This is a genomic window from Paenibacillus sp. JCM 9796, from assembly GCF_055379675.1.
Genome location: NZ_AP043723.1, coordinates 3,795,172 through 3,907,511 on the forward strand (window position 1 = coordinate 3,795,172; position 112,340 = coordinate 3,907,511).

General features: G+C 53.8%; 115 protein-coding genes, 1 pseudogene, 1 riboswitch and 1 other annotated feature (2 of these 118 only partly in view). Of the genes and pseudogenes, 77 read left to right on the forward strand and 39 right to left on the reverse strand.

What is annotated here, in order from left to right; all coding sequences use genetic code 11:
- Window positions 1–518, forward strand: the 3' portion of a protein-coding gene (locus tag ACZ439_RS18370; RefSeq protein ID WP_054799839.1) for a DUF2225 domain-containing protein. The gene continues 181 nt to the left of window position 1, outside the view; the window shows 518 of its 699 coding nt (coding positions 182–699); its start codon lies off the left edge, out of view; the stop codon is at window positions 516–518.
- Window positions 519–651: 133 nt separating this feature from the next.
- Here ACZ439_RS18370 and ACZ439_RS18375 read toward each other — a convergent pair whose 3' ends face one another.
- Both ACZ439_RS18375 and ACZ439_RS18380 read right to left on the reverse strand, forming a co-directional pair.
- Entirely contained in the window at window positions 652–906 is a 255-nt protein-coding gene (locus ACZ439_RS18375; protein WP_054796341.1) for a hypothetical protein, read from the reverse strand.
- Window positions 907–915: 9 nt separating this feature from the next.
- Window positions 916–1,107: a YycC family protein gene (locus ACZ439_RS18380; protein ID WP_054796342.1), complete on the reverse strand. Its 192-nt coding sequence runs from the start codon at window positions 1,105–1,107 to the stop codon at window positions 916–918.
- 210 nt (window positions 1,108–1,317) lie between these two features.
- On the opposite strand from ACZ439_RS18380, the gene ACZ439_RS18385 reads away from it, so the two are divergent.
- Window positions 1,318–3,108, forward strand: coding sequence for a M3 family oligoendopeptidase (locus tag ACZ439_RS18385; protein WP_464620021.1), 1,791 nt, complete (start codon window positions 1,318–1,320; stop codon window positions 3,106–3,108).
- Window positions 3,109–3,214: 106 nt separating this feature from the next.
- Here the strand turns inward: ACZ439_RS18385 and ACZ439_RS18390 are convergent, their stop codons facing one another.
- Window positions 3,215–4,474, reverse strand: coding sequence for a methyl-accepting chemotaxis protein (locus tag ACZ439_RS18390; RefSeq protein WP_054799840.1), 1,260 nt, complete (start codon window positions 4,472–4,474; stop codon window positions 3,215–3,217).
- A 236-nt stretch (window positions 4,475–4,710) separates the two neighbouring features.
- Between ACZ439_RS18390 and ACZ439_RS18395 the strand changes: the two genes are divergently transcribed.
- Complete coding sequence (locus ACZ439_RS18395) at window positions 4,711–5,100, forward strand: O-methyltransferase (protein ID WP_372813985.1); 390 nt, start codon at window positions 4,711–4,713, stop codon at window positions 5,098–5,100.
- Between the two features lie 209 nt (window positions 5,101–5,309).
- Here ACZ439_RS18395 and ACZ439_RS18400 read toward each other — a convergent pair whose 3' ends face one another.
- A complete protein-coding gene (locus ACZ439_RS18400; RefSeq protein ID WP_054796343.1) occupies window positions 5,310–5,537 on the reverse strand; it encodes an alpha/beta-type small acid-soluble spore protein in 228 nt (75 codons plus the stop codon).
- 102 nt (window positions 5,538–5,639) lie between these two features.
- Between ACZ439_RS18400 and ACZ439_RS18405 the strand changes: the two genes are divergently transcribed.
- The gene (locus tag ACZ439_RS18405) at window positions 5,640–6,137 is read left to right on the forward strand and encodes a hypothetical protein (RefSeq protein WP_054796344.1); all 498 of its coding nucleotides are present in this window, start codon (window positions 5,640–5,642) and stop codon (window positions 6,135–6,137) included.
- Window positions 6,138–6,141: 4 nt separating this feature from the next.
- Here the strand turns inward: ACZ439_RS18405 and ACZ439_RS18410 are convergent, their stop codons facing one another.
- Complete coding sequence (locus tag ACZ439_RS18410; RefSeq protein WP_464620022.1) at window positions 6,142–7,344, reverse strand: CapA family protein; 1,203 nt, start codon at window positions 7,342–7,344, stop codon at window positions 6,142–6,144.
- A 166-nt stretch (window positions 7,345–7,510) separates the two neighbouring features.
- On the opposite strand from ACZ439_RS18410, the gene ACZ439_RS18415 reads away from it, so the two are divergent.
- Entirely contained in the window at window positions 7,511–8,011 is a 501-nt protein-coding gene (locus ACZ439_RS18415; protein WP_127604971.1) for an LURP-one-related/scramblase family protein, read from the forward strand.
- Between the two features lie 88 nt (window positions 8,012–8,099).
- On the opposite strand, the gene ACZ439_RS18420 is transcribed toward ACZ439_RS18415, so the two are convergent.
- Together ACZ439_RS18420 and ACZ439_RS18425 are read right to left on the reverse strand one after the other, a co-directional pair.
- Window positions 8,100–9,047: a TIGR03943 family putative permease subunit gene (locus tag ACZ439_RS18420; RefSeq protein WP_430104002.1), complete on the reverse strand. Its 948-nt coding sequence runs from the start codon at window positions 9,045–9,047 to the stop codon at window positions 8,100–8,102.
- An 11-nt stretch (window positions 9,048–9,058) separates the two neighbouring features.
- Window positions 9,059–10,171, reverse strand: coding sequence for a permease (locus ACZ439_RS18425; protein ID WP_141335395.1), 1,113 nt, complete (start codon window positions 10,169–10,171; stop codon window positions 9,059–9,061).
- A 125-nt stretch (window positions 10,172–10,296) separates the two neighbouring features.
- Window positions 10,297–10,570: a binding site (T-box leader), on the forward strand.
- Between the two features lie 72 nt (window positions 10,571–10,642).
- Between ACZ439_RS18425 and trpS the strand changes: the two genes are divergently transcribed.
- Window positions 10,643–11,632, forward strand: coding sequence for a tryptophan--tRNA ligase (gene trpS, locus ACZ439_RS18430; protein WP_127604966.1), 990 nt, complete (start codon window positions 10,643–10,645; stop codon window positions 11,630–11,632).
- A 72-nt stretch (window positions 11,633–11,704) separates the two neighbouring features.
- On the opposite strand, the gene ACZ439_RS18435 is transcribed toward trpS, so the two are convergent.
- Window positions 11,705–11,902: a DUF5325 family protein gene (locus tag ACZ439_RS18435; protein ID WP_054796349.1), complete on the reverse strand. Its 198-nt coding sequence runs from the start codon at window positions 11,900–11,902 to the stop codon at window positions 11,705–11,707.
- Between the two features lie 150 nt (window positions 11,903–12,052).
- On the opposite strand from ACZ439_RS18435, the gene ACZ439_RS18440 reads away from it, so the two are divergent.
- The gene (locus ACZ439_RS18440) at window positions 12,053–12,277 is read left to right on the forward strand and encodes an alpha/beta-type small acid-soluble spore protein (protein ID WP_054796368.1); all 225 of its coding nucleotides are present in this window, start codon (window positions 12,053–12,055) and stop codon (window positions 12,275–12,277) included.
- A gap of 157 nt (window positions 12,278–12,434) precedes the next feature.
- On the opposite strand, the gene ACZ439_RS18445 is transcribed toward ACZ439_RS18440, so the two are convergent.
- Window positions 12,435–13,418, reverse strand: coding sequence for a metal-dependent hydrolase (locus ACZ439_RS18445; protein ID WP_127604964.1), 984 nt, complete (start codon window positions 13,416–13,418; stop codon window positions 12,435–12,437).
- A gap of 97 nt (window positions 13,419–13,515) precedes the next feature.
- On the opposite strand from ACZ439_RS18445, the gene ACZ439_RS18450 reads away from it, so the two are divergent.
- Window positions 13,516–13,842 carry a hypothetical protein gene (locus ACZ439_RS18450; protein WP_464620023.1) on the forward strand — a complete coding sequence of 109 codons (327 nt, stop codon included), beginning with the start codon at window positions 13,516–13,518 and terminating at the stop codon, window positions 13,840–13,842.
- A gap of 182 nt (window positions 13,843–14,024) precedes the next feature.
- Here the strand turns inward: ACZ439_RS18450 and gerQ are convergent, their stop codons facing one another.
- The 7 genes from gerQ to urtA all read right to left on the reverse strand — a co-directional run bounded on the left by gerQ (window position 14,025) and on the right by urtA (window position 20,688).
- Entirely contained in the window at window positions 14,025–14,456 is a 432-nt protein-coding gene (gerQ, locus tag ACZ439_RS18455; RefSeq protein ID WP_054799844.1) for a spore coat protein GerQ, read from the reverse strand.
- Window positions 14,457–14,791: 335 nt separating this feature from the next.
- A complete protein-coding gene (locus tag ACZ439_RS18460; RefSeq protein WP_054796351.1) occupies window positions 14,792–15,625 on the reverse strand; it encodes an aldo/keto reductase in 834 nt (277 codons plus the stop codon).
- Between the two features lie 127 nt (window positions 15,626–15,752).
- A complete protein-coding gene (urtE, locus tag ACZ439_RS18465) occupies window positions 15,753–16,481 on the reverse strand; it encodes an urea ABC transporter ATP-binding subunit UrtE (RefSeq protein ID WP_141335405.1) in 729 nt (242 codons plus the stop codon).
- The gene (gene urtD / locus ACZ439_RS18470; protein ID WP_054796352.1) at window positions 16,468–17,265 is read right to left on the reverse strand and encodes an urea ABC transporter ATP-binding protein UrtD; all 798 of its coding nucleotides are present in this window, start codon (window positions 17,263–17,265) and stop codon (window positions 16,468–16,470) included. The genes urtE and urtD overlap by 14 nt, the downstream gene beginning before the upstream one ends.
- 19 nt (window positions 17,266–17,284) lie before the next feature.
- The gene (gene urtC, locus ACZ439_RS18475; RefSeq protein WP_127604954.1) at window positions 17,285–18,397 is read right to left on the reverse strand and encodes an urea ABC transporter permease subunit UrtC; all 1,113 of its coding nucleotides are present in this window, start codon (window positions 18,395–18,397) and stop codon (window positions 17,285–17,287) included.
- 23 nt (window positions 18,398–18,420) lie between these two features.
- Window positions 18,421–19,326, reverse strand: coding sequence for an urea ABC transporter permease subunit UrtB (urtB, locus tag ACZ439_RS18480; protein ID WP_127604952.1), 906 nt, complete (start codon window positions 19,324–19,326; stop codon window positions 18,421–18,423).
- A gap of 117 nt (window positions 19,327–19,443) precedes the next feature.
- On the reverse strand, window positions 19,444–20,688 hold the full coding sequence (urtA, locus tag ACZ439_RS18485) for an urea ABC transporter substrate-binding protein (protein ID WP_141335448.1): 1,245 nt from the start codon (window positions 20,686–20,688) through the stop codon (window positions 19,444–19,446).
- Between the two features lie 340 nt (window positions 20,689–21,028).
- Here urtA and ACZ439_RS18490 point away from each other — a divergent pair, with 340 nt between their 5' ends.
- From ACZ439_RS18490 to ACZ439_RS18530, 9 genes are all read left to right on the forward strand, one after another.
- Window positions 21,029–21,334, forward strand: coding sequence for an urease subunit gamma (locus ACZ439_RS18490; protein WP_127604950.1), 306 nt, complete (start codon window positions 21,029–21,031; stop codon window positions 21,332–21,334).
- A 39-nt stretch (window positions 21,335–21,373) separates the two neighbouring features.
- Window positions 21,374–21,739, forward strand: coding sequence for an urease subunit beta (locus ACZ439_RS18495; RefSeq protein ID WP_141335411.1), 366 nt, complete (start codon window positions 21,374–21,376; stop codon window positions 21,737–21,739).
- Window positions 21,740–23,470: an urease subunit alpha gene (gene ureC, locus ACZ439_RS18500; RefSeq protein ID WP_464620024.1), complete on the forward strand. Its 1,731-nt coding sequence runs from the start codon at window positions 21,740–21,742 to the stop codon at window positions 23,468–23,470. It abuts the gene before it with no gap.
- A gap of 15 nt (window positions 23,471–23,485) precedes the next feature.
- Window positions 23,486–24,187 (forward strand): urease accessory protein UreF, encoded by a 702-nt coding sequence (locus ACZ439_RS18505; RefSeq protein WP_127604945.1) that lies wholly within the window; start codon window positions 23,486–23,488, stop codon window positions 24,185–24,187.
- Between the two features lie 56 nt (window positions 24,188–24,243).
- Window positions 24,244–24,903, forward strand: coding sequence for an urease accessory protein UreG (ureG, locus tag ACZ439_RS18510; protein WP_054796353.1), 660 nt, complete (start codon window positions 24,244–24,246; stop codon window positions 24,901–24,903).
- Window positions 24,896–25,732, forward strand: a complete 837-nt coding sequence (locus ACZ439_RS18515) for an urease accessory protein UreD (protein ID WP_054796354.1) — start codon at window positions 24,896–24,898, stop codon at window positions 25,730–25,732. The genes ureG and ACZ439_RS18515 overlap by 8 nt, the downstream gene beginning before the upstream one ends.
- Window positions 25,733–25,970: 238 nt before the next feature.
- Window positions 25,971–26,918 carry a heme o synthase gene (gene cyoE / locus ACZ439_RS18520; RefSeq protein WP_054799845.1) on the forward strand — a complete coding sequence of 316 codons (948 nt, stop codon included), beginning with the start codon at window positions 25,971–25,973 and terminating at the stop codon, window positions 26,916–26,918.
- A 71-nt stretch (window positions 26,919–26,989) separates the two neighbouring features.
- Window positions 26,990–27,601: an SCO family protein gene (locus ACZ439_RS18525; protein ID WP_054796355.1), complete on the forward strand. Its 612-nt coding sequence runs from the start codon at window positions 26,990–26,992 to the stop codon at window positions 27,599–27,601.
- Between the two features lie 24 nt (window positions 27,602–27,625).
- The gene (locus tag ACZ439_RS18530; protein WP_127604939.1) at window positions 27,626–28,555 is read left to right on the forward strand and encodes an AEC family transporter; all 930 of its coding nucleotides are present in this window, start codon (window positions 27,626–27,628) and stop codon (window positions 28,553–28,555) included.
- A gap of 6 nt (window positions 28,556–28,561) precedes the next feature.
- On the opposite strand, the gene ACZ439_RS18535 is transcribed toward ACZ439_RS18530, so the two are convergent.
- The 3 genes from ACZ439_RS18535 to ACZ439_RS18545 all read right to left on the reverse strand — a co-directional run bounded on the left by ACZ439_RS18535 (window position 28,562) and on the right by ACZ439_RS18545 (window position 32,364).
- Window positions 28,562–28,921, reverse strand: a complete 360-nt coding sequence (locus tag ACZ439_RS18535; protein ID WP_127604937.1) for a toprim domain-containing protein — start codon at window positions 28,919–28,921, stop codon at window positions 28,562–28,564.
- A gap of 279 nt (window positions 28,922–29,200) precedes the next feature.
- On the reverse strand, window positions 29,201–30,796 hold the full coding sequence (locus tag ACZ439_RS18540; protein ID WP_141335415.1) for an S-layer homology domain-containing protein: 1,596 nt from the start codon (window positions 30,794–30,796) through the stop codon (window positions 29,201–29,203).
- Between the two features lie 383 nt (window positions 30,797–31,179).
- Window positions 31,180–32,364 (reverse strand): MFS transporter, encoded by a 1,185-nt coding sequence (locus ACZ439_RS18545; protein WP_141335417.1) that lies wholly within the window; start codon window positions 32,362–32,364, stop codon window positions 31,180–31,182.
- Between the two features lie 208 nt (window positions 32,365–32,572).
- On the opposite strand from ACZ439_RS18545, the gene ACZ439_RS18550 reads away from it, so the two are divergent.
- From ACZ439_RS18550 to ACZ439_RS18610, 13 genes are all read left to right on the forward strand, one after another.
- On the forward strand, window positions 32,573–32,725 hold the full coding sequence (locus ACZ439_RS18550; RefSeq protein ID WP_155614613.1) for a hypothetical protein: 153 nt from the start codon (window positions 32,573–32,575) through the stop codon (window positions 32,723–32,725).
- A gap of 71 nt (window positions 32,726–32,796) precedes the next feature.
- Window positions 32,797–33,231, forward strand: coding sequence for a hypothetical protein (locus tag ACZ439_RS18555; RefSeq protein ID WP_230876080.1), 435 nt, complete (start codon window positions 32,797–32,799; stop codon window positions 33,229–33,231).
- 53 nt (window positions 33,232–33,284) lie between these two features.
- On the forward strand, window positions 33,285–34,454 hold the full coding sequence (locus ACZ439_RS18560; RefSeq protein WP_464620025.1) for a transglutaminase domain-containing protein: 1,170 nt from the start codon (window positions 33,285–33,287) through the stop codon (window positions 34,452–34,454).
- Window positions 34,455–34,608: 154 nt separating this feature from the next.
- Window positions 34,609–35,325, forward strand: coding sequence for an HAD-IA family hydrolase (locus ACZ439_RS18565; protein WP_127604929.1), 717 nt, complete (start codon window positions 34,609–34,611; stop codon window positions 35,323–35,325).
- 21 nt (window positions 35,326–35,346) lie between these two features.
- Window positions 35,347–37,431 carry a peptidoglycan D,D-transpeptidase FtsI family protein gene (locus ACZ439_RS18570; RefSeq protein WP_127604927.1) on the forward strand — a complete coding sequence of 695 codons (2,085 nt, stop codon included), beginning with the start codon at window positions 35,347–35,349 and terminating at the stop codon, window positions 37,429–37,431.
- A 471-nt stretch (window positions 37,432–37,902) separates the two neighbouring features.
- Window positions 37,903–38,790 (forward strand): metal ABC transporter solute-binding protein, Zn/Mn family, encoded by an 888-nt coding sequence (locus tag ACZ439_RS18575; protein ID WP_230876093.1) that lies wholly within the window; start codon window positions 37,903–37,905, stop codon window positions 38,788–38,790.
- A gap of 56 nt (window positions 38,791–38,846) precedes the next feature.
- Entirely contained in the window at window positions 38,847–39,620 is a 774-nt protein-coding gene (locus tag ACZ439_RS18580; RefSeq protein ID WP_464620026.1) for a metal ABC transporter ATP-binding protein, read from the forward strand.
- 5 nt (window positions 39,621–39,625) lie between these two features.
- Window positions 39,626–40,594 carry a metal ABC transporter permease gene (locus ACZ439_RS18585; RefSeq protein ID WP_155614611.1) on the forward strand — a complete coding sequence of 323 codons (969 nt, stop codon included), beginning with the start codon at window positions 39,626–39,628 and terminating at the stop codon, window positions 40,592–40,594.
- Entirely contained in the window at window positions 40,591–41,475 is an 885-nt protein-coding gene (locus ACZ439_RS18590) for a metal ABC transporter permease (protein WP_054796359.1), read from the forward strand. The genes ACZ439_RS18585 and ACZ439_RS18590 overlap by 4 nt, the downstream gene beginning before the upstream one ends.
- Window positions 41,476–41,706: 231 nt before the next feature.
- The gene (asnB, locus tag ACZ439_RS18595; RefSeq protein WP_464620027.1) at window positions 41,707–43,581 is read left to right on the forward strand and encodes an asparagine synthase (glutamine-hydrolyzing); all 1,875 of its coding nucleotides are present in this window, start codon (window positions 41,707–41,709) and stop codon (window positions 43,579–43,581) included.
- A gap of 33 nt (window positions 43,582–43,614) precedes the next feature.
- Complete coding sequence (locus ACZ439_RS18600; protein ID WP_054796360.1) at window positions 43,615–44,373, forward strand: Cof-type HAD-IIB family hydrolase; 759 nt, start codon at window positions 43,615–43,617, stop codon at window positions 44,371–44,373.
- 51 nt (window positions 44,374–44,424) lie between these two features.
- Window positions 44,425–44,913 (forward strand): DUF456 domain-containing protein, encoded by a 489-nt coding sequence (locus ACZ439_RS18605; RefSeq protein ID WP_054796361.1) that lies wholly within the window; start codon window positions 44,425–44,427, stop codon window positions 44,911–44,913.
- A 137-nt stretch (window positions 44,914–45,050) separates the two neighbouring features.
- Window positions 45,051–46,766, forward strand: coding sequence for a putative polysaccharide biosynthesis protein (locus ACZ439_RS18610; RefSeq protein WP_127604915.1), 1,716 nt, complete (start codon window positions 45,051–45,053; stop codon window positions 46,764–46,766).
- A gap of 130 nt (window positions 46,767–46,896) precedes the next feature.
- On the opposite strand, the gene ACZ439_RS18615 is transcribed toward ACZ439_RS18610, so the two are convergent.
- Window positions 46,897–48,183 carry a DUF2515 family protein gene (locus ACZ439_RS18615; protein WP_127604913.1) on the reverse strand — a complete coding sequence of 429 codons (1,287 nt, stop codon included), beginning with the start codon at window positions 48,181–48,183 and terminating at the stop codon, window positions 46,897–46,899.
- A gap of 135 nt (window positions 48,184–48,318) precedes the next feature.
- Here ACZ439_RS18615 and ACZ439_RS18620 point away from each other — a divergent pair, with 135 nt between their 5' ends.
- Complete coding sequence (locus ACZ439_RS18620; protein WP_054798608.1) at window positions 48,319–49,917, forward strand: copper amine oxidase N-terminal domain-containing protein; 1,599 nt, start codon at window positions 48,319–48,321, stop codon at window positions 49,915–49,917.
- 112 nt (window positions 49,918–50,029) lie between these two features.
- On the opposite strand, the gene ACZ439_RS18625 is transcribed toward ACZ439_RS18620, so the two are convergent.
- Together ACZ439_RS18625 and ACZ439_RS18630 are read right to left on the reverse strand one after the other, a co-directional pair.
- Window positions 50,030–50,248, reverse strand: coding sequence for a type II toxin-antitoxin system antitoxin (locus ACZ439_RS18625; RefSeq protein ID WP_127604909.1), 219 nt, complete (start codon window positions 50,246–50,248; stop codon window positions 50,030–50,032).
- 15 nt (window positions 50,249–50,263) lie between these two features.
- On the reverse strand, window positions 50,264–51,109 hold the full coding sequence (locus ACZ439_RS18630; protein ID WP_127604907.1) for an SPFH domain-containing protein: 846 nt from the start codon (window positions 51,107–51,109) through the stop codon (window positions 50,264–50,266).
- Window positions 51,110–51,312: 203 nt separating this feature from the next.
- On the opposite strand from ACZ439_RS18630, the gene ACZ439_RS18635 reads away from it, so the two are divergent.
- The 5 genes from ACZ439_RS18635 (at window position 51,313) to ACZ439_RS18655 (ending at window position 56,387) form a co-directional block, all read left to right on the forward strand.
- A complete protein-coding gene (locus tag ACZ439_RS18635; RefSeq protein ID WP_054798606.1) occupies window positions 51,313–51,657 on the forward strand; it encodes a thioredoxin family protein in 345 nt (114 codons plus the stop codon).
- Window positions 51,658–51,849: 192 nt separating this feature from the next.
- Window positions 51,850–52,776, forward strand: coding sequence for a COX15/CtaA family protein (locus ACZ439_RS18640; RefSeq protein WP_230876078.1), 927 nt, complete (start codon window positions 51,850–51,852; stop codon window positions 52,774–52,776).
- A 51-nt stretch (window positions 52,777–52,827) separates the two neighbouring features.
- Entirely contained in the window at window positions 52,828–54,588 is a 1,761-nt protein-coding gene (locus ACZ439_RS18645; protein WP_127604903.1) for a UbiD family decarboxylase, read from the forward strand.
- A gap of 156 nt (window positions 54,589–54,744) precedes the next feature.
- Complete coding sequence (locus ACZ439_RS18650; RefSeq protein ID WP_054797779.1) at window positions 54,745–55,509, forward strand: Cthe_2314 family HEPN domain-containing protein; 765 nt, start codon at window positions 54,745–54,747, stop codon at window positions 55,507–55,509.
- Window positions 55,510–55,568: 59 nt separating this feature from the next.
- Window positions 55,569–56,387, forward strand: a complete 819-nt coding sequence (locus tag ACZ439_RS18655; protein WP_054799176.1) for an SDR family oxidoreductase — start codon at window positions 55,569–55,571, stop codon at window positions 56,385–56,387.
- 57 nt (window positions 56,388–56,444) lie between these two features.
- Here the strand turns inward: ACZ439_RS18655 and ACZ439_RS18660 are convergent, their stop codons facing one another.
- Window positions 56,445–56,693, reverse strand: coding sequence for a NifU family protein (locus ACZ439_RS18660; RefSeq protein WP_054797800.1), 249 nt, complete (start codon window positions 56,691–56,693; stop codon window positions 56,445–56,447).
- 78 nt (window positions 56,694–56,771) lie between these two features.
- Here ACZ439_RS18660 and ACZ439_RS18665 point away from each other — a divergent pair, with 78 nt between their 5' ends.
- Entirely contained in the window at window positions 56,772–57,026 is a 255-nt protein-coding gene (locus ACZ439_RS18665; protein ID WP_054797780.1) for a YuzB family protein, read from the forward strand.
- A 2-nt stretch (window positions 57,027–57,028) separates the two neighbouring features.
- Here the strand turns inward: ACZ439_RS18665 and ACZ439_RS18670 are convergent, their stop codons facing one another.
- Together ACZ439_RS18670 and mqnE are read right to left on the reverse strand one after the other, a co-directional pair.
- Window positions 57,029–58,093 carry an NAD(P)/FAD-dependent oxidoreductase gene (locus ACZ439_RS18670; RefSeq protein ID WP_464620028.1) on the reverse strand — a complete coding sequence of 355 codons (1,065 nt, stop codon included), beginning with the start codon at window positions 58,091–58,093 and terminating at the stop codon, window positions 57,029–57,031.
- Window positions 58,094–58,123: 30 nt separating this feature from the next.
- Complete coding sequence (mqnE, locus tag ACZ439_RS18675) at window positions 58,124–59,197, reverse strand: aminofutalosine synthase MqnE (protein ID WP_373423885.1); 1,074 nt, start codon at window positions 59,195–59,197, stop codon at window positions 58,124–58,126.
- Window positions 59,198–59,577: 380 nt separating this feature from the next.
- On the opposite strand from mqnE, the gene ACZ439_RS18680 reads away from it, so the two are divergent.
- From ACZ439_RS18680 to ACZ439_RS18690, 3 genes are all read left to right on the forward strand, one after another.
- The gene (locus ACZ439_RS18680) at window positions 59,578–59,823 is read left to right on the forward strand and encodes an aspartyl-phosphate phosphatase Spo0E family protein (RefSeq protein ID WP_230876077.1); all 246 of its coding nucleotides are present in this window, start codon (window positions 59,578–59,580) and stop codon (window positions 59,821–59,823) included.
- 33 nt (window positions 59,824–59,856) lie between these two features.
- Window positions 59,857–60,219: an iron-sulfur cluster insertion protein ErpA gene (gene erpA, locus ACZ439_RS18685; RefSeq protein ID WP_054797782.1), complete on the forward strand. Its 363-nt coding sequence runs from the start codon at window positions 59,857–59,859 to the stop codon at window positions 60,217–60,219.
- Between the two features lie 481 nt (window positions 60,220–60,700).
- Window positions 60,701–61,090 carry a hypothetical protein gene (locus tag ACZ439_RS18690; protein WP_054797783.1) on the forward strand — a complete coding sequence of 130 codons (390 nt, stop codon included), beginning with the start codon at window positions 60,701–60,703 and terminating at the stop codon, window positions 61,088–61,090.
- A gap of 69 nt (window positions 61,091–61,159) precedes the next feature.
- Here the strand turns inward: ACZ439_RS18690 and ACZ439_RS18695 are convergent, their stop codons facing one another.
- Together ACZ439_RS18695 and ACZ439_RS18700 are read right to left on the reverse strand one after the other, a co-directional pair.
- Window positions 61,160–61,489 (reverse strand): SPW repeat domain-containing protein, encoded by a 330-nt coding sequence (locus ACZ439_RS18695; protein ID WP_127604893.1) that lies wholly within the window; start codon window positions 61,487–61,489, stop codon window positions 61,160–61,162.
- Between the two features lie 115 nt (window positions 61,490–61,604).
- Window positions 61,605–61,901: a magnetosome magnetite crystal formation protein family gene (locus tag ACZ439_RS18700; RefSeq protein ID WP_054797785.1), complete on the reverse strand. Its 297-nt coding sequence runs from the start codon at window positions 61,899–61,901 to the stop codon at window positions 61,605–61,607.
- A 295-nt stretch (window positions 61,902–62,196) separates the two neighbouring features.
- Here ACZ439_RS18700 and sda point away from each other — a divergent pair, with 295 nt between their 5' ends.
- Entirely contained in the window at window positions 62,197–62,352 is a 156-nt protein-coding gene (sda, locus tag ACZ439_RS18705; protein ID WP_054797786.1) for a sporulation histidine kinase inhibitor Sda, read from the forward strand.
- 128 nt (window positions 62,353–62,480) lie between these two features.
- Here sda and ACZ439_RS18710 read toward each other — a convergent pair whose 3' ends face one another.
- Entirely contained in the window at window positions 62,481–63,470 is a 990-nt protein-coding gene (locus tag ACZ439_RS18710) for an NAD(P)/FAD-dependent oxidoreductase (protein WP_430104026.1), read from the reverse strand.
- 434 nt (window positions 63,471–63,904) lie between these two features.
- Here ACZ439_RS18710 and ACZ439_RS18715 point away from each other — a divergent pair, with 434 nt between their 5' ends.
- The gene (locus ACZ439_RS18715; RefSeq protein WP_054797787.1) at window positions 63,905–65,095 is read left to right on the forward strand and encodes an NAD(P)/FAD-dependent oxidoreductase; all 1,191 of its coding nucleotides are present in this window, start codon (window positions 63,905–63,907) and stop codon (window positions 65,093–65,095) included.
- A 3-nt stretch (window positions 65,096–65,098) separates the two neighbouring features.
- Window positions 65,099–65,371, forward strand: a complete 273-nt coding sequence (locus ACZ439_RS18720; protein WP_054797788.1) for a hypothetical protein — start codon at window positions 65,099–65,101, stop codon at window positions 65,369–65,371.
- A gap of 145 nt (window positions 65,372–65,516) precedes the next feature.
- Here ACZ439_RS18720 and hemQ read toward each other — a convergent pair whose 3' ends face one another.
- Window positions 65,517–66,263: a hydrogen peroxide-dependent heme synthase gene (gene hemQ, locus ACZ439_RS18725; RefSeq protein WP_054797789.1), complete on the reverse strand. Its 747-nt coding sequence runs from the start codon at window positions 66,261–66,263 to the stop codon at window positions 65,517–65,519.
- Window positions 66,264–66,476: 213 nt separating this feature from the next.
- Between hemQ and ACZ439_RS18730 the strand changes: the two genes are divergently transcribed.
- The 3 genes from ACZ439_RS18730 to zapE all read left to right on the forward strand — a co-directional run bounded on the left by ACZ439_RS18730 (window position 66,477) and on the right by zapE (window position 69,415).
- Window positions 66,477–66,761, forward strand: coding sequence for a YuiB family protein (locus tag ACZ439_RS18730; protein ID WP_054797790.1), 285 nt, complete (start codon window positions 66,477–66,479; stop codon window positions 66,759–66,761).
- A 119-nt stretch (window positions 66,762–66,880) separates the two neighbouring features.
- A complete protein-coding gene (locus ACZ439_RS18735) occupies window positions 66,881–68,392 on the forward strand; it encodes a DnaD domain protein (RefSeq protein ID WP_464620029.1) in 1,512 nt (503 codons plus the stop codon).
- A 69-nt stretch (window positions 68,393–68,461) separates the two neighbouring features.
- Window positions 68,462–69,415 (forward strand): AFG1/ZapE family ATPase, encoded by a 954-nt coding sequence (zapE, locus tag ACZ439_RS18740; protein WP_054797791.1) that lies wholly within the window; start codon window positions 68,462–68,464, stop codon window positions 69,413–69,415.
- Window positions 69,416–69,537: 122 nt separating this feature from the next.
- Here zapE and ACZ439_RS18745 read toward each other — a convergent pair whose 3' ends face one another.
- On the reverse strand, window positions 69,538–69,687 hold the full coding sequence (locus ACZ439_RS18745) for a YqzM family protein (RefSeq protein ID WP_127604883.1): 150 nt from the start codon (window positions 69,685–69,687) through the stop codon (window positions 69,538–69,540).
- Between the two features lie 229 nt (window positions 69,688–69,916).
- Here ACZ439_RS18745 and trxA point away from each other — a divergent pair, with 229 nt between their 5' ends.
- Both trxA and uvrC read left to right on the forward strand, forming a co-directional pair.
- Window positions 69,917–70,234: a thioredoxin gene (gene trxA, locus ACZ439_RS18750; protein WP_054797792.1), complete on the forward strand. Its 318-nt coding sequence runs from the start codon at window positions 69,917–69,919 to the stop codon at window positions 70,232–70,234.
- A 92-nt stretch (window positions 70,235–70,326) separates the two neighbouring features.
- Window positions 70,327–72,339 carry an excinuclease ABC subunit UvrC gene (gene uvrC, locus ACZ439_RS18755; RefSeq protein WP_464620030.1) on the forward strand — a complete coding sequence of 671 codons (2,013 nt, stop codon included), beginning with the start codon at window positions 70,327–70,329 and terminating at the stop codon, window positions 72,337–72,339.
- On the opposite strand, the gene ACZ439_RS18760 is transcribed toward uvrC, so the two are convergent.
- Window positions 72,296–73,927, reverse strand: coding sequence for a CPBP family intramembrane glutamic endopeptidase (locus ACZ439_RS18760; protein WP_464620031.1), 1,632 nt, complete (start codon window positions 73,925–73,927; stop codon window positions 72,296–72,298). The two genes, uvrC and ACZ439_RS18760, sit on opposite strands and share 44 nt — an antisense overlap.
- 237 nt (window positions 73,928–74,164) lie before the next feature.
- A riboswitch (cyclic di-AMP (ydaO/yuaA leader) is annotated at window positions 74,165–74,315 on the forward strand.
- A 70-nt stretch (window positions 74,316–74,385) separates the two neighbouring features.
- Between ACZ439_RS18760 and ACZ439_RS18765 the strand changes: the two genes are divergently transcribed.
- The 3 genes from ACZ439_RS18765 to ACZ439_RS18775 are packed head-to-tail and all read left to right on the forward strand — an operon-like array spanning window position 74,386 to window position 77,691.
- A complete protein-coding gene (locus ACZ439_RS18765; RefSeq protein ID WP_464620032.1) occupies window positions 74,386–75,738 on the forward strand; it encodes a TrkH family potassium uptake protein in 1,353 nt (450 codons plus the stop codon).
- A 13-nt stretch (window positions 75,739–75,751) separates the two neighbouring features.
- Window positions 75,752–76,417 (forward strand): potassium channel family protein, encoded by a 666-nt coding sequence (locus tag ACZ439_RS18770; RefSeq protein WP_054797794.1) that lies wholly within the window; start codon window positions 75,752–75,754, stop codon window positions 76,415–76,417.
- Between the two features lie 53 nt (window positions 76,418–76,470).
- Entirely contained in the window at window positions 76,471–77,691 is a 1,221-nt protein-coding gene (locus ACZ439_RS18775; protein WP_054797795.1) for a cation:proton antiporter, read from the forward strand.
- 10 nt (window positions 77,692–77,701) lie between these two features.
- Here the strand turns inward: ACZ439_RS18775 and ACZ439_RS18780 are convergent, their stop codons facing one another.
- On the reverse strand, window positions 77,702–78,589 hold the full coding sequence (locus ACZ439_RS18780) for a LysR family transcriptional regulator (RefSeq protein WP_127604872.1): 888 nt from the start codon (window positions 78,587–78,589) through the stop codon (window positions 77,702–77,704).
- A 255-nt stretch (window positions 78,590–78,844) separates the two neighbouring features.
- On the opposite strand from ACZ439_RS18780, the gene ACZ439_RS18785 reads away from it, so the two are divergent.
- The 3 genes from ACZ439_RS18785 to sdhB are packed head-to-tail and all read left to right on the forward strand — an operon-like array spanning window position 78,845 to window position 82,048.
- Entirely contained in the window at window positions 78,845–79,501 is a 657-nt protein-coding gene (locus tag ACZ439_RS18785; RefSeq protein WP_054797796.1) for a succinate dehydrogenase cytochrome b558 subunit, read from the forward strand.
- A 16-nt stretch (window positions 79,502–79,517) separates the two neighbouring features.
- Window positions 79,518–81,278: a succinate dehydrogenase flavoprotein subunit gene (gene sdhA, locus ACZ439_RS18790; protein ID WP_127604870.1), complete on the forward strand. Its 1,761-nt coding sequence runs from the start codon at window positions 79,518–79,520 to the stop codon at window positions 81,276–81,278.
- A 2-nt stretch (window positions 81,279–81,280) separates the two neighbouring features.
- On the forward strand, window positions 81,281–82,048 hold the full coding sequence (gene sdhB / locus ACZ439_RS18795; RefSeq protein WP_127604868.1) for a succinate dehydrogenase iron-sulfur subunit: 768 nt from the start codon (window positions 81,281–81,283) through the stop codon (window positions 82,046–82,048).
- An 84-nt stretch (window positions 82,049–82,132) separates the two neighbouring features.
- Here the strand turns inward: sdhB and ACZ439_RS18800 are convergent, their stop codons facing one another.
- Window positions 82,133–82,651, reverse strand: a complete 519-nt coding sequence (locus tag ACZ439_RS18800; protein WP_054797797.1) for a DUF3231 family protein — start codon at window positions 82,649–82,651, stop codon at window positions 82,133–82,135.
- Window positions 82,652–82,835: 184 nt separating this feature from the next.
- Between ACZ439_RS18800 and ACZ439_RS18805 the strand changes: the two genes are divergently transcribed.
- Together ACZ439_RS18805 and ACZ439_RS18810 are read left to right on the forward strand one after the other, a co-directional pair.
- Complete coding sequence (locus ACZ439_RS18805) at window positions 82,836–82,976, forward strand: hypothetical protein (RefSeq protein WP_155614605.1); 141 nt, start codon at window positions 82,836–82,838, stop codon at window positions 82,974–82,976.
- 161 nt (window positions 82,977–83,137) lie between these two features.
- Window positions 83,138–84,211, forward strand: a complete 1,074-nt coding sequence (locus ACZ439_RS18810; RefSeq protein WP_127604864.1) for a LacI family DNA-binding transcriptional regulator — start codon at window positions 83,138–83,140, stop codon at window positions 84,209–84,211.
- Between the two features lie 67 nt (window positions 84,212–84,278).
- Here ACZ439_RS18810 and ACZ439_RS18815 read toward each other — a convergent pair whose 3' ends face one another.
- A complete protein-coding gene (locus tag ACZ439_RS18815) occupies window positions 84,279–85,241 on the reverse strand; it encodes a cation diffusion facilitator family transporter (RefSeq protein WP_054797798.1) in 963 nt (320 codons plus the stop codon).
- A gap of 418 nt (window positions 85,242–85,659) precedes the next feature.
- On the opposite strand from ACZ439_RS18815, the gene ACZ439_RS18820 reads away from it, so the two are divergent.
- From ACZ439_RS18820 to ACZ439_RS18830, 3 genes are all read left to right on the forward strand, one after another.
- Window positions 85,660–85,812 carry a hypothetical protein gene (locus ACZ439_RS18820; protein ID WP_464621142.1) on the forward strand — a complete coding sequence of 51 codons (153 nt, stop codon included), beginning with the start codon at window positions 85,660–85,662 and terminating at the stop codon, window positions 85,810–85,812.
- A gap of 1,067 nt (window positions 85,813–86,879) precedes the next feature.
- The gene (locus ACZ439_RS18825; RefSeq protein WP_054797799.1) at window positions 86,880–87,740 is read left to right on the forward strand and encodes a restriction endonuclease; all 861 of its coding nucleotides are present in this window, start codon (window positions 86,880–86,882) and stop codon (window positions 87,738–87,740) included.
- 59 nt (window positions 87,741–87,799) lie between these two features.
- Complete coding sequence (locus tag ACZ439_RS18830; RefSeq protein WP_127604854.1) at window positions 87,800–88,384, forward strand: hypothetical protein; 585 nt, start codon at window positions 87,800–87,802, stop codon at window positions 88,382–88,384.
- A gap of 385 nt (window positions 88,385–88,769) precedes the next feature.
- Here ACZ439_RS18830 and ACZ439_RS18835 read toward each other — a convergent pair whose 3' ends face one another.
- Both ACZ439_RS18835 and ACZ439_RS18840 read right to left on the reverse strand, forming a co-directional pair.
- Window positions 88,770–89,603, reverse strand: coding sequence for a transposase (locus ACZ439_RS18835; RefSeq protein ID WP_464620033.1), 834 nt, complete (start codon window positions 89,601–89,603; stop codon window positions 88,770–88,772).
- Window positions 89,604–89,644: 41 nt separating this feature from the next.
- Window positions 89,645–89,971 (reverse strand): transposase, encoded by a 327-nt coding sequence (locus ACZ439_RS18840; RefSeq protein WP_141335602.1) that lies wholly within the window; start codon window positions 89,969–89,971, stop codon window positions 89,645–89,647.
- Window positions 89,972–90,006: 35 nt separating this feature from the next.
- Between ACZ439_RS18840 and ACZ439_RS18845 the strand changes: the two genes are divergently transcribed.
- On the forward strand, window positions 90,007–90,177 hold the full coding sequence (locus ACZ439_RS18845) for a hypothetical protein (protein WP_464621143.1): 171 nt from the start codon (window positions 90,007–90,009) through the stop codon (window positions 90,175–90,177).
- 166 nt (window positions 90,178–90,343) lie between these two features.
- Here ACZ439_RS18845 and ACZ439_RS18850 read toward each other — a convergent pair.
- Window positions 90,344–91,699: pseudogene (locus tag ACZ439_RS18850) on the reverse strand (tripartite tricarboxylate transporter permease); the annotation flags it as partial.
- A gap of 270 nt (window positions 91,700–91,969) precedes the next feature.
- Between ACZ439_RS18850 and ACZ439_RS18855 the strand changes: the two are divergent.
- The 17 genes from ACZ439_RS18855 (at window position 91,970) to ACZ439_RS18935 (ending at window position 111,166) form a co-directional block, all read left to right on the forward strand.
- Window positions 91,970–92,818: a polysaccharide deacetylase family protein gene (locus tag ACZ439_RS18855; RefSeq protein ID WP_127604834.1), complete on the forward strand. Its 849-nt coding sequence runs from the start codon at window positions 91,970–91,972 to the stop codon at window positions 92,816–92,818.
- 75 nt (window positions 92,819–92,893) lie between these two features.
- Window positions 92,894–93,778: a nitrilase-related carbon-nitrogen hydrolase gene (locus tag ACZ439_RS18860; RefSeq protein ID WP_054796416.1), complete on the forward strand. Its 885-nt coding sequence runs from the start codon at window positions 92,894–92,896 to the stop codon at window positions 93,776–93,778.
- Window positions 93,779–94,006: 228 nt separating this feature from the next.
- A complete protein-coding gene (locus tag ACZ439_RS18865) occupies window positions 94,007–95,422 on the forward strand; it encodes a sensor histidine kinase (protein ID WP_464620034.1) in 1,416 nt (471 codons plus the stop codon).
- A gap of 25 nt (window positions 95,423–95,447) precedes the next feature.
- On the forward strand, window positions 95,448–96,857 hold the full coding sequence (locus ACZ439_RS18870) for a response regulator transcription factor (protein ID WP_464620035.1): 1,410 nt from the start codon (window positions 95,448–95,450) through the stop codon (window positions 96,855–96,857).
- A gap of 21 nt (window positions 96,858–96,878) precedes the next feature.
- Entirely contained in the window at window positions 96,879–98,174 is a 1,296-nt protein-coding gene (locus tag ACZ439_RS18875) for an MFS transporter (RefSeq protein ID WP_127604828.1), read from the forward strand.
- 283 nt (window positions 98,175–98,457) lie between these two features.
- Window positions 98,458–99,765, forward strand: a complete 1,308-nt coding sequence (eat, locus tag ACZ439_RS18880) for an ethanolamine permease (protein WP_464621144.1) — start codon at window positions 98,458–98,460, stop codon at window positions 99,763–99,765.
- Window positions 99,766–99,966: 201 nt separating this feature from the next.
- A complete protein-coding gene (locus ACZ439_RS18885) occupies window positions 99,967–100,602 on the forward strand; it encodes a GntR family transcriptional regulator (RefSeq protein WP_127604824.1) in 636 nt (211 codons plus the stop codon).
- Window positions 100,603–100,613: 11 nt separating this feature from the next.
- Window positions 100,614–101,372: a creatininase family protein gene (locus tag ACZ439_RS18890; protein WP_464620036.1), complete on the forward strand. Its 759-nt coding sequence runs from the start codon at window positions 100,614–100,616 to the stop codon at window positions 101,370–101,372.
- Between the two features lie 44 nt (window positions 101,373–101,416).
- Window positions 101,417–102,250, forward strand: a complete 834-nt coding sequence (locus tag ACZ439_RS18895) for an alpha/beta hydrolase family protein (protein ID WP_155614600.1) — start codon at window positions 101,417–101,419, stop codon at window positions 102,248–102,250.
- Between the two features lie 25 nt (window positions 102,251–102,275).
- Window positions 102,276–103,382 carry a C45 family autoproteolytic acyltransferase/hydolase gene (locus ACZ439_RS18900; protein ID WP_054799187.1) on the forward strand — a complete coding sequence of 369 codons (1,107 nt, stop codon included), beginning with the start codon at window positions 102,276–102,278 and terminating at the stop codon, window positions 103,380–103,382.
- A gap of 41 nt (window positions 103,383–103,423) precedes the next feature.
- Window positions 103,424–104,254 (forward strand): carbon-nitrogen hydrolase family protein, encoded by an 831-nt coding sequence (locus ACZ439_RS18905; protein WP_054796405.1) that lies wholly within the window; start codon window positions 103,424–103,426, stop codon window positions 104,252–104,254.
- 45 nt (window positions 104,255–104,299) lie between these two features.
- Window positions 104,300–105,538, forward strand: coding sequence for a diaminopropionate ammonia-lyase (gene dpaL, locus ACZ439_RS18910; RefSeq protein WP_218029623.1), 1,239 nt, complete (start codon window positions 104,300–104,302; stop codon window positions 105,536–105,538).
- A 201-nt stretch (window positions 105,539–105,739) separates the two neighbouring features.
- Window positions 105,740–107,332 (forward strand): glutathione ABC transporter substrate-binding protein, encoded by a 1,593-nt coding sequence (locus tag ACZ439_RS18915; protein WP_141335609.1) that lies wholly within the window; start codon window positions 105,740–105,742, stop codon window positions 107,330–107,332.
- A gap of 28 nt (window positions 107,333–107,360) precedes the next feature.
- A complete protein-coding gene (gene nikB / locus ACZ439_RS18920; RefSeq protein WP_155614596.1) occupies window positions 107,361–108,284 on the forward strand; it encodes a nickel ABC transporter permease in 924 nt (307 codons plus the stop codon).
- Between the two features lie 12 nt (window positions 108,285–108,296).
- Window positions 108,297–109,199: an ABC transporter permease subunit gene (locus ACZ439_RS18925; protein ID WP_127604816.1), complete on the forward strand. Its 903-nt coding sequence runs from the start codon at window positions 108,297–108,299 to the stop codon at window positions 109,197–109,199.
- A 13-nt stretch (window positions 109,200–109,212) separates the two neighbouring features.
- On the forward strand, window positions 109,213–110,244 hold the full coding sequence (locus ACZ439_RS18930) for an ABC transporter ATP-binding protein (RefSeq protein ID WP_054799188.1): 1,032 nt from the start codon (window positions 109,213–109,215) through the stop codon (window positions 110,242–110,244).
- Window positions 110,195–111,166 (forward strand): ABC transporter ATP-binding protein, encoded by a 972-nt coding sequence (locus tag ACZ439_RS18935; protein WP_127604812.1) that lies wholly within the window; start codon window positions 110,195–110,197, stop codon window positions 111,164–111,166. Before ACZ439_RS18930 ends, ACZ439_RS18935 begins: the two co-directional genes overlap by 50 nt.
- A gap of 74 nt (window positions 111,167–111,240) precedes the next feature.
- Here ACZ439_RS18935 and isdG read toward each other — a convergent pair whose 3' ends face one another.
- Together isdG and ACZ439_RS18945 are read right to left on the reverse strand one after the other, a co-directional pair.
- Entirely contained in the window at window positions 111,241–111,561 is a 321-nt protein-coding gene (gene isdG, locus ACZ439_RS18940) for a heme oxygenase (protein WP_054796403.1), read from the reverse strand.
- A gap of 15 nt (window positions 111,562–111,576) precedes the next feature.
- A protein-coding gene (locus ACZ439_RS18945; protein ID WP_127605042.1) for an ABC transporter ATP-binding protein crosses the window boundary here: on the reverse strand, window positions 111,577–112,340 show its 3' portion. 10 nt of this gene lie beyond the right edge of the window; the window shows 764 of its 774 coding nt (coding positions 11–774); its start codon lies off the right edge, out of view; it ends in the stop codon at window positions 111,577–111,579.

The window sequence follows — 112,340 nt, forward strand, 5'->3', positions numbered from 1 at the left end:
CCGGCACCGAAAATTCGAAGGAGCACCTCACGCTTCAGCAGAAGAACGCTTTTAAGGAGAAGATCGGCGCCAAGTGGTCGTACAAAGACTGCGGCGGCGAACGTCAATGGGATGATGCATTATATGCTTTTAAGCTGGCGCTCGTATGCGCGCAGGCGGTGAATGAAAAAGGGCGGGTCACCGCCTCATTGCTCCACCATATTGCCTGGTTGTATCGGCATCAGGGAAACGAGGAGCAGGAGAAACGGTTCCTTCAATACGCGCTTGAGGAGTATATCCGGACGTTTGAGACGGAAGCTTCCGAGATGAACAACGCCAGGCTCATGTATTTAATCGGAGAGCTGCATCGGCGCTTGAAAAATTTCAATCAAGCGGTCAAGTGGTTCGCACGCGTCGTGAACGACAAACAGATTATGGATGCCGGCATGATTCGGGCTTGCCGGGAGCAGTGGCAGGCCGTACGGGAGGAAATGCAGGAGCAAAAGCTTCAGCTGGAAGAAGATGTCCAAGAATTATAGACTCCGTATGTAAGCTGCACTAACAAACAAACGCTTAAAGGGAATTCGCTGCCGGGCCGGGGAGGCGGGAAACGAATTTGCTTTAAGCGTTTTGTTATGCCATTTGCAGGAATTAGCGCCCGCTTGTCTGCTGTTATGTCGATTTCGGGCGGTCGCCGCGGCGAAGCGGCCGGCTCGCCAGCAAATAGTCCGAATCGGCATCGACGAGTGTCAGCCGATTGCGGCAGCAGGGGAATACGAGCAGCTTCTTGACGCGGTCTTGAAGCTCCTGCATGTCCCTCGCTTTAAGCGGCAGCAGGACGTTCTCCGCTTGGCAGAACGGGCAGTTTTGCACGTAGATGTCCTGACCGAACCGGTCGTAAGGCCATGTATTTTCGAAAGGTATCATCGTTTTCGGTTACTCCGATTTCGGCTTTTCTTGAGCTTCGGCGGCGGTGCCGGTTTTGCTATCCGCTTCCGCAGATTTGGCCAGCTCGGCCAGCTTTTGCAGCAAAATATGCTGCGGCATATGCATCAGGTGCTCCAGCGGCACGTTCAACTGTTTGGCCAGCTTTTGTGCCGTTTCCGGAGAAATTTGCAGCGGTCTCATCTTCCGAAATCAACTCCCATTCGTACATCTATAGTCTCCATTTAAACATATCCAGGACCTGCATTCAACAAGAAACCATCCCGGAAGGGCGGGGGCCTGCGCCTCTTGACGCACCCGTCCGAACAATAGAGCTCCATTTGGGCTGGACGTCAAATTATGGTTTAATGGAAAAAGAAGTATATCCCTTATTGGAAGGTGCGGTGTTCACTCATGCAAAGTCCTTTGCCTCAAACCTGGGATTTGGAGCGTTTTTTTGCCGGAGGCAGTCAATCGGAGGCGTTTGCCCGCTTTCTGCGTCAGCTGGAGACGAATATCGCGGCGCTGCGTACCGCGCTGAAGGAGCTGCGCGTGCCGAACACGGCCGAGGAAGCGACGGCGCTGCTGCCGACGCTTGCGCTGCTGCAGAAAGCGGCGCTCGCATTGCGCGAAGCGGACTCGTTCACGGCCTGCTTGGCCGCCGCTAACCAGAACGATAAGACGGCCGTCATGCTGGCAGGTAAAGTGAAGGCGATTGGGGCGGAGTACGCCTCCGCGCAAACGCATTTCGACGACCTGCTGACGCGTATAGGGGAGGAGGCCTGGCAGGCATTGCTGGCGCATCCGGAAACGGCGGAAATCCGTTATCCGCTCGTAGAGCGCAAGCTGCTTGCGGCCGACAAGCTGCCGCCGGAGCAGGAGGCGCTTGTCAACGATTTGGCCGTTGACGGGTATCACGGCTGGGGCGAGTCGTATAACACGACCGTCAGCAAGTTCCGCGTTCCGTATGAGGAGAACGGCGAAGTGCTTCAGCTGTCGGCCGGTCAGGCGGCCAACCGGATGCACAGCCCCGACCGGAAGGTGCGGCAGAAGCTGTTCCGTTCATGGGAGGAGCAGTGGGCCGAGCATGCGGATTATTGCGCCGACGCGCTGAATCATTTGGGCGGGTTCCGGCTGAAGCTGTACGAGCGCCGAGGCTGGGAGGACATTCACAAGGAGCCGCTTGCGATCAACCGGATGACGAAGGAAACGCTCGATGCGATGTGGGGCGTCATCGAGGGCGGTAAAGATATCTTCGTCCGTTATCTGGAGCGGAAAGCGAAGCTGCTCGGCATTCCGAAGCTGAGCTGGTACGATGTCGACGCGCCAGTCGGCGAAGGCAGCCTGGAGTTCAGCTATGATGAAGGCGCCCAGCTGATCGTCGAGCAGTTCCGCCGCTTCAGCCCGCGGATGGCTGATTTTGCGGAGAGGGCGTTCGAGAACCGCTGGATCGAAGCGGAGGATCGTCCCGGCAAGCGGCCGGGCGGGTTTTGTACGTCGTTCCCGATCGCCGAAGAAACCCGGATCTTCATGACTTACGCCGGCACGGCCTCCAATGTGGCGACGCTGGCGCATGAGCTGGGCCACGGGTACCACCAGCACGTCATGAACGATTTGCCGGCGCTTGCACAGGAGTACGCGATGAACGTGGCCGAGACGGCCTCGACGTTCGCGGAGATGGTCGTCGCCGACGCGGCGGTGAAGGCCGCGTCAAGCGAGGCTGAGCGGATTACGCTGCTGGAGGATAAAATACAGCGATCCGTCGCGTTCTATATGAACATCCATGCGCGATTTATATTCGAGACGAATTTCTACGAGGAGCGGCGCCGGGGGCTGGTCGGGATCGAGCGCTTGAACGAGCTGATGACGGCGGCGCAGAAGCAGGCGTTTTGTGAGGCACTCGAGGAATATCATCCTCATTTTTGGGCGTCGAAGCTGCATTTTTACATCACCGAGGTACCGTTCTACAATTTCCCGTATACGTTCGGTTATATGTTCAGCACCGGCTTGTACGCCGAGGCGCTCCGCCGGGGAGCTGCGTTCGAGGACCAGTATGTGGCGCTCCTGCGCGATACCGGCCGGATGACCGTGGAAGAGCTGGCGCGTAAACATTTGGGCGTCGACCTGACGAAGCCGGACTTCTGGCAGCAGGCGCTGGATCTGTCGGTCGCCGACGTGCATGAATTTCTGCGCTTGACGGAATAAGACCGTTCGACCGTTCGACCGTTCGGTGTACAAGGAAAGAGGCTGACCCTGCGGCAGATGATAATCTGCGGGGGTCAGCCTCTTTCACATGGCCGTTTCTTATGTACTAGAGCTTGAAGATGCTCATCGTGAGCTGCAGCTGCGTCACCAGCCGTGTCATTTCTTCCGACTGGGCCACGATGGCTTGCACGGCGCCGATCTGATCCTTCATGGAGGCGGACACTTGCTCCGTCCCGGCGGCTGATTGCTCCGTGATTGCCGATATGTTCTCCATCGTCGCCGAGATTTGTTGGGCGCCGGCCAGCATCTGCTCGCTTTCGCGCGCGAACTTTGAAATTTGCTCGCTGATGAAGGATACGCTGCTTACGATTTCTCCGAATACCGTTTCCGTCTCGGAAATCAGCTGGGTTTGCTCTTGCACGATCTTTTCGTTTTGCGCCATGGACGAGAGCGCTTCCTGGATGCCTTGCTCAATGCTGCGCACCAAGCCGAACACCTCTTGGGTCGAGGTCGTCGACTCTTCGGCAAGCTTCCGGACTTCTTGGGCGACGACGGCGAAGCCTCTGCCATGCTCGCCTGCCCGTGCCGCTTCGATAGAGGCGTTCAAGGACAGCAGGTTCGTCTGCTCGGCGATTTCCGAAATGGACGCGGTGATGGTGGAAATTCCTTTCGTCAGCTCGGCCAGCGAGTTGATCGTGTTCGAGACGTTGGCGGTCGCTTCGACGTTCTTGCGGACGCCGTCGCTTTGCGTTTCGACGGATTGCAGACCTTTATTGACCAGCTCCAGCATTTGGCCGGAGCGCGCATTCATTTCCCGCGTCGATTCCGTGTAGCTGGTTACTTTATGCTCGATGTCCTTCGTGGCGGCAGAAACCTCACTGATTTCCTCGGAAATTTGATTGGCCCCGGCTGCAAGCTCGTTGGCTGCGATCGCGGCTTCTTCGAGCACCGCTTTCATTTTCTCATTCTTGTAAAAGATGTCCCGGCTGGAATCCGACACGTGTTTCGACGCTTTACCGGTATCCTTCAAAATTTCGCGCAGCTTCTCCGTCATCCGGTTGAACGAATTCGCCAGCTCGCCCAGCGCATCGTTCGATTGAATGTGAATTTTCGACGTGAAGTCGCCCTTGGAGATGCTAATCGCGGCGCGGGAAATATCGCTGATCGGTTCTGTAAGCGTTCTTTCCAGGAATCGGATAAAAGGAAAACTTAACCCGGCCAGCAGAAATAGTAAAATAAGCCCCCAGAGCATACTTGACGAGGATTGAAAAATGAAAAACAGCATAGCGATGGAGTAAACGGCAACGATGGCGTAGCACCCAAGCTGGAGCTTGTTCTTAAACGATAAGCCTGAAAATCTGTTCATACCCGAACGACCCCTTCAATCTGTTCTGGGATCAACGACTCATACAAGGCGATTAATCCTACGGGCAATTATACCACTGCTTGTAAGTTTTGGTCTATAGGGTTGGAAGAAAGGGGTTTCGATAGGCCTACATGCATAGCGAAAAAAGTGAATTTTTGTTGATATTTTGATTTTATTGTCCTATAATAGGGCTACATCAGGATATACATAATATTCCATTAATTCAAAAAGAAGGGATGATGCTTTTGATTTTGGAGAAGGTTTCGTTAGCGCGGCAGTTGGACCTGGTGTTTCGGGAATTAAAGGAAGAGCTTGCGCATTTGACGTCGGGCACCGTATTCGTGCAAATTCGCAACAACATGGTAGGAAAGTTCGGGGTCAGGCACTTTCCCTTGGAAAGTAGAGGAAGCGAACTCAAGAAAGCGGACCGGGGACTGACCGAAAGCCACCAGCACTCCTTTCGTCAGACGGCCCTTGAGTCGTTAAAGCTGAAAAAATGGTCGCACGGCGAAATCCAGTTCGAGTTCGCGATGCGGCAAAACTTGTTATGCACAAGCGTCACGTTCGAATCGAATTATAATATGGCGAATCTTGTCAATCCCGACAAAAACGGCAATACCGATTGATCAGCACTTATACCTCATTTATAGTAGGATGGGCCTTTGGCGTTGATGCCGGAGGCTTATTTCACTTTTACGGATTCCATCCTGCGCTTAGACGGGAGCGGTGGAAATCGTTTATAATGAACAATACCGGCCTCGGACAATCGGGGCGGCCGCACATGGAAAAGCGGTTCCGCGAGGGAACCGCCCCGTTAAGTATTCGAGGTACTGCATTATCGAGTGAACTTGCCGGCCAACTGCTGCTCGGCGATTTGAACCAGACGACGTGTGATGTGGCCACCAATAGCCCCGGTGTCGCGAGTAGCCATGAAACCATAGTACCCGTCTTGAGGAATTTGGATGCCCAGCTCTTGAGCAACTTCATACTTCAGTTGGTCCAAAGCTTGGGAAGCTTGAGGTACGACCAAAGCGTTGCTGCTGCGGGATTGTCCTGCGCCCATCGATATCACCTCCGTTCTTGAAGGTAGTATGTACCAAAGCAATAATTATACTCTTTGAAAAAAATTGGTAAATGTGTCCACCGGGTGAAAAGGAGAACCGCCATGGCATTTTCATTAACTTACCGCAACTGGTCGTTTGACGCCGGCCTGCAGATCGTTCACGCCGACGTCCGGCTCGACATCGACGGTGAAACCGTGATCGATGAGCCTTTATGTCTGGACGTCGGACTGCCGGCCCTGCTCTTGAGCGCTTTGGAGAACGTGGAACCGGACCGCTGGGCCGGGGTGGACGCGTGGACGAAGGTTCCGTTCTTTATTTGCGGCTGCGGCGATCCGGAATGCCGGGCGTTCTCGTTCGTCGTCATCCACCGAAGCGAGCGGGAGCTGGAATTGACGGAAGTGGAGGAGCGGCAAGGCGGAGCCCCGCGCCGGGTAGCGTCTTATACGGTGGATAAGGCGGAGTACGTTCGGCAGGTACGGGATATCGCCGAAACGTTCCTGAGCTTCGTGGAGCCGCTCGACTACCGCCCTTTGTACAAAGACACCGTCCCCACGGTTCGCCGATTGTTGGATGAGTTGTCTTTGAAATATTCGACATAGTCGTTTATAACCCGTCCGCGACGGTAAGGTCCGGCATCCAGCGGCGCATATGGGCGGCCACTTCTTTAAAGACGCGGGGCGCGTCCTTTAATTCCTCTTCCGTCACGGAGGCCAGCGGAACGACACGATAACCGCGCCACCGCTTGAAGCGGATGTAAGTGGGCAGGAATGTGACGTTCTCGACGACGATGCGGCTGCCTATCGAACCGGCCTCTGGCCCCGGCCCCGGTACCTTTCGGAGGTCCGCGCTCAAGATGCCGCCGATTCGCGTATGCGGGTCGGATTGCTTCTGAGCGGCGATAAAATTGCCGAGCGAGTAGACGACCAGGCTTCGTCCGCCGTTACGGCCGTTGTCGATCCACTCGAGCGGCTGCAGCACATGCGGATGATGGCCGAGGATCAAGTCCGCGCCGGACACGGCGGCCAGTTTGGCCAGGCGCTTCTGCTCGTCGTTCGGCAGCCGCTGATATTCGACGCCGAAGTGCAGGCTGACGACGACGGCATCGGCCAGCCGCTTCGCTTCGCGAATTTCGGCGGTCAGGACGCCCGGCTCCAGCCGGTGCACGAGATGGGATTTGCCTGGCGGTGAAGGAATGCCGTTGGTGCCGTAGGTATATGATAGAAACGCCAGCTTCAAGCCGTTCCGTTTCACGAGCCGCATACGCCGCCGATCGTTGACGCTCTCGCTCGCTCCCGCGTACTCGACCTGCAAGTCCCGCCAGTGCCCGATCGCTTGCAGCACAGCCTTCTCGCCGCGATCGAGCGTATGGTTGTTGGCCATCGTAACGACATCGACGCCGGCATCCCGGAGAGCGTCGGCTGTCTCGAACGGGCTGTTGAACGTCGGGTAATCGGACAAGCCGATGCCGATCCCGCCGGTGATGCTCTCTTGATTGGCGACAGTCACGTGCGCCGCCGCGAGCGCAGGACGGACTTTCTCGAACATCGGCCGAAAGTCGAAGCCGGTCTTTGTGCGGGCGTCGTCATAAATGGAGCGGTGAATCAAGACATCGCCGATGGCGGCGATCGACGCTTTCTGCTCCGGCTGCGGGCAGGGAGGGCCGGAGCGCAGCCGGGGTACTTCGTACGCCGCTCCTGGAACGGCTTGCCGGACGGCAGTCGGGTGAACGTCGGGGCTGGCGGCGGAACCGCTTAACGATGCAAGCAAGATGACCGCCGCTATAGCGCCGGACAGACAACGTGTCACGCAGGATTCGCCTCCCTTGTCATAACTTCACCGGTACCCTTACTATTCACTGGAATGAATGCGATTATGAAGCGTGGAAAATGTTTGAACACCGAAACCTTTTAACCGCGCCGTTCGTTAAAAATGACAAAGCCTCCGATCGACGGAAAGCGAGGAGATGTTAGTGATGGAAGCGCGCAAGGTATATGTTCGCGACAACTTTTTGTCCAGAGGGGAAACGGACATCACGGATGAACGGGAGCGGAAAATCGGCACGCTCGACCTGCACGGCATGTTTCAATCCGGCGTAACGGTCCAGAGTTTCTCAGATGGGTTAACGTCGTATAGCGGAAAATTCCGGGCTTTCTCCAATACGTGGCTCGTGTTTAACGGAGGGGACCAAGAAATCGGCACGTTAAAAGCGAAGTTCACTTTTTTTACCAAACGGTATGTATATGATAGCGATACGCACGGGACGTTCTATATCGAATCCCCCGCCTTCTCGCGGGAATATACGGTGAAGACGGAGAGGGAGCAGCTGGCCGCCGAATTCCGCCGCGTGGACGGGATGTTCGGGGCCGGGGCGTTCGAGCTGACCAACGACTCGACGCTGCCGATGGAAGAACTGATTGTCGTCGTCATGGGCGTTCATGCGATTCAAAAAAGGCAAAGCGCCGCCTCCACATAAGACAGCGAAGGAAAAAGGCTCCGGCAACGCTTAACGCGCTGCCGGAGCCTTTTGGCTTGCTGCAGAAGTTCAGGCGGGTGACCCTCCATTAAGCGCCGAAATTCATGTTCGGGTAAACGTAGGGTGTCTTCGCCGGTTCGGCTTTGGCTACCTTCTCGACCTTCAGCACCATGATCTCGACGTCGTTGAATTTCGTCTTCTCCAGGGTGCCGGTGACCGTGACCCAGGTGTCTGCGGCGAATGTTTTGGCGCGGTCGTACTCGGCAAGCACGCCGAACGGTGCGGCATCCGCGGAGCAGCATTGAATGGAAAAGCGCCCGATGACAAACTGGTTGTCTTTCATATCCTCTTGCCGGTAGACGAAACCGGTCAGCTGCATTTTTTTGCTGATGAAGGCATCCAGGTAAAGGTCCACCGAGGTGAGCGTCTCGATAAACCATTCTTCCTGGACGGTAATCTGATCGGAAGCGTACAGCTTCTTCGCGAAATCGGCGTACTGCTTCGTGAACTTATCCGATGGAAACAACGCATCGAGAGAACCGGAGGCTCCTTTGGCCGGCGGTTGCGCCGGCGGCGGATTGTCCGCGCCTGGCGCGGCTGCGTTGGAGGACGAGAGACCTGCCTCCGGAGGCTCGCTTTCTTTCTTCACGGCGCTGGCGCTGCTGAGGTTCATGCCTTTCTTCGCGGCCAAGCTGCTGCCCAGCGACGTATCCGGAAGCAAGAACCCGAGCAGCAGCGGCAGGAGGAAGAGGCCGTATACAACCGTGTTCTTGAGAATGGAGCGCGACGGCGTATGATCGTGCCCGCAGTCGCAATCCGGCTCATGCGTACTGCGGAACGTGCGTACCGCCTGATAGCCTTGGTACACAGCCACGGCGTAGAGCGCCAGGGAGGACCATTTGACGTAATCCACCATGCGGGGCGCGATGTAGAGCAAAATTCGATCGCTGTGCACGAGATATGCGATATAACCGGCAAAGCCGAATAAGATGAGCGCTTTAATGGTATGGTGAAAGCTGAGCAGACGTGGACTCATAATAGGACACCTCACTGGAAAAAGATACGTTCGAACAGCAGCGAGCCGATTAACGTCACGATTACGAGCAGCCCGGTCAGCAGAAGCACGAACTTGGCGCGGAAGGCGGACAGAAGCATGAGCGTGCTTTTCATATCGAGCATCGGTCCGAAGACAAGAAAGGTCAACAGCGACCCTGCCGAGAACGTCGTGGCGAACGACGAGGCGACGAAGGCGTCGGACGTCGAGCAGAGCGACAGCACATAGGCAAAGCCCATCATGAACAGATGCGAGCTAACCGTTCCTTCCCCGATCGAAACCAGGCTTTCCCGGGACATGAACGTTTGAATCAGGGCTGTCAGCATGGCGCCGAAAATCAAATATTTGCCCATGTCGAAAAATTCGTCCGATGCGTGCCCAAGCACGCCGGACAAGCGGCCTCGCCATCCGGGACCGTGAGCATGCGTATGGCTGTGATCATGCGTATGGCCGTGATCATGCCCATGCGCTGTATGATGATGATGCGTATGCCCATATTCGTGCCCGTGTTCATGCGCGTGATTGTGCGTGTGCACAGGCGCGGCACCGTATTTCAAGCCGGCCCGCAGCGGATTGGTGCGGACGAAACGGTACACGAGCAGCCCGATCGTGGCGGCGACGAGAAAAGCGAGCGCCATGCGCGAGTAGGCGATTTCGGGACGCGTACGGAACGCCATGAAGGTGGAGGCGTATACGACCGGATTAATAATCGGACCGGCGAGGATGAAGACGACGGCCGTATATACGGGCATGCCCTTGAGAATCAGGCGGCGTATGACCGGGATCATCCCGCATTCGCACAGCGGAAAGACGATGCCGAGCGCGCAGGCGAACAGAACGCCGAGCACCGGATTTTTGGGCACCCATTTGCGGATCGTTTGCTCGGAAACGAACATTTGCAGCAGGGCGGAAACCAGGACGCCGAGGAGGACGAACGGCAGCGCCTCGAGCACGATGCTGATGAACAGCGTCTTAAAGTTTTGAAGCTCCTCCGAGCCGATCCACGACAAGTCGGGCGGCTGTTTTTGCCTGAAAATAAGGATGAACATGATGATGCATAAAACGGCGAGAACGTTAGTGGCCAGTCGTTGAATAGTCGTTTGCAAAGCACGGTCTCTCCTTCTTTTTCGTAATTATTATTATAGCGTATGCACTGCGGAATGAATATAGGACAAGTTTTTGGTCAAAAAGTGATCTTGACATGCCGCATGCCGTTCGGTACAATGACGTCTAATAAGCGATGACGGGAATAAGTAGGCGGCAGGCACGCTTTGCAGAGAGCCGGTGGCAGGTGCGAACCGGCAGGCGGCGGTCGTTCGAATGGATCCTCGAGCTGAACGGTGGAACAGGCGTCAAACCCGGGCCCGGGCTTAGGAGTCGGGCGCTGCATTATACCGTTACGGTCACTCCCCGTTACAGGAGATCAAGGCTCTTGTCGATCGCCGATTCGCGGCTGATGCGGCAACGGGCGAATTAGGGTGGCACCACGGTCTCTCGTCCCTTGCGGCGGGAGGCCTTTTTGTTTTGCAGTCGGACCGGAAGAAGAGAAGTTTCCATGATCAAGGAGGAAGAAGAACATGTCCAAATTACGAGTGCTGTCGGGGATGCAGCCCAGTGGGCAGTTGACGCTGGGCAACTATATCGGAGCCTTGAAAAATTATGTGAAGCTGCAGATCACCCATGATTGCTACTTTATGGTGGTCGATCTGCATGCAATTACGGTTCCGCAGGAACCGGCGGCGTTGAAAGAGCAGTCGGAGTCGGTCGCGGCGCTGTATTTGGCGGCTGGCATCGATCCGAAAGCGGCAACGGTCTTCCTGCAATCGACGGTGTCCGCTCATGCGGAGCTTGGATGGTTGATGACGACGCTCACCTATATGGGCGAGCTGGAGCGGATGACGCAATTTAAAGACAAGTCGGCCGGCAAAGAATCCGTCGGTGCGGGCTTGTTCACGTATCCTTCGTTGATGGCGGCCGACATTCTGTTGTACAATGCCGATCTCGTGCCGGTGGGCGACGATCAGAAGCAGCATCTGGAGCTGACGCGCGACCTGGCGCAGCGGTTCAACGGCAAGTTTGGCGAGACGTTCAAAATTCCGCAGGGCTACATCCCGGAAGTCGGGGCGCGTGTCATGTCGCTTGACGATGCCTCCAAGAAGATGAGCAAGAGCAATCCGAATGCCGGCAGCTACATCGCGCTGCTCGATGCGCCGGACGTTGTACGCAAGAAAATTAGCCGGGCGGTAACGGACTCGGGGCGCGAAGTGAAATTCGATCCGGCGAACAAGCCGGAGGTGAGCAACCTGATCAGCATTTACACACAGGTGGCTGATAAAACGATTGCCGAAGTCGAGGCGCTTTACGAAGGACAAGGCTACGGGCCGTTTAAAAAAGACCTGGCCGAGGCTGTCGTGACGGTGCTGGAGCCGCTGCAGCAGCGCTATCGCGAGATCCGGGAATCCGGCGAGCTGCACCGCATCCTGGCCGAAGGGAAGGAGCGGGCCGCCGAGCAGGCGGAACGGATGCTGAAGGAAGTCAAAACGAAGATGGGCTTTGTCGTTCTTTGAAACGACAAAAGAGCTTGTCCGACGGTGTGATCGTTCACCCGGAGGACAAGCTCTTTTTTATGTATCGATCCGTCAGCGTTCTTCTTGCTGCCGGCCTTCGCGCCGTCTCCGCTGTCTGGCCTTCACGATAAAGCCGGATCCTATAAAGAATAGGGCGATTATGCCGGTCAATACGGCCATCCATGGTCGGCCTGCAGCGATAAAGTAGCTGACCGTTGTCAGCAGCGCGGTCCCGACAAGGGCATAAATCAGCGCAAGAGTTTTGTTCATAAGGGTTCAAATCCGCCTTTGCTCCATAAAATTTGAAACTCGAAAGGTTTTTTCATAAAGGTGCGTATAGTTTCTTACAGCGGGCACATAATAAGTTTGCAAGCTTGCAAATACATCAAAGACATCATTCAATTGAAAGGAGTGCTGAACATGGGTGCAGGTCAATCCCGCAGCAGCAACGCTCTGGTCGTACCACAAGCTTCACAGGCATTGGATCAATTAAAGTATGAGGTAGCTCAAGAATTGGGCATCCAAATCCCGCAAGACGGCTACTACGGTTACATGGCATCTCGCGACACCGGTGCGATCGGCGGTCACATCACTCGTCGCTTGGTCCAAATCGCCGAGCAAGCAATCGCGGGTCAAACTCGCTAATTGCAGACGGCATTCTTAGCATCAGCGTAGTATCGACATAAGCTCAGGGAGCCAATCTCCTTGGGCTTTTTCATCATATATGGCGAACAAGTCCGCTGAAAGAAGCGGAGCATGAGCCTGAAGGGTGGCGCATGTCCGCTGGCGGGTTAAGGCCCGGTTAATTCATATCGACGCGCAGCTTCTTCTCCAGCCGGGTATCGTTCACCCAGCCGACATAAGAATCGAGCGTTTCAAACGATTTGTCCATCCGCAGCACCGCTACGAAAGGATACTGCTTGCGATGCCGGTAGCGCACATCGGCCCAGCGTACCTCGTAGCCCCAGCCGTGCTCCTTGACGTCGGCGCAGGCAAACGAGGTAAAGTAAAGGAAGGAGGCGATATTCGGATGCGCTTTGGAAGCTTCTACCGCCGGATGGCAATCGCATTTGACGTGATCGACCCACTTGATCCGGCCGTTGCGATATTCGCCCAGGCTGAACGTCGTGTCGTTCTTTTGTTTCACGACCTGCCAATGATACAGATGGACGGTAGGGATTAACGTGTACTTGTCGCCGGGCGCGTACTCGGGATCCTGACGGTACAAGGTGGACTCCAGCCGGTGATGATGCCACGAGCGCCACGCGTAATAAACGGCTATCAATCCGTATAACAACGGGAAAGCGACCGCCGGGTCCACCAACCTCATCGACCAGAGGAAGATGGCGACCACATGCGCCAAAAAGATAAACGGATCGAAAATATGAATGATATTCCATGACACCCATCGCTCCGAGAAGGGACGAAGCGCTTGCGTTCCGTACGTATTGAACAAGTCGGTAAATACGTGGAATGCAACGGCGATGAACACCCACATCGTGACATGCAGCATAGGCAATCCGTCGAAGAAAAGCCAGAGCGCGCCGGAGATGGCTGCCGTCCAAAGGAAAAGCGCAGGCAGCGAATGGGAGATCCCGCGATGATTTTTAATGTAAACGGCATTGTTCTTCAAACGAAGCAGCGTATCCGCATCGGGCGCTTGCGAGCCCGCGACGGTTCCGATCAAGACCGCCGTCGCAACGACGGGATCTGCGGCTACGACAGGATCAATATAAGCGAGCCCTGCCAGTCCTAGCCCGATGACGAGATGGGTACCGGTGTCCATGGACTTACCTCCTGAAAAGCGTATTTCTTCCATAATGTGATTTGCAGTCCATTACTAGTAGTGTATCATTTTCTTGAACAAAATAAAGGTGGCGAGGGTGAAAAAAGTGTGTATCGTTTTTGTCGAGTATCGGATTGAAAAAGAGTACCGTACTTCTTATTTAACGTGGGCGGCCGTTTTGAAACAACAGTTCGAACAAATGGACGTTTATGAGGGGGCTGAACAGCCCGGTTTGTTCGTTGAAATTTGGAACGGGTTGAGCGATGAAGCTTACGCGGCTATGAAAGCGGCCCGGACCGGAACGATAACGCCGGGCCTGCCCGATGAGACGGAAGAAGGTCGCTTGTGGCGCCGCATAGACCCTTGGATCGCCGGCGGCCGCGGGAAAGTCCATATATGGAAGTTCACGAGGATCACCCATTAGGACGAAACCTTTCGTTTGCTCGAAGCTTATGATCCAGCTATATTCAAGCGATTCGAAAACGGTATAGGTATTTGATCGATTTGGCAGTCGTGCCGGCGAAAATAAAGAAACAGCGGAATCCCCCCAAATAGGGGATCCGCTGTTTCCGGCTTAACCATGTATGTTTTTTTAAAGAGTCAGCTTTATCGGCCGGTCGGGCCTCCTCCGAACGGATACGTGTAATTAAGTTCTTCGTCGAAGGTGATGTAGTCGAGGTTAACCATGAGGAGCAGGTACCGCATGCCTGTGGTCGGGTCGCTGATGATGATGTGGTCGCGGCCGGCGGCTTCCAGGCGACCCCTGAACACTTTTGCGTTCCATTCGGAGTTATTCTCGAACGTCATATAGATGGTGGCTACCTTGCCAAGGTTTAATCGCAGAATGTTCTCGATGAACGATTGCTCGAGCGGGAGCAAGCCGTGCGCTGCCTGGGACTGCGGGGACATGCCCGGCAAGGTCGAACCGCTTGGGATGGTCGCGCCCATGGGTGCGATCGGTTGAGTCGGGCCCGGGCCCGGCGAATACATCGGGTAGCCGTAAGCATTGGTGTTCGGGCGGTAAGCTTGATTGTACATAATTTTCGAAAAACCTCCTTTGGGGTTAACGCCTGATAGGTGCATTGAACGCCTGGGCACATGCTGCCTGCAGGGGGGAAGAAACCGTGCTTCTGCTAGCGTCCGGTGTTCGGTTGGTTGCGCCGGGCCGAACTGGCGCCGGGTGGAACTGACATACCAAAGAGAATGACTTGCCGGATCATAACGCTCGCCGCTGGTCGCTCGCTGCATCTAGGCTTTCGCACATAATTTATACTATGTGATAGGCGGATGTTTGTTGACGGGTGGGGGTTGTATTTTTTTGTAAACGGCAAAAACCGTAAAGCCTGTGGCTTTACGGTTCTCAGAGCAGTCGGTTAGAAATCGAAATTGTCTGGATCCGGTCCGAATCGGCGGTCTTGATTCAATCCGTCCAAACGGGTCATATCTTCGTCGGTAAGCGCGAAGTCGAAAAGATCGGCATTCTCCTGAATCCGGTGTTTCGTAACGGATTTCGGGATGGTGACAATGCCGTGCTGGAGATCCCAGTGAAGGATGATTTGCGCCGGCGATTTTCCATACTTGCCGGCAAGCTCGGTCAGCAGCGGCAGGTCGAGGTTGCCCTGCATCAACGGGCTCCAGGCCTCCAGTTGAATACGCTGCTTTTGGCAAAAACGGCGAAGCTCCAACTGCTGCAGCAGCGGGTGGAATTCAACCTGATTGACGGCCGGCACAACTCCGCTGTCGTCGATGAGGTCCTGCAGGTGATGGACTTGGAAGTTGCTGACGCCGATCGCGCGTACATAGCCTTCGTCGCGCAGCTTGATCAGCGCTTTCCAGGTTTCTTTGTATTTGCCTTTGACCGGCCAATGTATCAAATATAAATCGATGGTTTCAAGCTGTAATTTGCGCCGGCTTTCCTCGAAGGCGCGCAGCGTCGATTCGAAGCCTTGATCCGCGTTCCATACTTTGGTCGTGACGAACAATTGTTCCCTCGGGATGCCTGAGGCTTTCAGGGCTTGGCCGACTCCGGCTTCGTTGCCGTAAGAGGCTGCCGTGTCAATAGAGCGGTATCCCGCTGCAAGCGCGTCGGTGACGGCTTGAACGACCTCATCCCCATCCTTCGTTTTCCATACGCCCAGGCCGAGCCAAGGCATGGTTACCCCGTTGTTAAGCGTGGTGGCGTCATGGATTTGCTTCAAGGTTGTCATCGTGAATCGCTCCCTCTATATGGATATTTTTGGGTTATGTAATCCATTTTTATGATAACACAAGAGACGGGGAACGCCAAAGCGAGCCTGTTTTTGCTTACAGGCTCGGGGCGGATGGCTCCCTTCGTTATACAACCAGGTGTTTGCGCACCATCTCTTCGCTTAATTGCGAAGGATCGCCTTCGGCCACAATGACGCCTTTATCGAGAACGTAATAATAATCGGCGATGCTTGTCGCGAACGTTAGACTCTGTTCCACCAGCAGCACGGACGTATTCCCGATTTTCTTGATCGCTTCGATGGCGCGCTCGATATCCTGAACGATAGAGGGCTGGATGCCTTCCATCGGTTCGTCGAGCAGCAGCAGCCTCGGCTCGGCAGCAAGGGCGCGGGCGATCGCAAGCTGCTGCTGTTGGCCGCCGCTCAAATCACCGCCCTTCCGGTGAAGCATTTCCCGGAGAATGGGAAAATTCTCGAAGACAGAATCGGGAATGCCGGCTTTGCGCAGCTTGGAAGGCGCGGCTTCCAGGCCAAGCAGCAAATTTTCTTCAATCGTCAGCTGGGGGAAAATGTCCCGGCCCTGCGGGACGTAGCCGATGCCGGCCTTGGCGCGCAGATCGGGTGAAAATCGCGTTATGTCTTGGCCTGCATAGGAGATGCTGCCGCTTCGCGGCTTGATCAGGCCTATGATCGTTTTCATCGTCGTTGTTTTGCCGACGCCGTTACGGCCCATCAAACATACGACTTGGCCGGGTTTTACCTGCAGCGTGACTTGCCGCAGAATCATGCTCTCCCCGTATCCGGCTTCCAGCGCTTGCAGGCGCAGCCCGGCATTTACGCCGCTATCCTTCGTCATGTCGTTCCGTCCTCCTCCCTAAGTAAACCTCGGCGACTTTATCGTCGTTCTGAATCTCCTCCATCGTGCCTTCCCGCAAAGTGGCGCCCTCATGCATAACCGTTACGATTTGGGCGAACTGACGCACGAATTCCATGTCGTGCTCGACGACAACGACTGTCTGGCTTCGGCTGATCCGCTGCAGCAGCTCGCCGGTTTTCCCGGTCTCGCTGTCTGTCATGCCGGCGGCCGGTTCATCGAGCAGCAGCAGCTCCGGCTCCTGACTCAGCAGCATGCCGATTTCAAGCCACTGCTTCTCCCCATGCGAGAGCGAGCCGGCCGCCGCCGTCTCCTTATGCGCGAGTCCGACCATCTCTAAATAATGCCGGATGCGGGCCCGCTGCTGGGGGGGCGACGAAGTGAACAGAGCGCCGAAGATACCGCGCTTTTGTTTGACAGCGAGCAGCATGTTTTCGTAAACGGATAGGGTGGAGAAGATGGAGGGAGCTTGGAATTTGCGTCCGATGCCCAGCTGTGCGATTTGATGCTCCTGGTGGCGGGCCAGGTCGATCTTGTCCTTGAACTTAACGCTGCCCTTCGACGGCTTCACCTTGCCGCAGAGCACGTCGAGAAGGGTCGTCTTGCCGGCGCCGTTCGGACCGATCAAAAAGCGCAGTTCCCCCGGAGCGAGCAGCAGATTCAGTCCGCGAATCGCTTTAAAGCCGCTGAAGCTGACTTCCAGGTTTTCGATGCGAATGAGGGGGGAGGCTGCTTCTGTACGCGGTGACGTTAGAGGTTGGATCATGGGTGAGGCCTCCTTCTTATCAGGTGTTGTTGGGCTCAGTGCCTGCCGTTGCGGCGAGCGATGCGCTGCTTCGCGGGGAAGCGGGTGACGATGTGGTCTTCTTCCGGCGCTTCAACAGATCGTGGATCGACCCGACAATGCCCTTCGGCAAAAACATCGTCACAACAATGAACATCGCGCCGATCAGAATCGGCCACCAGTCCGGATACGCTTCGCTGAACGTTGTTTTGGCGCTGTTCGTCAGGATGGTTCCGATTATGGCACCGAAGATGGTGGCCCGGCCGCCGACGGCGACCCACAGCACCATTTCAATAGAAGGGACGATGCCCATCTGTGCAGGAGAGATGATGCCTTCATGCAGCACGAACATGACGCCGGCCAGCCCGGCGAGCGCGGCGGACACGCAATAGATGAACACTTTATAAGCGACGGGGTTGTAGCCGAGGAACCGTACCCGGTTCTCTGAGTCGCGAATGGCGATTAAGATGTTGCCGAGCTTGCCGGACGTCAGCCACAGGCAAAAGCAAATGACGAGCCCGACGAGCACGACCGTCACGTAATAAAATAGGGTTTTGGTCGCAGGATCGCCCACGGGCATTCCGAGAAACGTGCTGAAGCTCGTCAAGCCGTTCGACCCTCCGGTATACCCCTGCTGGCCGACGAATAAGGTGACGGTGATGATGACGAGCGCTTGCGACAGGATGGAGAAAAAGGAGCCCCGGATGCGATTGCGGAACGTGAGATAACCGAGGAAGAGGGCGACCAGCGTAGGCACGGCTATGGCCAGCAGCAGGGCCGCTCCGGCGGAATGAAAGGGCGCCCAAAACCAGGGCAGCTTCTCCACGCCGCTCCATGACATGAAGTCCGGCAGCCCGCCATCGGAGGCGACGAGCTTCAGGTGCATCGCCATGCAGTAGGCGCCCAGCCCGAAGTAAACGCCATGGCCGAGACTCAGGATTCCGGTATAGCCCCAGATCAGATCGAGCCCCATGGCCAGGATGGCGAATGCCAGAAATTTGCCCAACAGACCGAGCCTGAATTCGGACAACGCCATAGGGGCCAAGCATAAAAGAGCGATTAAAATCACGGTGGCAATCGCTTTGGTTTGGGTACTGCCTAACGTCAGTTTCATGCGTCATACACTCCTTCTGCGGTTTAATCCAGCGCACGCGACTTCATCGTGACGAGCCCGGCCGGCTTCCATTGCAGGAACGCGATAATCAGGGTAAACACGATGACTTTGCCGAGCGTGGCGCTCGTCGAGTATTCGAAGGCGGTGTTCAGGACACCGATGCCGAGCGCGCCGACGACCGTGCCGACGATTTTGCCGATGCCTCCGAGCACGACGACCATGAACGCGTCTACAATATAATAGGTGCCGATCGAAGGGCCGATCGGACCGAGCAGCGTCAAGGCGCAGCCGGCGATGCCGGCGAGTCCCGAACCGAGCCCAAAGCCGAGCGCATCCACGCGTTTGGTGGAAATGCCGACGCACGCGGCCATCGAACGGTTCTGCATGACGGCCTGCATGTTGCGTCCGTTACGGGTGTGGTACAAGAACCAATAAAGGCCGATGATGCACAGGGCGGCTAAGGCGATAATGAACAGCCGCTTGTAAGGCAGGATGAGCTCGGCCGTGACGGTCCAGCCGCCTTCGAGCCAGCTTGGCGCTTTGACGGCGACGTTAGGCGCTCCGAAGATCGAGCGTGCAAGCTGCTGCAGTACAAGACTGACGCCCCAAGTGGCGAGCAGGCTGTCGAGCGGGCGGCCGTAGAGGAAACGGATCAGCGTTTTTTCCAGTATCCAACCGATCAGGCCCGCCGCGAGGAACGAGACGGCGAGCGAGACGGCAAAATAATAGCCGAATGCCGAGGCGGGCACATATTTTTGAAACGCCAGCTGGATCATGTAGGCCATATAGGCGCCGATCATCAGGAACTCGCCGTGCGCCATGTTGATCACATTCATCAGACCGAACGTAATGGCCAGCCCGAGTGCGATGAGCAGCAAAATCGAGCTGAGGGAAATGCCGTTAAACAACTGAAGCAGCAAAATGCTCATGGCAGGTTCGCCTCCTTGTTTGGGAGTCAAGCTGTAAAGGTGAGGTTGAAGGAAAGGGACCGCCCGAAGGCAGTCCCGCGTCCAGAAATACGTTCAGTTCTACGATGTGCAGCGTGATTATTTCTTGGTCACTTCCGCGCCCCAAGGATACGTGGTGAGGAACGGATCCGGCTTCACCGGCTGGCCCGAGTTCCAAACTTCTTTAAATTGGCCGTCGGCTTGCACCTGGCCGATCCGTACCGTTTTGAATACATGCTGATTGTCGCCGTCAATTTTCACTTTGCCGCCCGGTGCGTTGAATTCGAGGCCCTTGGCAGCTTCTTTCACCTTGTCAACCTCGAAGGAACCGGCTTTCTTAACGGCCTCCGCCCACAGGTATACGCCGAAGTATCCGGCTTCGATCGGGTCGTCGGTTACGCGGTCCTGGCCATATTTCGCTTTGTAGGCTTCAACGAATTTTCGGTTCTCCGGCGTATCGGTCGTTTGGTAATAGTTCCATGCTGCGTAATGTCCTTCGAGCACGGAGGCGCCGATACCGCGGATTTCTTCTTCCGCCACGCTGACGGACAAGGTCGTCAGGTCGCTTGCGCTGATGCCGGCATCCTTCAATTGTTTGAAGAAGGCGACGTTGCTGTCTCCGTTCAACGTGTTGAAGACGATGTCCGGCTTTTCCTTCTTGATTTTGCTGATGATCGTGTTGTAGTCGGTATGGCCGAGCGGCGTGTATTCCTCGGCGATCAGGGTGCCGCCTTCGGCTTTCAGCTGCTCTTTAATAATCTTGTTTGCCGTGCGCGGGAAGACATAGTCGGAGCCGAGGAGGAAAAATGTTTTGCCTTTATTCTGCAAGAGCCATGTGACGGCCGGTACAATTTGTTGGTTCGTCGTAGCGCCGGTGTAGAAGATGTTCGGAGATGCTTCCAGACCTTCGTACTGGACCGGGTAGAAGAACAGGCCTTTGTTCTGTTCGACGACGGGGAGAACCGCTTTCCGGCTTGACGACGTCCACCCGCCGAAGATCACTGCTGCTTTGTCTTTTTGAAGCAGCTTTTTCGTCTTCTCTGCAAAAGTCGGCCAGTCAGACGCGCCGTCTTCAACGATCGGCTTGATTTGTTTGCCGAGCACACCGCCGGCTTTATTGATTTCCTCGATGGCGAGCAAAGTCGCATCTCGAACGGATACTTCGCTGATGGACATGGTGCCGGTCAACGAGTGCAGCACGCCGACGGGCACGGTGCCGGCGTCCCCGTCTTTCGGGGCTTCGGTCATGGTCGCTGTTGGGGTTTCGGAGCCCGAGGTGGCGGCCGGCGTTGTCTGGCTTGCGCATCCGGCAAGCAGCGCCGTCCATGCAAGCGCTCCTGCCATAAGTACGGTTAAGCTTTGTCTTTGTTTTTGTCTTTGTTTTTGGTTTCTCAATTCATCCACTCCCCTACTATTTGGAAATTGGTGATCACACGATTATCATAGTGACATCCGGAAATTATGTCAATATATATTACATACAAAAAATAATCGACTAAATTCACTTTGTATCTGACCTGATACTGACGTTATCATTAGGATTTTCGGTTAAAATTAGAGATAACCTCCTTTTTCAGCTCTTTTTATGTTATATTAAATGACATAAATTGTTTACAAACGTAATAAGCGCGAATATAATAAAACCTAATCTCATCCTCATTATTCGTGTTTTGGAGGTGCACCGATGTTTTTGACGGAAAGGGAGAAAGAAAAACTGCTCATCACGGTCGCTGCGGATTTGGCACGGCGGCGTCTGGAACGGGGCGTTAAGCTGAATTATCCCGAGAGCGTAGCTTTGATTACGTCCGAGCTGATGGAGGGGGCCCGGAGCGGTATGTCGGTGGCGGCCTTGATGCAGTTCGGAACAACGGTATTAAAGGCGGAACAAGTGATGGAGGGCGTGCCCGACATGATTCATGAAGTGCAGGTGGAGGCGACGTTCCCGGACGGAACGAAGCTGGTGACCGTGCACCAGCCGATCAAATTTTAAAGGCGTAATACGTTCATCGAAACGGAGGGGGAGATTCCAATGATACCTGGCGAATTTCGGGTTCGTGAGGGCAGCCTGGCGATCAATGCCGGGAAAGCGGAAGCTGTGATCACCGTCGTCAATATCGGCGACCGACCGATTCAGGTCGGCTCGCATTATCATTTTTTCGAAATAAACCGGGGGCTTCGCTTCGATCGGGAGAAAGCTTACGGCATGCGGTTGAACATTCCGGCCGGTACCGCCGTCCGTTTTGAACCGGGCGAAGAGAAGGAGATCGTGCTCGTCGAGCTAGGGGGCGAACGACTTTCGTTCGGTTTAAACGGATTGTCCGCCGGCAGCGTGCGCCGCGGAAAGCTGCCGGAACCGGTGCGCATCCGGTTGGCCGAATGGGAGGATGGCATCTAGATGGCGTCGATAGACCGTAAAGCGTATGCGCTCATGTTCGGACCGACTGTGGGGGATGCGATCCGACTCGCGGATACCGACCTGTGGGCGGAGATAGAGAAGGACTTCACTGTATACGGCGAAGAGTGTAAATTCGGCGGCGGCAAAGTGATTCGCGACGGGATGGGGCAATCAAGCCGGCACACCCGGGATCAGGGCGTACTCGATACGCTCATTACGAACGCGGTCGTGATCGATTACACCGGCATTTATAAAGCGGATATCGGCATAAAGGACGGCCTCATCGTCGGGATCGGCAAGGCGGGCAATCCCGACGTCATGGACGGCGTCAATCCGAATATGATTGTCGGCGCATCGACCGAGGTGATTGCGGGCGAAGGGAAAATCATTACCGCCGGCGGGATCGATACGCACATTCATTATATATGTCCGCAGCAGATCGAAACGGCGCTGGCTTCAGGGGTGACGACGATGATCGGCGGCGGCACCGGTCCCGCGGCGGGCACGAACGCGACCACTTGTACGCCGGGCGCTTGGCACATTCATCGGATGCTGGAAGCGGCGGAGGCGTTCCCGATGAATCTCGGCTTTACCGGCAAAGGGAACGCCTCGTTCCCCGAACCGCTGGCCGAACAGGTTGAAGCGGGAGCGATCGGATTGAAGCTTCATGAGGACTGGGGGACGACGCCTGCGGCGATTGACGCTTGCTTAGGCGTTGCCGACCGTTACGATGTACAGGTCGCCATTCATACGGATACGCTGAATGAGTCGGGCTTCGTGGAAGACACGATACGGGCGATCGGCGGCCGGACGATTCATACGTACCATACGGAAGGAGCGGGCGGCGGGCATGCGCCCGACATCATCCGGATCGCGTCGGAGCTGAACGTGCTGCCGTCCTCGACGAATCCGACCCGGCCCTATACCGTGAACACGGTAGAGGAGCACTTGGATATGCTGATGGTTTGCCATCATCTGGATAGCCGCATACCGGAAGACGTGGCCTTCGCCGACTCGCGCATCCGGCCGGAAACGATCGCCGCAGAGGACATTCTGCACGACCTGGGCGTGTTTAGCATGCTCAGCTCGGATTCGCAAGCGATGGGGCGCGTAGGCGAAGTGATCATCCGTACGTGGCAAACGGCGGATAAGATGAAAAAGCAGCGCGGTTACTTGCCTGCGCCGGAAGAGGATGCGGCGGTCACGCAAGCCCACGATAATTTCCGGATCAAGCGGTATGTGGCCAAATATACGATCAACCCGGCCATCACCCACGGCATTTCGCATCTCGTCGGCTCGGTGGAGGTCGGCAAAGTGGCCGATCTCGTCGTTTGGTCGCCGGCCTTCTTCGGGGTGAAGCCCGACCTGGTCGTGAAAAGCGGCTTGATCGCCTACGCCCAGATGGGCGACCCGAACGCCTCCATTCCGACGCCGCAGCCGGTGTTCGGACGGCCGATGTTCGGCGCGTTCGGCATGGCGCTGAAGCACAGCATCACGTTCGTATCGCAAGCCGCTTTCGATGCCGGCGTACACAAGAAGCTCGGGCTTAACAAGCGGGTGGAGCCGGTCAAGGGCTGCCGGACTGTTAAGAAGAAGGATATGATTCATAATGATCAGACGCCTTCGATTGAGGTGGACCCGGAAACGTACGAAGTGAAGGTGGACGGGGCGTCGATCACGTGCGAACCGGCGAGCGTGCTGCCGATGGCGCAGCGTTACTTCTTATTTTAAGGAGGCTGTACAAGGATGAATTCGGGCGGAGGATATTCCTGGCTGGCCTACTCGCAGCTGCTCGATTCAGCGCTGCCGATCGGAGGCTTCTCCCATTCCTTCGGACTCGAAACGCTCGTTCAGGAAGGCCGGGTGATGACTCCGGGCCACCTGCGTGAATTTATTGAAGCGATGCTGTACTGTAGCTGGTCCGCTGTCGACGCGCTTGCCGTCAAGGCGGTTTACGAATGGTCGCCGGCGTCAAGGTGGGACGATTTGTGGAGCTTGGACCGGATGCAGCATATGCAGCGGCCGGCGCTGGAGACGAGGGAAGGCACGGTCAAAATGGGCCGCAGGCTGTTTCAGCTGGCGCGGTCGATGTACCCGGACCTTGAGTGGGAGCCGCTTGCCACCGCAATACGGGACGCCCGATGTCCCGGCACGCATCCGCTGATCCACGGCTGGATCGCGCGGCAGCTTGGCGTACCGCTGACTATGGCGGCGGAGGGGTACTTGTACCAATGCGCCCTCACGGCAGTGAACAGCGGCCTCCGGCTCATGTCGCTCGGCCAAACCGAAGGGCAAAAGCTGCTCGCCTCGCTGATGCCGGCGATCGCCGGGTCATGGAGGCAAGCGTCGATATTAGACCCGTTGGAGGATGGTTACAGCAGCGTGCCACTAATCGAGATTGCCATGATGCGTCATGAAGGTTTATATTCACGATTGTTTATGTCATAAAACATTATCGTAAATAGAATTTAATCCTATCAATAATGAAGGAGGAATGGTGCGAAATGTGTCAAGGAGGAGCTCATCACCACCAACAATGGGAGGCGCCGAATATTGAAGGAGACCGTCCGATGCGAATCGGCATCGGAGGCCCTGTAGGTTCCGGTAAAACGGCGCTTGTCGAAAGACTCGCCCGCAAGCTGAACGACAAATACAGCATTGCGGTCATTACCAACGATATTTATACGAAAGAGGATGCGCGTATTCTGATTCATTCGGGAGCACTGCCTCCGGAGCGTATTATCGGCGTAGAGACGGGCGGCTGCCCGCATACGGCGATCCGCGAAGACGCCTCGATGAACTTCGAAGCGATTGAGGAGCTTGAGCGCCGTTTCCAGGAGCTTGACATCATCTTTATCGAAAGCGGAGGCGATAATCTGGCGGCGGCGTTCAGTCCGGAATTGGTGGATCGCTTCATCTATATTATCGACGTGGCGCAGGGCGAGAAGATTCCGCGCAAGGGCGGTCCCGGCATTATGCGCTCCGACATGCTGATTATCAACAAAATCGACTTGGCTCCGCACGTCGGCGCGTCCCTGCAGGTCATGGAGGAGGATACGATCCGCATGCGCGGCGACAAGCCGTTCGTTTTCTCGAACTTGTTCAACGGTCAGGGACTCGACGATATCGTGGCATGGATCGAACACGAATACAGCCATGTCTAAAGTCAGCGGCACGATTTCCGCGGATATTGTCTGTGCGAACGGAAGCACGCAGCTTCGGCGGCACGCGCAGACGTATCCGTTGAAAATCGCCAAAACGTTCCCGTTCCCGGGCAACCAGCTCGGCATTTATGTTATGGACGCTTCACCGGGCATCATGGCCGGGGATTGCTACGAGCTGGAATGGCGAATCGGGGAAACCGCCGATGTGCTGATCACGAACCAGTCGTATACGAAGGTGCATCCGCCCCGTGACGGTGAGAACGCCGTAAGCGAACAGCGGCAGCGTCTGCACCTCGGCAAGGACGCTTACGTCGAATATATGCCGGAACCGCTCATGTTGTATCGGGACGCGACGCTGATCAGTGACACCGCGGTTGAGATGGAGCGGGGCTCGACCCTGATGCTTAGCGAGCTCACTTGCCCCGGCCGGACGCATCGCGGCGAACGTTTCCATTATGAGAAGCTTCGCAGCCGGTTCACCGTCGCCTATGACGGGGAAATGATTTACCAAGCGAAGCAGCAAATCGTCCCGAAGGAGGGGAGGGTCGGCGTTATTCCGCGATGGCACAGCTTTACGCATCTCGGCATGTTTTATTTGTTCTCGGAGCGGGCGGATGCGGCCGTTGTGGAGGAGCTGCGGCAGCATTTATCGGAATTCGCCGCCAAATTCCCCGAGCTGTATGTCGGCGTCAGTTTGACGTACCGCTACGGCTTGGCCGTCTTCGTCTTAGGTCGGCGCGTGTTCGAGCTGCAGCAGCTGCTGCATGCGGCCTGGCTGTTTGTGCGGCAGCGGCTGTTCGACCGTCAGGCATTTGTCATTCCGAAATGACTTTCTTCTATAAAAATAGATCAGGTCTAGAATGAATCGGGTAATCAGCCATAAGTGAATTTGGCAAGCGCCGCAGCCCGCGGTCGCTTGTTTTTTTTGCGCATTCGACAATATTTTGAACACCGTGCCCGGTTTGTTGTCAAACGACCCTTGGGTTGCTATTATAAAGGGGACATGTAAAAGCGTGGACAAATCGCAACAACGCTTGTTCGATTTTTCACACAAGGAGGTTCACAAATTGAAAGAGCAGGCAAGCCTGGAGCTTCATGTCGAAACGGCCGCAGCGGCAGAATCGACGGCAAGTGCACCGGTAAGTTGGAAAGACTTCTATCAACTGATCAAACCCGGTCTTATTTTCTCCAACTCACTTACAGCCTTGGGTGGATTTTGGGTAGCGTCCGGCTGGCAAATTGATTGGTTGAAGCTGATTTATATGCTGCTAGGAACCGCGCTCGTGATGGCATCGGGCACGGTATTGAATAACTACTTGGACCGCGATCTGGACGCGAAGATGGAGCGTACGAAGAAGCGCGCCTTGGCGAGCGGACGCATTTCCCCGCAGGTGGTGCTCGGGTATGGCATCGTGCTCGGCGTGGCCGGTTTGGCGGTGTTATGGTTTTTGGTCGGCAGTCCGTTATCGACGCTGCTTGGGCTGATCGGATTGTTCCTGTACGTGTGGGTGTATACCGCCTGGTTTAAACGGACTTCCGTATGGAGCACGTTCGTCGGCAGCTTCTCCGGCGCGGTGCCTCCGATCATCGGCTACTGCGCGGTGCAGCAGCAGTTTGACATGGGGGCGCTTATCCTATTCGGTATCTTGTTCCTGTGGCAGCCGCCGCACTTCTGGGCGCTCGGCATCCGCCGCATGGAGGAGTACCGTGCGGCAGGCTTTCCGCTGCTGCCGGTCGTTCAAGGCATTTACCCGACCAAGATGGCCATGATCCGTTACATTGTGCTGCTTGTGCCGGTTTCGCTGCTGCTGTACGTGTTCGACTATGTCGGTGAATTGTACTTTTACGCTGCGGTGCTGATGGGGCTGTACTGGGCATTCCTCAGCTTGAAAGGCTTTAAAGCCAAAGACGATATGCAATGGGCCAAAAAGATGTTTATCTTCTCCGTTAACTACTTGATGTTTTTATTCATCATCATGATGATCAGCACGACGTCGACGACGTTGCTGCCGTAATCATATACTTTCGAACGATCCCACGCCTCGCTTACGGGCTGGGATTGTTTTATGAAGAGAGGGGCTTACAGATGCCGAAAAATTCATTTAAGATTGTCGTGATTGTGCTGCTGCTCGGCTTGATCGGAACGTTCAGTTACATGCTGTTGAAAGGTCCGGAGGAGCAGACGATGGACGTCTTGCGCAAAGCGCCCGACTTCAAACTGCAAAATCTGGACGGCAAAGAGGTCACCTTAGCCGATACGGCGGGGAAAGCGAAGCTTGTATATTTCTTCTTCTCCACGTGTCCAGACGTATGCCCGCCGTCGACGTATACGCTGTCGAAAATTCAGGACATTCTTAAGGAGAAAGGCGTATTCGGCACGAAAACGGCATTACTGTCGATCACTTTCGATCCGACGAAAGATACGCCGGAACGGCTGAAAGAATTCGCCGACCGTTATCATCCGGATTATAACGGCTGGTATTTCCTGCGCGGTGAAGAGAAAGCGACTGTGGAACTGGCCGAGAAGTTCGGCGTTATGGTAGCCAAAGATCCGAAAGCAGATACCTGGACCCACAGCAACTTGTTCCTGCTCGTAGACGGCAAAGGCGATCTGCGAACGTACTATACGGCCGCTGACGAGAACTTGGACGTGGAGAAAGTGGCAGCTGATTTGATTAAAATCAGCAAAGAAAAATAGCTTGCTTCGGAGGCTCGCGCCAGCATGAACGTTTTTACGCATATTTTATTGAATAACGTTATTCCTTTAACGATTATGATTGTGCTGGGGATTTGGTTGTATCGAGCTTTCCGACTGGATATTAAGACATTGTCCAAGCTGAACTTTTATTTATTTTCTCCGGCTATCGTCTTCAAAATGTTATATGAATCGCAACTTTCGTTAGCGCTAATCGGGCAAACGCTGCTGTTTTTCTCTCTATTCTTCGCCGCCATGTACATGCTGATCGAAATCGTCATCCGCGTGCGGAGATATGAAGGCGGCATGGTACCGGCGATGCGGAACAGCGTCATCTTTTACAACAGCGCCAACTATGCGATTCCGCTCAACCAGCTCGTGTTTGTCGGCGATGCGTTCACGCTGTCGGTTCAAATCATTATCATGATGATGCAGAGTCTTATTCCGAACACGTACGGCATTTATTCGGTGAGCAGTGCGACCAATAAGAACGATAGCAAGGCGACGATGCGCACGATCCTGACGATGCCCGTCATCTATGTGATTCCGGTTGCCTTCCTGCTGCGCGGACTGGAGGTGCCGATTCCGGACCCGGTATATACGCCGATCAACTATATCTCGAACGCGTTCATCGCAACCGCCCTGCTCACGCTAGGCGTACAGCTGGGCAGCATGAAATGGAAGCTGAATTTCTCGGACGTCATGCTGTCCAATGTGCTTCGGCTGTGCATCGGTCCGGCGGTCGGATTTGCCATCGTCAAGCTGCTCGGCATCGACGGCGTCATGGCGCAAGCGCTTGTGCTTTCCTGTGCGGTGCCAACTTCGTTAAGCAGTGTGCTGCTTGCGGTAGAGTACGATAATGAACCGGAATTTTCGTCTCAGGTTGTTTTTTCTTCGACGATCTTCAGTATTTTTACCGTCACGCTTGTCATTTATTTAATGAAATTCATCGCATAAACGGACTTAAAACTTCTCAAAGGTCGGGAGCACGGGCGGATATAAGATATATTCCTCGAGCCCGGCCTTTTCTAACTGTTGAATTAAATATTCGTCCGGCGTACCTTCGACGCCTGCGTAGCCGCGGCGGGTATAAATTTGTTCGGCGTCCGGGAACGTATCCCGCAGGATACCTCTTATTTTCTTGCCGGAAGAGTCATTATCGGTGAATATATAGACGTCCCGGGTGCCGACCGATTTCTTTAGCTCTTCCAGGCGGTCGGTATTTAAAGAACCGAAGGTACACACGATCAGAATATCGTCCGTTAGCAGCCGTTTCAGACGGCTCTTGTCGTTTTTTCCTTCGACAATAATGGCAATCGGCATACTCGTTCCTCGCATTCCGTCTTATTTTATGTACGCTTTAGTTGTAGTATATCCCCTATTACTGTCCGATCCAACCTGTTCCTGTACATATTTCCCAGGAAATTGTCGAAGGCCCAGCGGGCGATGAGGCGGCAGGGAAGCGCATGACGACACGGGCCGTTTGGCTTTTATGAAGTTTGTCGATGCACAAATACGTGTTGTTAAACGATGAATAAATAACAGCCCCGGCCGCTTCCGTTATGGAAGCGCCGGGGCTGTTCGTACGTACAAGATCGATTCTTATTCGTTAATGAAGTTCGCCTTCACAAGCAGGCGCTTCAGCATGGCGGCCGACTGCGCACGGGTCGCATCCTGGCGAGCGCCGAGCGTATCGCTCGTCATGCCGTCGATGATCCCGGCGTAAATGGCGACGGCCAGTTCATGCTGCGCCCAGACGATGGTGCCGGAGTCCTTGAACTTCGCGAGCAGCGCCGCTTGTTCGGTCGGCGTTACATCCGGCTTCGCTTTCGCATAGGCCAGAGCGCGGACGACCATGGCGGCCAGTTCTTCGCGGTTAATCGTGGCATTCGGACGGAATGTGCCGTCTTCGTAGCCGTCGATCAGCTTCGCGGCTGCTGCGGTTCCGACGACGCCGGCGAACCAATCGCTTGCGGCCACGTCCTGGAACGATCCGGCGCTGCCGGACGGCTCAAGACCGAGCGCACGGACGACCAAAGCCGCAAATTCGGCGCGGGTGATACTGCGCTCCGGTTGGAAAGACGTATCGGTTACGCCGTCCACGACGAGCTTGTTTGCAAGCAGTTCCACGTAAGGCTGCGCCCAGTGCCCGCTGATGTCGGCGAAGCTCTTGTCGAGCTGAATGACGGCGTACAAGCTGCTGCCGTTACGCTTCAGCGTCGCCTGCTTATCTGTGAATAGCGTAGGAACGAAGCTCAGCTTCCCGGTGGCCGGGTTGTACAGAACTCCGGTCGCCCTGGAGAGATTCTTGCTTCCGCTTAACGGGAGCACACGGCTGAGGTAATGACTGCCGAAATCCGGAGCTGCGGTTTTGCCGTCTTTGCCGACGCCGACGATGTTGAAGTCGACCGGCTGGGCAAGCACCGAGCCGCCCAACTGCTTCGCTGCGGCGTCCACCGCGCTGCTGGTTGCCGTATCGGCCTTGGCAATCGTAATTTTCACCGTCAGCTCGCTGACGGTGACTGCAACCTTCGCGGCCAGGTCGCTTAGCTTCAAGACGTGCAGCGGAATGTTATACGTGCCGTTCGCATTCGTCACCTTCAACAGCTTGTCAGTATCGGAAGCGAAGCTCTCTAACGCTTTGGCCGGAATGGAGACGCTGTCTCCGCTCAAGTTCAGCGTAACGGTGTCGTACTTTTCGAACGAGCTCTTCAAGGTATCGGCATTGACGCTTCCGTCGGCGCCGACTTGAATCGATTCAGAGCCGGTGGAAGGAGAACCGCCTCCGCCTGCGCAGCAGCCACCGCCGCCTCCGGAGTTGCCCGGATCTGTCGTCAAGTATACGGATTGATAGACGGAATCCGCCACGTTAAAGCCGGTTCCTTTCGGTCCGTATACTTGGACGTAATCGAAGGTGCTTACGTTATTGAGGGTAAATCCATAGTTGTACACGCCGTCGTACACGGTGTATGTAGCGGTCGTAACGCCCAAGTAGTTTCCGCTCGGATCATAGAAATAAACGGACGGCGTTACGGAGGAGCTGTACACATCGGAATATACGGTTCCGGTGACCGTGCCGTTCTTATAAGTCAAATCCTTAAAACCAGTACCCGCGTAGGCCAAAACCGGCAATACAAACGATAACATCATCATAAGAACGGTAAAGTGTGCCGTCTTCTGTAGAACAGAAGGCTTCATTCGCAATTCACTCCTTTCTGCTTGATCTGGTAATCGAACGGGGTCTGTGCGATATTCATGATGAGATGGGTCGGACAAAACTAGTCACCTCCTTCGTTTAAGAAATTCCACCAGAAGAGTTCGGCACGAACATCCAATTTATGTCCGTACTGCCAAATCATGTTTCAGCTTCATCGGGTAGTCCTATGGAGATTACCCAAGCTTGTCTGGTCCGAAACACGGTGGTTTCTCCTTAACGGAGGCCATTTACATAAGGTTGCGGGATTTACCATAATTTGTACTTTTGGCCTATCCGTTTGCGACCATCTTCTCATGTGACAAAAAAAGCCGCCCGGAACCGGGCGAAAGACCGGTTCATGGACGGCGAGGCTTGCGGCCGCGGATTAAGATGTGCGGGACGGTGTCAGAATCGCCCGGAACGGAACCATCGATAAGGCGACCATCAGGAACGCGAATGCGATAAAATAAGGAGACATGATGTCGCGTACATGTCCCGAGACGATCGGGCCGATAAAGGCCCCTACCGAATACGATATCGATAAAAACGAGAACGTGCGTCCGTACCGGCTGGCACTTGTGACCCCGGCAAGAAAAGAAGCGATTGCGGGGAAAATAACGCCTTTCGCCATCCCGATCAGGAACAGCGAAACCGACATCGGAAGCGGCCAATGCACCGACATGCCGAAGAAAGTGAACGCGAGCGCCAAGCTCCCGAACGATACGCGCCAGACCGGCGATACCCGGTTTAAGAATAACAAGCTGAGCGTCACTAGCGATCCTAAGCTGACCAAGGAGAAAAATATGCCGGAGGTCATAATCGAGCTGTGCGTCTCTTTCATCAGCGGCAGCTCGAAGAACAGAATGCCCTGGGAGCAGGAGAGAGCCAGCGGGATGCAGAAAAACAGCCATGGAATCGTACCCGATCCGGCGGCGGTCTCAAGCTCTGAAGCGTCATTCGAAGACGCCGTATGGTGCGCGTCCGACGCTTTTGAGGGCTCCGCGAACGCGGCCATCCTGGGAGCCGGGCTTTCTTTGACGAAGATAGAGGCCAGTACGCCCGTGGTGATTAAGCCCCATCCCAAATAAACGAACGACTGTTCGAAGCCGAAGCGGGCCACCAAATAAGCGCCGGCCGCCGGGCTCATGACGGACGCCAGCGTATGCACCATTCCGTTGCCGGACATCAATTTGCCTTGGTGGACGCGGTCCTTGGCGATTTTCGCCAGCATGGATAAACAAGCCGGAGACAGAAAGGCAAGGACGAACCCGCTGAACGAGCGGATAATCAGAAGCTGCCACGGGTCGGTGACCCGGGATTGAATCAAGAGAAGCACTCCTGCTACAATCAGGCTGAAGAGAATAAATTTTTTGCTGCCGAAGCGATCGACGCCGTATCCGGCGATCAAGTTGCCCGGTAGATGCGTAATGGAATAGACGCCGAGAATGAGGCCGATGAACGAAGGGGCGGCGCCCAAGGACACGGCGAACGGCGACAAAATCGGATACTGCGCGTGCAGATCGAAAATCGCGACGAACATAAACAAATAAAGCCATATAGCGGTTTTCATCCTATCACCCCGAGGTTCTCTAATCCCGCAACGGTTACAGCGGGTACTGCCGATGTTCGTTGCCGGCTTATTCATACAAGCTCTTTATACGTTTACGCCGGGCTCGGCCAAGTTAGTACAACAGTTGGAAAACTCCTCAATAATTGAACGGGTTAACGATTAGCCCGATTAACGGTTTGCAACCCTAACAGAAAGGGGCGACGGCCAAATGGAAGGTTTCATGTGGGTGCTGCTGATCGCCGTGCTGGTCGTTTCGGCGCTTCGGTTGAAAAGAACGCGCAAGGGCACCGGGCACAAGGATCGTTCTGACGAGATCCGGCGAAAGCTCGCCGAGCTGCGAAAAAAAAGAGATGAAGAGTAGAGACCAGCTGTTGTATGATGGGGAAAGCGGCTAGTTTAGCCGCACATGGGATTGAAGGAGGGGGAGAGCGGATGGACTTTATCATGAATTTTTTACAGGACCGGTGGTACGTCATCGTGGGTGCGCTCGTCGTCCTGTTCATCGTCGTCAACCTGGTGAAGACGGTGATGAAATGGATTCTCGTGCTGGCTGTGTTAGCGGGGCTGTTCTACTACGGGGCGAATTATAAAGATCAACTGCTTGAATTCGGCACGACGGTGGGGGCGCAAGCGGCAGCGGAAGTGAAGGCCCAGTTGGCCCGAACGTTCAGCGAAGAAATCAAAGAGGCCAAGTACGCGGCGAATCCCGACGGATCGTTCACGGTTACGACGAAAAGCATCAAGCTCGAAGGCAAAGCCGGCGAGGGCGATGTGAAGGTGACGTTTATGAACCAGACCTTCACGGTCAAAATGGATGATGTTATCAAAGGCTTGATTGACCAAGCGAAAAAGAACGCGGGTTTGTAATGGAGGGAGCCGCGCTTGACATCAACCGGGCCGGGTAGGAAGGAGGAGGAGGTATGGGCGATACGGACTTGCTAAGGACGGCGATGTCGCTCAACGCCGTCACGCTGCTTATTGCTGCAGTATTTTTCTTTTCCGTCATACAAGGATTGTTTCGCGGCGCTTCCTCTTCGGCCAAGCATTTGGCGCTGATGGTGACGGAGGGCGCCGTTACACTTGTCAGCTTGTTCCTCGCGTGGATGCTGACGAACGGGATGTCGCCGAAAGTACAGGCTTGGCTCGTCGGCTTGAATATTACCATTCCGTCCGAGGAGCTCGGTTTTTGGGAGCAGTTCTATTATACCGTCGTGACGGGGCTGCGGGATTTCTCGCTGCTGCGGAACAGTGTGCTCTTCGTGGTCGGCTACGGTCTGATCAAACAGCTCGTCTACCGGCTGATCGATCCCGTTGTGGACGGTTGGCTGTCCGCTCGCGGCGACCGTTTGCCGCGATCCGGGGAAAGCGGAGGCGCGCCGACGGTATTCAGCAGCCTGCTGGGCGGCGGTATCGGCGGGGTGACGGGGCTCGGCCGGGGCCTTGTCCTGGTTGCCGCTCTGTTCATTTTCACGACGCTGTTTCCGCAAACGCCTGTGGCGGGTTACATTCAAGCGTCCTCGTTATACCAGAAAGGCGCCAAGGAAGTCATTCAGCCGGTAACCGGCGATTTTCTGGCCAATCAGCTGCCTGTTTTTACCCGTGCGGTAGAGCAGGAGTTCAGCAACATTTTACAGCGCAAATACGAGGTGCTCGACGCCCGGATCGCGCCGGATATCGCGCAGGCGGCCCGGCAGGTGACAGCCAAGGCGAAAACCGACGAGGAGAAGGCGAAGCTGCTCTACCGCTGGGTCGGCACGCGGGTCTCGTACGACTGGGACAAAGTCAAGCTTTACGAGGAACAGCGCATCTGGAAGGAGCAGACGCCCGAGGATACATTCAGTACGAGAAAAGGCGTCTGCATCGACTTCTCCAGGCTGTATGCCGTCATGGCCCGTTCCGTCGGGCTCGATGTGAAGGTTGTGACCGGACTTGGCTACGACGGCCGGGGCGGTTACGGACCGCATGCCTGGAACGAGGTATACTTGTCCGAGAAGAAAGCTTGGGTGCCACTCGATTCCACATGGGTCGCCAGCGGCGGCAATTGGTTCAATCCGCCGAACTTCAACGATACGCATATTAAGGAGGCGTAACGTCTCCGTTTCCTGGCCGAAGGATCGCGAACAGCGGTCTTCCGGCTTTTTTATGGTTTTTTTGGCCGGCGATCCATGGCAAGAAGCTTTTCTTCTCCGGTTCGGTTTGTGGTAAACTGGTAACAACGATCGATTGAAAAAAGGTGGTAAAGACGTGCTGAACAAACCGTTAACGGCCTATAAAGCCGTATTTTTTGATGTAGGCGATACGCTGCTGACAATACCGGCGGCGAGCGCGATCCTGCACCGGCACTTGGCTTCCCGTTCGCTGCATCGCGGGGAAGAGCAAGTCGGTGAACTTTTTACCGAGGCGTTTCGTCTATTGTATTATGGAAAGCCTTCGGACGCGTTCGAAGCTTGTTCGCCCGAATCCGACCGTTTGTTCTGGATGAAGGTGTACCACTATATTTTGCAGAAGCTCGGCGTGGAGGAAGAGAAATGGACGGAGGAGCAAATCCATGCCTGCTGTCATGAACTGTATGACCTGTTTACGTCGCCGGAACATTATGCGCTGTTCGAGGACGTCATCGAGACGATGGCGGAGCTGCAGCGAAGAGGGCTGCGCCTCGGCATCATTTCGAATTTTGCCCCGACGCTGAAGTCAATTTTGGCGGATAAAGGGATTTTGGATTTCTTCGAGCCGGTCATCGTCTCGACGGAAGTCGGGCTGGAGAAGCCGGACCCGGCGATTTTCCGGCTCGCGTTGGAGCGTGCGGGGCTTGAAGCCGCAGATGTGCTGTATGTCGGCGACCATGACCGGAACGATATTTGGGCGCCGGCGCAAGCGGGCATCGATGCGGTGAAGATCAAGCGTTACGACTACCATACGGGCGAAGGCATTCATTCGCTGCGACAATTGCTTGTGTCTTAACGAAAGGAGCAGCTTTACCTCATGAAAAAACCGATCGGCATGGAAGACCCGACGAAGCAGGAGGCCAGCAAGCGCCGGAATTTTACGCTTCGGATCAATGTGTTCTTTTTCTTTACGTTTTTCTTGTTCTCTGTCCTGATCGTGCGGCTGGCGATGCTCCAATTCGTCGAAGGCAAGGAACTGCTGGCAGAGAAGAACGATATCAACAATGCGAACACGCCGATTCCGCCGATCCGCGGCAATATTTTCGACCGGCAAAGCGCGCCGCTCGCCTCGACGACGTCGTCGCAATCGCTCTATTTCCGCGTCGAGCAGAAGCAGCCGAAGGAGGAAGTCGTCGCGCTGGCTAAGCGGCTGGCCGACATCTTTGCCACGCACGGCCGCCCGACCGCTGCCCCCTTATCGGCCGCCGACATCATCAAGGAGATGGACGTCGGTTACGACCTGGAGATGAAGGAGACGGAGACGAAGCCGAGCTACTTCTCGGTGCCGCGGCGGATCAAGGCGGATTTGACGCAGGCCGAGATGGCCTTCATCCTGGAGCACCGCGACGAGCTGAAATGGCTGGAAATCACCGAGGAGAGCATCCGCAGCTATGACCCGGTCAAGCCGGTGGCGGTGCAGCTGGTTGGCTATATGCGTCCGTTCTCCCAGGCGCGGGAGCCGAAGTACGGGATCGAATTCTATAAAGACAAAACCAATACCAAGGGTTACATGGATACCGAATATGTCGGCTATGACGGGATTGAGCTGATGTATCAGGAAGAGCTGCGCGGCAAGAACGGCGTCAAGTCGTACCCGGTCAACGCCGCCCACAAAATCATCGGTCAAGTCGAAATTACGAAGCCGCAGAAGGGCAACAATCTGTATTTGACGATCGATAAAAATGTGCAGAGCATCACGGAAACGGCCATCATGGATCACCTTGCTTATTTAAAAAGCCCGGCGGTTCGCAACGATCCGTATATCGGCAGAGGCAAGAACGCGGTGGCCGGGTATGCCGTCGCCATCGAGGTGGAAACCGGGAAGGTCGTTACGATGGCCAGCATGCCGGACTATAACCCGGGCGTATGGGCGGGCGGAATTCCGAAATCGGAGTACGACCGGATCCAGTCGTTCATCAATAACGGCACGATTACGACCGCTTACCCGGATTATCCGGCCGAGGAGATCAAGTATCATCCAACCTCCATCGTGTATATGGGTTCCGTCGTGAAGCCGCTCTCGGTGTTGATCGGATTGAAGGAAGGCTTGTTCGGGGTCAACACGATCTATCAAGACACAGGGACGTTCTATTACGGGAAAGACAACAACGCGAAGCTGTCCAACTCCGACACCCGGGCTTGGGGACCGATTAATGCGACGAAAGCGATCCAGTACTCGTCCAATACGTTCATGTCGGCGATGATCGGCAACGAGCTGTACGGCCGGAAACGGGAGAAGGCGGTCGATATTTGGGATTCGTATTTGGCGAAGTTCGGACTCGGCGTATTGACCGGAAGCGGTCTGCCGAAGGAATCGCCGGGGATCAGCGAATACAAAACGAATACGAAAGAGTCGATCCAGCAGCGCATGGTGTTCGCTTCCTGGGGCCAGAACGAGAAGTACACGACGCTCCAGCTTGCGCAGTATGCGACGACATTGGCGACAAGGGGCGAAAGACTGAAGCCGCTGCTCGTCGATCGGATCGAGACTTACGACGGAGAACCGTTACAGCAGTTTAACGAGAAAGTGGTGCTCGACAAGACGGATTTCTCGAAGGAATATTGGGATGCTGTATTTAAAGGAATGAAAGAAGTGAAAGTGAACGGCTTCGACGACTTCCCGTACACCCTCGCCCGCAAAACGGGAACGTCGACGCAGAAGGTCGCCGGCAACAAAGACGTCGACAACGCGGTGTTTATCGCGTTCGCGCCATTGGAGAAGCCGAAGCTCGCCGTTGCGGTCGTCGTGCCGGAAGGCGGGTACGGCGCTTACGGCGCCGCTCCGATCGCGCGCAAAATTTTCGATGCGTACGATTACTATTACGGGCTCGACGGCGTTCCGAAGAAGTCGGCAGGCACGAACGGCGCCGCAGGCGCAGTGACGCCGACTCCGGCGCCATAGTTACATTTACCCATAGCGGAACTATGAAGCGTTATTCCCTCTTTTTAGCCGCCCAGTCGCGGTTGGAGTGGAAATAGCGAACCGTAGTTCCGCTATTTTTGTTGAGCCAGCGCCGACAGGACCGACAGGACCGACAGACGAAATAGTAAATTAAAGTTCCGCTATTTACATAATTACAGGGGTTGGTCTGCGGGTATGCGGCAGGCTGGGTGATTTCATTAAAATAAATGTTGCACTAAGGAAACATTATTGTATATAATAAAAATATAGTCTGGTGGGAAAGAAAAGTTGTCGAGACCAACAAATGAGGTCTAAGACAACTTTAGGCACCATATAGATCAAGACATAATACCATGAAAAGAGTAGGAGTGAGTTACTTTGAAAACGGACCATACAATGCTTAACAGCAAGGGGCTGCCGTCTTCATTGAAGCGGTTCATCATGACGATCATCTTTCTGGGGATCGCGGCCATGGCCGCAGCATGCGGAAACACGGCAAGTCCGACAAATTCGGCGGGCAACGAAGTCATCAAAGTGACGGCGACGATTGGCATGATCAGCGATATCGTGAAGCAGGTCGGCGGCGAGCACGTAGAGGTGACCGGATTGATGAAACCCGGCGTCGATCCTCACTTGTACAAAGCGTCCCAAGGCGACATTCGCAAGCTGGAGGACGCCCAGATCATTTTCTACAACGGGTTGCATCTGGAAGGCAAAATGACGGAAATCTTCGAGAACATGGAGAAGCAAAAAACGACGGTAGCTGTGACCAAAAACATCCCGGAATCAAGTTTGCACCTGGTGGACGACGGCTCCGGCTCGCATGACCCGCACGTTTGGTTCGACGTCAAGCTGTGGATCAGCGCAACCGAGACGGTGCAAACCGAGCTGGCGAAGTTCGACCCGGCGCATGCGGATGACTATAAGAAAAATGCGGACGCTTATATCGCCCAGTTAAAGGAGCTCGATGAGTACGCAGCGAAGCAAATCGCTTCCATCCCGGAAGGACAGCGGGTGCTCGTGACGGCGCATGACGCCTTCGGCTATTTCGGCAAAGCATACGGAATTAAAGTGATGGGCTTGCAGGGCATCAGCACCGCGTCCGAATACGGCTCCAAGGATGTCAGCGACCTGCGCGATTTCCTCGTGACGAATAAGATCAAAGCGGTGTTCGTCGAATCGAGCGTGCCGAAGAAATCGATCGAGGCGGTCATTCAGGGCGCAGCGAAGCAAGGGCATGACGTGAAGATCGGCGGGGAGCTGTTCTCCGACGCGATGGGTGAGGAAGGAACGCCGGAAGGCACGTACCTCGGCATGGTGCGGCACAATGTGGATACCATCGTTAAGGCGTTGAAATAATCGTTTGGCTGCTTGGTTAAAGATGAAACAGGGATCGGGAGAAGGAGTGAGATTCCATGGTTAAACAAGAGATTGTATCCCCCTTATCGGTGCAAGGGCTGACCGTTGCCTATCAGAAGAAGCCGGTGCTGCGAGACGTCACGTTCACGGTGCCCGAAGGCAAGCTCATCGGCATTATCGGGCCGAACGGCGCGGGCAAATCGACCTTGATCAAGGCTGCGCTAGGCTTGATTCCGCGTGTGACAGGCGAGGTGACGATTTTCGGCAGGCCGTATGAGCAGCAGCGCAAGGCTATCGGGTATGTGCCTCAACGGGAGTCGGTAGACTGGGACTTCCCGACGAGCGCGCTCGACGTTGTCATGATGGGCCGTTACGGCCATCTGGGCTGGTTCAAGCGGCCGGGCGCCAGAGAACGGGAGATGGCGATGGATTGTCTGGAGAAGGTCGGCATGGCCGATTTCGCCGGCCGTCAAATCAGTCAGCTGTCGGGCGGACAGCAGCAGCGCATCTTCCTTGCCCGGGCGCTTGCACAGGATGCGCGGCTGTATTTCATGGATGAACCGTTCGTCGGGGTCGATGCGGCGACGGAGAAAGCGATCATTACACTGTTGAACGAGTTGAAAAAGCAGGGCAAAACAGTGCTGGTCGTTCACCACGACCTGGCAACGGTGAAGGAATATTTCGACTGGATTATGCTGCTTAACGTCGAGCTCATGGGCATCGGGCCGACGGATGATTGGTTTACGAAAGACAACTTACAAAAGACGTACGGCGGACGACTCGCGCTGCTTCACAGCGATGAAGACGCCGTGATCGTCAGCTCGAGGTGATCGCGATGTTCGCGTATTTATTCGATATGCTGCGCGATCCGAACGCGCAGTGGATTCTGCTCGGCAGCATGCTGCTCGGCTTGAGCAGCGGAGTGCTCGGCAGCTTCGCCTACTTGCGCAAGCAAAGCCTGATGGGCGACGCGCTGGCGCACGCCGCACTGCCGGGCGTCTGCATCGCCTTCATGCTGACCGGCTCGAAGTCCATCTTCTTCTTCCTGATCGGCGCCGCGGCGGCAGGGCTCATCGCGACGTTCGGGATCGGTTACGTGACGAGGCATTCCCGGATTAAACAGGATTCGGCGCTGGGCATCGTGCTGTCGGTATTTTTTGGCGTCGGGATCGTGCTCTTAACGAAAATTCAACACGGCGGGAGCGGCAATCAGAGCGGGCTCGACAAGTTTTTGTTCGGGCAGGCGGCTTCGATGGTGCTCTCCGATGTTATTACGATGGCGGTAGTCGCCTTAATCCTCGTCATCCTATGCGGGCTGCTCTTCAAAGAATTCAAGCTGCTCAGCTTCGACCCGGGGTTTGCCAAAGGGATCGGTTTGCCGGTCGCGGCGCTCGACCAGTTTATGATGTTCCTGATCGTCGTCGCCGTCGTTGTCGGCATTCAAGCGGTCGGCGTCGTGCTCATGTCGGCGCTGTTGATCACTCCGGCCGTCTCGGCCCGCTACTGGACCGAGAAGCTCGGCGTGATGGTCGTCCTGTCCGGCATCTTCGGCGCAATCAGCGGCTTTGTCGGCACGCTCGTCAGCGGCCTCGGCAGCAACCTGCCGACCGGTCCGCTCAGCGTGCTCGCGGCCACGGCGCTCTTCATCGTTTCCGTGCTGTTCGCGCCTAAGAGAGGGCTCGCGGCCAAGGTGCTGGAACGGCTGGCGGTGAAGCGCACCGTTCTGCGCGACATGCAGCGCCAAGTGCAAGTTCAGAGTGTACGGCAGCCGGCGCACGGCACACGGGAGGAGGGGGGACTATGAACGACTTCTGGATTATACTGACAGCCTCGCTCGTCGCTTGTTCGTGCAGTCTGCTCGGCTGTTTTCTCGTCCTGCGGCGGATGGCGATGATCGGCGACGCGATCAGCCACTCCGTGCTGCCGGGGATCGTTATCGCCTTCTTAATCAGCGGCTCGCGCGACTCCTTCTTCATGATGCTGGGCGCTTCGGTGATCGGTTTGCTGACCGTTTTCCTGATTCAATGGTTCAACCAGAGCGGCGTCCAGTCCGATGCGTCCATCGGCGTCGTATTCACAGCGTTGTTCGCTTTGGGGGTTCTGCTCGTCAGCGTGTTCACCCGCCAAGTTGACCTGGACCTTGACTGCGTCTTGTACGGGGAGATCATTCAAGTGCCGTGGGAAACCATTCAAGCGTTCGGTATCGATATCGGACCGAAGGCGGTCTGGGCGCTCGGCCTCGTGCTGACGGTCAGCTTGCTCGTAATCGGATTGTTCTATAAGCAATTTAAAATTTGCGCGTTCGACCCGGCCATGGCGGCAGCGGTAGGCATTCCCGTCGCGCTGTTCCACTACTTGCTGATGGGGCTGGTCTCCGTTACGACGGTTGCCTCGTTCGAGAGCGTCGGGGCGATCCTCGTCGTCGGCATGCTGGTCGTCCCGGCGGCGACGGCGTACCTGTTGACCGAGAAACTCAGCCTCATGATCGTGTACAGCATGATCGTCGGCGTGCTCAGCGCGGTGCTCGGCTACGGGATGGCAACGCTGCTCGACGCTTCGATCGCGGGCTGCATGATTACGGTTGCCGGCGTCTTGTTCGTCGCGGCGTTCCTGCTGTCCCCGTCGCACGGTATCGTCTGGCGCAAGCTGAAACAGCGCACCCAGTCGAAACGGCTTGCCGCGTAAGCGAAGCGCAGACGGTAAAGAAAAAGCATCCTGAACCGGACCCTGGAAGGAAGGCGTACACCCGCCGCCCAAGGTTCGGATCGGATGTTTTTTTTGTGGGCGCATCGGAGGGCCCGAAGCTGCCGCCAGGGGACAACCGATTTCCAGATAACCGCGAAACTATGCTATACTGTTATATCGGACATTTTTTTCGCGGATTGTGATACGCGGTAAGAGGAGGACTTTAGACGAATGTGCGGAATTACCGGCGTTATGTATTTTGAAGACCGTGAGCCGTCTCCCGAATTATTGAAGAGCATGACGGATTGCATCGTGCATCGGGGACCGGACGATATTGGATTTTGGAGCGATAACCGGATCGGATTGGGCTTTCGCCGCTTGTCGATCATCGATTTGAAGGAAGGGCATCAACCGCTCGCCAACGAAGACGATACCGTCTGGATCGCATTTAACGGCGAGATTTATAATTATAAGTATTTGCGGGATTCGCTGCAGAGCAAGGGGCATCAGTTCAAGACGCATACGGATACGGAAGTCATCGTCCATCTTTATGAGGAATACGGCGAAGCCTGCGTGGAGAAGCTGCGCGGGATGTTCGGTTTTGTCATTTGGGACCGGCGTAAAAGGCTGCTGTTCGGGGCGCGCGACCATTTCGGCATCAAACCGTTTTATTACTATCACGACGGCTCGCGGTTTTTGTTCGGCTCGGAAATCAAGAGCTTGCTGGCTGCCGGCGTGGAGCGTTCGATTCATCGCGAGAGCCTGCTGAACTACTTGACGTTCCAATATGTGCCGGAGCCGGATACGATGTTTGACGGCATCCGCAAGCTGCCGCCGGGCCACACCGTAACGGTGACCTACGACGGGCAAATGTCGATCCGCCAATACTGGGATCCGATGCTCGCGCCGGAGGAACGCTCGTTCGAGGACTGTGTGGAGCAAATCCGCTCGACGCTTCAGGATTCGGTCATCCATCATATGCAGAGCGACGTGGAGCGGGGCTGTTTCTTGTCCAGCGGCATCGATTCGACGGCCATCGCGACGCTGATGCGTTCGATCGAGCCGATCCGCACGTTCTCCGTCGGTTTTGAGGGTGCCAACAACGAAACGGTGATCGCCCGTCAGACGGCGAATGCGATCGATACGGAGCATTACGATAAAATCATTACGGAAGCCGATTATTTCGCGACACTGCCCAAAGCGGTGTGGCATCAGGACGAGCCGGTTGCCGATCCTTCGGCGATTGCGCTGTATCACGTGGCTCAGCTTGCGCGCGAGCATGTGACCGTCGTGCTGTCGGGTGAAGGCGCTGACGAGCTGTTCGGCGGTTACCGGATCTATAACGAGCCGAACTCGCTGGCCCCGATCGAACGGCTGCCGCATGGCGTGAAACGGATGCTGCACGCGTTGGCGCGGGTGCTGCCGGAGGGCTTCAAGGGCCGCAACTACTTGCTGCGCGGGACAACGCCGCTCGAGCAGCGTTTCCTCGGCAACGCGAAAATTTTCACCGAGGAGATGAAGGCCGACATCGTTCGCGCCGATCGCGAGCTGCTGCGCTCTTACCGCAATCCGCTTGAGGTAGCGAAAGTATTTTATGACAGAAGCAAGCATCTTGATCCGGTGTCGCGGATGCAGTACATCGACATGAACCTGTGGCTGCCGGGCGATATTCTGATGAAGGCGGACAAAATGACGATGGCCCACTCGCTCGAGCTGCGCGTACCGTTCCTGGACGTGGAGCTGTATGAGGTGGCGCGCCGTATACCCGCCAAGTACCGGATTGCGCAGGGGACGACGAAATACGTGTTCCGTAAGGCGATGGAGGGGATCATCCCCGACTTTATTTTGAACCGGCCGAAGCTCGGGTTTCCGGTGCCGATGCGCGATTGGATGAAGGGTCCGCGGGGGCAGCAAATCGTGGAGCAGATCGAGGGCAGCGGCATTGAAGAGTACATTCGTCTGGACACCGTGCGTTCCATGCTGAACGCGCACCGCAGCGGACAAGGGGACTACGCCCGCCGCATTTGGACGATCTACATGTTCGCGCTTTGGCATATGACCTATATGAACGAACAGAAGCAGCCTTCGCTCGCTTATGCGCTGTAAGGAAGGACGATCTGGGATAAAGGAGAGGTACGAATGAGTCGATACCGGATGATTGCACTCGACATGGACGGCACCATGCTGACGGAGGAGAAGACGATTTCCGCCGAAACCCGCGCGGCCATACTCGCGGCCGAAGATGCGGGGATCAAGGTGGTGTTCGCGACCGGACGCGGGATCCAGAATGCGCTGCCTTACGCGGTGGAGCTCGGCTTGACCTCTCCGCTCGTCACCGTCAACGGAGGCGAGGTCTGGAAGGCGCCGGGCGAGCTGCTCGAGCGGCACCCGATGCAGGCGGATGAAGTGCGCCGCATGCACCAGCTGGCGATTCAGTACGATCCCTGGTACTGGGCGTACAGCGTCGGCGATGTGTTTAATAAGGAGACGTGGGACGGGGTCGGCGATATCGATGCGCGGACGTGGCTGAAGTTCGGCTATTATACGGAGAATCTCGAGGTGCTGGGTACGATCCGGCAGCAGCTGGAATCGTGGGACCTGTTCGAGATCACCAATTCGCACCCGTGCAATATCGAGATGAACCCGAAGGGCGTCAATAAAGCGAGCGGCCTGCGCCGGTTGTGCGAGCTTTACGGCTTCGACATGTCGCAGGTGATTGCGATGGGCGACAGCTTGAACGACGTGTCGATGATCCGCGAAGCGGGTCTTGGCGTCGCTATGGGCAATGCGCAGGACGAAGTGAAGAAGCTCGCCGACACCGTCACGCTTACGAACGAGGAGCACGGAGTCGCACGCATCATCCGCGAATATGCATTGGGCGGTAACGCCGGCATTTAAGCGGGCGTCGCCGGGCTTTACAAGAAAGCGTAGCGAAAGGAGTGAGGCTGCATGGTGCTGGCAGCTTGGTCGATTATCGTCCTCTTGTTCGTCATCGGCATGGCCGGCGCGGTGTACCCGATACTGCCGGGGGCGCTGGCCATCTACGGTGCGTTCTTCGTATACGGGTTTATGCTCGGCTTCGAACCGTTCGGCTTCTGGTTCTGGCTGATCCAGACGTCCATCGTGGCCGTGCTCATGATTGCCGATTATCTCGTGAACGCGCTTGGCGTCAAGAAGTTCGGCGGCACCCGCGCCTCTGTGATCGGCAGCACGATCGGCCTGATTGCAGGACCGTTCGTCATTCCGGGAGTCGGGCTCATTGTAGGACCGTTTCTCGGGGCCGTCCTCGGCGAGCTGATCGTCGGCACCCCTTGGAAGCAGGCGCTGCGTGCCGGAGTCGGGGCGTTGGTCGGCTTTTTCTCCAGCCTGGTAGTCAAATTCGGCTTTCAGCTGCTGATGATCGCGCTGTTCGTCGTTTGGGTTGTGCGCTATGCGTAAGTACGGCCAGAAACGGGGCCATAGCGCGCCGTTGTTCACCGTCGTTCCGTTATTGAAATAAGGCACTTTGGAAGAAGACCGCCGGAGCTTGGTTCGGGCGGTTTTTCTTCGGTTGATAAGGGAGAAGGGAAACGCCTGTGTCTAAAGTCGGAAAAGATTCGCTAGTCAAAGGTACGCTTATATTAACGTTAGCCGCATTGGTGGCGCGGGCGCTCGGCGTCGTGCAGCGCATTCCGCTCGTTTACCTGCTCGGCGATATCGGCATGGCGGCATACGGAATCGCCTTCAATTTGTACTCCGTGCTGCTCGTTGTGGCAACGGCCGGTATTCCGAGCGCGCTGAGCAAAATGATCTCCGAGCGCACCTCGCTCGGACGCCACGAGGAGGCCAACCGGATTTACAAGGCGGCCTTGCTGTTCGCCCTGGCGGCGGGCGTCGTGATGACGGTGCTGATGTATGCCGCCGCGCCTTACTTCGCGGAAAGCATCGTCAACCCGCAGGCGGCGCTGCCGATTCGCGCGATTGCGCCGGCGCTGCTGCTGTTCCCGCTGATTGCCATCATGCGCGGTTATTTTCAAGGCCGCCGGATGATGATGCCGAACGGCATTTCGCAAATTATCGAACAAATATTCCGCGTCGCCACCTCGGTGGCGCTGGCGTATTTGCTGCTCGGCCACAGCCTGGACGCCGCTGTCGCCGGCGCTTCGTTCGGCGGCGTGATGGGCAGTATCGCGGCGGCGGCCGTGATGCTGTATTACGCGCTCCGGCTGAAGCGCAGCGACCGCAGCGAGCGAATGGCCGTTGTGCCGGCCGCTCAGGCGGCAGCGGAATCGGGCGCGAACGCGGCGGCGGCCGCCTCGGCGTCAGCGCCGCTTGCGTTCCGCGCGATCTACGGCCAGCTGTTCAAGCTGTCGGTACCGATCGTCATCTTCTCGATGACGGTGACGCTCATCTATACGATCGATTCTTCGATCGTGACGCTGCTGTTGAAGGACCGGTTCGGGGAGGAGCCGGCCCGTGAAATACTCGGGATCTTAACCGGACGGGCCCAGTCGCTTGCCGGCATCCCGATCATTCTGGCCGTCGCGCTCAGCCAATCGATCGTCCCGATCATCTCGGCGGCTTACTCGCAGAAGGACATGAAGCAGGTGTCCGAGCAGACGGCCAAGGTGCTTCAGCTTTCGCTGCTCTCCGGCCTGCCGATGGTGCTGCTGATCGCGCTTGCCGCCCGCCCGCTGAACGGCTTCATATTCGGCAATGTGACGGGATCGGAGATCGTGGAGACGTATGCCGGTCCGGTCATTGCCATGCTGACGGTAACCGCCATCTTCCAAATTGTCATGCAGACGTCCGGCGCGGTACTGATGGGCATGGGGCGGATGAGGACGCTTGTGCTCGCGGTGATCGTCGGCATCGCCGCCAAACTCGCCGTCAGCTTTGCGCTTGCGCCGCTTTTCGGCATCTACGGCATTATCGCGGCGACGGCGCTTTGCTTTATCATCATGACGGCGATCATTGTCCGCGTGCTTCGCCAGAACGTGAGCTTCCGCATCTTCGGCGGAAAGCGCTGGATCGGGCTGATCGGCTCAACGGCGCTAATCGCAGTCATCGGCATCCTGCTCGATCAAGCGTGCCGCCTCTACGTGACACCGTTCGCCTCGGTTCGGCTCAACGATATGGTGCAGTCGATCGTCATCTGCGCGATCGTCGGCGCAGCCTATCCGCTGCTGCTGTTTGCGACGCGCGTCCTGAGGCTGCAAGATTTGCAGCAGGCGCCAGGTCCGCTGCGCAAGCTGGCGGGTCCGCTGCTGTCGCGGTTAGACCGGTCGAAGAAGCGGCAAGGCGGCTCGTAAAGCCTGAGTAAAACCTGAGTAAAACCGCTAAGCTAGAACGGCATATACCCCAATCCACGCCTGCTCGAAAGAGGGTGAAGGATTGGGGTATTGGTGTTGGGCGAACGGTGCCCAGCCTGCGCGCCGCTTCTCAAACAAGCAAGTCCCCCGCGAGCACGGTCATCTCGATCTTCTTCAACCCGAAGCCGTTTGCCTGCGTCATCTCGAACGAGAACGGCGCCGGGATGCTGCTTAAATAACCGAGCACGGCGATATCCGTGAACCAGTCTCCGGGCTCCGTGGGGGCGATCGGCCGGTCCGGCCACGCCTCCGCGAGACCCGGACTGTACAGGGGCGCGGCTCCTGGCTTTAGCCGCAGGCCGTCCAGCTTCTCCTGCAGCTGTCCGCGCTTCACCGGCGGACCGTGCCGCACCGACGCGAACAGCTGCGGCCAATAATCCGCGCGCGACCCTGTGTGCCGCCGCTCGCAGGCAAAGCGCACGGCCCCCTCGTGCACGGCCGGAATGCCGAACAAGATCGCGTACAGCGATTTGCCCACCTCGATACGCTCCCGCAAGCTGCTGAAGCTTTCCAGGATCAGGCCGGCCAACCGGCAATCGGCTGCATACCGGTACGGGAACACAACCTGGTTCAGCTGCAGCAGCGACTGTGCCTGGAAGAAGAACGTATCGACCACTTGCTGCAGGAACGAAGCGTTGCGCACGACCCGCTCCTCAATATGCTGCTGCTCGTTGATAATGAGTCCGACCGTCAAGAGAGCGGACTCCCGCCGTTCCCAGAAATGCTCCCACAACGGGCGCATGAAGCGCGATACCCCGAAGGCGGGGAGCAGGTGAAACAGCGGCCTGCGATGCCTTAGGCTGGCCTCATATAGCAGCAGCTGCGGATAAGCGTCGCGAAAAATAAGCGCGTTCGCCCGTTCCAGGAATCGGAACACCCACTCCCGCTGATCTTCGCTTAACAGGTAGGGGAGAAACTCGCCGCGAAGATCGGTCATGCTCCAGCCTCCGTTGCGCGACACCATATGCGCGAGGAATGCCCAGTGCAGCTCCGGGTGCTCGCGGTACATCCTCAGGTAGGCGGTCGTCCGCGTCAAGTTGTTCCGGTTATGCGCATCGCGCTCCGCGGCCAGGCGCGCCGTCAGCTGCCGCTCCCACGGGCTGACGGCGGCTTCGTCCCAGGCCTCGGCCGAGGCGGCCCCGTCCTTGCCCGCAAGCGACAGCTTCCAGGCATAGCGCCGCTTCAAAGCGTCGAGCGAAGGCCGGTTCAGCTCGATCCGGTGGGCGGCCGCGAGCAGCGGCTCCTCGTGCTGCACGCTGTGCGCCTTGCCTTTGAACCAATGCCAAAGCTCATGAGGCAGATCGGCCAGCTTATGCAGCAGATCGGTTCCGCTCCAGCGGTATTTATCACGATTCATCCCGTTCCTCCTTTCCTGCCGATGGGAAGCTGTTACAATTTGTATATTTTCGCAGGCGAGTGCAACGTTTCCAAATAAAAAGCGTATAAAATGTAGCACGGCCCCGAACTTATTTACATATTTCAGGAGGTAAGAATGAAGAAGAAACATTGGAGCGCCAAACTAAGTCTCATGCTGATCGCCCTTGTGATCGTACTGGCCGGTTGTCAACCGGTAGGCTCGGTCGACGTCAGCAAAGTCATGTCCAACCTGTTTACCGTTAAATCTTCGGAAGGCGCATCAAGTGTAACCTTGGAGCTGACAGCGGATCCCGCCGCATCCATAACGCCGGAAGAGAAGCGCGCGATCGAGCTGTTGAACGGCTTCAAGGTAGAAGTTACCGAGATGAAGCAGCAAAGCCCGACCGAGCTTTCCGCGAAAGGCTCGCTCGCTTACGCGAACGTGAAAATTCCGTTTCACCTGGTCTTATCCGACATGATCTATACGATTCAAATCGAAGGCGCGAAGAAGCCGATCGTCATTGGCAACAGCGCCGCAATAGGCGCAGGTTCCGCTCTTCCGACGACGCCGGAACTGCAGAAGCAGATCGAGCAGCTCGGTCAGAAGGCCGTAGAGGCGATGCCGAAGTTCAGCTCGTTCTTCACGAGCAACTTCCCGAACCCGAAGACGATCTCCGCGGAGGCAGCGAACGTAACCGTGAACGGAGAAGCGCTGCAGCTGCAGAAGCTTCACGTTGAGTTGAAGGGCAGCGAGCTGGTCGGGCTGATCAAGGGTTTCCTGACCAATGTTCTGAAAGATGAGGAAGGCCTTAAGCAATTTATCGCCGCGCTGTATGATGTATATGCGCCGTTCTTGAAGGAAATGGTCAAAGCCGGCAGTGCGAACGCCGAAGGCGACACAGGCGCGCTCGATTCGATCATGCCTTTCCTGGAGAATAAAACATTAGCTGTCGAATTCATCTATACGTTCCTGAAAAGCAATTTGGAACAAGTCGTAGCGAGCTTTGATCAATCGCTGAACAGCTTGCCTAAGAACGAAGACGGCAAGTCGGTACAGGACTTGCTGAACGACAACCAATCGTTGACGATGGATCTGTATGTAGACGCGGAGAACGTAACCCGCAAGTCGACAAGCGTATTGCTGCTCACGCTGCCGGATTCGGCCAAGCATGGACTCAAGTCGATTAAAGTGACCTCCAGCGGCGAAGTATGGAACGTCAACAAACCGGTGACGATCGATCCTATCGATACAACCGGCGGAGTCGTGGAGTGGATGAACAAATCCGGACGCCTGACATCGAGCAAGCTCGTCGCCTCGCTCGATCCGAAGTCGGACCTCTACAAGCTGTTGAAGGACGAACTGAACATCACGAAGAAAGAAGTAAATCTGACCGTCTCTTCCGAAGTCAGCATCATTCCAGGCCTGACGCCGTTCAACGATCAAGGGACCGTGATGGTTCCGGCGCGCTTCGTCGCCGAGCAGCTCGACGCCGACGTCGAATGGGATGCGGCCAAGCAGCAAGTCACGATCACTGACCCGCTTAGCGGCAACGTAACCGTTCTGACGATCAACAGCACGCAGGCAAGCGTGAACGGACAGTTGCAAACGCTGGAGAAAGCCGCAGTTATCGTCGAAGGCTCAACGTACATTCCGGTGCGTTTCGTCGCGGAGAGCATGAACGCTAAGGTTGGCTGGACGCAAGAAACGCAAACGGTCGGCATCGTCCGCGAATAACGAGCTTTACCCGTTACATTTTCCCAATATGGGGACCAACATGCATAAGCCCCCGAACGTTGTCCGCCAAGGATCGTTCGGGGGCTTTGCCGCATGCGCGGGGGCAAGCGCTTTATTCGGTTGTCGGGTTGTCGTCTGCGCTGGAGGCCGGCTCTTTCGGAGCTGAGGCGGGCGGGCGCGGCGATAGGTGTCTTCCGGCTCGGGAAGCCGCGTCCCGCAGCAAATATTCGATGTGGCTGTTTACGCTGCGGAATTCGTCCGCGGCCCATCGCTCAAGCACCTCGTATAACTTCGGATCCAGCCGCAGAGGGAAATTTTTCTTCGCGGCCATAACGGACTGCGCCTTCTAGTACAAGCTTCCCGTATTGATGACGGGATTGGCGGAACGATCGGATACGATGGCGACGAGCAGGTTGTTGATCATCGCGGCTTTGCGTTCCTCGTCGAGCTCGATGACGCCCTCTCGCTGAAGCTGGGAGATAGCGAGCTGCACCATGCCGACCGCGCCTTCCACAATCTTCGAGCGGGCGGCGATAATAGCGGCCGCTTGCTGGCGCTGCAGCATCGCGCTGGCGATTTCGGTAGAGTACGCCAGATGCGTCAGACGCGCCTCCATCACTTCCACGCCGGCAACGGACAGCCGTTCCTGCAGCTCGCGGGCCAGTTCCGCAGCGACTTCGTCGGAATTGCCCCGCAGCGAGTAGCCGCCGTCTTCGAACGTGTCGTACGGATATTTGTTAGCCACGTGACGGAGCGCCGTCTCGCTTTGAATTTCCACGAACTGCTCATAATTGTCGACGTCGAATGACGCTTTCGCCGAATCGACGACGCGGAAGACGACGACGGCGGCGATTTCGATCGGGTTGCCTTCGATATCGTTGACTTTCAGCTTGGCGCTGTTGAAGTTGCGAACCCGCAAGGACACTTTCTTCCGAACGGAGAACGGGATGGTCATCCAGATGCCGCTTCGGCGAATCGTACCGGAGTAGCTGCCGAAGAAGGTGACGACCATCGCTTGATTCGGCTGGACGATCGTCAAGGACGAAAGCAGCGCGATGGAGAACAGAGCAAGCACAATGGCGAGAGCCGGCCATTCTTTATCGATGAGCAGCAGCGTGCCGATCACATCGACGGCAACGAGCCCAAGCAAACCGACGAATCCGTTAATCACCCAAGGTTTTTTTTCCTGCATGAACAAACACTCCTTTTCGTCATTCATTTAAATATTGTTTTGATACTGTTATGATATCACTTTTAGGAATTAATGTAAATCCATAAATAATGGATACTCTTTTCTCTTCCAGAAAGGCACCCCGGCTCATTGACAGACGCCTTGTCGAATGCTATAAGTGGGGTAAGTTCCATTTCTGATATTAAGAATAGGCGGTGTTTCCTATGGAGAAAGTGACGACTGAACAGCGATTTCAAGAAATCATCGGCGGTTCCAAACCGACCGTTGCCGTTTTTAAAGCCACATGGTGCAAGGACTGCCATTTCATCGAACCATTCATGCCGGAAGTTGAAGAAGCTTACGCCGACCGGCTGCAATTTATCCACGTGGACCGCGATGAGATGCCTGACTTGTGCAGCGAGCTGAATATTTTAGGCATTCCGAGCTTTATCGCTTTCAGGAACGGCCAGGAGCTGATCCGCTTTGTGAGCAAGCTGCGCAAAACGCGGGAAGAAATCGAACAGTTTCTGGATCGCGCGGTTGAAGTTGCGAATACGCTCGCTCCCTGACCGACGGATGGAGAATGCCCGGGACGGATCGCTTCCGCCTGGGCTTTTCTTCTTTCATCGCTTTGTAACAATTCCGCGTGGAATTGCCCCCTGATTATCGTTATAATGTTAATGAAACGTTCGTCGGTGTCCGATTATGTCGAGAAATAACGAACAAGAAGCGGGTGAAAGCGGATGAAGATGGAGCGAAGAATGAAGGCTTTATCATTGGCCAGTATGCTCGGCATGTTCTTGATTCTGGTCATGGGCGCGTTAGTGACCAAGACGGAATCCGGGCGAGGCTGCGGAGACGATTGGCCGTTATGCAACGGCAAATTCGTTCCGGCCTATACAATCGAATCTTTTATTGAATACAGTCACCGGTTTGTTGTCGGCGTCGTCGGGATCATTTTGCTCGCGACAACGATTCTTGTGTTTTTATACAGCAAGCGCAAGGACGCCAAGTGGTATGTCGGCGGCGCGATGTTCTTCACGCTGCTGCAGGCGGTTCTTGGAGCGCTTGCCGTCTTGTGGCCGCAATCGTCGGCCGTGCTCGCGCTGCATTTCGGATTTTCGCTGATGTCTTTCGCGTTTACGCTGCTCTTGTATTTGGTCTTTACCAAATATGGCGAAGCGATGCACCGCGGAGACGGTACGCGTCTAAGCCGGGGCGTCCGGATGTCGGTCTGGTTCGTGCTGATTTACAGCTATGTGGTCGTTTATTTGGGCGCATTCGTCCGCCATACGGAGTCGGTCGGCGGTTGTATCGGCTGGCCGCTCTGCAACGGTCAGGTGATCCCGGAATTTACCGGATCGACGGGCATCGTATTTGCTCACCGGGTGGCGGCGGCGGTGCTCGGTCTCGTCATCTTGGCGCTGTTCCTGTTCGTCCGTTCTCAAGCACAGCCGGACAGCAGCGTTTACCAAGCGGCCAAGCTGTCGCTGATCTTCGTCACGCTGCAAATTGCAAGCGGCGCGTTCGTCACGCTGTCGATCGGGTACGAAATTTACTTGCTGGCCAGCTTGCTGCATGCCGTGCTGATCTCCTGTTTATTCGGAATCCTCTGTTACTTCGGCATTACTTCCCTCCATACGGAGGAGCACAACGTTCAGGCTTACGCAGCTCCAAGGCTGCCGTAAGCCTTCTTCTTCATCTACATACTTAGAAAGTGAAGGGAGCAAGGCACACGCATGCGATTTTCCAACCTGCGCGCTTTTTTGGAGGCGCTTCGCCAAGAGAATCAACTGAAGGTGATTTCGGCACCGGTCGACCCGAATCTGGAGCTCGCGGAAATTCACCGCCGCGTCATTGAAGAGGAAGGGCCCGCCCTGCTGTTCACGCATGTAAAAGGAGCCTCCTTTCCCGTCGTTACAAACTTGTTCGGGACGAGCCGCCGCGTTGATCTTGCGTTCGGTCCGCGTCCGGAGCAGTTGATGAAGCAAATTGTCGGCGCGATGGATACGCTGCTGCCGCCGACGCCGAAGGCGCTGTGGGAGCAGCGTCAGCTTATTCTCGATTTGCTCAAAATCGGCACCAAAGGCGTCGGCCGGGAGGCTGCGCCGATCCTGCAGCATTGCCGCACCGAAGCGCCTCTTGCCGGCTTGCCGGTTCTGACGTCATGGCAGGAGGACGGCGGTCCGTTCGTGACGCTGCCGCTTGTATACACGGAGCATCCGGTTACGAAGCACCATAACCTCGGCATGTACCGGATGCAGGTGTACGATCCGCAGACGACGGGCATGCACTGGCAAATCCATAAAGGCGGAGGCTTCCATTACCATGAAGCCGAGCTGCGTAACGAACCGCTGCCGGTTACGGTGTTCCTGGGCGGCCCGCCGGCCTTGATCGCCTCGGCGATCGCGCCCGTGCCCGAGCATCTGCCGGAGCTGCTGCTCACTTCGCTGATGCTCGGCCAGAAGCTGCCGCTTGTGGACAATCCGCGGGGCGGACACCGGCTGATCGCTGAGGCCGAGTTCGCCATCGTCGGCAAGGTGGCGCCGCATGTGCGCAGGCCGGAAGGTCCGTTCGGCGATCACTTCGGCTATTACTCGCTTGTGCACGATTTCCCGGTCTTCGATGTGAGCCATGTATGGCACCGCAAGGACGCCATCTACCCGGCTACGATCGTCGGCAAGCCGCGGCAGGAAGACTATTACCTCGGTGAATATTTGCAGCGCCTGCTGGCGCCGGCGTTCCCGATGGCGATGCCCGGCGTGAAGGAACTGTGGGCGTACGCGGAAACCGGCGTGCATCCGCTGGCTGCCGCCATCGTGCGCGAAAGCTACAGCCGCGAGGCGCTGGCTACGGCGTTCCGCATCTTCGGGGAAGGCCAGCTGACGCTGACCAAGTTCCTGATCGTGACCAATCAGCACGTCGATCTAAGCAACTTCCCGCAGCTGCTGGAAACGGTGCTGGAACGATTCGATCCGGCCACGGATCTGTTCATCTTCAATCACACGGCGCACGATACGCTTGATTATACCGGCGACCGGCTCAATCACGGCAGCAAAGCGGTGCTGCTCGGCGTCGGCGAGCCGAAGCGCAAGCTGCCCGCCGTCTACGAAAGCGGGCAGCTGCCGGGCATTCACAGCGCGGTTCCATACTGCCGCGGCTGTTTAGTCGTCGCCGGCGCTTCGTTCGCGGACGACCCCGAGCTGGCCGCCCGCCTCGTTCGCGACGCCGGCGAGCAGCTGCGCGATTGGCCGCTCGTCGTGCTCGTCGACGACACGGCGATCGCCTCCGGGCAAACGCCGTTCCTGTGGACGGTGTTTACCCGGTTCAATCCGGCGGCGGATATGTATGCCGACGCCGAGCTGAGACGGCACCATATCGGGTACCGGGTGCCGATCGTCATCGACGCCCGGATGAAGCCGGGCTATCCGGACGAGCTGTTCCCGCGCGAGGATATCGTTGAATTGGTTGACTCGCGGTGGAACGAATATTTTGCTTAAGCCAAATCAACGACGAGGCCGGGAGAGATCCCGGCCTCGTCGTTTTTCAATTCGGCTCGCTGCTTTAATCCGTTCCATCAAGCCCGTTTGATGGTTTTCAGCCTAATCATGGGGTATAATAATAGTTATATCTTACGCGATGATGGAGATAAAACCATGTTGAGAGCTTTATTCGGCGAACCGCCGCGCAAGGACGAAGGGCTTCTGCTGGAAGCCAATCAAGCCATACGCAACTATTTGCAAGTCCTCTCGCGCATCCCCGGTGACCGGCAGACACCGCATGAGCGGCGCTTCGTCATCTGGAGCGAAAACTTCCTGCGTGCGCTGGACGAGCTGGAGCAGAGCGAGTATGCCGCGATTCTGTACGGAAGCCGGGTCAATTCGGATTACGTCGATCAGATGCAGCCCGGGGAGACGCACGAGTACCATCGTCATCTGTACTATTACCGCAACGCGCTGATCCGCCTGTTTGCCATTCTCGATAAACTCGGACATTTTCTGAACGAACGATTTGTACTGCAGACCGAGCGCGTCAAATCCCGTTTTTCCTATTTTACCGTACTCCGCAATATGCATCAGAACGGGCTGCACACGGATTTGGAGCAGCAGTTGTATGAGCTAAAGATAAAGTATAAAGAACCGGTCGACCGTCTGCGCAACAAGCGCAACATGGAGATTCATACGATTAACGCCGATCTGCTCGACGATTTGATGAAAGCGGAGGAGAGCAGACGCGGAGAACGGCTGCGTCCCGAGACGGAAGAGATCAAAGCCAATCTTGACGATCTGCGCGAAGGCTGCGAAATGGCCATGAAAGCCGTAACGACCGCATTCCGTTACATTGCCAGGCATCCGGCCGCGACTGCAGCGCCAAAGTCTGCGCCTACTTCCAGAGCGGGCGGACGGCGCGCCGGGCGTTGAAATCGCATCCCGCCATCCACTATACTTGAGGAAGAACTGGAAGCGGGGAGGAACGGAGCATGCAGCCTATGCGGAAAACCGCACTCATTACCGGAAGCGCCAAGGGACTTGGCAAGATGACCGCGCTTCTGCTTGCTGAGCAAGGCGTCGACCTGCTCGTCAACTACGTCAACAGTGCGCAGGAAGCCGAGGAGCTGTGCGCGCGAATTCGCAGCCTGGGCGTAGAAGGTTACGCCGTTCAAGGGGACGTAGCAAAGCCTGCGGACCGGGAACGTCTTGTCTCGGAAGCCGTCAACCGCTTCGGCAAAATTGACATTCTGATCAACAACGCCGGTCCGTTCATTCGCGAGCGCCGCTTGTTTCGGGATTACGACGCATCGGAGATCGAAGGATTGATGCAGGGGAATTTGCTCGGCGTCATGCATCTGGACCATCTGGTTCTGCCGATGATGCGGCAGCGTCAATGGGGGCGCATCATCCACTTCGGCTTCGGTCACGCCTCGGAGGCGCGAGGCTGGCCGCACCGAGCCGTATACGCCGCCGCGAAGGTAGGCCTCGTCTCGTTCACGAAGACGATCGCCGTCGAAGAAGCGGCCAGCGGCATTACGGTCAATATGATATGCCCGGGGGATATTCGCGGCGCGAACAAGGAGCGGACGATCGACGAAGTGGAGCATCTGCATGACGACGAATCGCCTAGGGGACGTCCGGGAACCGGAGAAGACATCGCCCGCGTAATCGCCTTCTTGTGCGAGGAACGGTCGGACTTCTTAACCGGCAACATTATCGACGTCTCGGGGGGGCTTGATCCGATACGAGCGATCGTCGGCAGCGGCGCGAAGACGAAAGCGAGCGCAGAGGCGGGTACGAACGCCTGAAAGGCAAGAAAGGGCCGACCCCCGGAGGGTCGACCCTTTCTTGCTTGGCAAGTGCAATTAGAACACCTGTACAACCTCTTGCACGCCTTCCACTTCTTCAAGCAGCGCGCGCTCGATGCCGGCTTTCAACGTAATCGTCGAGCTCGGGCAGCTTCCGCATGCACCCATCAATCTTAGCTTAACGATGCCATCTTCCACGTCTACGAGTTCCACGTCACCGCCGTCGCGCTGCAGGAATGGACGAAGTTTATCTAAAACTTCAAGCACTTCGTCATACATAGTGCTTTGCTGCGTACTCTCACTCATTTGCATCATCTCCCTTCTATCCTTTATTATATTACAATCGTTTGAAAATTAAAATGGCTATAAGGTGGGGAAGCGTCCATGAGACCGATCATAGAATTTTGCACAAACAATATGCATCACGGCACAGATAAGCTGATGAAGGCGCTGGAAAGCAACCCCGAGTACGACGTGATCGAGTATGGCTGTCTGGGGAATTGCGGCGAGTGTTACTTGTTCCCGTTCGCCCTGGTGAACGGCGAGATCGTCGCAGCCGAGACGGCCGAAGGATTAGACGAAGCGATTCAAGCGAAAATAAAAGAGATCGAAGCGATGTTCGATCTCTTGGGGGAATAAAACTATCCGAAATGGCGCTTGGACATCCAGAGCACGCCGCTTTTAATCGCTCGCGGCATCATGCCGAGCATGACGGTGCGTTTGCCCATCATACCGAAGCCGGCCTTCTTGCCGAGCGACCCGAGAACTCCCTTGAGCTTGATTTTACCGAGCCGGGGAGTTTCGTTTTTCCATACCGCTTGTAATACTTCGGCAACTTGCTCGCCTTGGGCTTCGGCGGCCTGACCGCTCGGGGAGAAGGGGAGCGACGCACAATCGCCGACGATGTAAATCTCTTGATAGTCGGGCAGTTGATGGTATTCGTTAATGATTAGCCGTCCTTGCGCATCTTTAGGCAGATTTAACTGTTGCACGATCGGGCTCGGTTGAATGCCTGCCGTCCATATGGTGATGTCCGTTTGGATGATCTCATCGCCGTTATACAAGAGGCCGCCCTCCAGACGGGAGAGCGAGACGTGCGAGCGCAGCTCGATGTCATGCTCCAGCATCCACTCGCTTACGTAGCGCTGCACCTTCTGCGGGAACGGAGACAGGACGCTTGCGCCGCGGTCCAGAATGCGGATATTCAGATCGGGCCTGCTTTCCCGGAGCTCGGCCGCCATCTCCACGCCGCTGAGGCCGCCTCCGACGATTGTAACTTGACCGTAGGGGGCAGTATCGTTGGCGCCTTGATACGTTTTTCGGGTGGCGGACAACGTCTGGATGCTGTTCGAGAACTCTTTCGCGCCGGTAATGTTGTGGTACTTATCGACGCAGCCGAGCGCGATGACAAGCCAGTCGTACGAGAGCGGATCGTCGTTCTCGAAGTGCACGAGCTTCGACTCCGGATCGACGGACGTCACTTCCCCGTACTTCAAAATCAGCCGCGGATCGACCGGAAACTGGACGCGTATGTCTTTATCGGACACGGTTCCCGCCGCAAGCGCGTAGTATTCGGTTTTCAACCCTTGATACGGCATGCGGTCGATCAGGATCATGACCGTATCAGACGGCAAATCCCCCTCGAGCAATGTTTTGGCGACGGTCAAACCGCCGTATCCTCCGCCTAAAATGACAAGTTTTTTCATAACAACGGCAAACCCTTTCTCACATGCATTTTATTCGTAAACCTTGATCTCGTTGTAGAACGTGTCGCGTTCAACCGCAATTCGTCCCGCTCCTTGGATCAAGTAAACCAGCTCGTCCCGGGTCAATCCTTCAGGGGAAGTGGCTCCCGCCGAATGGCTGATCCGTTCTTGAATGATCGTGCCGTGCGCATCGGACGCCCCGAAGGCGAAGGCGATTTGCGTCAGCTGTGTGCCGAGATTGATAAAATAAGCTTTCACATGCTGAATGTTGTCCAGCATCAAACGGCTGATGGCGATCGTTCGCAAGTTATCGTAAGCGGAGACGCGGCGTTTCAAACCCGCATCGACGTTGGCCGGCTGCACGGAGTTCGGGATGAATACCATGAACCCGCCCGTTTCGTCCTGAAGCTCGCGTAAATACATCAAGTGGCGGATGCGTTCCTCGAACGTTTCGATGGAACCGAACAGCATCGTCGCGTGCGTTTTCAACCCGAGCTTATGCGCAGTCCGGTGCACTTCGAGCCACTGATCGGTAGAGGCCTTGTCGACGAGGTGCATCTTCTTGCGGTAGCGTTCGGACAGAATTTCCGCTCCGCCGCCCGGCATCGTGCCCAGCCCGGCGTCGATCAGCGTTTGCAGCACCTCTTTATAGCTTAGTCCGCTTAGACGGGAGAAAAACTCGATTTCCGCCGCCGTATGCGCTTTGATCGTGACGTCCGGGTAACGCTGCTTGAGACCCCGGATGCAGTCTACATAGTATTGGAAAGGTACGTTCGGGTTATGCCCGCCCGTAATGTGAAACTCGCGCATGCCGGGATGGTAATGCTTGTCGATATAGGCGAACATTTCTTCAGGCGTTAACGTATAGGCGCCCGGCTGGCCTTCGTCTCTCCGAAAATGACAGAATGCACAGTGCTCTTCGCATACGTTCGTAAAATAGAGACTCATGTTATCGACAAAATACACTTTCTTGCCGTTCTTGCGCAGGTTCACTTTGCCCGCCAATTGTCCGATCGTTAACAAATCGTCGGATTCGTAGAGGAACACGCCGTCCTCTAACGTCAGGCGCTCGCCGTGCTCTACTTTCTCAGCAATTTCGGCCATGCGCAATTCGGGGTTGCTGATTGCGGATTTCAATCGAATCCACCTCCGTAAACTGGATAGGCGCCCTTGGCCGTAGGCTCAAGGGCGCATGCTGATCACACATCATATATAAGATATCCTTATAACACAAATAAGGTTGAACAATACACCCTATTATAAACCTCCTGTTCGGGCTGGGCAATACATGGTTTCGACAAAAATGTTTCAGTAAACCAAGGTTGATTATTCCCATGGGAGTAAATGTCACGATTACCATAAAATTTTATTTCAGTAAAGTGGAAAAACCTAAAATTTGGTATTTCAATTAGCCGCCAAATCTAGTATACTTTAGCATTGTCGGATTTCTTACTAAAACGATTTTTCTAAGAGGGGACGGTGCGATGATGCTGATTTCTGTTTCACAAGAGCAGTACCTGGCGCTTTCCCGGGAAATCGAGAGCGTTCGCGAACGGATGGTTCAATTGGGCAGTGAGCTCGGTTTGATGCATCCCGAGGTTCATCTGTGCAGCCAACAATTGGACGTGCTGTTGTTACGTTATTACGAAATTGATAAAATAAGAAGAAGCGGCGGGCAGGGAACAAAATCCCTTGAGGTGTCGGCTTCAAAAGAGTATACTTTATGTTAGAACCGATTTAATCGTAAGGGAGGCTGAATTCATATGATTACAATCAGCGAAACAGCTAGCGATAAAATTAAAGAAATGCTCGCGGCGGAGGAGTCGTCCAACTTGTTCCTGCGCATTGGCGTAAAATCCGGAGGCTGCAGCGGCTTTTCCTATGGAATGGGCTTTGACGATAACCAGAAGGAAGACGATAAAGTGATGGACATCCACGGATTGAAGGTGGTTGTCGACGCAGAAAGCTCCAAGTATTTGTACGGTGTCGAGATCGACTTCCAGGATGCCGGCATGGGCGGCGGCTTCACCATCAACAACCCGAATGCGGTAGCGACGTGCGGGTGCGGCTCCAGCTTCCGTACGAAAGAGGAAGATGCGGTACTGGCACAGCCTTGCGAGGATTAATCGCGGGAGCGGTGCGGGTTCTGATTCTGATCAATAGTTGATTACGGGTTGCGGATTGCACACCTCCTGACGTTAGTTCTACGGAACCTACGTCAGGAGGTTTTTCGTTATGTCCACGCTCCAGATTCTCTCAATATGATTTCTTCGGAAATAACGTTGGGAGTTTTTTTATTTTGGCGATTAACGCTGCGGTAGATAACGAAGAAGGTGAATAACTACGGTGGCTAAACGGAATTATCCACATGTGGATAAGCAGATTCGGCGCGTTATCAAGCCACTTATCCACGTCATCCACAACAGGGAAGGTTACTTCCATTTACCGCACAGATTTCCGATTTTACCATGAACATTAGCCTTACGTAAACTTAAAAAAACCAATCCAATTTCGGTGCTTGTACATTCGTATTCTATCGATTCGCCGATACCACTATCTAATAATTAAATATAATATAGTATTCTCTCATATTCAGGAGGTGATAGTATGTCGAAGATCACTACGAAACCGTTTGTTGTTCCCCGGATTACGGCTAGTGGACTGCCTATCGATAGTCTTGTTATTAATCTAAGAAACCTGGAAGATCAGGCGATGAGAGTTTGTGCTACGGTTAATCGATATTTCTCATACATGGAAACCGAAGGGGAGGTTCTTTACAAAGAAGAGGTCTTGCTGAGTCCGCATAGTGGTACAACTCATCTGGTCTACGGGTTCCATGCATCTGACAACCTTAGAGTTGTTGTGGAAGGGGATGTAAAGGATCCTGAGGGAGCAGGCACTGGAGTTGAAGTTTGGCTTGTGATCGGAAACAATGGCGTACCTTTTGAACCTGGCAGCTTATATCGGCATAGCGATTTTATTGAACTATACGATTGACATTCGTGGTTCATAAAAAAGAAGCCTTTCGGTAAAAGTCCCGAAAGGTTTCTTAACGCCCGCGTCAGCTCATTTCGCTTGCGGAGGGTCGGTATTCATATTCGTGTAATTGAGCAGTACGGTCAAATAACCGAGAACAACGTACAGCAGGGTCAGCATCCAGTCGAAATGATACAGGAACGGATACAAAATAAACCAAACGCCGCACAGCAAGCTGATCCAATTCGGCCATGAAGACCACCCGGTTCTGCCGCGGGCGAGCAGCGAGGAAACCGCTTGAAGCAGCCCGAACAGCACGCCGGCAAGGACGGCGCCGGACGTATCGGTAAAGCTTGCCCACCAAGGTGCTGTGAGCCAGAGGACGCCGATCATCGCCGTGAATCCGTTGCGAAAGGCCATCGCGTTCACCACCCCGATCCGTAATAAGAGCCGGCTGGAAAGCTAGCTCTTATTACATGATATGCAAGCGGTTACATGATAGTTCGGATTAATGGCGCATGGGGCCAACACTTTGTTAGCGGGAGACGAGCACCCGAATACCTTGAATGACGTTGTAGATCGTAACGGCTGCATACAGAACGCCGCAAAGTACTAGCGCGATAATAAAACCGCTGAAGGTCGGCAGCGTAAAGACGGCGATCAACAAAAACAATAAAGAGGCGAAAGGCAAAATATGCGAGACGAACGCCGCTTTCGCATGATGCTTCACTTCCGGGTCATCGGTAATGAAGTAAATAACGATCGGGATAATGAACCCCGCGAAGAAAATGCTGAAATAGCATAAGGCCGAAATGAGTTTACGCGTTTCCAAGAGAACAGCCCCTTCCATCCGTAAAAGCTATTACGCAATACGCAGAACCGTAAATACGGTTTCGAGTCAAATGGGAAATTAAACCAAAGTTGATAAAATTTTTTTATTGCATGCACGTCCGGTTTCATTGTGTATAACTTTGTCCACATGACCCGGCGCAGTATTATCCATTTTTCTACAGTTATTAACAAGATGCACACAGGTTGTGCACATATTGATGTGGATAACGGAACGCTTGTTCTAATTTTTGAACCGTGTTACTATAATTTTACTTTAAAGAATCAAGGTGATTGAGATGAAATTGATCAGTAATGAAATATTGGTGGATTCATACTTCAAAGCGCTCGATCTAAAATTGGAAAAAGAATTTGTCGAACTGCTGCTGGAAGAAATACATCGTCGCGAACTTAACCTGGATTATTACCGGGAAGGGGACGCGCAGGTTTCATGACCTGAACTTTCTTTCTCTCCCCTATCGGATAGTAGCCCTCATACTCCAAAAAAACCCCTCCTTCGCCGCTAAAGCGTAAGCAGGGGTTATTTGTCGCTAGCGAGAACAATTGCCCTGAAAAACCGGCATTACCTCTTCATATTCGAGCTGTGCCCCGGGGACAGCTTCGCGGTCGGGTCGATGTACACCTTCGCGTTATTGATCGCAGTCGGCGCTTCGCCGAAGCCTACGGCAATAAGCTTCAGCTTGCCTGGGTATGTGGTGATGTCGCCCGCGGCGAAAATGCCCGGTATGCTCGTTTCCATACGGGAGTCGACGACGATCGAGCCGTTGTCGATTTCCAGTCCCCATTCGGCAATCGGTCCGAGGGAGGAAACGAATCCGAAATTGACGATAACCGCGTCAACGTCGATGACAGTTTCCACACCGCTCTTGATATCGGCCAGCGTAACTTGGGTAATCGTATCTTCGCCGTGAAGCGCCTTAATTTCTGTCGGCGTTACGACGTTGACTTTCGAATTCATCAGGTTTTCAACGCTGTGCTCGTGAGCGCGGAACTTATCGCGACGGTGAATAAGCGTTACCTGCTCGGCGATCGGTTCCAGCATGAGCGCCCAGTCCACTGCGGAATCGCCTCCGCCGCTGATCAAGACTTTTTGGCCTTTGAAGCGGTTAAGGTCGCTGACAAAGTAGTGCAAGTTTTTCTTCTCGTATTTGGCGGCCTCAGGCAATTCCAGTCTGCGCGGCTCGAACGCTCCGACGCCTCCTGTAATGATAACGGCTTTGGACTGATGTACGCCTTTGTCGGTCGTAACTTCAAACAAACGCTCGTCTTTCTTCTCCACGGATAGCACTTTCTCTTCCAGGCAAATTTGGATGTCGGAGAAATGCTTCATCTGCTCGTCCAGATTGTTGACGAGCTCCTGAGCCGTTACTTTCGGAAAGCCGGCCACATCGTAGATGTATTTTTCCGGGTAAAGCGCGGCGAGCTGTCCGCCGAGCTGCGGCATACTCTCGATTAATTTGACGGATGCTTGGCGCATGCCGCCGTAGAACGAAGCGAACATGCCTGCCGGACCGCCGCCGACGATAATAATGTCAACAATTCCGCTACTCATTACAATAAGCACCTCCGGTACGATATGTATCCATTCTATTATAAACGTACGCTCTTTCCATGAAAATATGAAAGCATAGCGTATTTAGATTAAATTAATTAATGGTATTCATAACCTTTCCGTATAATTTCAATTCCGGCGGGAAAAAACGAGAGAGGAAACAATCGGGGGAATCCCTTTCTTAAGATGGCGAAAAAGGGGCGATTTTAATCAAAATAATACTTGCTATTTCAAGCGTATCATTATATCATTTCTTTTGAATTGGTTAAATTTGTTGTTGCATAAACACTTGAAACGCTTATATTTTGACTAACTGATGCCAAAAATAAAATTAAAATCACATTCCGGCATAGATTGTGTAATTTTTCACAAAGAATTTTGGTCAAACTTATAAAGAAATATAGAAAATACGCGAGGATGGAAGGGATAGAGCCATGAGTCGAATTCCAAGGATTGTCATTTTGGGTGCAGGTTACGGCGGTATTGTGACGGCGATCCGGCTGCAGAAGGAACTCAACTATAACGAGGCGGACGTAACGCTGGTAAATAAGCATGATTACCATTACATTACCACGCATCTGCACATGCCGGCTGCCGGCACGGATAATCCGGAAAATGCACGTGTCAGCATCTTAAAGTTGATCGACGAGTTCAAAATCGATTTTGTGAAATCGACAGTCGTTCAAATTCGCCCGCAAGAGAAGAAAGTTATTCTCGAAGAAGGCACGTTGTCCTACGACTACCTGGTTATCGGTCTCGGTGGGGAGCCGGAAACGTTCGGCATTCCCGGCTTGAAGGAATACGCGATGAACATCCGCTCGATCAACAGCGTTCGTTTCATTCGCGAGCATATCGAATATCAGTTCGCCAAATTCAAGCGCGAGCCTTCCCGTACGGATTACTTGACATTCGTCGTCGGCGGAGCAGGCTTCACAGGCATTGAATTCGTCGGCGAGCTGGCCGATCGCATTCCGGAGCTCTGTAAGGAGTTTGACATCGATCCGTCTCTCGTGAACATTTATAATATTGAAGCGGCTCCAACAGCTTTGCCGGGCTTCGACCCGGAACTGGTCGAGTATGCGATGAACGTTCTGAAGAACAAAGGCGTTACGTTCAAAATTGCCACGGCGATTAAAGAATGCACACCGGAAGGCGTCGTTCTGGCGACCGGCGAAGAGATCAAATCGGCCACCATCATCTGGACCGGCGGTATCCGCGGCAACCACATGCTGGAGGAAGCCGGTTTCGAAACGATGCGCGGCCGCATCAAAGTAGACGACACGCTTCGCATCCCGGGCCATGAGAACATCTACGTGCTCGGCGATTGCTCGATCGTGATGAGTCCGGAAGGCCGTCCTTATCCGCCGACCGCGCAAATTTCGATGCAGCAGGCGGAAGTGTGCGCGCACAATCTTGTTGCGCAAATTCGCAATTCCGAGCTGCAGAAGTTCGAGTACAAGCCGAAAGGCACCGTGGCCTCGCTCGGCCGCGGCGAAGCGATCGGCATCGTCGGCTCGCGCAAAATTAAAGGCGGTGTCGCGGCCGTGATGAAGAAGGTTATCGATCTTCGCTACCTGTACATTATCGGCGGCATCCCGCTCGTCCTGAAGAAAGGCCGTTTCTAAACGATGCGTCACTGCAGTGTGCAGGTTCGCGGGCTGCTGACCCGCGAGGAGCTCGACCGGTACAACGCCTTGATCGATGTCGGCCATTATCTGGAGACGCAAGACCGCTATGATCTGGTGGCGACGGTTCAGAAGGAGATCGACATTCTGATCCTGCCGGCCATTGAACGGTTGAAGGAGAAGTCTCGTCAACGCGACCGCGATACCGAGGAGTATTTGCGTCGCAAAGCGCTGGAGCAGGAACTCGCGAAGCTTGCCGAGGAAGACGACGACTAGAAGCCCAAAAAACCTTGCCTGACACGGCTGCTGCAGCCGTATAGGCAAGGTTTTTTTGCGTAACCCGGGAAAGCAGCTCAAGCTCGGGGCGGCGAACCCGCCGCGGCGGCGCCTGGGGCCCGGAGCTTCGCCAAGGGGCGCCGGCTTATAACTTCAGCATGGCGGAAGTCTTATCCGTATCGAGCAGGTTGCCGATGTAGAAGTCGCCGAAGTCGCCAAAGCGGGCGCTCGTTTCGTCAAAGCGCATTTCGGTGACGATCTTCTTGAACTGCAGCGCATCGTCGGCGAACAACGTGACGCCCCATTCCCAATCGTCGAGGCCGATGGAGCCGCCGATAATTTGTTTGACTTTGCCGGCGTACGTGCGGCCGATCGTGCCGTGGCCGCGCATGAAGGAACGGCGCTCTTCGGTGCTGAGCATGTACCAGTTATCGTTGCCTTCACGGCGCTTGTTCATCGGATAGAAGCAGATGTGCTTCGCTTTCGGCAGGATGGGCTTCAAGCGGGCGACGATGTCCGGATCCTGCATCGGATCCGTACCCGGTTTAGCCATGTAACCGCCGAGTTCGACGACCGATACGTAGGAATAGGTCGGAATGGTCACTTGAGCGAACATCGATTTGTTAAACTCGTTCTCGAGCTCGTTCAGCTCTTCCAGCGTTTCGCGCAGGTGCATGAAGACGAAGTCGGCTTTCTGCCCGACGATGGAGTAGAACGCTGTGCTTCCGAGCTTCTGATCCTCGGTGCTCTGATATTGCTTCAGCAAGGACAACAGCTCGTCCTCGGCGCGGTTTCTTTCTTGCGCGGTCAAGCTTTTCCAGACGTTCCAATCGATGGCGCGGAAGTCATGCAGGCAGTACCAGCCTTCCAACGTATGTACGGCTTCACTCATGGATCTCTCTCTCCTCATGATATTGATTTTCACTTCGATTCTTTTGCTTGTTTCATTGTAGCTAAAGATGCGGGAAAGGGCAAATGCACCAAGGCTGGGGGCTAAACGGTGACAAAGTGTTCACATTCCCGGGACGAGGGCGCCCTTTACCGTCCTGCGCTTTTGATTATAATAGAAAGTAGACGAAGGTATGAGAAGAAGGAGTTGTCTGCATTGCTGCAATTGATTATCGCTACCGTGCTGCTGTTCGTGCTGTTCTTCGGAATCGGGTTTATTCTCAACATGCTGCTGAAGACGACTTGGTTTCCCATTTACGGATATATCGTACTTGTGATCGGTCTTGTGTTGTATTGGGGTTGGGGGACAGGCTCGCTTTCGCAAAATATCGCCGAGTATACGTTTGTCGATTATATCTCGGCATTAGGCGGATTGGCGGGCGCCATCCTGAGCGGTTCGACGATCAAGTCGCTGCGTCAGAAAGGCTTCAAGATGTTCTGAGGAAACGGAGGAAGGCTCCCGGTACGCCGGCGAAGCCTTCTTTTTCTTCTACACCGTTGTCGATTGCTGTGGTAAAATGAAGATTAAGACTTTAGCAACACGGATGGAGTTTTGTATGCATGCGAATTACGAATATGCTTCACTTTTCCGAGTATCACCGGTTTGTCGTTAACCGCGACTTTGCCTTAAGCAGTCTCGATTACAAGGTGCTGACCTCGATGTACCAGCCGATGGTCGGCGCTTTTGCCCTTAGCGTTTATTATACATTGTATCACCAGCTGCCTGCCGATCAAGTGGGCTTCTCGCCGATCGAGCAGCAGCGGAAGCTGTTTCTGACGATGGAGATCGAGGCCGGAGAGCGCGGGCGTAAATGGTTTATCGAGCAAACCTCCAAGCTGGAGGCTGTCGGTCTGCTTCGCACGTCACGCCGCTTTGCGGCCGCTTCGGAGGACTATTTGTACGAGTATCAGCTGTTCGAACCGCTGACGCCGGGGGAGTTTTTCAAAAACCACCATCTCACGCTGCTGCTTCGCGATAAAGTCGGAAAGTATGCCGTTTTTGCGCTGCGGGACGAATTTATGCTGCCCGAAGCGGACGAGCTGAAGCAGGCGAACGCCGAAAATTTATCGGTGCCGTTCTACGAGCTGTTCCGGCTAAACACGCAGGTCGTCGATCAGGAGCTGGAGCAGGCTTTCTTCGAATCGGCCGCAGCCACGACTGACCAGACGAAGCCGGAAGTGACGTACAAAGGGTTCACGTATGCGGAAATCATCATGCATTTTCCGAGGGAGTCGTTCAACCGGGAATATGTCGAGCGGTTGAAATACGAGCCCGAGCAGATGGCGACGATCAATTTCGTAGCGAAAAAGTACAGCCTCTACCTAACCGACATCTGCCGGCTGCTGGACGAGGACGGCGTATTCGACGAAGCGGGCACGCTCGCGCTCGAGCTGCTGCAGCATAAAGCGAACCAAGTATTCCGTCAAGATAAGAAACGAACGGAAGATAGGGTAAGGTGGATGGCCAAGCTGCCCGGCAAGGCCGATGCGGAAGGTGAAGAGAAGGTGGAAGGGGCCGGTTCGAAGGATAAGCCGGTCGAGATGGAATTTTACCTGGACGTGCCGGATTTGTTTCAAGGAGAGTGCAACCAGCATCAGTATAATTACATTTTGCGGAACGAGCCGTACATGTTTTTGCTGGAGAAAATTTTTTCTAAAGGCACGGTGCCGGACGGGCTGCTCGATACGCTGGCGAAGGTCGAGCTGAATTACGGTTTGCATGAAGAAGTGATCAACGTCCTTATTCATTATATTTATGTCACCAAACGTTCCTGGTCGAAAAAATATATGGAAGCGATCGTCACCGACATGCTGGGGAAACAGGTCGGATCGTTCGAGCAAGCCGTTCGTTACGTGCGCGAGCAAATGGCGTACAGCGAGAAAAAAACGGCTCAGGGCACGCAGGGCGCCTATCGCGGAGGCAGCGGAGGTACGGCCAAGTCCGGCCGTGGCGGCGCAAGGCAGAAGCCGCTCATTCCGATCGTGCCGGATTCGGCCCCGAGCAAGCCGCGTTCGGATGAGGAGCGGGAGGCGCTGCGCCGGAAAGCGCAGCAGCTGGACGGACAAAGGTAGCGGCTGCCGGGGACTGAGTGAGAGAACCGGAGAAGAGAAACAGGTACTTCATGGGGGAGGTGCTTCGCGTTGGAATCGCTAGGGGAGCTGCTGCGCGGCTCGCAGGGCCGGCAGCTGTTGAAGCAAGCGGAAGAGAAGCTGCGCGAGGTTGCGGCCGATCCGCTGATCGTGAAGCTGCGGAGCAAGTATCCGCAGCTCGATAACCAGACGATCAAGCTGAATTTAAACAAGCTGCATCAATATGTGAAGGAATACAATAATTGTACGAATTGTCCGGGGCTTGACCGCTGCCCGAACGATCTCGAAGGCCATTACACGATGCTCCAGGTGGAGCCGGGGGATGACTGGACGCGCGTCTACGATCATAAGGTGGCGTGCAAGAAGTTTTTGGCGAAGTCGACGCAGGATGCGGTTCGCAGCCGGATCCGAAGCTTTTATGTGGATGAACGCGCGCTTTCCCAAGGGTATTCGTCGCTGGAGATTCTGGACAAGGATCCGCAGCGGGAGGAAGCGGTCGGGCAAGTGATGGATTATATTTTGAACGTGCGTACGAAAGGGCTGCCGCAGACGGGCTTGTACTTGGCCGGCCATTTCGGCACCGGGAAGACGTTCCTGATGTGTTACATGCTCTACGAGCTGGCGAAGGACGGCTATACCGGCGCAATTGTGTATATGCCGGATTTTGCCGAGGATTTGAAGTCGATGTTCCAGGACCCGCTGAAGCTGAAGGAAACGATCGACATCCTGAAAGAAACCGACCTGCTCGTGTTCGACGACATCGGCGCGGAAAATTTAAATCCGTGGCTGCGCGATCATGTGATGGGTGCGATTCTGAACTACCGGATGAACCGGAAGCCGACCTTCTTCACGTCGAATCACGATCTGGACGCGCTGGAGAAGCATTTCAGCTTTACGAGCAAGGACGGGGACGAGGAGTATAAGGGCCGGCGCATTATGGACCGGATTCGGCCTTTCGTCGATGTGGTGATGGTGAACGGGTATAACAAGCGGGGATCGAAATAAAGGAATAGGCAGGGAGTACGGGGCGCAGCAAGGACCGCACGCACCACAGACCGCGGACGGGCCTCGCGCACAAAAAAATACCTGCCGCCTCATCCGGCAGCAGGTATCGCCTTACCCAATCGTTACTTCGCAACCAGCGTGATGACTGTGGCTACGATCGCGATTAAAAACAAAACGCCGAAGAAAACCCCGAAGCCCAACGCGACATCGATCAAGTCATTGCGCTCTTCTTCATATACGTGCAATTCCGGATGTTTCGGATCGTTACTCATTTCAGTTCCTCCTTGTCGCTTCGTGCGGCCCGAAGAAGGGCTCTTCAGGAACGTCCGATCGCACACCGCGAGACTTATCGTAATTATATAGGCCTAGTATACCCAACTTCGCAGATGATTGTAAAGGATGCGAAAGTGACAATTATGCAAACTTTGGTTCGGTTGAAAAGTGAAAGCAATGTGGTATACTTTACATGTTGACATTATCCGCGAAAGGAGAATTCCCATCATGGCTATTGTAAATGTGACTGATCAATCCTTCACCGGTGAAGTGGAAGGATCCGGTACGGTTCTCGTAGATTTCTGGGCTCCCTGGTGCGGTCCTTGCAAAATGATCGCTCCGGTCCTGGAAGAGCTGGATAAAGAACTCGGCGACAACGTGAAGATCGCGAAGGTGAACGTGGACGACAATCCGGAATCCGCTTCGCGCTTTGGCGTTATGAGTATCCCGACCTTGATCGTCTTCAAAGACGGTCAACCGGTGGACAAGGTCGTCGGCTTCCAATCGAAAGACGCGTTGAAGAACGTATTGGGCCGCCATCAATAATTTGGCAGTCTGACGATGACGTGAGAAAAAGCTCTTTTTCTGCTATGCTGAAAAAGAGCTTTTTTTTGTTGCCTGCGAAAGGAGAGAATGGCATGTCGGACACGCATGGGGAATGGAATCCGCAGGACCGGAAGAAGACGCTGGAAGCGATCAAAACGAAGCTTTCGCTCGTTCCGGAGCTGCCGGGCTGTTACTTGATGAAGAACCGCGAAGGCACGATCATTTATGTCGGCAAAGCGAAAATATTGCGCAACCGGCTGAGGACTTATTTTACGGGCAGTCATACGGCGAAGACGCAGCTGCTGGTGAGCGAAATCGTCGATTTCGAGTATATCGTGACCGCCAGCAACATGGAAGCGCTCATCCTGGAGTGCAATCTGATCAAGAAGTACGTCCCGAGGTACAATGTACTCCTGAAGGACGATAAATCTTTTCCCTATATAAAAATTACGCACGAGCGGCATCCGAAGCTCGAAGTGACGCGGCGGGTGCATAAGGACAAGGCGAAATATTTCGGCCCGTATCCGAATGCGTACGCCGCTCAGGAAACGAAGAAGCTGCTGGACCGGTTGTACCCGCTGCGCAAGTGCAATACGCTGCCGGATAAGGTATGCCTGTACTACCACTTGGGCCAGTGTATCGCACCCTGTGAGTTCGAGGTCGAGCAGGAGACGTACGATAAGATGGTCGGGGAGATCGCGCGCTTTTTGAACGGCGGCCACGACGAGATCAAGGAGGACCTGAAGCGCAAAATGCAGGAAGCGGCCGAGGAGCTGAACTTCGAACGGGCCAAGGAGCTGCGGGATCAAATTGTGCACATCGACGCCGTCATGGAGAAGCAGAAGATTACGACGAACGATAAGATGGACCGCGACGTATTCGGCTTTGCCGTCGACAAAGGGTGGATGTGTGTCCAGATTCTATATATGCGCCAAGGGAAGCTTATCGAGCGGCATGCGACGATGTTCCCTTACTATGGCGAAGCGTATGACGATTTCACCTCGTTCGTGACCCAGTATTACAGCGATAACCCGGCGCTGCCGAAGGAAATTTTCCTGCCGCCGAATCCGGCGGAGGAACGTCCGGCCGCTGTGGAGACGCCTGCGGCGGGCGCAGGCGCGGAGCAGGGAACGCCTGTGCCGGAGGAGACGGCCGCGGCCGAGACGAAATCCGACGTCAAGGATGCGCTCGAAAGCTGGCTGAAGGTGCGGGTGCATATGCCCCGCCGCGGCTTGAAGAAGAACATGGTTGAGATGGCGAGCGACAACGCGCGCGTGGCGCTTGAAGAGAAGTTTAAGCTGATCGAACGGGATGCCGAGCGGACGATCAAGGCCGTTGAAAATTTGGGCCAATACCTCGGTACGGGCACGATCCATCGCATCGAAGCGTTCGACAACTCGAACATCCAGGGAAGCGACCCGGTGTCGGCGATGGTCGTGTTCACGGACGGCAAGCCGGACCGCAAGGAATACCGCAAGTACAAAATCAAGACGGTGCAGGGACCGGACGATTACGAGACGATGCGTGAGGTCGTCAGACGCCGCTACGAGCGTGTGTTGAAGGAAGGACTGAAGATGCCCGACCTGATCGTCATCGACGGCGGCAGGGGCCATCTGGCGGCTGCAGTGGACGTGCTCGAGAACGAGCTCGGTTTGCATTTGCCGGTATGCGGTCTGGTCAAAGACGCCAAGCACAAGACGGCCCAGCTGTTAATGGGCGATCCGCCCGAAGTGGTGCCATTGCCGCGCGACAGTCAGGAATTTTATTTGCTGCAGCGCATCCAGGACGAGGTGCATCGCTTCGCCATCACGTTCCACCGCGAGACGCGCGCCAAGTCGATGACCGTATCGACGCTCGATTCGATCACGGGCATCGGCGAGAAGCGGCGCAAGGCGCTCTTGAAGCACTTCGGCTCGTTGAAAAAAATAAAAGAGGCTCAAGTCGAAGACTTCAAGCCTCTCGGTATCGGGGAAAAGCTGGCGCAGCACATTCTCGCTTCCTTGAACCGCCCCGCCGAAGGAGCCGAAGCCGGGCCCGGCGCAAGCGATAGCGCCGACCCGATTACGGATGGCGCAGCGGCGGATTCGACGGGGATCGAGGCCTGAAGCGCCCGTGCAGCCTGTGCAGCAGCCAACCGACGACAGCCGGCGCGAAGAAGTACGCGAGGCCGACGGCGGCTTGCCTGTCGTCGCCGCTGTACATCAGCGAGAAGCCCATCAGGATGCTGTCCATCGCCGCGTGGGCGAACAGGGCGGTCAGGAAGCCGTACCGCAAGTACGCGTAACCGAACACGATGCCGATGACCGACACCTCTACAAGCCGGGTGTACACCGGGTATACCGGGTACTGGGTGTGACTCATCGCCCAGATGACGCTAGGCACAAGCACCGCCACGAAAGGACGGCGTGTCAGCTTTAGCATAAGCGACACGCCGAGCACCCGGTAGACGGCTTCCTCGGAGATGGCTGCAGACCAGGCCAGCAGCGGAAACCATTCGGGGTGCAGCATATTGTACACCGAATCGGTCGGGTCGTTCACGGCCCAGACGTCGAACAGCTCGGTGGCGGCGAAGAACAACGCCTGCTGGATGCCGAGAATGAACAGGGCGATCACATATCCGCTGCTCATCGCCTGCTTCACTTGCCCGCCAAAGTCCGCATCACGCCATACGGCCCACGGGCGCTCGCCCCGGTCAAGCGTCAGCCGGCTTCCGGCAACCAGGGCGAAGTAAGAGGACAACGCCATCAGCGCCACATAGATGTTGCTGATCCACAAGTACAACACCGCATCCGGCCCCGAAGGACCGCTGCCGTGCATCGTACGGAAGGCGGGCATCAGATTGTAGTTATTGCTCACATAGATCGCCAGGAACACGATCGACAGCAGCGCGCCGCGCGCGAAGTCGATCTGTTTGCGCTGCCGTACGACGAGGATCAAGGCGGCGAGCGCCATCAGCAGCGATGCGAACAAGCTGATCCGCGTCATCAGAGCGGACCGCTCGTCCTGCATCTGCTGCCAGAGCGTGAAGCTTTCCGGCGGCGGGAATGCCGGGCGGAACGACACCGCTTGCCCGTTCGCCGTCTGCACGTGCAGCTCCAGCGGGGCTTCGCCGATCCGCTCCGTCTTGCTGACGAATACGAATTCGCCGGGCGGGCGTTTGTCCGCAGCGCTGCCAGCCAGTGTGAACGCAGCCGGATCGAAGCCCATATCGCGGACGGCGCTTACGGCGATCGAGGACGCATCCGTTTCCGCCGCCGGCCGCGCTTCGGTTTTGGCCGTCGGCGCTTTCGAAGCGCTATAGCTGATCACCTGACGGTTGTTGAAGTTGACCCCGATGTAATAGGTGGCTTGCCCATCGCGGATTTCCACTTCGTAATAATCGATTGGATAACGCTTCTCGAACCGCTTTCGATACTCTTCCTCCAAGCCTTCCTTCTGGATGTACCCGCTGCGAACCGTGTTCGATTGAAACAACGTATCCGCCGTGCGGCCGGGCGAGAGCCCGAATTTGTGATCGGCGAAGGCGATCGCGAGGTCGGCCGCTTCCGCTTTACTAATGGCAGGCGCCGCCTGTGCTTCCCCGTCAAGATCGTTGTGGTCCTGAATCAGCGGGGCGAGATAAGATAGCCCGAAGTACAGCAGAAGACCGATGACCGCCAGCCATAAGGGGGGACGAGAACCTTTGTTGGGCATGACACACTCCTTATCCGGTAAATCGTAACAGCTTATCTTAATCGTATTCTCCGTTATGGCCATCCATGCTAATAGGGTAATCTCATGATATCACGAGAAACCGCCGGAAAAAACAAGCAAGGAGAAGACTTCACCGTTTGAGAGCGCTGTCATGTATCGTAATGTTCCGAAAATCCTTCCTTTTCCGCCAAATAGAGCTTTGTACTTCGTTCCAAAGAACCTTATAATTCATATCAATTGAATAAGAAGCCGAATTTCTTCAAGAAAACGGGGGAACCATGAATCATAGGGGTGAATTCCGTGCAGGGCCGGGTAACGGGCCGCATGGATAGGGGGCCTGTATACCCGAATCCGTCAGCTAACCTCGTAGGCTTGTGTTACAGGAACCTTGGATGGCACTGGGTTTCCCGTGTCTTTTTTTTGTTGTTCATAAAAAGTTGAGAAGGTGCAGGTTCAGGATGAAATCCAAATCGAAAAAAATCGAGCTTACCCCGCCGCAAATTTTGGTCATCGGGTTCGCCTTGATCATACTGGCGGGCGCCGGCTTGTTAACGCTCCCGGTGTCAGCGGCGTCCGGGGTGCCGACGCCTTTCCTGGACGCGTTGTTCACGGCGACCTCGGCGACCTGTGTGACCGGTCTGGCCGTAGTCGATACAGGCACTCATTGGTCTTTATTCGGCAAGATTGTCATTATTTCGTTGATTCAGGTCGGCGGTCTCGGGTTCATGACCATGGCCACCCTGTTCGCCTTCGCCTTGAATAAGCGGCTTTCGCTGAAAGAACGGCTCATTCTTCAAGAAGCGATGAATCAGGGCAGCATGGAAGGCATCGTGCGCTTAATCCGTAAAGTTCTGGTGTACTCGTTGACGATCGAGTTCACAGCGGCTGTCATCTTCGCCATCCGGTGGTCGTTCGATTTAGGTCCGGTGCGTGCGCTGGGGTATGGGGTGTTTCATGCGATCTCGTTCTTTAACAACGCCGGGTTCGATCTGTTCGGTCCGATTACCGGCCAGTTCTCCAGCATTACGGCTTACGCGGACGATTATGTGATCAATATCGTCTCCATGGCGTTGATTATATTAGGAGGGATCGGGTTTGTCGTCCTGTCCGACTTGATGGAGTACAAGCAGCGCCGCCGGCTGTCGCTCCATTCCAAGGTCGTGTTGAGCGCGAGCGGCATTCTGATCCTGGTCGGCGCCATCGTCATCTTCATCTTTGAATTTACGAATCCGAAGACGCTTGCCACGCTTAACTGGAACGGTAAAATACTGGCTTCGTTCTTTCAATCGGTCTCCCCTCGAACGGCCGGCGCGAACAGCATCGACATCGCGGGCATGAGGCAGGCGACGCAGTTTTTCATTATTGTTCTCATGTTCATCGGGGCGTCCCCGGGATCGACGGGTGGCGGGATCAAGACGACGACGTTCACGACGCTGATCGGGGCGATTATCGCGATGATCCGGGGGAAAGAGGATATCGTGCTGTTCCATAACCGGCTCGGCAAAGACCGGATTCTTAAAGCGATTACGTTAACCATGATCGCCTTGTTCTGGGTCATCCTCGTCACCATGCTGCTGTCCACGACGGAAGATCACAATTTCCTGATGATTTTGTTCGAAGCGACGTCGGCTTTCGGCACGGTCGGACTGTCGATGGGGCTCACGCCCGATTTGACCACGTTCGGCAAGTTGATGATCGCCCTTACGATGTTTATCGGCCGGCTCGGTCCGTTGACGCTCGCGTATGCGCTCGGTCCGAAGGCAGAGAAAGAGCTGTTCAGATACCCGGAAGGGAAAATTACGATTGGATAGGGAGAGGCATTCGATGAAACGCAGTCAGTACGCGGTAATCGGACTCGGCCGTTTCGGCTCGAGTCTGGCAAAGGAGCTCATACAGCTCGGTTATGAAGTAATGGGGATCGATATGGACGAGGAAGCGGTAGAAGAAATGAGCGAAGAGCTCACGCACGTCGTCGTTGCGGATTCGACGGACGAAGATGTCATTCGTTCGCTTGGGATCCGGAATTTTGATTGCGTGATCGTAGCGATCGGCAACGATATTCAAGCCAGCATCCTGACGACGATCCTCTTGAAGGATATCGGGGTGAAGATGGTTGTGGCCAAGGCGTTGTCCGAGCTGCACGGGAAGGTGCTGCATAAGATCGGCGTCGACCGGGTCATTTTCCCGGAACGGGATATGGGCATTCGCGTCGCGCATCAGCTGGTTTCCCCGAATCTGCTCGATTATATCGAGCTGTCGAAGGAGTACACGATCGCCGAGCTGGCCGTTCCGAAGTGTTTGGACGGTCTGTCGTTGAAGGAGCTTGATACCCGGGCTCGTTATGGCTGCAGCGTCGTCGCTATCAATAAGAAGCATGGCGACGTGATCATCGCGCCGACGGCTACCGATACCGTAGACGAGAAGGACGTCATGGTCATCATTGGCACGAACGAACAGATCGAGCATTTCGAGAACACTTTGGTTCGTTAAGGCTTTGTTAGACGATCGACCGTTATGTTTATATAGGAAGGAGCCGCGGAGAGTTGGAGAATGCCGTACTTATCGAGCATGTCATCTTTTTAATCGTTTCCGTCTTATTTCTGGGCATGATTTTCGGAAAAGCGGCGAATTGGCTGAAACTGCCGGACGTCGCTCTCTTTTTGGCCGCAGGCATGATCGTCGGTCAAGGGCTGCACCTGATTCACGAGCCGAGCAGCACGTTCACGAATCAATTCATCTTAACCGTCGGTTCCGCGCTCATCTTATTCGACGGGGGGCGCAACATCCGGCTGTCGGGCCTTCGCCAGGTATGGGTCACCCTTACCTTGCTAAGCGTGCCGGGCGTGCTGATTACGTGCGCGGTCGTCGCTTTCGCCGCCCATTACCTGCTGGGGATCCCGTTCATGTATGCGGTGCTGCTTGGGGCGATTATTTCGTCGACCGACCCGGCGACGCTGATCCCCGTCTTCAAGCAAGTGAAGATCCGGAGCAAAGTACGGGAAACGGTGGAAAGCGAATCCGCCTTCAACGACGCAACCGGCTCGATCCTCACCTTCTCGGTGCTCGGCGCGATTACGGGCGGACAGGCGATATCGCTTTCCTCAAGCGTGCTCGAGTTTCTGCAAACGGCGCTCGGCGGCATCGCGGTCGGCATCGGCGTCGGGTTCGGGCTGGCGTTCATCACGGCGCACCTGAGGCTCGGATGGCTGCGCGATTACACCACGATCGCCCTCGTCGTTACCGCGCTTGGGGCCTACTGGCTGGGCGACGCGCTGCATGTGAGCGGATTTATGGCGACGTTCACGGCCGGACTGATTTGGGGGAACAGCGATTTGTTCAAGCTCCACATGGACGACAAGCTGCAGGAAATGGGCCACTTTACCGAAAATATGACGGTGCTGATGCGCATGCTTATTTTCATTCTGCTCGGAAGCCAGGTAAACTTCGGCATTATCTTCGAACACTTGTGGCCGAGCCTCGGTGTCATTGCGGTATTCATGCTGATCGCAAGGCCGCTTACCGTGCTGGCCTCCGCGCTTCCGGACCGGAAGGCCAAGTGGGAGCGGAACGAGATTGTATTTATGTTCTGGGTGCGGGAGACGGGCGTCATTCCCGCCGCGCTGTCGGGTATGGTAGCCGGGATGGGCATCGCGCATGCGGACATCATCTCGTCCGTTACGTTCCTGGCGGTGCTGCTCACGATCCTGCTCCAGGCGAGCACGACGGCTTATGCCGCGCGCAAGCTGGGGCTCGAGGAGAAGTGAGCCTGGAGGGTCAACGGTAATGCTTCACCGCCAGGTCGATAAACCGCCGGATCGGCGCTTCGAGAGCGGCTTCCTCCGTATATAGGAGCGAAGTCGTTCTTTTCGTTTGCTCCAGCTCGGGGACGAAACGAACGGTCAGCTCATTGTTGCCGACCAGCGGATGGCGCAGGTACGATTCCGGGAGCAGCGTGGCTGTCTGGCACGTCGCGACGAGGCGGACGATCGCTTCGAACGAATCGATCTCCATCTTCACATCCGGATGGACGCCGCAGCGATGGAACATTTCGTCCATCAGTACGCGATACCATGTCCCGCGGGAGAATAAGATCATCGGCAGCTCGTGCAAATCGTGAACGGTCAAGCCGGCGTGATCGGCATAAGGGTGTGCGGCGGGGAGCACCAGACAGAGATGATCGTCGAACAGCGGGACGCTGACGAGGCCGGGGTCGTCGATTTGCGAGGCGACAAGACCGATGTCGACTTTTTTCTCCTTGACGAGCGGGACGACCTCGTGCGTTTTGCCGGTGACGGCTTTAATATCGGTATGCGGATGCTCGCGTGTATAAATGGTGATCAAATCGGGCAAGGTGGATTGCAGGGTGGTCAGACTGGCGCCGATGACGATGCTGGCCGGTTTCGTCGCGGAACGGAACGCGCGCAGCGAATCGTGCAGCTTCCGCTCCAGACGCTGCTGATCGAGCGCATATTCGTAACAGACCTCGCCGGCGCGCGTCAGCTCGAGCCGCTTGCCTTTACGGCGGAACAGCTCGACGCCAAGCTCCTGCTCCAGCTTCATGATTTTGCGCGAAAGGGCGGGCTGCGAGATGTTCAGCAATTGTGACGCTTTATTCAAGCTTTGCTGCTGCACGACCGTGACGAACATGTCGAATTGTTCCATAGTTATTCCTTTCTATATGCACTGTAGTTATAAGAGATTATAAGAAATCGGCACTTCCATTATAAGCGAAATAAGAGTAGGATGTATATGTCACGGATTGTTCACAATAATTACCGTGAACCGTATACAAGACTGTCGATTCATGGAAAATAGTTGTATCGTTTTGTGTTGACGCTCTCAGGCGTCGGGAGTACAATGGGTAATGGTTTTCACGAAGGCCGTGGCAAGCCTAATTTTAGGGGGGAACGAAGGGTAATGTTCAAGAACTCGTACTTTTCACGAAAGCTCCATTCCTTACTGGGGGTTATTCCGGTCGGGTTTTTCCTGATCGAACACCTGCTGACGAACTACTCGGCAGCGAAGGGCGGACCCGAGAGCTTTCTTGAGCACGTCGAATGGCTGCACAGTTTGCCGCTCGTATTGGCGCTCGAAATTTTCGGCATTTGGATTCCGCTGGCGTATCACGCGATTTACGGTTTGTATGTCGCCTACACGGCGCGAAATAACGTAAATAACTACGGCTATTTCCGCAACGTGATGTTCTTCTTGCAGCGCGTGACCGGTGTGGTTACGTTCCTGTTCGTGGCGTGGCACTTTTTCCAAACCCGTTTTCAAATTGCGATCGGCAGCGTCGAGCAAATGGAGATCGGCTCGCATATGCACCAAATCGCATCGAATCCGGTTTACTTCGTATTGTATGTAATCGGCGTCATCGCCGCTGTGTTCCACTTCAGCAACGGCATGTGGTCGTTCCTGGTCAGCTGGGGCATTACGGTCGGTCCGCGCGCGCAGCGTGTGTCGACTTACGTTTGGATGGGCGTTTTCGTGGTGATGTCCGCTATGTTCATTATGTCGCTGACGGCATTCTTGGATCCAGCGTTTCAGCATGTAACGTCAGTAACGAAAGGTTAAGGGGGATCGGACAATCATGGCGAATTCGAAAGTTATCGTAGTCGGTGGGGGCCTTGCAGGCTTGATGGCCACCATTAAAGCTGCAGAAGCCGGAGTCCATGTCGACTTGTTCTCTCTGGTTCCTGTTAAACGTTCTCACTCCGTCTGTGCTCAAGGGGGCATCAACGGCGCCGTTAACACAAAAGGCGAAGGCGATTCTCCCTGGGAGCACTTTGACGACTCTGTATACGGTGGCGACTTCCTTGCCAACCAACCGCCGGTTAAAGCGATGTGCGAAGCCGCGCCGGGCATCATTCACTTAATGGACCGGATGGGCGTTATGTTTAACCGTACCCCGGAAGGCTTGCTTGACTTCCGCCGCTTCGGGGGCACGAAGCATCACCGTACGGCGTTCGCCGGCGCCACGACAGGCCAGCAGCTCTTGTACGCGCTCGACGAGCAAGTACGCCGCTGGGAAACGGCCGGCCTCGTGAAGAAATACGAGCACTGGGAATTCCTCGGCGCGATTCTGGACGACGACGGCGTATGCCGCGGTATTGCCGGACAAGATCTGCGCAGCATGGAAGTCAATACGTTCGCTGCGGATGCGGTTATTTTGGCGACGGGCGGTCCCGGGATCATTTTCGGGAAAACGACGAACTCGGTTATCAATACGGGTACGGCAGCCAGTGCCGTATATCAGCAAGGCGTATATTATGCGAACGGCGAATTCATTCAGATTCACCCGACGGCGATTCCCGGGGACGACAAGCTGCGTCTGATGAGCGAATCGGCTCGCGGTGAAGGCGGACGAGTATGGACGTACAAGGACGGGAAGCCTTGGTATTTCCTCGAAGAGAAATATCCGGCTTACGGAAACCTGGTTCCGCGCGATATCGCGACTCGCGAAATTTTCGCTGTCTGCGTCGACATGAAGCTCGGCGTCAACGGCGAGAACATGGTTTACCTCGACTTGTCGCATAAAGATCCGAAGGAGCTCGACGTCAAGCTGGGCGGTATTATCGAGATCTACGAGAAATTCATGGGAGACGATCCGCGTAAAATCCCGATGAAGATTTTCCCGGCCGTTCACTATTCGATGGGCGGTATGTGGGTCGACTACAACCAGATGACGAACATTCCGGGCTTGTTCGCCGCAGGCGAGTGCGAGTACCAGTACCACGGCGCGAACCGTCTGGGCGCGAACTCCTTGCTCTCCGCGATCTACGGCGGTATGGTGGCCGGTCCGAAAGCGATCGAGTACATCAAAGGGTTGGATAAGCATGCGGAGGACATTTCCTCGACCGTTTACGAACGTTATGCGAAGCTGCACACCGAGAAGTACGAAAGCATCCTGAAAATGAACGGTACGGAAAATGCGTACGTGCTTGGCAAAGAGCTCGGCGAATGGATGACCAACAACATGACGGTCGTTCGCTACAACAAAAACCTGGAGCAAACGATCGATAAAATCAACGAGCTGAAGCAGCGCTACAAAAACATTAACATCAACGACTCGGCTCGCTTCAACAACCCGGGCGTCGCTTATACGCGTCAATTGTGGAACATGCTGGAGCTCGCGCACGCGATGACGCTTGGCGGACTTCTTCGTAACGAGAGCCGCGGCGCGCACTACAAGCCGGAGTTCCCGGAACGTAACGACGAGGAGTTCTTGAAGACGACGAAGGCGAAATGGACGGCCGACGGCCCGCAAATCGAGTGGGAAGATGTCGACGTCTCCTTGATCGCGCCGCGTAAACGTGACTACACAACCGACAAGAAGAAGGGAGGTCATTGATCATGGCCGAAGCAACCGCGACAGCAAACAAAAAGATTAAGTTTATCGTCACCCGTCAGGACTCAGCGGAAAGCAAGCCGTATACGGAAGAGTTCGAGGTTCCATACCGTCCGAACATGAACGTGATCAGCGCTCTGATGGAGGTACAGCGGAATCCCGTGAATGCCAAAGGCGACAAAACGACGCCGGTGTGCTGGGAATCGAACTGTTTGGAAGAAGTATGCGGAGCTTGCTCCATGGTCATTAACGGAAAGCCGCGCCAAGCTTGCAGCGCGCTTGTCGACAAGCTGGAGCAGCCGATCCGGATCGCTCCGATGAGCACCTTCCCGGTCGTCCGCGACCTGGTCATCAACCGTGAGCGCATGTTCTCGGCTTTGAAGAAAGTGAAAGCGTGGATTCCGATCGACGGTACGTACGATCTCGGACCGGGACCGCGGATGGCGGAGTCCAAGCGTCAATGGGCCTATGAGCTGTCCAAATGTATGACTTGCGGCGTGTGCCTGGAATCCTGTCCGAATGTGAACGACAAGACGACGTTCATCGGACCGGCTGCCATTTCGCAAGTACGGTTGTTCAACGCTCACCCGACGGGCGAGATGAACGCTCACGAGCGTCTGGAAGCGCTGATGGAAGACGGCGGCATCGAAGGCTGCGGCAACTCGCAGAACTGCGTGCGCTCCTGCCCGAAAGGCATTCCGCTTACGACTTCGATCGCGGCGATGAATCTCGACACGACGAAGCATCTGTTCAAGAAATGGCTCAGCATGTAATTACCTTACGCCGAACTTGATACAATGATGAAGGCTCCCTACCTTGCGCTTGGCGCGGTAGGGAGCCTTTTTGTGATTGAAGGACTAGCTGTGCACCAATTCTTTCGTCTGCAGCTGCAGTGGCGGCGGCACGAGCCAGCCCTTGGCTTTGTTCATGCGCAGCAGCTTGCTGCTGAGGCCGGTCTTGGTTTGATGATACTTCGTAAATAACATGCCAATATCCTCGCGAATGGCTTGACCGATGATTTGGCTGCACATGTTTAATCCGATGATCAGATCGACGCTCAATGAGGCGGATATTTCCTGATCGGTGAAACGAGCGCCTGCCGGAATGTCTTCCAGATTCGCTTTCGGCTTCTCCGGCGGCGACGGCGGGGGGGTGATGCCGTTCTTGATTAACAGTGCATCGCAGTCATCGATTTCTTTAGCCGCGACATCGATTAATTCCTTCATGAATTCTCTTAAATCCGAATCACCGGCGTGATTACGCAGCGTATGGTAACCGGTTGAAGCTAGCTTTGTCTGCGAGCTGAATGCCCACAAAGCATAAATTTCACCATAATGCATAGGCTCGTGTTTCGGATTTCCGTCTAAGATTCCCATATCGATTCTCCTTCGCATGGTGATGAAGTTCCTCGTGTAGTATGTACGGAGAACCGACGATCTATCTTCCCTTACCGTAGGAATTATTGGCGTCTTGCGTCCTGCATATCTTCCGGTGTTTGGTGACAAAACATGAAGGCATACTCTGCAACTCATATTGTTCTAACGGATGGAGGGAAGCTCGATGCGCAAAGGCAAAAACAAAAGCATGAATCAAACCATGCAGTCGATGGCCGATCACTCGAATCAGGCGGTGGAAAGCAAAGCTTACACCATGCCGACCTATCACAAGGACAAGCATGAGCCGAATAGACCGTCGATATAACGATGGTCTTGTTCAGCCGTTTCGCCAGAGGGCGGAACGGTTTTTTTCTTATCCGCTGCATTGACGCGTCCAATGGATTGGCGGTAAAATGAAAAGATTAAACGCTTAAATCGATTATTTTTATTCTATGAAAGTTTTGAGCAGGGAGAGGGAAACGCGGCATGAGTAAAAAGCGGCAAATCACCATCGTCGATATCGCCGAAGCGGCTGGAGTATCCATTGCTACGGTTTCTAACGTGTTGAACAGGCGCAATGTGCCGATGACGCCGGAAACGATCCGTAAAGTGGAACAGACGGCGGAACAGCTCGGCTACCGCCGCAACGTTATGGCCGCCAGTCTAAGCCGGAAGAAGTCGTATGAGCTCGGCATGCTCGTGCCTGTCTTCGGCGGATATCACGGGCAGTTTGCCGAAGAAATGCAGCGTATGGCGCATGGGTACGGGTACCATTTGTCCGTTTTTTCGGCAGCGGGGTTCGATCCGGAGATAGAGAAGCGCCACCTGGATGTGCTGCTGCAGCGCCGGGTGGACGGGCTCATCTGCCACGGGCTGGCGATGTCGCAGGAAGCGACCCGCCATCTGGTGGGCGAAGGGACGCCGCTTGTTTTGTTTAATGCGTGGGGATGGCCGAACGACATCGCCGTCGGGGCCGTGAACCTCGATTTTGTCGATGGCTGTGACGAGGCTGTGAGACATCTGTATGAGCAGGGCTGCCGAACGATTGTGTATTTGGCCAAAACAAGCTTGTACGCTACCGATCTTCAACGAAGAGCGGGCTTTCGAAACGGGCTTTCGAAGCTGCCTGAACCGGTGCCGTACGACATGATCGATTCGGATGAGGTGGAGACGATCGACCAGGCGTTGGAACAAGTGGAGAGACTCTGGAATCGAGAAGCTCCGGTCGGCATTCTTGGGTTCGACGATGTGATTTCGCTGGCATTCATGTCCGCCGTACAACGGCGGGGGTACCGGGTGCCGGAGGATTTTCGGATTGCCGGCATCAATAACGATCCGGTGACGACGGTGTGCCACCCGATGCTGACGTCGCTCGATATCCCGTATGCGCTGCAGGCTGAAATGACCATGATGCTGATGCTTGAGGCGCTTGGCGATACGAGAGCGCTGAAGCAATCTCCGGCTGATGAGGCGCGGAAGCTTAAACGTATCGGCCATGAAATTCAAATTCCGCTCCGCCTGATTGCGCGGAGATCGAGCATTGCGGAAGCGCTCGAATAAAGACGCCTTGCCTCTCCGGTCACCACAGTTCGTGGGGGTCAGGTGAGGCAAGGCGTCTTGACGTCTTCTAGAAGACAGGACCGATACTCCGGGTCTGCTTCTGCTCCTTGGCCAGCATAAATTGCTTGCCGTATTCGCCGTGCGGGTGGATGCCCGCATGCTCCATCTGGATCGTCGTGTGCTCGATGCCGTACTTGTTCTTCAGCGTCTCGTTGATGGCGAGGATGATGCAGAACGGCTGGATGCTGTCGTCGATAAAGACGTGCGCCGTGAGGGAATAATGATCCGAGGACACGGCCCACAGATGCATCTCGTGCACATCTTCGACACCTTCCACGGCAGCGATGGCTGCCCGGATTTCATCCAGATCGAAGCGCTCCGGCACCGATTCCATCAGGACGAGGTACGATTCCTTAATGATTTTCGCACCGCCGGTGAAGATGATGCCGCCGATGACAATGCTGATAATCGGGTCGAACCAAGGCAATCCGGTATAATAAATGAGTACGGCAGAAACAATAACTCCAATGGAGCTTAGCAAATCTCCGATAAAATGCCATAAAGCGCTTTTCACGTTCAAATTTTCCTCTTCCTTCATACTGCGGCTGAGCACTAGCGTCAGGACGAGGTTGACTGTCAGCCCGATGGAGGCAATGATCAGCATGAGCTTGAGATCGATCGGCTCCGGGTTCATAAATCGCCGTATCCCTTCGATACAGATGCCGATCGAAATGATGGCCAGCGCCAGACCGTTGAGGAACGAAGCGATAATCTCAAAACGGAGGAAGCCGAACGTATATTTGGCGTTTGGCTGTCTCGTCGCCATATAGATGGCAACCATGCTCAATCCGAGAGCGAGCACGTCTGAGATCATATGCGCGGAATCGGAGAGCAGGGCGAGCGAATTGGACAGCAGTCCGCCAATGACTTCAACGATGGTGAAGAATAAAGTTAAACTCAGCGTGATCCACAGCGTTTTCTTGGAACGGCTTTGTTTCTTCGCATGGTCGAGATGGTGATAATCGTACATCCGAATCACCCTTTCTGTAAGGTAAGTCCTTGATTGGATTATACGTCAAGGTCGAAATTTTGGCAAATACTTTAATTGATATCGATTTTAAGCCTTTTGAGACTAATTATCGGTATCAAGTTAGCGTTTTCTTTGATTTTGATAATATTTCTCGATTTTATGATATTGATTCTCATTCCGGCATATAACGCTTTCAATTTTGTTACATAATTGAAATATATCTGTTACGTGTTTAACATGTTATCCGTGTATTATAGATAGCAAGACCCCCTTTTTAATATATACACCCTTAGATCCGCCCCGTTGGCGGGTCTCTTTTTTTGTCTGTATGTCTAGGAGCCCTTGTCCCATAGGGGCCCCCGTGGCCAGCTTTTCCTCTTTAATCATGAAGGAACGAATGTACTGTTCAAATTGTGGCATGCAAGTCCTAGAAGGCGCTAAGTTTTGTTCTTCTTGCGGAGCGAAGTTGATAGTATCAGATGAAGGGCGACCTATCGATACAACAGATGTGGAGGCTCCGCAAGTATCTATTACAAAGCTTGAAGAAGATCGCTTGCTCAAAATGGCTTAGCGGCTACGCGCGGCACAAAGGCTAAAATTATTCAGCGTGCATTAACGCTTTGCTTAACATCATTGTTGTGTATCTGGTCTTTAGACTATTCAAGGTTATCGGTGATGATGTTCGGAACGGCTTTGTATCACGCATTCCTTCTGGCCGTCGTATTCGGCAAAGTGTTATTTTTCAACGTAAATACGTTGTATCAAGATGCGGTGGCAACTCAGCAGTGTATCGATTTTGCTGATTGCTCCGATAAGAAGAAGATTTAATAAGCCTCTAGCAGCAAGCGGGACAACAAGCGAGGCCAGTCAGGCATGAGCAGGAAGACTATAGTTGGTATGATCTGTGCAATTGTTTTGTTGGTCGAAGTTGTTATTTACATACTGGAGACATTGCTTTCGGACAATTCTAATTCAATTCGTAAGGCCTGCGAGAAGGCGCATCAACTCGAACATCAGCAGACGAACTATAATCTTGGTACACATTGTTCTTGGTGACAGCTATAACTGGGGCTGTTACAATAATGACTATTCCTAATAAGAGAATTCGGCATTAGTCGGCATGATATTCCAAAATTAAGCATTTTGACCTATAATCGAATATAGGCATAAGAGCAGGGTGTTGCCTCAGTAGGCGCACCTTTTTCATTTAATAGACTAAAATGAGAGTTGGTTGGTCGGTAGATGAAAGAATTACTCAAACACCCAATAGTAGCTGGGGCAATTACCTTTTTTATCGGAGCTGCAATAACATCCCACTTTACCCCGTCTACAATATCGCTCGTGTAGGAATTAAAATCTGGTTCTTGACTAATGATGAGCTTCTTAACTGAGGGTTGGTATCTCTCGACCTACAGTAACAAGTACAACTTCCTGTTCCAATTTGCAAAGAATGTAATGGATACTTAGTAATGAATGAGGGCTCGTATGGGATTGAGCTTTTAACATGTGAGAATTGCGGTTTTAGAAAAACAATTGAGAGTGGGTTCCATGCATACCGAGAGAAGATTAGAAGAGAAATTGTTAGGAAAATTCGAACTGACCAATGGAAAGACAAGGAAATAGGGGGTTAAAGAACCAATGGCTAGAACTTACTACGCAGAAGGAAGACAACTCGCATATGTCTTGAGAGGCTTGTTTATTATTGGTGGGCTTACTTTGTACTTCAACATCCCAGGATTGCATTGGGGATTCTTCTTTGGCATACTCATCGGTTCAATCATAGTTGCGGATATCATAGGAGCTATCTGGACTCGGAAAAGACGAACCGAGAAAAAGCAGAAACCCAAAACATCGATTAAGAAGGCTGCTCAGACAAACATAAGACGGACTTCAAAGGGATGTAGAACTGATGAGATCATCCTTACCAGCAGGTTGGATGACCTATCTGGAGCTGAGTTTGAGCGTCTACTTGCTCTTTACTTCCGTGATCAGGGCTACACAGTAAAAGAAGTAGGTGTAGGCGGTAATGATGGTGGAGTTGATCTTGTGATCGTTGATGGTCGCGGGGAGAAAACAGCCGTCCAAGCCAAATGCTATGCAGACCATAATCTAGTACCTGTAATGACAGTGCGTGAACTTGTGGCGGCGAAGAGGAATCATGATTGTATATTATCGTTGCTTATCACTACATCTGATCTTACACCTCCTGCCAAGAAGGAAGCAGAGCAATTCAAAGTCGATTATTGGCATGGAGCCTTAGTCGAGCAAAAGCTAAGAGCATGGGGGAAATGGCAACCGAGCAAGAAACCGCGTCCCATAGAGAAGAGAACTGAGACGGTAGCAAAGTCAGAGGTAGCAATAGCTCGGAAGGAAGCAGCGGCAACAACCTCAGTGACATGCAAGTGTGGTTCTCCTATGGTAAGAAGGAAGAGTAAGCACGGGGAAGAGTTTCTCGGTTGTACCAAGTTTCCTGGTTGTAGACAAACAAGATCGTTATAAGGTAGAAGGGAGAAATCATTGGCAATGTCAGCTAACACTAAATGAAAGAGAGCGTAAAAATGGATTCATTAATACAACTAATAGTAGAGTTACTTCCCGATAAAGGGTCAGATTTTGTAGTGGCTGGCTTGTTGGCAATTATAGGTTTTTTTATAAAGGGATACTTGGACAAAAGGAAGAGTGAAAAGGAATCTAGGGAGTCAGCGGCAAAGAAGAATGAAGAAACGGAAAAGAAGATCAAAGAGATTATAGATGCAATGTCTCCCAAATATCTAAGTATTCCAAGGGATATAATTATGCATACCTATTCTTACAACTTCATTAACGAACATGTTGATGAAAATGGTTTTAAGGAGAGTCCATATTACAAAGATACCTTAGAAATGAAGAGACTAACCGAAATGAGAATGATGGACGATATTGAGGAAATTCTGTCCTTATCCACGAGTGGGATTGATGGTAATTATGCTGAAACGAAGAATGTGATCCAACGCAACCAGAATACGCTTAAGAATTTGAAAAACGTATTGAAAGCCAAATCTGATGATGACCTGAAAGTCAAGTTTCTTGGAGACATCAACAAACAATTATCAGATGATTATCAAAAACTAATGAATGAATACTGGAAATTGGCAAAAAAATGATTGGTCGCTTGGGCCTGGAATCATCTACGATAGTGACAGAATCTATGGTACAAGAGAAAGCTTCATTACTCAAGGCCATCTTAATGGCCTCACATGGATGAGTCTGTGAACTGCTTTGCTATAAAAAACAGCACAAATATTATAGGAAAATCCAATTTGCCGACCACACAGTATGACTATCAGAAAGGAAATTTCGCATGAAGATAGAAATTGCTGAATCCCTAATGCTGTCCTGGTTAAGACACGCTAAGAATTGTCAGGTTGTGCAATTGAACTGGAAACCTTCTGTTAGGTCATGGGAGTTATTCAACGAAACTGAAGTCGAACAGATAATGGTGGCGACCGACCATGCCCGCCCCTCCATGTAAAGGGCTTTGTCCATCAGTCATACCTTAATCACAAGCGGCTTTACGGTTTGCTGACGTGCAGCTTGATGAAACTCCTGCGGGGATAGATCATACAAACTGCCATGAATCCGCCGCTGACTCTCAAATTCATGCCTGGAGAGGCACTCTTGTTCTAAAATGGCATGAAATGCTTCGACATGCGCATTTTTATTCGGCGTTTTCCGAGGAATCCGTTCATGCTCTACACGATACTCCAGGCACGCTTCCTCAAAAGCATGGCTGATGAATTGCGGGCCGTTATCGGTACGAACCACTGGCAACTGATCTTTCTCAAAGAGTTGTCGTTTCCATAGTGCCCTCTGCAGGATCTGCGCGGCATGCTTCCCTTCGCAAGAGAGGCCCATGTGGTAGTCGATAATCGATCGGTCGTAGACGTCAATCAGGCTGAGCAAGAAAAAGAAACGCTGCTGTGCTGCAATGTAGCCGTATTTGACGTCCATCTCCCAAAGCTGATTCGAAGCGCAGATCTCACGATTGTTCGCCAGCTTTCGGGGATATTGGATTCGCTTCCGGCGTTGTGGCTGCAGGATGCCCAGTTCCTGACACAGTCGGTATACTTTTTTCTTATTAATGATCAGCCCATACTGTCGTTTCAGACATAGGGTTAGTTTACGATAACCGTATGTGGCTTCTTCCCCGGAAATAAGTTCCATCAGCCATTCCTTGATCTGCTCATCGCTGACGGGATGCTGCTTATGATCCAAGGAAAAGCCGGGAATTGGTCTTCCGCCGTTATACACTCGCTCTTGCTTGAAATGCTTCTTCCGGTAATAGTACGTCGCTTCACTGACGCCGACGATTCGCAGCACCATTGCAGCTTTACACCCCCGCGCAATCCACTTGTCGGCGATCTCTATTTTGTCCGATAGGCGGGGTTCACCTTTTTTACGAGATCACGAAGAATCGCAATCTCCAAATCCTTCTCGCCCAACAGCTTTTTCAATTTGTCGTTTTCATGCTCTAACGCTTGAAACTCTTTGGGTGATGGGGTGTAGGCTGCAACTTTTTTGGATTCTGGTGATGCGTTTTTCCAGCCTGTCTGCTTCGATTGACGAATCCAGCGGGATAGCATTTTCCCGTCGATTCCATGTCGTCTTGCAACTTGGCTTGCGTTGCCTGCTTCTAAGGCTTCTTGGATGAGCTGCTGTTTAAATTCTATGCTGTAACTCTTGCGCTGCATCTTTGATCCCTCCACTTTTGTTAATTCATATTGTAGTGGATAAGAAGAATAGACTCAAAGGTAATTTCGGGGCTTTAGAGATTGCTTTAGGAGTCGCATTGGGATCAGCATTCGGGTTGCTTTTGGATAACCTTGCTCTAGGCATGGGAGTTGGGATTGCGATAGGAGCAGGAATTGGGGCGTCTATGGAAAAAAAGAAGAAGTAACGTAGAATATTTTCCCACTTGCTTGCCTCACTAACCGTTTTGGCACCTGCACGACGCGCGCGCAAACGCGCTGTTAGCGTGCGCTGTACAACAGGCAAGCTTCGCTTTATAACAAAAGGGACGGTCTCCCCAAGGTCTCAGACCTTGGGGAACCGTCCCAGCTAGGTTATGCAGCTTCATTCACGATTACTTTTTTACCCTTCATCTTCAAGATAACCGGAACGGCCACCCAAAGAAGGGCGATGAGAAGGAAAATCAAGGATGCAGGTCTTGTTACAAACACGCTGTAATCGCCATTGGAGATGGTCAGAGCTCTGCGCAAATTATTTTCAATCATCGGCCCCAAGACCAGACCAAGAACGAGAGGGGCCATCGGGTAGTCTTGTTTGGTCATGAAATAGCCGAATATCCCGAAACCGATCAAGACGAACAGATCGAACGTCGCAAGCTGAACCGCGTATACGCCAAAGAACGAAATAGCCACAATCATCGGGATCAAATATTTGGGCGGCGTTTCAATAATCTTGGCGAACACCTTAACGAGCGGCATATTCAAAATTAGTAGCATCAAGTTGCCGATAAACATACTGGCAATGAGTCCCCAAGCGATCGTCGGATGCTCGGAGAATAATAACGGACCCGGCTGAACGTTATACATAATAAGCGCGCCCATCAGAACCGCCGTAGTTCCCGTACCCGGAATCCCTAATGTTAGTAAGGGAATCATCGCACCGCCGGAAGCCGCGTTATTAGCCGATTCGGGTCCGGCTACGCCTTCGATGGCGCCTTTACCGAACTTTTCCGGGTTCTTGCTGATCTTTTTCTCTAAAAGATAGGAAAGAAACGAAGCTAAGGTGGCGCCTGATCCAGGCACGATGCCTTTAAAGAAGCCTAAGAATGAACCGCGGAGGATGGGGCCTACGCTATCCTTCAAATCCTGCTTGGTCGGAAAAATCCGGTTGATTCTGGCAATTTCGCCATTGTTGCTTTCTCTCTCCAGGATCGTTTTGAATACTTCCCCTAGGGCGAACACGCCCACGGCAACCGTCAAGAATTCGAACCCTTGAAAAAGCTCAGGCAGGTCGAACGTGAACCGGGCTACGCCGGATATCGTATCCATTCCGATCGTAGCGAGCAATAGTCCCAAGGTCGTCATGATCAGCGCCTTCGTGACGGATTTGCCGGCCAGACCGCTAAGAGCGGATAGCCCTAGAATCATTAAGGAAAAATGCTCGGCAGGCCCGAGCTTTAAGGCAAGATTAGAGAGCGGCTCAGCCAGGATGACCAAACCAATGAGTGAAATGATCCCGGCTACAAAAGATCCGATCGCCGAAATCGACAAAGCGGCTCCCGCTCTTCCTTGCTTGGCCATAGGATATCCGTCGAGCACAGTTGCTACGGATGAGGATTCACCTGGCGTATTGAGCAGAATCGAAGTCGTTGAACCCCCGTACATCGCCCCATAGTAAACGCCTGCCAATAAGATAATGGAGCTGGCCGCCGCTTCTTCGGGTCTCACGCCGACCATCTTGGCGAAATTTTAACAGTAACATGGATAAAGTTACGAAAGAAGCCGGTTAGTTCGTCAACGGCTTCTTTTTTTGCATACAAAAAGTTTGAAATCAAATAAATTTACACCCTGCTAAAATAGTTGGAATATTCAGAACCCTAATCCCGAGCTAAAATGAGAGCGTAACCAAAACAATCCGTGTCAGGTCGGAAACCCCGAAGCGGTTGCCTGGCAAGCAGGCGGCAAGCCAAACAACCTAAATCGATTGAGGAGGAACACGCTATGCAAAGAAACGGAAAAGTAAGACTTCCCAAAGGAAAAAAAGTCGCGGTAAACATCGGCTGTGACTTTGATGCACAATCGATCTGGATCGGTTCTTTCAATCGCACATCTCCGGCCTATATGTCCCGCGGCGAATTCGGAGCCGAAGTGGGCGCTCCAAGATTGCTTAAACTGTTTGATAAATATGGAATCAAAACGACCTGGTGCATTCCGGGCCACACCGTGGATACGTTCACCGACATTTGCAAAGAAGTGGTCGCGCGTGGCCATGAAGTGGCTCATCACGGTTATGTACATGAGAATCCGACGCCGCTTAGCTATGAGGAAGAAGAAAAAGTGATGCAGATGGGTCTTGAATCGCTTGCCAGAATAGGCGTCAAACCGCGCGGCTACCGGTCCCCTTATTGGGATTTCAGTCCGAATACGCTGGGGATTCTGGAGAAATACGGGTTTAAATATGACAGCAGCCTGATGGGTAACGATCTGCATCCCTACTGGCCGAGAACGGTTGAAGTGAACGCGGATAAAGCCAATGTGTTTCAAGCGGAGAGCAAAGTGCTGGAAATCCCCGTGTCCTGGTACCTCGACGATTTCCCTCAAATGGAGTACCTGACAGGCGGACAAGAAGGGCAAAGGCCTACGCAAGACATATTTGACCGTTGGGCCTCCATATACGATTATGCTTGCGATCAGGAAGAAGGCGCCTGCTATGTGCTGACGACGCATCCGCAAACGATCGGCCGGGCTCACACGATTCAAATGCTGGAGAAATTGATTCAATATATGGAATCACGCGGTGCCTGGTTCGCGACCCTCGGAGAAATCTACGACAACTATTACGAAGAATAAAAAAACGATGCGCCAGGTCCTCCACATATACGGGGGACTTTTCTCAAAAGAATGTAATGTCATGGAGGAATAACGATGAGAAAAGTAACGATATCCGCCTGCCAATTCCGTGTTGAACGCGCCCCGAGCTTTGATGCTTTTAAGCAGCAGGTGACTGAACTGATGGATCAGGTTCCGCCGCAGTCGGACTATGTCATTTTCCCGGAATTGTTCACAGTCGGTCTGCTGACCAGCTTTGAAGGCAGCGATGCCTATTCCGCAGCCGATCTGGTGAAGATCGACCAGTACACGGAGGATTACAAACATTTGTTCGGTAAACTGGCGAAAGACAGACAACAGGTGATCATCGCCGGCTCGCACCTGGAGCGCAGAGGCGACAAGTATTACAATATCGCCTACATTTTCAAGCCTGACGGCACGTATGTCGAGCATAAGAAAACACATATTTTCCCGGCGGAAGCGAATTGGCAAACCTCGGAGGGCGACGAATTGCAGGTGTACGACATCGGTCCGGCCAAGATTGCGCTTGCCGTGTGCTATGAGGCGGAAATTCCGGAGATTTCGCGAATTCACAGCATCAACGGAGCCGAAATTATTTTTTGTCCGTCCTACACGTTCACGGAATACGGGTTCTGGCGCGTTCGCCATTGCGCCCAAGCCCGCTGCATTGAGAACCAAGTCTATTTCGTTCACTGCCCTACCGTAGGCGAACCCGGGTCGCCGCTGCCGAACGGGTTCGGCCGGGCATCGATCTTAAGCCCGTGCGATACGGCATGGTCGCCTGACGGCGTTGTCGCTGAAGCGGAAACGAATGTAAACATGGTCGTCACCGGTGTTGTAGACCTTGACGAATTGTACGTAAACCGAAAGACCGGGGCTGCAACGACCTTCGTTGACCGTACCCGGAGAGAGAACGTATATACCCGATACGAGCCTTACAAATCCTATAACCGGAAATAAAAGAGTAGAGTTGAATCCCGATTGCCCGAGGAGCATTGCTGCTTCTCGAGCCAATCAGGGATTTTTTTATGTAAAGACGCTGGCTGTTGAACATGTTCGAACCGATTTGAATCTGATGATAGGGGGGTGTATAATTTTACGTGTGTGCTGCAGATAAGCATGTTCCCGTTCCTTCGAGAAAGCGCTTAATTTCGGCGGGCGCAGGACGACAAGATGGGGTGAACTTCTTTGTACTTTAGCATTAAATACAAATATATGATCTTATACTCCCTCTTGACGATTTTCCCCTTAATTATGCTGGAACTGCTCATTTATCAATTTTGGACAATCAAGTATTACGACAACGCCGTGGACGCGCAGACCAGAATGATTCAGCAGCTCGATCATTCCATGACGGTTATTTATGAAAAATGGGGCTCTGATACGGAGAAGCTATTCAGCGTCCAAGACGGTCTGGTGCAAGATCTTGCCGGAGGGCTTCATTTTAACGTACCCAGCGATTTGCTCATTATGAACGCTAACGGACAGATTCTGTACACTTCGAATGACCGGATTAACGGTTCCTCCTCCATTGAAAGTGAAGTTAACGCCAGGGTACCCGAAAGCGGCAATTTCACAATCAAAGAAAATAAACGGAAAATGCTTGTGATCTATCAAAAAAATCCGGTTACAGGGCTTCGTTCGATCAGTATAACGGAAGTGGCGGCTATTTATGAAAATAACGCCTACCTCAAAAAGTGGATGACGTATCTGATCCTATTGTCTACGGTGTTCAGTGTGTTTTCGATTGTCCTCATTTCCTTACACGTTGCCGCACCGATTCGTTCTTTGAGAAAACAAATCAATGCGATTGATGATGGGGAATTCAAGAACACATCGGATCAGGTTGTCATCATCAAGGACGAAATTTGGGAGATCGGCATCAGCTTTCAGAAGATTATGCTTAAATTGCAAGAGCAGATCAATCTTCAATTCCAATTGAAAATGGCGACCAACCAATCGAAATTCAAGGCGCTGCAATCTCAAATTAATCCTCATTTCCTTCACAACACGCTGGAAACGATCAATTCGCTTGCGATCATTCATGAGGTGCCGCTAATCGCCCAGATTTCCCGTTCCTTATCCAAGATGTTTCGTTACAATACGGTTCAGGATGCGGAGGATGTGCTTCTGAAGGAAGAACTGGATCACGTGGATCATTACTTGAAGGTCCAGCTGATTCGTTTTGACGGCTGGATCGAATGCGAACAGCGGATTGACCCTCAAATTCTGGAGCATCGGACGATCAAATTTATTCTTCAACCCGTTGTGGAGAACTGCTTCACGCATGCTTTCAATCATGTAACGGATAAGGGGATGATCCGGATCGAAGGCACGCTTGAGCAGGATCATATCTTGATCCGTGTCAACGATAACGGCACAGGCATGCCTGAAGACAAGATTCAGAGCATGAACGAGGCCTTAAGGGCGTATGATTCCAAGCCGGAACATGCGGACGATGCCAGAGTCTCTGACAGCATCGGGGTTTATAATGTAAATTATCGTCTGAAAATTGCATATGGAGAAGCATACGGCCTTCAGTACGAGAACATCAGCCCCCGTGGATTAAGTGTGCGGATCAAGATACCGGTAAACCAATCTTGACGATACGATGAAGGAAGTGATTCATGTGCTGCAATTGTTAACAGTCGAAGATGAACCATGGATCAGCAAAGGCATTGAGAAAATGCTCCCTTGGCATCAATATGACATTCAATTGATCGGCCATGCCAAGAACGGCGAAATGGCCCTGGACCTCATGAAGCTGAATAAACCGGATATCATTATTACGGACATCAAAATGCCGGTCATGGACGGTCTCTCGATGATCGAGCGTCTTTCCGGGGATGTCGCTTTCGATTCGAAAGTGATTATTATCTCCGGCTACAACGATTTCGAATATGCGAAAAAAGCGATTAAATACGGGGTCTCCAATTTCATATTGAAGCCGATCGATCCGGAAGAGCTGAAATCGACGATCGAAAGCGTCGTCTCCCAAATTCATAAAGAGAAGCGGGAGCAGGAAAACGTCAGCTCGATCCGTTTGAAAAACTATATGTACGAACGCATTATCCACCAAGAGAAGCCTGCGGATGACGAAATCGTTTTTCCGAAAAAATATTATTGCTTTATTTTCTCCCTGACCGAAATTCCGGAAGCCGATATGAAACAAAGCGGCTACAGCTTTTCGCTCAGGATGGGAAGACAAATCGTCTATGTGGTATTTGGGGATACACCTGAGGGATTGACTAAGCTGGCCAGGACAACCGTTACGAATTTGCGTGACCGTTACGCTTGCGGAATGAGCCAGGTGCACACAAGTGACGATCTTTCCGTAGAGAAGGCTTACAAAGAAGCGATCCAGGATATGAAATATGGGAGCGGGGAAGAAAACCGGAAGCCATCTCCTGCCTATTTAACCGTCGAAGACGAGAGTAGACTGCTTTCCGCTTTGAAGAAGGGAGAGAAGAAGTTATTTACGCAGCAGTTGAACGAATTATTGGACCGTGACCAGACCTTGGAAGCGCATTTGTTCATCTTGTTTCAGCTTTATGTTGAAATCTCCAAGTATTTCAGGGTGTATAACGAGTTGAACGACAACGTTTCGTGGCTGCTTGAATGGAAGACCGTCAGCGCTTGGGGGGATTTGTACCGGTGGAAAGCGACCTTCTTCAATCCGTTAATCGAATTTATCCTGAATAGATGGGACAAGCAATCTAAGGATTATGCGCTGCAGGCGAAAATTTTCGTCGAACAGCATTACGGCAATTCGTCGCTGTCGCTGGACATGGTGGCGGAATATTTGGAATTATCCCCCTCTTACCTCAGCCTGTTGTTCAAGAACGAAACAGGAATCAATTTCACCTCCTACATCGCGAAGAAAAGGATCAAAGAAGCCCAGACGCTGCTTGCCCGAACGAAGCTGAATCTGATCGAAATCAGCAGGGCGGTCGGATTTAACGATGTGAAATACTTTATTAAGGTGTTCAAGAAGGAACTGTCATTGACGCCTATTCAATATAGAGAAATCCATAGGTGAGACAAATGATTGGAGGTCAAGATGAAACATAACTCTCGTGCCTACAGTTCTTTTGTGACGGTCATCGCATTCTTGGGTTGGAGCATCTCCGCGATGGACGCCTCTTTATTTTTCTTTGTTGCGCCGGAGATTATGGATGAGTTCGATTTTTCCTTGTCGGATTTCGGCATCATTGTAGCCGGGGGATTCCTCATTGCGATCTTGTTCAACCTGATTGTCGGCCCGCTCATGGATTATTTAGGAAGAAAAATCGTCTTTCAATGGATTTTATTGCTGATGACGATAGGAACGTTCTTAACCGGCTTATCCTGGAATTTCGAATCGTTGAGCCTGTTTCGAATTTTGGCTACCGGAAGCGCATTCGCCGAGTATGCCGTGGGAGCGACCATATTGATTGAGTCCGTATCCGCCAAAAACCGCGGTTGGATCGTCGGCTTTATGGCGGCCGGCTGGCCTGCGGGCACGGCAGTGTCCATCCTGCTTTCGTTATACATCGTTCCTTCGCTTGGGTGGCGCAGCGCCTTCTTCATTGCGGCTATCCCTGCCTTCCTGATCATCATTATTCGCATGTACATCAAGGAGCCGGGAAGATCCATGGATCTGTTCAAGTTCAGGCAAACAACCAAAACGCTCGGAACGGACTCCAGGCAATATGAAATCATTCCGACCGATTTCAAAATAAATAAGGAAGAAGCCATCAAATTCACGTATTTGCAGTTGACCAAGGGGGAGCTGTTAAAAAATACGATTTTTATATGGATCTATATGAATTTTGTGGTGATTGCTTACGGTTTGTTGATCTGGTTTGCTCCCTATTGGATGAGCCATGCCTATCAACTGAGCTGGTACGAGGCGACATGGGCCGTTGGAGCGGGCAGCCTGATCAGCATATTGGGCTTTATTTGCTGCGGATGGCTCAGCGGAATTATCGGAATCCGGTATGTGAACACGCTCTTCATTATTTTATCCATCCCGCTCACCGTATGGATGACTTTCTATGCCGAAACCTACAGCACCTTTCTACCGGCCTACTTATTGTGGAGTTTCTTTGGCGCCGGGATCTGGGGAGTCATCCCGAGAATTTTCACGGAGGCCTTTCCTACAAGGGCCCGGGGTACAGGCTCTTCGATCAACTCGGCTTCCTGCTGGCTCGGGTGGGGGGTCGTCAGCTACTTTGCACCGCGCATTATCGAAGTCAACGGCTACAACAGCGCGATTGCCATTGCCGGAATCATTCTGCTGCCGTTAGCTTTGATTCCGCTCTGGATCATGAGGGAAATTCCTACTTCACGCGAGCTGGAGGACTATATATCCTGAATCATGAATGCTTATCTACAGCATATTTCATATTGACGGAAGAGGAGCAATCCTCTATAATTTACTTGTATACAACTAGTATTAAATCACGTATACAAGCATAACATACTCATTCATGAAGGAGGCTGGCCGATAGAAGCGGGAACGACATGACAAGGCTTTTGAAAATAACGGTTGTTATTTGAACAACCTGCAGCAGAAGGAGTGGGAACCTAACTTGCAATCCAGTAAGCAATTGGCAAAAACGTTGAAGCCGATTCATTTGTGGGCGATTACGGTTGGGATGGTCATCGCCGGGCAATATTTCGGTTGGAACTACGGCTTCAAGGAAGGAGGGATTATGGGCTTAGTGATCGCCTCGCTCCTCGTAACCGTGTTCTTTACTTGTTTCACGCTAAGCTATTCCGAATTGGCTACCTCGATTCCGGATGCCGGAGGCCCTTCGGCCTATGCCCGTCAAGCTATGGGCCCGTTAGGCGGCTATATAACCGGCATTGCCTGTTTGCTGGATTTCGTCTTTGCGCCGCCGGCGATTGCCGTATCGACAGGTGCGTATCTTCATTTTCTTATTCCGGCCGTCAATCCGATGTACGCCACGATAGGCATCTTTATTCTTTTCATTGTTATTAATTTGCAAGACATTAAAGGTGTAGCCGTGATCGAGCTTGTAGCGACCATTGCCGCTCTGATAGGACTCGCCGTGTTCTACGCGGCCGGCATTCCGCATGTGGAAACGGCGAACCTTTTTAACGAAAGCTCTTTTATCGGCGGAGGAACCGGCATTATGGCGGCGATTCCCTTTGCCATATGGTTTTTTCTTGCCGTTGAAGGGGGAGCCATGGCATCGGAGGAAATGCAAAATCCGCAAAAAAACATTCCGAAGGGATTAATATCGAGTATATTAACGTTAGCGGTCGCAACGATTCTTACGCTGATCGTAACCGCAGGATTAGGCGGGGGGATTGGAAACCCGGCCGATCATCCGCTGCCCCAAGCGCTCTCCGGGGTTTACGGGGAAGGCGCGCTCGTTGTCAAAGTAGTTGCTATCATTGGCCTGTTAGGCTTGGTTGCCAGCTTAAACGGCATCATCATAGGGTATTCCCGGCAAACCTATGCGCTGGCGAGAGCGGGTTATTTTCCGGCCTTCATGACCCGATTAAATGGTAACGGCGTGCCGGTATGGGCCTTAATCATCCCCGGGGTGATTGGAATCGTCTGCGCAGCCTCGGCTACCTATTCCGATGCCTTAATTATTTTATCTGTATTCGGCGCTGTTTTGATGTATTGCTTATGTATGATTTCGCTGTTTATTTTGCGCAGGAAGCATCCGCATTTGGACCGTCCTTACAAAGTGTCGTTTCCTTTTGTACCCGGGATCGTCTTACTGCTGGGGCTCGTGTTTTTGTTTTGCGTTATCCGTTACAGTGTGATGAAGCTGTCGCTGCCGATGTTCGGATCGGATATCCCGCTCTGGGCCGTGCTGCTGGTCATGTTTGCAGTCGCCTTTATCTACTACGGGTGGAGAGCGCGTAAACATAGGGGGCTGCTGTCGAATAAGCTGCTGGTGGGGGAGAACGCTTCCGTGAAATAAGGGATTGACGAACGGAACATGGAGCGAATATAATGTGGTTGTATACAACTTGTATATGAAAATCGCAAACCATGCTGCACAAAAAAGCACACCATGTAACAAGATCAGAACCATTCGACAAAGGAGGTCTTGACTCATGCATCATAACGGCTTATACTGCCATTGTATACAAGTCGTATGTAATCGAGGGTGTGGTTGATTATGAAAAAACGAGTTTTGCTTAAGGATACTGCCTATATAAAAATTAAAGAAAAAATTATGAGGGGAGATTTCCTGGACAGCAACTCCACCTCTGAAAATCAACTGGTCGAAGAACTGCAAATGAGCCGAACGCCGATTCGCGAGGCGCTGCACAAGCTTCAGCACGAAGGCTTGGTTAAGATCATTTCGAATCAGGGGATTGTTATCCAAGAGATGTCCGTGAAAGAAACCAACGATCTGTTTGATATGCGAAGTGCCATCGAGATCTATTCGCTGCGCAAAACGATACATTCGATCACTTCAGATGAAATCTCGCATCTCGAGCAAATTATCGAACAACAGAAACGGAGCAATGAAGAGAAAGACGTTGCTTCGTTTATTCGGCAAGACGTGGATTTCCATCAATATTTGCTGGAAATCGGAAATAACAGTTTGTTTATGCAAATGATGGGCAGCATTCGCGAAAGACTGTATTTTGACGTTAACCGTTGGCGCAGAGCCTATCCGGAATCGATCACGCGTTTGATCGAAGAGCATATCCGGATTGTCGAAGCGATTAAAGCCAAAGACAGCGAGCTTGCTGTTGCCGAGCTTGAGGCGCATTTGCAAAACGGGAAAATTACGTTCATTTCATGAGGAGGAACCTAATGAAACAGGTCAATTATATGAAAGAGATGAGCTGGAAAACGTTTGTCGAGCGGAAAAAAACGACCGATCTGGTCATCATTCCTTCAGGGGCGTTTGAAGTATACGGACCGCATTTACCGCTTGGAACGGATACGTTAGTCGCGAACAAAATTGCCGGTCTCGTTGCCGAGCGGGTAAATGCGATAATCGGACCGGTGCTGGAAGCAGGGGAGTCTTCCGAACTGGAAGACTTTCCGGGCACGATAACGATCAGCTCGGAAAGCTTCAAGCAATATTTATGGGATACATTGCGCAGCCTTGAGAAATGGGGCTTTAAAGATTTCTTGTTTGTCAACACGCATTTGGGCAATGTGCCTATTATTAATCAAATCGCATTTGAATTTCAGCGAACGCCCGGCATCCGCTGTGCACAAATCGACTATTGGAGATTTATTAAGGCGCACTGCGACGGCATTATCGAATCCGGCGAGCTGGCACACGCTCACGCCAGCGAAGCGGGAACGTCGGTTATGATGCATTTATATCCCGATCTGGTCGATGTGAGCCAGTGGGTAAACGAACCTCCAAAGGTTAACGACTTATTTCCCGACGTCATTACATACCCTCCATTCTCGGCCTTTACGAATTCGGGCACTATTGGAAACGCTACCATAGGAACGAAAGAGAAGGGCGAGGCGCTCGTCAACCGTTCCGTGGACCGCATTGTCCAGTTCCTTCAAGAAAGCTGGTATCCGGCTGAAGCCGCAGTCATTCGTTAATCTCATCACGAATTCCCGACACGGGACTTCAGGAGGTAGATAGCTTGAACCACTCTCCGAGAAAGCTTTCGCACTATGACTACGGCGCGTCGACGATGCATGCCTGCCAGTATGACAAGAGATTCTCTTACTGCACCTACATTCCTGCAAATTACGGCCAACCCCATCATGCCGCATACCGTCTAGCTGTAATCGTTCACGGTACGGGCCGAACCGCTCAACATTACAGAGATTTATTCGCAGATTTTGCGGAAGAAACAAATACGATCATTCTCGCTCCCTTGTTTCCCGCCGGAATTACCGAGCCGGGGGAGCTGGATTCCTACAAGTACGTGCATTTTGCGGGCATCCGTTTTGATCTTGCTTTGCTGTCTATGGTCGATGAAGTAGCGGGTAAATACGGGATCAACGCCGACCGCTTCCTGCTTCACGGCTTTTCCGGAGGCGGCCAGTTCGCCCATCGATTCTTTTATCTTCATGCAAACCGTTTGCTGGGTGTGTCTATCGGCGCTCCCGGGTACATCACCTACTTGGATACATCCAGACCTTGGCATGTAGGTACCGGCAATTTCGAGCAGTACTATGGCGTTCCCGTACAGCTTGAAGATATGCGGAACGTACCGGTTCAATTAATTATTGGCAGCGAGGATGTCGAAACCTGGGAAATTAATAACAAGGATGAGCCGCTCTGGATGGATGGGATCGATGCCGCCGGCTTAACCCGTCTGGAACGCATCAGAGCTTTGCGGGACAATTACGAGCGGGAAGGATTATCGGTTCAATACGATGAAGTCCCCGGAGTTCGTCATGAAGGGTTTAAACTGCTGTCTCCCGTAAAACGTTTTTTTTCAAACATTTTGACCCACCATTCGCGCTGACGAAAAATTGAAGGAGGAACAACGTATGGTTTCGCCTGACCAGGAATCATCCGGGGCCAGATCGTCCAGGACTTTTCCCTACTATCGCTTTCGGGGCAGCCACCGGCAGATCGGTCAGCAATACGGCGAGGCATGTGCCGGTCTGATCGAACGCCACCTCGAATTGGCACAGGAAAGGTTAAAAACGTGGGTTGAAGTTCCGACCCAGGAAGCCTTAATGGAAGCGGTTATGCATTATCGGACTTATGTGCAGCGTTATGCGCCGTATTTTGATGAAGAGATACAGGGGATTGCCGAAGGCGCGAATATTACGCTGGCTGAAGCCTATTTGCTGCAGCTGCGGGCCGAGATCTACCGCAATTTTCAACCCAACAATGAATGCACGACCTTCGCCGTCTCATCTCAGGCTACATCCAACGGCATCCCCTTGATCGGGCAAAATGCAGACCTTCCGCATTTTTATTCCGAAATTGGCGTGGTGGTCGAATTTGTGCCGGATGACCAGCCCGCTTGCTTAATGTTTGCACCGGCCGGTCAAGTTTCGTATATCGGGATTAACAACTTGGGCCTCGGGGTATTTGCCAACTTCCTCACTTGCGACGGATGGCGCTTCGGATTTCCGCGTTACATGCTGTCACGCTATGCGCTGACCTGCTCCTCGACGGTCGAGGAAGCGATCCAAGCCGTGCGCAGCCTGCATCGGGCGTCGTCGAGAAATCTGATCATGATGGATCGATTCGGTCATGCGGCGGACCTGGAGACGATTCCGACTACGGATGCGTTACTGTTGCCGGACGATGGGATTCTGGTTCATTCCAACCATTTTATTGGGAGCGATTTGCAGAAGGAAGAGCGATTGAGCGGACACCAGCTGGTCAACTCGCGCATTCGCCAATCCCGGATGAAAGAGCTGCTGGTCGGCAGAAAAGGGGAGCTCAACGCGGACGTCATGCAAGATATTTTGCGCGATCGTCAAACCTACCCGCATACGCTGAGCGCGATGCCGGAAGATGACGGTACGGATAACATGACCGTCGCATCGGTCATTGCCGAACCGGGCGAAGGCAGATTATGGATCGCCGTCGGTCCCCCGCATCAATACAACTACAAAATGTATGCGTTCTCAAATTAAACAACGGCACTTATTACTTCATTTCGGAAAGGAAGCTTACCATGAGAAAAATTAAAGTTGCGACGGTACAAATGGACAGCCAGCACGATAAGGCATCCAACCTTCAGAAGGCCGAACGGCTCATTCGCGAAGCGGCGGGACAGGGAGCGCAATATGTCGCCCTGCCGGAATATTTCAATTTTGTCGGAACGGAAGAGCAGGAAGAAGCCAACGCGGAATATATTCCGGACGGCGAGACGGTACAGTTTTTGAGCAGGCTGTCCAAGGAACTGAACATCTGGCTCCATGGCGGAAGCATGTTGGAGAAGGTAAGGGGCGAAGTCAAATTCTATAATGCAACGGTACTGTTCAATCCGCAGGGGGAATTGGTAGGAAAATACCGCAAAATCCATTTGTTCGACGTCGAGATTGAGAGCGGACCTTCCTATCTGGAATCGCAAACCAAAGATTTCGGCAGAGAGGTCGTGGTCTGCGATACGGACTTCGCCAAGATCGGCCTTGCGATCTGCTACGATATCCGGTTCCCGGAGCTTTTCCGTCTGCAGTCGTTGAAAGGTGCGGAAATCCTGATGCTGCCTGCGGAATTTACGCTGTATACCGGCCGCGATCATTGGGAGACCTTGCTGCGCGCCCGTGCTATTGAGAACCAGGCCTATGTCATCGCCCCCGGACAAATCGGTAAAAAGCCGTCGTACCAAAGCTACGGCCGCTCCATGATCGTCGATCCGTGGGGGACGGTTATTGCAACGGCGGCCGACGCGGAGATGGTGACGGTAGCGGAAATCGACCTCGATTACGTCCAGCAAATCCGCAAGCAGGTTCCTTCCTTGAAAAACCGCCGGCCCGAAGTGTATTCGCTGCATCTTTCTTAGTTTGCGGGAAAATTCAGGATAACAGGATGCGGGAGGCGGAACCGATTGCGGCATGAACTTGTCAAGCCATCAGGGATAAAGTTTATTTGTAACGATGCCAGAAATCCGGATGCGAACGAGCTTCCACTTTGGCTTTCCGTTAACGAAAGTGTGAAAGCGCTTAATTTCCAAAAATCAATGAGCGGTTACGCCGTTACCCCGCTAATCGCTTTAAACCGCTTGGCCGAAGCTGTGGGAGTTGCCGGCATTGCGGTGAAAGACGAGTCTTACCGGCTCGGGTTGAACGCTTTCAAGGGTTTAGGCGTCACCTATGCGCTCGGAAACGTCATTTGCGGGAAATTAGGGATTTTCATCGAAGACACGACGTTCGACTATTTGAAATCGGCGGAAGTCAGGCATAAGCTCGGGGATCTTACCTTTACGACGGCTACCGACGGAAACCACGGACGCGCCGTAGCTTGGGTGGCCCGGCAATTCGGGCAAAAGGCGGTCGTCTATTTGCCGAAGGGATCGGCCGCCAGAAGAGTGGAAGCCATCCGGGAGACGGGCGCTCAAGCCATTGTGACCGAATTCAATTACGACGATACGGTGCAATTGGCCAAGGAGAAGGCTGCGGAGAACGGTTGGGAAATCGTTCAGGATACCGCCTGGGACGGGTATACTCGCATCCCCCAATGGATTATGCAGGGGTATACGACGATACTCGGGGAGGTCGGGGAGCAGATCCGCCATATGGAAATGCCTGAACCGACTCATATCGTTCTGCAAGCGGGCGTAGGCGGAATGGCCGGGGCGCTGCTTGGTTACTGGGCTAATTTATACGAAGGGAAACATCCGGTGACCCTCATCGTAGAGCCGGACAACGCCGCTTGCATCTTCCACTCCGCGTCGGTCGGGGACAGGGAGCCTCACCAGGTGTACGGCAGCTTGGAGACGATCATGGCGGGCTTGGCCTGCGGAGAGCCGAATCCGATAGCGTGGAGCATACTGCGGGACTTCGCGGACGCCTATGTCAGCTGCCCGGATTATGTGGCCGCCCGCGGCATGCGGATGTTGGCCAGTCCGCTGGAGGGCGATCAACGCGTGATCAGCGGGGAAAGCGGAGCGGTCGGTATAGGTTTATTATCCTTGCTGATGTCGGAACCGGAATTTAGCGGGATCCGAAGCAAGCTGAAGCTGGATCAGGACTCGGTCGTGCTGTTCATCAATACGGAAGGGGATACGGATCCGGTTCTGTACAGGCAGATTGTATGGGACGGCAAGTATCCGATGCCGCAGCGGTAGCGGAGGATGACGGCAGATCCGTCTCAGGCCGTGCCGGTAACCGGCCTGTGCGAGCCGGATAAAGACAAAGGCTGGAAGGCGCCTTTGTTTTACCTCCGGCCTTACAGGAAGGCGAGGCAAGTATAGCGGCACGTTCTGCCGTTCAGGGAATGCTGCAAGCGAAAGATTAGGCGGTATTATTAAAAAGGAGCGTGTACACTTATGCAAGCAAAAAAGGGCTGGATCGTTGTTTTAACTTGCATGCTGGTCGTTAGCCTTGTGGGGGCAGGCTGTTCGAAGCCGGCTCAGACGCAGAAGGATGCGGGCGCCGACAGCAAAGCAGCCGCCAGTAAGCCTACCGAGCTTGTTGTCGCTCAGGCGGCCAATCCGACGACCATGGATCCGCATGACGCTCAGGATACCTTGTCGCACTCGATTATGAAATCCATGTACGAAGGACTTCTCGGCTTCGATAAAGATATGAAGGTTGTGCCGGTCCTCGCAGAGTCTTTACCGGAACTGGGCAGCGATGCCAAATCGGCAACCTTTAAATTAAGAAAAGGCGTTAAGTTTCACGACGGGGAAGAGTTCAACGCGGAAGCGGTCAAAGCCAACCTGGACCGGATTAAAAATCCGGATAACAAGCTGAAACGTGCCTCGCTGTTCCAGGTCGTGGAGAAAGTGGAAGTGATCGATCCTTACACGGTCAAATTCGTTCTGAATCAGCCGTTCGCGGCTATTACCCAAACGTTCGCCCATCCCGCCTCGATGATGATTTCTCCGAAATCGATTAAGGAGAATAACAAGGAAGTGCAGCGCAAGCCCGTAGGCACAGGCCCTTACCAATTCGTCGAATGGAAGGACGCCGATCATGTGACGATCAAGAAATTCGACGGATACTGGGATAAAGCGAACACCGCGAAAGTGGATAAAATTGTGTTCAAGCCGGTAACCGAAGCTTCGTCCCGTACGTCCATGCTGAAAACCGGCGAAGTTCAATTCGTTTATCCGTTGTCTGCCGACCAAGTGGACAGCGTGAAGAACGACAACAATATTGTCGTGAACAAAGCGCCTTCCATACTTGAGTTCTATGTCGTGTTTAATATGACGAAGAAACCGTTCGACAATAAAAAGGTGCGTCAAGCCTTGAACTATGCGATTGATAAAAATACGCTGATCAAAGTGGTGTACAAAGGGTTTGGGACACCGGCGGAATCCATCATCGCGCCGAATGTATGGGGCTTCCAGAAACAGCAAATGTACGATTACAATCGCGAGAAAGCAAAGAGTCTTCTGAGCGAAGCCGGTTTTCCTAACGGATTTGAGACAACCTTATGGGTTGTGAATGCCAGCGAAACGGTGAAAGCCGCGGAATTTATTCAACAGCAATGGAAAGAAGTCGGGGTAAAAGTCAACATTCAGCAGATGGAGAAGGGCACCTTGCTCAACCAGTTGTACGTGAAGCCGGAAGAGAGCAAAATGCAGACGTACATGGGCAGCTGGTCTCCGTCCACAGGCGAAGCCGATTGGGGTATCCGTCCGCTGCTGACCAAGGCCCAGTTCCCGCCGGCCGGCTACAATACGGGATTTTATGTGAACGAAGAGGCGGAAAAATTAATCGAAAACGGGCTGCGCTTAACGACCGACAAAGAACGTCTTGAAGCGTACGCGAATGTGCAAAAGTTAGTTGTTGAAGAAGCTCCATGGGGTTTCCTCTACGTGACCGACATTATTTCGGGCAAAAGAAGCAACTTGAATAATGCCTTTGTCCTTCCTGACGGCTCGCTTGATTTGAAGCGTGTTGAATTCAAATAGTGCAGATGCCGAATGAGGAGGAGTGGTCATGCTTATCTATATATGCAGACGTTTGGCGGCGATGCTTCCGATCCTGCTGATCGTCTCGATCGTCATCTTTTTCTTCATTCATCTCATTCCCGGTGATCCGGCCCGCATTGTTGCGGGTCCGGACGCATCGGTGCAGGATGTGGAGAACACCCGCGCGAAGCTCGGTCTGGATCAGCCGCTTTACGTACAATTCGCTAACTTCTTTATCAACGCTTTACAAGGAAACTTCGGCGTTTCCTTCCGGACGCAAGAGCCCGTCCACACCATGATTGTCGAACGTTTCTCGGCAACGCTCGAGCTGACCATGTACAGCATGGTGTGGGCGATATGCGCTGGATTGTTGTTTGGGGTCATCGCGGCCACACACAGGGGCAAATGGCAGGATCGGTTAGCGATGATAGCGGCGATCACGGGAATCTCGATGCCTTCGTTTTGGCTGGGGATTTTGCTTGTCGAGCTTTTCGCCGTTCAGCTCGGCTGGCTGCCTTCAGGAGGAAGCGGATCGTTCCAGCATGTGATTTTGCCGGCCATCACGCTGGGCTCCGGGGTCGCAGCCGTCATTGCACGATTCACCCGCACAAGTCTGCTTGAAAGCTTGAGGGAGGATTACGTCAGGACGGCGAGGGCCAAAGGGGCGAGAGAAGCTGTGGTCGTCTGGTCGCACGCGCTGCGCAATGGACTGATTCCGGTTGTCACGATGACCGGACTTCAGTTCGGTTTTTTGCTTGGCGGTTCCGTGGTCGTCGAAGCGGTGTTCTCCTGGCCGGGGATGGGGCGGCTGTTGATCGATGCCGTCAATTTCCGCGATTACCCCGTCATCCAGGCGGAGCTGCTGCTTTTTGCCTTGGAGTTTATGCTCATTAATTTGTTCGTCGATATTCTTTATGCCACTTTGAACCCGCAAATTCGACTCGTTCGATAGGAGGGAGAGACTATGTCGAAGACTGCTGCATCTACCGGTATAACCGACACGTTAACGCAAAAGGCAGCCCCTGCGGAGTCCCCCTTTCGCCGGTTTGTCCGCAATTTCCAAAGACAGAAGATCGGGGTTGCCGCTCTTCTGATTGTACTCCTGTTGTTCGTCATCTCGCTGATCGGGCCTCAGCTCGTCAGCTACGATCCCGCAGCTCCCGACTACAACGCAGTTTTGGAAGCGCCATCCTTGAAGCATTGGGCCGGTACCGACGAATTCGGCCGGGATATATTCAGCCGGATCGTATCCGGAACGCGCATTTCCTTATCGGTGGGATTGCTGTCGGTTCTCTTCGGTGCTTCAATAGGAACATTTTTTGGTCTTACCGCCGGGTATTACGGAGGCAGATACGACTCCATGGTTATGCGCGTTTGCGACGTGCTGTTTGCTTTTCCGGGGATTCTGCTGGCCATCGCCATTATTGCGATTTTGGGACCGGGACTTGCCAATGTTGTCGTGGCCGTAGCTATTTTCACCGTTCCGATCTTTATCCGCATTGTTCGGGGCAATACGCTGTCTCTCAAAAGCATGACGTATATCGAAGCGGCGCGGGCGATTGGTGTTAAAGACAGCGCGATTATATGGAAGCATATTTTTCCGGGTACGCTATCCGTCGTCCTGGTTTACTTGACCATGCGTATCGGCTCGGCGATTCTGATTGCGGCCTCGTTGTCCTTTCTCGGTATGGGGGCGCAGCCGCCGACCCCCGAATGGGGCGCGATGCTCAGCTCCGGACGCGGGAGTATGACATCGGCACCTCACGTCGCGATCTTCCCGGGGCTGGCTATTCTCGTCACCTGTCTGGCGTTCAATGTGCTCGGCGATTCGGTGCGGGATGCGCTGGACCGAAAGATTACGGAATAAGGAGGCGGTCAGGATGGCTAAAAAGCTGCTGGAAGTGGACAATTTACAAATCCGGTTTCGTTCCCGGGATGCACAGGTTACGGCGGTCTCGGGTGTTTCGTTTTCCGTGAAGGAAAGTGAAACCGTCGGACTGGTGGGCGAGTCCGGGTGCGGGAAATCGGTGACCTCCATGTCGATTATGCGTTTGCTGCCCGGTCGACCGGCTTGCAGGATTGAAGGGAATATCCGTTTCGAAGATTCCGAAATTTTAGAGCTGACCGATCGTCAGATGAGGGATCTGCGAGGGAACGAGATCTCCATCATCTTTCAAGAGCCGATGACATCGTTAAACCCGATCTTTACGATCGGCAAGCAGATCGACGAAGTGATTCTGCTGCATCGTGACGTAAGCAAACGGGATGCGCGGGCGTTAACGGTGGAAATATTAGGGAAGGTGGGCATTCCTCGACCTGAAGCGATTGCGAAGTCCTATCCGTACCAATTATCGGGCGGGATGCGACAGCGGGTGATGATCGCGATGGCGCTTGCCTGCCAGCCCAAGCTGTTAATTGCGGATGAGCCTACGACGGCGCTGGATGTCACGATACAAGCGCAAATACTTGATTTGATGCGACAGATGAGGGAACAAACCGGGACATCGATTTTGCTTATCACACATGATCTTGGGGTTGTCGCGGAAATGTGCGACCGTGTGCTCGTGATGTATGCCGGCCAGGTGGTGGAGGAAGCCGATGTAGGCAGCTTATTCCAGGAGCCGAAGCATCCGTATACGATAGGCCTCCTCGAATCGATTCCGCAGCTGGATCGCAAGCTCGAACGGCTGAATTCAATTCCAGGTCAAGTGCCTGCGCTTGCGAATATGCCTCAAGGGTGCCGGTTTGCGCCAAGGTGCAAGCATGCGATGGAGCAATGCTTCACGCATAATCCGGAATTGATACAGATGAAGGATGGACACAGCTGCCGCTGCTGGCTGTATGACGGAGGAGGTGCCTGTAATGAGTCAAACTGCGTTGTTGGAAGTCAAGAACCTGAAAAAGTACTTTGAAATTCGGGGCGGGCTGCTGAATAGAGTGACGGGGTATGTTAAAGCGGTGGATGATGTGTCTTTCTCCGTGCGCAAAGGGGAAACGCTGGGTATTGTCGGGGAGTCCGGCTGCGGAAAATCGACAACGGGGCGTTTGATTCTCAAGCTGCTGGAGGCGACGGAGGGCCAAATTTATTATAACAACACCGAGATTACGGGATTGAGCGGAGAACGTATGAGAAAGCTGCGAAGAGATATCCAAATGGTCTTTCAGGACCCGTACGCTTCGCTGAATCCGCGGATGACGGTAGGCGATCTGATCAGCGAGCCGCTTCTCGTTCATCATTTGATCCATGCCAGGGAAAAGGAGCAGAAAGTAGCGGAGATTCTGGAATTGGTCGGGCTGAACGCCTCCCATGCAAGCCGCTATCCCCATGAGTTCAGCGGTGGGCAAAGGCAGCGCATCTGCATTGCCCGCGCCCTCAGTTTAAAGCCCGAGCTGATCGTAGCCGACGAGCCGGTATCCGCGCTCGACGTTTCCGTGCAGTCCCAGGTTTTGAACCTGATGCAGGATTTGCAGAAAGCCCTTCATCTGACCTATATATTTATTTCCCACGATCTCTCGGTCGTTCGCCATCTCAGCGATCGGGTAGGGGTGATGTACTTGGGACGCATGGTCGAGCTCGGCAAAACGGACGATTTGTTTAAAAATCCGCGCCACCCGTACACGCAGGCTTTGCTGTCCGCGGTTCCGTCAGCGAATCCGCAAAGGAAGCGGGAAAGGATCATTTTGCAGGGAGACGTGCCTTCCCCGGCGAATCCGCCGAAAGGATGCGTGTTTGCCCCTCGCTGCCCGAAGGTCATGGACGTGTGCAGAACCGAAAGGCCGGGCATGCTCCCGCTAGGGCACGAGCATCAGGCCGCCTGCCACTTGTACCCGTAAGCCCATGCTTCATTCAACGGACTAAACCGGCCTCTCGTCTCGTGACTTGAGACATGAGGCCGGTTCACGGATCATTAACTTGCCTTGATAGGCTCTCTGACGATCTTTACGTCGTAGAACGAGATCTGATTGGAAATAATATATTCCGGCATGCCTCCACGATGGGAATGGGCTTCCCGGAACGCTTCGCTTCGCGTCCAGGCCTGAAAATCCTCCTTCTGATTCCAACGTGTGCTTACAGTGACCTCATCGTATTCGGGCGTATTCTCGGTCAGCAGCACCTCCAGACCCAGAAAGCCATCCATGTATTCCACTTTGCCTACCTTATCGAACCGTTCGATTAACTTATGCGCGTTTCCTTTGGTGATTTGCGATTTGTTCGTCACGATGACCATGTGTACCGCTCCTTTTTATTGTTTTCGAATGGGGATAATAATCGGATATTCATCTTCGAATTTGACCTTTGCTTCGATTTGATAAACATCCTTCAAAAATTCCGGACTGAGTACGTCCTTAGGCTTACCTGTTGTCTGGATCCGGCCATTCTTCATGGCGATCAAATAATGGCAGTAATGGACCGCCTGCTGAAGATCGTGCAGCACCATGACGATGGTGAGCTTATGCTCCTGATGAATCTTCCGCAGCATTTCCATGACATCCAACTGATGCGCAATATCGAGAAACGTGGTGGGTTCATCTAGCAGAACGATGTTCGTTTTTTGCGCTAAAGCCATGGCAATGCGCGCTTTTTGCTGTTCACCTCCCGATAAAGTATGGAACATCCGCTGCTCGTATCTCCGGGTGCCGGTAACATCCATCGCCCAATCTACAATATGTTCATCGTTGGATGTCATCCGGTCGAAGATCCGCTTGTACGGGGAGCGGCCGTAGGAGACCAGCTCCCGGACGGTCAAATCGGGCAGCGAATGCCTGGATTGAGTCAGCATGGACAACGTTCTGGCATATTGGATCGTTGTGAATTCCGCAGCCTTCCTGTTGTCTACATACAGTTCTCCTTGATCGGCATGAAGCAGCCGGGTAATCACTTTCAGCAGCGTGGATTTGCCCGATCCGTTCGGACCGACGATCGCCGTCATTTGCTCTCGCGGAAACGAAACCGTAATGTCACGCAGCTGAAAAGCGCCGGATTGATAGTGAAGATGCTCGGTTTGGA

Excerpts from the sequence above, each read along its gene's own strand:
- ACZ439_RS18375 (WP_054796341.1), bottom strand. The coding sequence starts at position 906 with ATGATACCTTTCGAAAATACATGGCCTTACGACCGGTTCGGTCAGGAC.
- ACZ439_RS18380 (WP_054796342.1), bottom strand. The coding sequence starts at position 1,107 with ATGAGACCGCTGCAAATTTCTCCGGAAACGGCACAAAAGCTGGCCAAA.
- ACZ439_RS18385 (WP_464620021.1), top strand. The coding sequence starts at position 1,318 with ATGCAAAGTCCTTTGCCTCAAACCTGGGATTTGGAGCGTTTTTTTGCC.
- ACZ439_RS18390 (WP_054799840.1), bottom strand. The coding sequence starts at position 4,474 with ATGAACAGATTTTCAGGCTTATCGTTTAAGAACAAGCTCCAGCTTGGG.
- ACZ439_RS18395 (WP_372813985.1), top strand. The coding sequence starts at position 4,711 with ATGATGCTTTTGATTTTGGAGAAGGTTTCGTTAGCGCGGCAGTTGGAC.
- ACZ439_RS18400 (WP_054796343.1), bottom strand. The coding sequence starts at position 5,537 with ATGGGCGCAGGACAATCCCGCAGCAGCAACGCTTTGGTCGTACCTCAA.
- ACZ439_RS18405 (WP_054796344.1), top strand. The coding sequence starts at position 5,640 with ATGGCATTTTCATTAACTTACCGCAACTGGTCGTTTGACGCCGGCCTG.
- ACZ439_RS18415 (WP_127604971.1), top strand. The coding sequence starts at position 7,511 with ATGGAAGCGCGCAAGGTATATGTTCGCGACAACTTTTTGTCCAGAGGG.
- ACZ439_RS18420 (WP_430104002.1), bottom strand. The coding sequence starts at position 9,047 with ATGAGTCCACGTCTGCTCAGCTTTCACCATACCATTAAAGCGCTCATC.
- trpS (WP_127604966.1), top strand. The coding sequence starts at position 10,643 with ATGTCCAAATTACGAGTGCTGTCGGGGATGCAGCCCAGTGGGCAGTTG.
- ACZ439_RS18435 (WP_054796349.1), bottom strand. The coding sequence starts at position 11,902 with ATGAACAAAACTCTTGCGCTGATTTATGCCCTTGTCGGGACCGCGCTG.
- ACZ439_RS18440 (WP_054796368.1), top strand. The coding sequence starts at position 12,053 with ATGGGTGCAGGTCAATCCCGCAGCAGCAACGCTCTGGTCGTACCACAA.
- ACZ439_RS18445 (WP_127604964.1), bottom strand. The coding sequence starts at position 13,418 with ATGGACACCGGTACCCATCTCGTCATCGGGCTAGGACTGGCAGGGCTC.
- gerQ (WP_054799844.1), bottom strand. The coding sequence starts at position 14,456 with ATGTACAATCAAGCTTACCGCCCGAACACCAATGCTTACGGCTACCCG.
- ACZ439_RS18460 (WP_054796351.1), bottom strand. The coding sequence starts at position 15,625 with ATGACAACCTTGAAGCAAATCCATGACGCCACCACGCTTAACAACGGG.
- urtE (WP_141335405.1), bottom strand. The coding sequence starts at position 16,481 with ATGACGAAGGATAGCGGCGTAAATGCCGGGCTGCGCCTGCAAGCGCTG.
- urtD (WP_054796352.1), bottom strand. The coding sequence starts at position 17,265 with ATGATCCAACCTCTAACGTCACCGCGTACAGAAGCAGCCTCCCCCCTC.
- urtC (WP_127604954.1), bottom strand. The coding sequence starts at position 18,397 with ATGAAACTGACGTTAGGCAGTACCCAAACCAAAGCGATTGCCACCGTG.
- urtB (WP_127604952.1), bottom strand. The coding sequence starts at position 19,326 with ATGAGCATTTTGCTGCTTCAGTTGTTTAACGGCATTTCCCTCAGCTCG.
- urtA (WP_141335448.1), bottom strand. The coding sequence starts at position 20,688 with ATGGCAGGAGCGCTTGCATGGACGGCGCTGCTTGCCGGATGCGCAAGC.
- ACZ439_RS18490 (WP_127604950.1), top strand. The coding sequence starts at position 21,029 with ATGTTTTTGACGGAAAGGGAGAAAGAAAAACTGCTCATCACGGTCGCT.
- ACZ439_RS18495 (WP_141335411.1), top strand. The coding sequence starts at position 21,374 with ATGATACCTGGCGAATTTCGGGTTCGTGAGGGCAGCCTGGCGATCAAT.
- ureC (WP_464620024.1), top strand. The coding sequence starts at position 21,740 with ATGGCGTCGATAGACCGTAAAGCGTATGCGCTCATGTTCGGACCGACT.
- ACZ439_RS18505 (WP_127604945.1), top strand. The coding sequence starts at position 23,486 with ATGAATTCGGGCGGAGGATATTCCTGGCTGGCCTACTCGCAGCTGCTC.
- ureG (WP_054796353.1), top strand. The coding sequence starts at position 24,244 with ATGTGTCAAGGAGGAGCTCATCACCACCAACAATGGGAGGCGCCGAAT.
- ACZ439_RS18515 (WP_054796354.1), top strand. The coding sequence starts at position 24,896 with ATGTCTAAAGTCAGCGGCACGATTTCCGCGGATATTGTCTGTGCGAAC.
- ACZ439_RS18525 (WP_054796355.1), top strand. The coding sequence starts at position 26,990 with ATGCCGAAAAATTCATTTAAGATTGTCGTGATTGTGCTGCTGCTCGGC.
- ACZ439_RS18530 (WP_127604939.1), top strand. The coding sequence starts at position 27,626 with ATGAACGTTTTTACGCATATTTTATTGAATAACGTTATTCCTTTAACG.
- ACZ439_RS18535 (WP_127604937.1), bottom strand. The coding sequence starts at position 28,921 with ATGCCGATTGCCATTATTGTCGAAGGAAAAAACGACAAGAGCCGTCTG.
- ACZ439_RS18540 (WP_141335415.1), bottom strand. The coding sequence starts at position 30,796 with ATGAAGCCTTCTGTTCTACAGAAGACGGCACACTTTACCGTTCTTATG.
- ACZ439_RS18545 (WP_141335417.1), bottom strand. The coding sequence starts at position 32,364 with ATGAAAACCGCTATATGGCTTTATTTGTTTATGTTCGTCGCGATTTTC.
- ACZ439_RS18550 (WP_155614613.1), top strand. The coding sequence starts at position 32,573 with ATGGAAGGTTTCATGTGGGTGCTGCTGATCGCCGTGCTGGTCGTTTCG.
- ACZ439_RS18555 (WP_230876080.1), top strand. The coding sequence starts at position 32,797 with ATGGACTTTATCATGAATTTTTTACAGGACCGGTGGTACGTCATCGTG.
- ACZ439_RS18560 (WP_464620025.1), top strand. The coding sequence starts at position 33,285 with ATGGGCGATACGGACTTGCTAAGGACGGCGATGTCGCTCAACGCCGTC.
- ACZ439_RS18570 (WP_127604927.1), top strand. The coding sequence starts at position 35,347 with ATGAAAAAACCGATCGGCATGGAAGACCCGACGAAGCAGGAGGCCAGC.
- ACZ439_RS18575 (WP_230876093.1), top strand. The coding sequence starts at position 37,903 with ATGGCCGCAGCATGCGGAAACACGGCAAGTCCGACAAATTCGGCGGGC.
- ACZ439_RS18580 (WP_464620026.1), top strand. The coding sequence starts at position 38,847 with ATGGTTAAACAAGAGATTGTATCCCCCTTATCGGTGCAAGGGCTGACC.
- ACZ439_RS18585 (WP_155614611.1), top strand. The coding sequence starts at position 39,626 with ATGTTCGCGTATTTATTCGATATGCTGCGCGATCCGAACGCGCAGTGG.
- ACZ439_RS18590 (WP_054796359.1), top strand. The coding sequence starts at position 40,591 with ATGAACGACTTCTGGATTATACTGACAGCCTCGCTCGTCGCTTGTTCG.
- asnB (WP_464620027.1), top strand. The coding sequence starts at position 41,707 with ATGTGCGGAATTACCGGCGTTATGTATTTTGAAGACCGTGAGCCGTCT.
- ACZ439_RS18600 (WP_054796360.1), top strand. The coding sequence starts at position 43,615 with ATGAGTCGATACCGGATGATTGCACTCGACATGGACGGCACCATGCTG.
- ACZ439_RS18605 (WP_054796361.1), top strand. The coding sequence starts at position 44,425 with ATGGTGCTGGCAGCTTGGTCGATTATCGTCCTCTTGTTCGTCATCGGC.
- ACZ439_RS18615 (WP_127604913.1), bottom strand. The coding sequence starts at position 48,183 with ATGAATCGTGATAAATACCGCTGGAGCGGAACCGATCTGCTGCATAAG.
- ACZ439_RS18620 (WP_054798608.1), top strand. The coding sequence starts at position 48,319 with ATGAAGAAGAAACATTGGAGCGCCAAACTAAGTCTCATGCTGATCGCC.
- ACZ439_RS18625 (WP_127604909.1), bottom strand. The coding sequence starts at position 50,248 with ATGGCCGCGAAGAAAAATTTCCCTCTGCGGCTGGATCCGAAGTTATAC.
- ACZ439_RS18630 (WP_127604907.1), bottom strand. The coding sequence starts at position 51,109 with ATGCAGGAAAAAAAACCTTGGGTGATTAACGGATTCGTCGGTTTGCTT.
- ACZ439_RS18635 (WP_054798606.1), top strand. The coding sequence starts at position 51,313 with ATGGAGAAAGTGACGACTGAACAGCGATTTCAAGAAATCATCGGCGGT.
- ACZ439_RS18640 (WP_230876078.1), top strand. The coding sequence starts at position 51,850 with ATGAAGGCTTTATCATTGGCCAGTATGCTCGGCATGTTCTTGATTCTG.
- ACZ439_RS18645 (WP_127604903.1), top strand. The coding sequence starts at position 52,828 with ATGCGATTTTCCAACCTGCGCGCTTTTTTGGAGGCGCTTCGCCAAGAG.
- ACZ439_RS18650 (WP_054797779.1), top strand. The coding sequence starts at position 54,745 with ATGTTGAGAGCTTTATTCGGCGAACCGCCGCGCAAGGACGAAGGGCTT.
- ACZ439_RS18655 (WP_054799176.1), top strand. The coding sequence starts at position 55,569 with ATGCAGCCTATGCGGAAAACCGCACTCATTACCGGAAGCGCCAAGGGA.
- ACZ439_RS18660 (WP_054797800.1), bottom strand. The coding sequence starts at position 56,693 with ATGAGTGAGAGTACGCAGCAAAGCACTATGTATGACGAAGTGCTTGAA.
- ACZ439_RS18665 (WP_054797780.1), top strand. The coding sequence starts at position 56,772 with ATGAGACCGATCATAGAATTTTGCACAAACAATATGCATCACGGCACA.
- ACZ439_RS18670 (WP_464620028.1), bottom strand. The coding sequence starts at position 58,093 with ATGAAAAAACTTGTCATTTTAGGCGGAGGATACGGCGGTTTGACCGTC.
- mqnE (WP_373423885.1), bottom strand. The coding sequence starts at position 59,197 with ATGGCCGAAATTGCTGAGAAAGTAGAGCACGGCGAGCGCCTGACGTTA.
- ACZ439_RS18680 (WP_230876077.1), top strand. The coding sequence starts at position 59,578 with ATGATGCTGATTTCTGTTTCACAAGAGCAGTACCTGGCGCTTTCCCGG.
- erpA (WP_054797782.1), top strand. The coding sequence starts at position 59,857 with ATGATTACAATCAGCGAAACAGCTAGCGATAAAATTAAAGAAATGCTC.
- ACZ439_RS18690 (WP_054797783.1), top strand. The coding sequence starts at position 60,701 with ATGTCGAAGATCACTACGAAACCGTTTGTTGTTCCCCGGATTACGGCT.
- ACZ439_RS18695 (WP_127604893.1), bottom strand. The coding sequence starts at position 61,489 with ATGGCCTTTCGCAACGGATTCACGGCGATGATCGGCGTCCTCTGGCTC.
- sda (WP_054797786.1), top strand. The coding sequence starts at position 62,197 with ATGAAATTGATCAGTAATGAAATATTGGTGGATTCATACTTCAAAGCG.
- ACZ439_RS18710 (WP_430104026.1), bottom strand. The coding sequence starts at position 63,470 with ATGAGTAGCGGAATTGTTGACATTATTATCGTCGGCGGCGGTCCGGCA.
- ACZ439_RS18715 (WP_054797787.1), top strand. The coding sequence starts at position 63,905 with ATGAGTCGAATTCCAAGGATTGTCATTTTGGGTGCAGGTTACGGCGGT.
- ACZ439_RS18720 (WP_054797788.1), top strand. The coding sequence starts at position 65,099 with ATGCGTCACTGCAGTGTGCAGGTTCGCGGGCTGCTGACCCGCGAGGAG.
- hemQ (WP_054797789.1), bottom strand. The coding sequence starts at position 66,263 with ATGAGTGAAGCCGTACATACGTTGGAAGGCTGGTACTGCCTGCATGAC.
- ACZ439_RS18735 (WP_464620029.1), top strand. The coding sequence starts at position 66,881 with ATGCGAATTACGAATATGCTTCACTTTTCCGAGTATCACCGGTTTGTC.
- ACZ439_RS18745 (WP_127604883.1), bottom strand. The coding sequence starts at position 69,687 with ATGAGTAACGATCCGAAACATCCGGAATTGCACGTATATGAAGAAGAG.
- trxA (WP_054797792.1), top strand. The coding sequence starts at position 69,917 with ATGGCTATTGTAAATGTGACTGATCAATCCTTCACCGGTGAAGTGGAA.
- uvrC (WP_464620030.1), top strand. The coding sequence starts at position 70,327 with ATGTCGGACACGCATGGGGAATGGAATCCGCAGGACCGGAAGAAGACG.
- ACZ439_RS18760 (WP_464620031.1), bottom strand. The coding sequence starts at position 73,927 with ATGCCCAACAAAGGTTCTCGTCCCCCCTTATGGCTGGCGGTCATCGGT.
- ACZ439_RS18765 (WP_464620032.1), top strand. The coding sequence starts at position 74,386 with ATGAAATCCAAATCGAAAAAAATCGAGCTTACCCCGCCGCAAATTTTG.
- ACZ439_RS18770 (WP_054797794.1), top strand. The coding sequence starts at position 75,752 with ATGAAACGCAGTCAGTACGCGGTAATCGGACTCGGCCGTTTCGGCTCG.
- ACZ439_RS18780 (WP_127604872.1), bottom strand. The coding sequence starts at position 78,589 with ATGGAACAATTCGACATGTTCGTCACGGTCGTGCAGCAGCAAAGCTTG.
- ACZ439_RS18785 (WP_054797796.1), top strand. The coding sequence starts at position 78,845 with ATGTTCAAGAACTCGTACTTTTCACGAAAGCTCCATTCCTTACTGGGG.
- sdhA (WP_127604870.1), top strand. The coding sequence starts at position 79,518 with ATGGCGAATTCGAAAGTTATCGTAGTCGGTGGGGGCCTTGCAGGCTTG.
- sdhB (WP_127604868.1), top strand. The coding sequence starts at position 81,281 with ATGGCCGAAGCAACCGCGACAGCAAACAAAAAGATTAAGTTTATCGTC.
- ACZ439_RS18800 (WP_054797797.1), bottom strand. The coding sequence starts at position 82,651 with ATGGGAATCTTAGACGGAAATCCGAAACACGAGCCTATGCATTATGGT.
- ACZ439_RS18805 (WP_155614605.1), top strand. The coding sequence starts at position 82,836 with ATGCGCAAAGGCAAAAACAAAAGCATGAATCAAACCATGCAGTCGATG.
- ACZ439_RS18810 (WP_127604864.1), top strand. The coding sequence starts at position 83,138 with ATGAGTAAAAAGCGGCAAATCACCATCGTCGATATCGCCGAAGCGGCT.
- ACZ439_RS18815 (WP_054797798.1), bottom strand. The coding sequence starts at position 85,241 with ATGTACGATTATCACCATCTCGACCATGCGAAGAAACAAAGCCGTTCC.
- ACZ439_RS18820 (WP_464621142.1), top strand. The coding sequence starts at position 85,660 with ATGCAAGTCCTAGAAGGCGCTAAGTTTTGTTCTTCTTGCGGAGCGAAG.
- ACZ439_RS18825 (WP_054797799.1), top strand. The coding sequence starts at position 86,880 with ATGGCTAGAACTTACTACGCAGAAGGAAGACAACTCGCATATGTCTTG.
- ACZ439_RS18830 (WP_127604854.1), top strand. The coding sequence starts at position 87,800 with ATGGATTCATTAATACAACTAATAGTAGAGTTACTTCCCGATAAAGGG.
- ACZ439_RS18835 (WP_464620033.1), bottom strand. The coding sequence starts at position 89,603 with ATGGTGCTGCGAATCGTCGGCGTCAGTGAAGCGACGTACTATTACCGG.
- ACZ439_RS18840 (WP_141335602.1), bottom strand. The coding sequence starts at position 89,971 with ATGCAGCGCAAGAGTTACAGCATAGAATTTAAACAGCAGCTCATCCAA.
- ACZ439_RS18855 (WP_127604834.1), top strand. The coding sequence starts at position 91,970 with ATGCAAAGAAACGGAAAAGTAAGACTTCCCAAAGGAAAAAAAGTCGCG.
- ACZ439_RS18860 (WP_054796416.1), top strand. The coding sequence starts at position 92,894 with ATGAGAAAAGTAACGATATCCGCCTGCCAATTCCGTGTTGAACGCGCC.
- ACZ439_RS18875 (WP_127604828.1), top strand. The coding sequence starts at position 96,879 with ATGAAACATAACTCTCGTGCCTACAGTTCTTTTGTGACGGTCATCGCA.
- eat (WP_464621144.1), top strand. The coding sequence starts at position 98,458 with ATGGTCATCGCCGGGCAATATTTCGGTTGGAACTACGGCTTCAAGGAA.
- ACZ439_RS18885 (WP_127604824.1), top strand. The coding sequence starts at position 99,967 with ATGAAAAAACGAGTTTTGCTTAAGGATACTGCCTATATAAAAATTAAA.
- ACZ439_RS18890 (WP_464620036.1), top strand. The coding sequence starts at position 100,614 with ATGAAACAGGTCAATTATATGAAAGAGATGAGCTGGAAAACGTTTGTC.
- ACZ439_RS18900 (WP_054799187.1), top strand. The coding sequence starts at position 102,276 with ATGGTTTCGCCTGACCAGGAATCATCCGGGGCCAGATCGTCCAGGACT.
- ACZ439_RS18905 (WP_054796405.1), top strand. The coding sequence starts at position 103,424 with ATGAGAAAAATTAAAGTTGCGACGGTACAAATGGACAGCCAGCACGAT.
- ACZ439_RS18915 (WP_141335609.1), top strand. The coding sequence starts at position 105,740 with ATGCAAGCAAAAAAGGGCTGGATCGTTGTTTTAACTTGCATGCTGGTC.
- nikB (WP_155614596.1), top strand. The coding sequence starts at position 107,361 with ATGCTTATCTATATATGCAGACGTTTGGCGGCGATGCTTCCGATCCTG.
- ACZ439_RS18925 (WP_127604816.1), top strand. The coding sequence starts at position 108,297 with ATGTCGAAGACTGCTGCATCTACCGGTATAACCGACACGTTAACGCAA.
- ACZ439_RS18930 (WP_054799188.1), top strand. The coding sequence starts at position 109,213 with ATGGCTAAAAAGCTGCTGGAAGTGGACAATTTACAAATCCGGTTTCGT.
- ACZ439_RS18935 (WP_127604812.1), top strand. The coding sequence starts at position 110,195 with ATGAGTCAAACTGCGTTGTTGGAAGTCAAGAACCTGAAAAAGTACTTT.
- isdG (WP_054796403.1), bottom strand. The coding sequence starts at position 111,561 with ATGGTCATCGTGACGAACAAATCGCAAATCACCAAAGGAAACGCGCAT.